The sequence below is a fragment of the Streptomyces sp. NPDC002032 genome (genome assembly GCF_042890765.1).
GTDB lineage: Bacteria > Actinomycetota > Actinomycetes > Streptomycetales > Streptomycetaceae > Streptomyces.
The window spans coordinates 230,687-319,803 of the sequence record NZ_JBIASM010000010.1 but is presented as its reverse complement, the minus strand read 5'-3'; the positions used below and the strand labels follow the sequence as shown (position 1 = coordinate 319,803).

At 71.6% G+C, this 89,117-nt stretch carries 91 protein-coding genes and 6 pseudogenes (1 of these 97 cut by a window edge); 45 read left to right on the top strand and 52 right to left on the bottom strand.

Annotated features, from left to right (window positions below):
• Window positions 1-538: 538 nt before the first annotated feature.
• Entirely contained in the window at window positions 539-1,108 is a 570-nt protein-coding gene (locus ACFYYT_RS24240) for a hypothetical protein (RefSeq protein WP_351818450.1), read from the top strand.
• A 486-nt stretch (window positions 1,109-1,594) separates the two neighbouring features.
• On the opposite strand, the gene ACFYYT_RS24235 is transcribed toward ACFYYT_RS24240, so the two are convergent.
• Complete coding sequence (locus ACFYYT_RS24235; protein WP_351818453.1) at window positions 1,595-3,028, bottom strand: HEAT repeat domain-containing protein; 1,434 nt, start codon at window positions 3,026-3,028, stop codon at window positions 1,595-1,597.
• A 91-nt stretch (window positions 3,029-3,119) separates the two neighbouring features.
• Window positions 3,120-3,509 (bottom strand): hypothetical protein, encoded by a 390-nt coding sequence (locus ACFYYT_RS24230; RefSeq protein ID WP_351818456.1) that lies wholly within the window; start codon window positions 3,507-3,509, stop codon window positions 3,120-3,122.
• A gap of 389 nt (window positions 3,510-3,898) precedes the next feature.
• Here ACFYYT_RS24230 and ACFYYT_RS24225 point away from each other — a divergent pair.
• Together ACFYYT_RS24225 and ACFYYT_RS24220 are read left to right on the top strand one after the other, a co-directional pair.
• Window positions 3,899-5,466 (top strand): annotated as a pseudogene (locus ACFYYT_RS24225) (Mu transposase C-terminal domain-containing protein).
• Window positions 5,467-5,678: 212 nt separating this feature from the next.
• Window positions 5,679-5,889, top strand: a pseudogene (locus tag ACFYYT_RS24220) (transposase); the annotation flags it as partial.
• Window positions 5,890-6,024: 135 nt separating this feature from the next.
• Here ACFYYT_RS24220 and ACFYYT_RS24215 read toward each other — a convergent pair.
• Together ACFYYT_RS24215 and ACFYYT_RS24210 are read right to left on the bottom strand one after the other, a co-directional pair.
• Window positions 6,025-6,564: a hypothetical protein gene (locus ACFYYT_RS24215; protein ID WP_351818464.1), complete on the bottom strand. Its 540-nt coding sequence runs from the start codon at window positions 6,562-6,564 to the stop codon at window positions 6,025-6,027.
• Window positions 6,565-6,609: 45 nt separating this feature from the next.
• Window positions 6,610-7,029 (bottom strand): hypothetical protein, encoded by a 420-nt coding sequence (locus tag ACFYYT_RS24210; RefSeq protein WP_351818467.1) that lies wholly within the window; start codon window positions 7,027-7,029, stop codon window positions 6,610-6,612.
• A 143-nt stretch (window positions 7,030-7,172) separates the two neighbouring features.
• Between ACFYYT_RS24210 and ACFYYT_RS24205 the strand changes: the two are divergent.
• Both ACFYYT_RS24205 and ACFYYT_RS24200 read left to right on the top strand, forming a co-directional pair.
• Window positions 7,173-8,591 (top strand): annotated as a pseudogene (locus ACFYYT_RS24205) (Helicase associated domain protein); the annotation flags it as partial.
• A gap of 218 nt (window positions 8,592-8,809) precedes the next feature.
• On the top strand, window positions 8,810-9,289 hold the full coding sequence (locus tag ACFYYT_RS24200) for a hypothetical protein (RefSeq protein ID WP_351818470.1): 480 nt from the start codon (window positions 8,810-8,812) through the stop codon (window positions 9,287-9,289).
• Window positions 9,290-9,522: 233 nt separating this feature from the next.
• Here the strand turns inward: ACFYYT_RS24200 and ACFYYT_RS24195 are convergent, their stop codons facing one another.
• Both ACFYYT_RS24195 and ACFYYT_RS24190 read right to left on the bottom strand, forming a co-directional pair.
• On the bottom strand, window positions 9,523-10,878 hold the full coding sequence (locus tag ACFYYT_RS24195; RefSeq protein WP_351818473.1) for a hypothetical protein: 1,356 nt from the start codon (window positions 10,876-10,878) through the stop codon (window positions 9,523-9,525).
• Between the two features lie 233 nt (window positions 10,879-11,111).
• A complete protein-coding gene (locus ACFYYT_RS24190; protein ID WP_351818475.1) occupies window positions 11,112-11,345 on the bottom strand; it encodes a hypothetical protein in 234 nt (77 codons plus the stop codon).
• A 559-nt stretch (window positions 11,346-11,904) separates the two neighbouring features.
• On the opposite strand from ACFYYT_RS24190, the gene ACFYYT_RS24185 reads away from it, so the two are divergent.
• Window positions 11,905-12,243, top strand: coding sequence for a hypothetical protein (locus tag ACFYYT_RS24185; protein WP_351818478.1), 339 nt, complete (start codon window positions 11,905-11,907; stop codon window positions 12,241-12,243).
• On the opposite strand, the gene ACFYYT_RS24180 is transcribed toward ACFYYT_RS24185, so the two are convergent.
• Both ACFYYT_RS24180 and ACFYYT_RS24175 read right to left on the bottom strand, forming a co-directional pair.
• Window positions 12,200-13,006: a hypothetical protein gene (locus ACFYYT_RS24180; protein WP_351818481.1), complete on the bottom strand. Its 807-nt coding sequence runs from the start codon at window positions 13,004-13,006 to the stop codon at window positions 12,200-12,202. The two genes, ACFYYT_RS24185 and ACFYYT_RS24180, sit on opposite strands and share 44 nt — an antisense overlap.
• 280 nt (window positions 13,007-13,286) lie before the next feature.
• Window positions 13,287-13,814 carry a helix-turn-helix domain-containing protein gene (locus tag ACFYYT_RS24175; protein WP_351818484.1) on the bottom strand — a complete coding sequence of 176 codons (528 nt, stop codon included), beginning with the start codon at window positions 13,812-13,814 and terminating at the stop codon, window positions 13,287-13,289.
• A 101-nt stretch (window positions 13,815-13,915) separates the two neighbouring features.
• On the opposite strand from ACFYYT_RS24175, the gene ACFYYT_RS24170 reads away from it, so the two are divergent.
• The gene (locus ACFYYT_RS24170; RefSeq protein WP_351818487.1) at window positions 13,916-15,322 is read left to right on the top strand and encodes an MFS transporter; all 1,407 of its coding nucleotides are present in this window, start codon (window positions 13,916-13,918) and stop codon (window positions 15,320-15,322) included.
• A gap of 647 nt (window positions 15,323-15,969) precedes the next feature.
• Window positions 15,970-16,677, top strand: a complete 708-nt coding sequence (locus ACFYYT_RS24165) for a hypothetical protein (RefSeq protein WP_351818490.1) — start codon at window positions 15,970-15,972, stop codon at window positions 16,675-16,677.
• A gap of 68 nt (window positions 16,678-16,745) precedes the next feature.
• Here the strand turns inward: ACFYYT_RS24165 and ACFYYT_RS24160 are convergent, their stop codons facing one another.
• The 3 genes from ACFYYT_RS24160 to ACFYYT_RS24150 form a co-directional block, all read right to left on the bottom strand.
• A complete protein-coding gene (locus ACFYYT_RS24160; RefSeq protein WP_351818493.1) occupies window positions 16,746-17,225 on the bottom strand; it encodes a hypothetical protein in 480 nt (159 codons plus the stop codon).
• 330 nt (window positions 17,226-17,555) lie between these two features.
• On the bottom strand, window positions 17,556-18,503 hold the full coding sequence (locus tag ACFYYT_RS24155; RefSeq protein ID WP_351818495.1) for a replication-relaxation family protein: 948 nt from the start codon (window positions 18,501-18,503) through the stop codon (window positions 17,556-17,558).
• Between the two features lie 209 nt (window positions 18,504-18,712).
• Complete coding sequence (locus ACFYYT_RS24150; RefSeq protein WP_351818498.1) at window positions 18,713-18,868, bottom strand: hypothetical protein; 156 nt, start codon at window positions 18,866-18,868, stop codon at window positions 18,713-18,715.
• Between the two features lie 268 nt (window positions 18,869-19,136).
• Here ACFYYT_RS24150 and ACFYYT_RS24145 point away from each other — a divergent pair.
• A pseudogene (locus ACFYYT_RS24145) lies at window positions 19,137-20,451 on the top strand (DEAD/DEAH box helicase family protein); the annotation flags it as partial.
• A gap of 87 nt (window positions 20,452-20,538) precedes the next feature.
• Here ACFYYT_RS24145 and ACFYYT_RS24140 read toward each other — a convergent pair.
• A complete protein-coding gene (locus ACFYYT_RS24140; protein ID WP_351818723.1) occupies window positions 20,539-20,976 on the bottom strand; it encodes a nucleoside deaminase in 438 nt (145 codons plus the stop codon).
• On the bottom strand, window positions 20,973-21,791 hold the full coding sequence (locus ACFYYT_RS24135) for an LLM class flavin-dependent oxidoreductase (protein ID WP_351818500.1): 819 nt from the start codon (window positions 21,789-21,791) through the stop codon (window positions 20,973-20,975). Before ACFYYT_RS24135 ends, ACFYYT_RS24140 begins: the two co-directional genes overlap by 4 nt.
• Window positions 21,792-21,884: 93 nt before the next feature.
• Here ACFYYT_RS24135 and ACFYYT_RS24130 point away from each other — a divergent pair, with 93 nt between their 5' ends.
• On the top strand, window positions 21,885-22,331 hold the full coding sequence (locus tag ACFYYT_RS24130; RefSeq protein ID WP_351818502.1) for an Lrp/AsnC family transcriptional regulator: 447 nt from the start codon (window positions 21,885-21,887) through the stop codon (window positions 22,329-22,331).
• 1,852 nt (window positions 22,332-24,183) lie between these two features.
• On the opposite strand, the gene ACFYYT_RS24125 is transcribed toward ACFYYT_RS24130, so the two are convergent.
• The 3 genes from ACFYYT_RS24125 to ACFYYT_RS24115 all read right to left on the bottom strand — a co-directional run bounded on the left by ACFYYT_RS24125 (window position 24,184) and on the right by ACFYYT_RS24115 (window position 26,310).
• Window positions 24,184-25,068, bottom strand: a complete 885-nt coding sequence (locus tag ACFYYT_RS24125; RefSeq protein WP_351818505.1) for an NmrA family NAD(P)-binding protein — start codon at window positions 25,066-25,068, stop codon at window positions 24,184-24,186.
• Between the two features lie 116 nt (window positions 25,069-25,184).
• Entirely contained in the window at window positions 25,185-25,673 is a 489-nt protein-coding gene (locus ACFYYT_RS24120; RefSeq protein ID WP_351818507.1) for a hypothetical protein, read from the bottom strand.
• Window positions 25,674-25,791: 118 nt separating this feature from the next.
• The gene (locus ACFYYT_RS24115; RefSeq protein WP_351818512.1) at window positions 25,792-26,310 is read right to left on the bottom strand and encodes a MarR family transcriptional regulator; all 519 of its coding nucleotides are present in this window, start codon (window positions 26,308-26,310) and stop codon (window positions 25,792-25,794) included.
• A gap of 208 nt (window positions 26,311-26,518) precedes the next feature.
• On the opposite strand from ACFYYT_RS24115, the pseudogene ACFYYT_RS24110 reads away from it, so the two are divergent.
• A pseudogene (locus ACFYYT_RS24110) lies at window positions 26,519-26,830 on the top strand (transposase); the annotation flags it as partial.
• 1,316 nt (window positions 26,831-28,146) lie between these two features.
• Here the strand turns inward: ACFYYT_RS24110 and ACFYYT_RS24105 are convergent.
• The 3 genes from ACFYYT_RS24105 to ACFYYT_RS24095 form a co-directional block, all read right to left on the bottom strand.
• Window positions 28,147-29,028: a hypothetical protein gene (locus tag ACFYYT_RS24105; RefSeq protein WP_351818515.1), complete on the bottom strand. Its 882-nt coding sequence runs from the start codon at window positions 29,026-29,028 to the stop codon at window positions 28,147-28,149.
• Window positions 29,029-29,038: 10 nt separating this feature from the next.
• On the bottom strand, window positions 29,039-29,602 hold the full coding sequence (locus ACFYYT_RS24100; RefSeq protein ID WP_351818518.1) for a papain-like cysteine protease family protein: 564 nt from the start codon (window positions 29,600-29,602) through the stop codon (window positions 29,039-29,041).
• 394 nt (window positions 29,603-29,996) lie between these two features.
• Window positions 29,997-30,128, bottom strand: coding sequence for a hypothetical protein (locus ACFYYT_RS24095; protein WP_351818520.1), 132 nt, complete (start codon window positions 30,126-30,128; stop codon window positions 29,997-29,999).
• Between the two features lie 1,020 nt (window positions 30,129-31,148).
• Here ACFYYT_RS24095 and ACFYYT_RS24090 point away from each other — a divergent pair.
• On the top strand, window positions 31,149-33,641 hold the full coding sequence (locus tag ACFYYT_RS24090) for a YfhO family protein (RefSeq protein WP_388609190.1): 2,493 nt from the start codon (window positions 31,149-31,151) through the stop codon (window positions 33,639-33,641).
• 285 nt (window positions 33,642-33,926) lie between these two features.
• Here the strand turns inward: ACFYYT_RS24090 and ACFYYT_RS24085 are convergent, their stop codons facing one another.
• The 5 genes from ACFYYT_RS24085 to ACFYYT_RS24065 all read right to left on the bottom strand — a co-directional run bounded on the left by ACFYYT_RS24085 (window position 33,927) and on the right by ACFYYT_RS24065 (window position 38,278).
• Entirely contained in the window at window positions 33,927-35,423 is a 1,497-nt protein-coding gene (locus ACFYYT_RS24085) for an aKG-HExxH-type peptide beta-hydroxylase (RefSeq protein ID WP_351818526.1), read from the bottom strand.
• A 148-nt stretch (window positions 35,424-35,571) separates the two neighbouring features.
• Window positions 35,572-35,751, bottom strand: coding sequence for a hypothetical protein (locus tag ACFYYT_RS24080; protein WP_351818529.1), 180 nt, complete (start codon window positions 35,749-35,751; stop codon window positions 35,572-35,574).
• 142 nt (window positions 35,752-35,893) lie between these two features.
• Window positions 35,894-36,454: a hypothetical protein gene (locus ACFYYT_RS24075; RefSeq protein ID WP_351818532.1), complete on the bottom strand. Its 561-nt coding sequence runs from the start codon at window positions 36,452-36,454 to the stop codon at window positions 35,894-35,896.
• A gap of 847 nt (window positions 36,455-37,301) precedes the next feature.
• The gene (locus ACFYYT_RS24070; RefSeq protein ID WP_351818535.1) at window positions 37,302-37,706 is read right to left on the bottom strand and encodes a helix-turn-helix transcriptional regulator; all 405 of its coding nucleotides are present in this window, start codon (window positions 37,704-37,706) and stop codon (window positions 37,302-37,304) included.
• 182 nt (window positions 37,707-37,888) lie between these two features.
• Window positions 37,889-38,278, bottom strand: coding sequence for a hypothetical protein (locus ACFYYT_RS24065; protein WP_351818538.1), 390 nt, complete (start codon window positions 38,276-38,278; stop codon window positions 37,889-37,891).
• Window positions 38,279-38,751: 473 nt separating this feature from the next.
• On the opposite strand from ACFYYT_RS24065, the gene ACFYYT_RS24060 reads away from it, so the two are divergent.
• The 7 genes from ACFYYT_RS24060 to ACFYYT_RS24030 all read left to right on the top strand — a co-directional run bounded on the left by ACFYYT_RS24060 (window position 38,752) and on the right by ACFYYT_RS24030 (window position 41,983).
• Complete coding sequence (locus ACFYYT_RS24060; RefSeq protein WP_351818541.1) at window positions 38,752-39,033, top strand: hypothetical protein; 282 nt, start codon at window positions 38,752-38,754, stop codon at window positions 39,031-39,033.
• Between the two features lie 129 nt (window positions 39,034-39,162).
• A complete protein-coding gene (locus ACFYYT_RS24055; protein WP_351818543.1) occupies window positions 39,163-39,390 on the top strand; it encodes a hypothetical protein in 228 nt (75 codons plus the stop codon).
• Window positions 39,391-39,399: 9 nt separating this feature from the next.
• Window positions 39,400-39,777 (top strand): fic family toxin-antitoxin system, toxin component, encoded by a 378-nt coding sequence (locus tag ACFYYT_RS24050; RefSeq protein WP_385321722.1) that lies wholly within the window; start codon window positions 39,400-39,402, stop codon window positions 39,775-39,777.
• Between the two features lie 122 nt (window positions 39,778-39,899).
• Window positions 39,900-40,061: a hydrophobic protein gene (locus ACFYYT_RS24045; protein WP_351818546.1), complete on the top strand. Its 162-nt coding sequence runs from the start codon at window positions 39,900-39,902 to the stop codon at window positions 40,059-40,061.
• Window positions 40,062-40,241: 180 nt separating this feature from the next.
• Window positions 40,242-40,595, top strand: a complete 354-nt coding sequence (locus ACFYYT_RS24040) for a PRC-barrel domain-containing protein (protein ID WP_351818549.1) — start codon at window positions 40,242-40,244, stop codon at window positions 40,593-40,595.
• Between the two features lie 256 nt (window positions 40,596-40,851).
• Window positions 40,852-41,325 carry a hemerythrin domain-containing protein gene (locus ACFYYT_RS24035; protein ID WP_351818552.1) on the top strand — a complete coding sequence of 158 codons (474 nt, stop codon included), beginning with the start codon at window positions 40,852-40,854 and terminating at the stop codon, window positions 41,323-41,325.
• 169 nt (window positions 41,326-41,494) lie between these two features.
• Complete coding sequence (locus ACFYYT_RS24030; protein ID WP_351818555.1) at window positions 41,495-41,983, top strand: SRPBCC family protein; 489 nt, start codon at window positions 41,495-41,497, stop codon at window positions 41,981-41,983.
• A 66-nt stretch (window positions 41,984-42,049) separates the two neighbouring features.
• Here ACFYYT_RS24030 and ACFYYT_RS24025 read toward each other — a convergent pair whose 3' ends face one another.
• Both ACFYYT_RS24025 and ACFYYT_RS24020 read right to left on the bottom strand, forming a co-directional pair.
• Window positions 42,050-42,379: an STAS domain-containing protein gene (locus tag ACFYYT_RS24025; RefSeq protein ID WP_351818557.1), complete on the bottom strand. Its 330-nt coding sequence runs from the start codon at window positions 42,377-42,379 to the stop codon at window positions 42,050-42,052.
• Between the two features lie 100 nt (window positions 42,380-42,479).
• On the bottom strand, window positions 42,480-42,845 hold the full coding sequence (locus tag ACFYYT_RS24020; RefSeq protein ID WP_351818560.1) for a MerR family transcriptional regulator: 366 nt from the start codon (window positions 42,843-42,845) through the stop codon (window positions 42,480-42,482).
• Between the two features lie 1,017 nt (window positions 42,846-43,862).
• On the opposite strand from ACFYYT_RS24020, the gene ACFYYT_RS24015 reads away from it, so the two are divergent.
• The 4 genes and pseudogenes from ACFYYT_RS24015 (at window position 43,863) to ACFYYT_RS24000 (ending at window position 46,302) form a co-directional block, all read left to right on the top strand.
• Window positions 43,863-44,180 (top strand): winged helix-turn-helix domain-containing protein, encoded by a 318-nt coding sequence (locus tag ACFYYT_RS24015; RefSeq protein WP_351818563.1) that lies wholly within the window; start codon window positions 43,863-43,865, stop codon window positions 44,178-44,180.
• Window positions 44,181-44,237: 57 nt separating this feature from the next.
• Entirely contained in the window at window positions 44,238-44,723 is a 486-nt protein-coding gene (locus ACFYYT_RS24010) for an STAS domain-containing protein (protein WP_351818566.1), read from the top strand.
• A gap of 86 nt (window positions 44,724-44,809) precedes the next feature.
• Window positions 44,810-45,149: pseudogene (locus ACFYYT_RS24005) on the top strand (plasmid stabilization protein).
• A gap of 1 nt (window position 45,150) precedes the next feature.
• Window positions 45,151-46,302, top strand: a complete 1,152-nt coding sequence (locus ACFYYT_RS24000) for a YbdK family carboxylate-amine ligase (protein WP_351818569.1) — start codon at window positions 45,151-45,153, stop codon at window positions 46,300-46,302.
• Between the two features lie 2 nt (window positions 46,303-46,304).
• On the opposite strand, the gene ACFYYT_RS23995 is transcribed toward ACFYYT_RS24000, so the two are convergent.
• Window positions 46,305-47,063 (bottom strand): 2OG-Fe dioxygenase family protein, encoded by a 759-nt coding sequence (locus tag ACFYYT_RS23995; RefSeq protein WP_351818572.1) that lies wholly within the window; start codon window positions 47,061-47,063, stop codon window positions 46,305-46,307.
• Window positions 47,064-47,448: 385 nt separating this feature from the next.
• On the opposite strand from ACFYYT_RS23995, the gene ACFYYT_RS23990 reads away from it, so the two are divergent.
• The 5 genes from ACFYYT_RS23990 (at window position 47,449) to ACFYYT_RS23970 (ending at window position 50,665) form a co-directional block, all read left to right on the top strand.
• A complete protein-coding gene (locus ACFYYT_RS23990; RefSeq protein ID WP_351818729.1) occupies window positions 47,449-47,787 on the top strand; it encodes a PRC-barrel domain-containing protein in 339 nt (112 codons plus the stop codon).
• Between the two features lie 153 nt (window positions 47,788-47,940).
• Window positions 47,941-48,834: an SDR family oxidoreductase gene (locus tag ACFYYT_RS23985; protein ID WP_351818574.1), complete on the top strand. Its 894-nt coding sequence runs from the start codon at window positions 47,941-47,943 to the stop codon at window positions 48,832-48,834.
• A gap of 60 nt (window positions 48,835-48,894) precedes the next feature.
• Entirely contained in the window at window positions 48,895-49,797 is a 903-nt protein-coding gene (locus tag ACFYYT_RS23980; protein ID WP_351818577.1) for a LysR family transcriptional regulator, read from the top strand.
• Window positions 49,798-49,889: 92 nt separating this feature from the next.
• Window positions 49,890-50,114 (top strand): DUF2945 domain-containing protein, encoded by a 225-nt coding sequence (locus tag ACFYYT_RS23975; protein WP_351818580.1) that lies wholly within the window; start codon window positions 49,890-49,892, stop codon window positions 50,112-50,114.
• Window positions 50,115-50,251: 137 nt separating this feature from the next.
• The gene (locus tag ACFYYT_RS23970; protein WP_351818583.1) at window positions 50,252-50,665 is read left to right on the top strand and encodes a VOC family protein; all 414 of its coding nucleotides are present in this window, start codon (window positions 50,252-50,254) and stop codon (window positions 50,663-50,665) included.
• 53 nt (window positions 50,666-50,718) lie between these two features.
• On the opposite strand, the gene ACFYYT_RS23965 is transcribed toward ACFYYT_RS23970, so the two are convergent.
• Both ACFYYT_RS23965 and ACFYYT_RS23960 read right to left on the bottom strand, forming a co-directional pair.
• Window positions 50,719-51,273, bottom strand: a complete 555-nt coding sequence (locus tag ACFYYT_RS23965) for an isochorismatase family cysteine hydrolase (protein ID WP_351818586.1) — start codon at window positions 51,271-51,273, stop codon at window positions 50,719-50,721.
• A gap of 345 nt (window positions 51,274-51,618) precedes the next feature.
• Window positions 51,619-52,524: a SigB/SigF/SigG family RNA polymerase sigma factor gene (locus ACFYYT_RS23960; protein ID WP_351818589.1), complete on the bottom strand. Its 906-nt coding sequence runs from the start codon at window positions 52,522-52,524 to the stop codon at window positions 51,619-51,621.
• Window positions 52,525-52,698: 174 nt separating this feature from the next.
• On the opposite strand from ACFYYT_RS23960, the gene ACFYYT_RS23955 reads away from it, so the two are divergent.
• The 4 genes from ACFYYT_RS23955 to ACFYYT_RS23940 all read left to right on the top strand — a co-directional run bounded on the left by ACFYYT_RS23955 (window position 52,699) and on the right by ACFYYT_RS23940 (window position 55,969).
• On the top strand, window positions 52,699-53,709 hold the full coding sequence (locus ACFYYT_RS23955) for a helix-turn-helix domain-containing protein (protein ID WP_351818592.1): 1,011 nt from the start codon (window positions 52,699-52,701) through the stop codon (window positions 53,707-53,709).
• Between the two features lie 58 nt (window positions 53,710-53,767).
• Window positions 53,768-54,289, top strand: a complete 522-nt coding sequence (locus tag ACFYYT_RS23950) for an RICIN domain-containing protein (RefSeq protein ID WP_351818595.1) — start codon at window positions 53,768-53,770, stop codon at window positions 54,287-54,289.
• 219 nt (window positions 54,290-54,508) lie between these two features.
• Window positions 54,509-54,955 carry a VOC family protein gene (locus tag ACFYYT_RS23945; protein WP_351818598.1) on the top strand — a complete coding sequence of 149 codons (447 nt, stop codon included), beginning with the start codon at window positions 54,509-54,511 and terminating at the stop codon, window positions 54,953-54,955.
• Between the two features lie 144 nt (window positions 54,956-55,099).
• Complete coding sequence (locus tag ACFYYT_RS23940) at window positions 55,100-55,969, top strand: MBL fold metallo-hydrolase (RefSeq protein ID WP_351818601.1); 870 nt, start codon at window positions 55,100-55,102, stop codon at window positions 55,967-55,969.
• A gap of 42 nt (window positions 55,970-56,011) precedes the next feature.
• On the opposite strand, the gene ACFYYT_RS23935 is transcribed toward ACFYYT_RS23940, so the two are convergent.
• The 4 genes from ACFYYT_RS23935 to ACFYYT_RS23920 form a co-directional block, all read right to left on the bottom strand.
• The gene (locus ACFYYT_RS23935; protein ID WP_351818603.1) at window positions 56,012-56,329 is read right to left on the bottom strand and encodes an STAS domain-containing protein; all 318 of its coding nucleotides are present in this window, start codon (window positions 56,327-56,329) and stop codon (window positions 56,012-56,014) included.
• A 152-nt stretch (window positions 56,330-56,481) separates the two neighbouring features.
• Window positions 56,482-56,883: a DUF2267 domain-containing protein gene (locus tag ACFYYT_RS23930; RefSeq protein ID WP_351818606.1), complete on the bottom strand. Its 402-nt coding sequence runs from the start codon at window positions 56,881-56,883 to the stop codon at window positions 56,482-56,484.
• A 126-nt stretch (window positions 56,884-57,009) separates the two neighbouring features.
• Window positions 57,010-57,417, bottom strand: coding sequence for a DUF2267 domain-containing protein (locus tag ACFYYT_RS23925; protein ID WP_351818608.1), 408 nt, complete (start codon window positions 57,415-57,417; stop codon window positions 57,010-57,012).
• A 113-nt stretch (window positions 57,418-57,530) separates the two neighbouring features.
• Window positions 57,531-57,968: an Hsp20/alpha crystallin family protein gene (locus ACFYYT_RS23920; protein WP_351818611.1), complete on the bottom strand. Its 438-nt coding sequence runs from the start codon at window positions 57,966-57,968 to the stop codon at window positions 57,531-57,533.
• 134 nt (window positions 57,969-58,102) lie between these two features.
• On the opposite strand from ACFYYT_RS23920, the gene ACFYYT_RS23915 reads away from it, so the two are divergent.
• Window positions 58,103-58,819, top strand: coding sequence for a hypothetical protein (locus ACFYYT_RS23915; RefSeq protein WP_351818614.1), 717 nt, complete (start codon window positions 58,103-58,105; stop codon window positions 58,817-58,819).
• Between the two features lie 27 nt (window positions 58,820-58,846).
• Here ACFYYT_RS23915 and ACFYYT_RS23910 read toward each other — a convergent pair whose 3' ends face one another.
• The 4 genes from ACFYYT_RS23910 to ACFYYT_RS23895 all read right to left on the bottom strand — a co-directional run bounded on the left by ACFYYT_RS23910 (window position 58,847) and on the right by ACFYYT_RS23895 (window position 62,604).
• A complete protein-coding gene (locus ACFYYT_RS23910; RefSeq protein WP_351818617.1) occupies window positions 58,847-60,034 on the bottom strand; it encodes a zinc-dependent alcohol dehydrogenase in 1,188 nt (395 codons plus the stop codon).
• A 157-nt stretch (window positions 60,035-60,191) separates the two neighbouring features.
• Window positions 60,192-60,857: a response regulator transcription factor gene (locus tag ACFYYT_RS23905; RefSeq protein ID WP_351818620.1), complete on the bottom strand. Its 666-nt coding sequence runs from the start codon at window positions 60,855-60,857 to the stop codon at window positions 60,192-60,194.
• Entirely contained in the window at window positions 60,854-62,077 is a 1,224-nt protein-coding gene (locus ACFYYT_RS23900; RefSeq protein ID WP_351818623.1) for a histidine kinase, read from the bottom strand. The genes ACFYYT_RS23905 and ACFYYT_RS23900 overlap by 4 nt, the downstream gene beginning before the upstream one ends.
• A 2-nt stretch (window positions 62,078-62,079) precedes the next feature.
• The gene (locus ACFYYT_RS23895; protein ID WP_351818626.1) at window positions 62,080-62,604 is read right to left on the bottom strand and encodes a hypothetical protein; all 525 of its coding nucleotides are present in this window, start codon (window positions 62,602-62,604) and stop codon (window positions 62,080-62,082) included.
• Window positions 62,605-62,893: 289 nt separating this feature from the next.
• Between ACFYYT_RS23895 and ACFYYT_RS23890 the strand changes: the two genes are divergently transcribed.
• The gene (locus ACFYYT_RS23890; RefSeq protein ID WP_351818629.1) at window positions 62,894-63,370 is read left to right on the top strand and encodes a tRNA adenosine deaminase-associated protein; all 477 of its coding nucleotides are present in this window, start codon (window positions 62,894-62,896) and stop codon (window positions 63,368-63,370) included.
• A 65-nt stretch (window positions 63,371-63,435) separates the two neighbouring features.
• Here the strand turns inward: ACFYYT_RS23890 and ACFYYT_RS23885 are convergent, their stop codons facing one another.
• A complete protein-coding gene (locus ACFYYT_RS23885; protein WP_351818632.1) occupies window positions 63,436-63,765 on the bottom strand; it encodes an STAS domain-containing protein in 330 nt (109 codons plus the stop codon).
• Between the two features lie 512 nt (window positions 63,766-64,277).
• Between ACFYYT_RS23885 and ACFYYT_RS23880 the strand changes: the two genes are divergently transcribed.
• The gene (locus ACFYYT_RS23880; RefSeq protein WP_351818635.1) at window positions 64,278-65,678 is read left to right on the top strand and encodes an FAD-dependent monooxygenase; all 1,401 of its coding nucleotides are present in this window, start codon (window positions 64,278-64,280) and stop codon (window positions 65,676-65,678) included.
• A gap of 73 nt (window positions 65,679-65,751) precedes the next feature.
• Here ACFYYT_RS23880 and ACFYYT_RS23875 read toward each other — a convergent pair whose 3' ends face one another.
• A complete protein-coding gene (locus tag ACFYYT_RS23875; protein WP_351818638.1) occupies window positions 65,752-66,672 on the bottom strand; it encodes a hypothetical protein in 921 nt (306 codons plus the stop codon).
• Between the two features lie 643 nt (window positions 66,673-67,315).
• Here ACFYYT_RS23875 and ACFYYT_RS23870 point away from each other — a divergent pair.
• A complete protein-coding gene (locus ACFYYT_RS23870) occupies window positions 67,316-68,521 on the top strand; it encodes an MAB_1171c family putative transporter (protein ID WP_351818641.1) in 1,206 nt (401 codons plus the stop codon).
• Window positions 68,522-68,767: 246 nt separating this feature from the next.
• Window positions 68,768-70,861: an AAA family ATPase gene (locus ACFYYT_RS23865; RefSeq protein WP_351818644.1), complete on the top strand. Its 2,094-nt coding sequence runs from the start codon at window positions 68,768-68,770 to the stop codon at window positions 70,859-70,861.
• A 7-nt stretch (window positions 70,862-70,868) separates the two neighbouring features.
• Here the strand turns inward: ACFYYT_RS23865 and ACFYYT_RS23860 are convergent, their stop codons facing one another.
• From ACFYYT_RS23860 to ACFYYT_RS23820, 9 genes are all read right to left on the bottom strand, one after another.
• Window positions 70,869-72,443, bottom strand: coding sequence for a serine/threonine-protein kinase (locus ACFYYT_RS23860; protein WP_351818646.1), 1,575 nt, complete (start codon window positions 72,441-72,443; stop codon window positions 70,869-70,871).
• Between the two features lie 224 nt (window positions 72,444-72,667).
• Window positions 72,668-74,845 carry an ABC transporter permease gene (locus ACFYYT_RS23855; protein ID WP_351818649.1) on the bottom strand — a complete coding sequence of 726 codons (2,178 nt, stop codon included), beginning with the start codon at window positions 74,843-74,845 and terminating at the stop codon, window positions 72,668-72,670.
• Window positions 74,842-75,543 (bottom strand): ATP-binding cassette domain-containing protein, encoded by a 702-nt coding sequence (locus tag ACFYYT_RS23850; RefSeq protein ID WP_351818652.1) that lies wholly within the window; start codon window positions 75,541-75,543, stop codon window positions 74,842-74,844. Before ACFYYT_RS23850 ends, ACFYYT_RS23855 begins: the two co-directional genes overlap by 4 nt.
• A gap of 203 nt (window positions 75,544-75,746) precedes the next feature.
• Complete coding sequence (locus ACFYYT_RS23845) at window positions 75,747-76,172, bottom strand: hypothetical protein (protein WP_351818655.1); 426 nt, start codon at window positions 76,170-76,172, stop codon at window positions 75,747-75,749.
• Between the two features lie 614 nt (window positions 76,173-76,786).
• Window positions 76,787-77,440, bottom strand: coding sequence for a hypothetical protein (locus tag ACFYYT_RS23840; RefSeq protein WP_388609164.1), 654 nt, complete (start codon window positions 77,438-77,440; stop codon window positions 76,787-76,789).
• A gap of 130 nt (window positions 77,441-77,570) precedes the next feature.
• A complete protein-coding gene (locus ACFYYT_RS23835) occupies window positions 77,571-77,993 on the bottom strand; it encodes an ATP-binding protein (RefSeq protein WP_351818661.1) in 423 nt (140 codons plus the stop codon).
• 225 nt (window positions 77,994-78,218) lie between these two features.
• Complete coding sequence (locus ACFYYT_RS23830; protein WP_351818664.1) at window positions 78,219-78,515, bottom strand: DUF6479 family protein; 297 nt, start codon at window positions 78,513-78,515, stop codon at window positions 78,219-78,221.
• Between the two features lie 34 nt (window positions 78,516-78,549).
• Window positions 78,550-80,928, bottom strand: coding sequence for a catalase (locus tag ACFYYT_RS23825; RefSeq protein WP_351818667.1), 2,379 nt, complete (start codon window positions 80,926-80,928; stop codon window positions 78,550-78,552).
• A gap of 264 nt (window positions 80,929-81,192) precedes the next feature.
• The gene (locus ACFYYT_RS23820) at window positions 81,193-81,354 is read right to left on the bottom strand and encodes a hydrophobic protein (RefSeq protein WP_351818670.1); all 162 of its coding nucleotides are present in this window, start codon (window positions 81,352-81,354) and stop codon (window positions 81,193-81,195) included.
• A gap of 489 nt (window positions 81,355-81,843) precedes the next feature.
• Here ACFYYT_RS23820 and ACFYYT_RS23815 point away from each other — a divergent pair, with 489 nt between their 5' ends.
• Window positions 81,844-82,239, top strand: coding sequence for an ATP-binding protein (locus ACFYYT_RS23815; protein WP_351818673.1), 396 nt, complete (start codon window positions 81,844-81,846; stop codon window positions 82,237-82,239).
• 7 nt (window positions 82,240-82,246) lie between these two features.
• On the top strand, window positions 82,247-82,717 hold the full coding sequence (locus ACFYYT_RS23810) for a hypothetical protein (protein WP_351818676.1): 471 nt from the start codon (window positions 82,247-82,249) through the stop codon (window positions 82,715-82,717).
• A gap of 58 nt (window positions 82,718-82,775) precedes the next feature.
• Here the strand turns inward: ACFYYT_RS23810 and ACFYYT_RS23805 are convergent, their stop codons facing one another.
• On the bottom strand, window positions 82,776-83,348 hold the full coding sequence (locus ACFYYT_RS23805; RefSeq protein WP_351818679.1) for a dihydrofolate reductase family protein: 573 nt from the start codon (window positions 83,346-83,348) through the stop codon (window positions 82,776-82,778).
• A gap of 206 nt (window positions 83,349-83,554) precedes the next feature.
• On the opposite strand from ACFYYT_RS23805, the gene ACFYYT_RS23800 reads away from it, so the two are divergent.
• From ACFYYT_RS23800 to ACFYYT_RS23790, 3 genes are all read left to right on the top strand, one after another.
• Complete coding sequence (locus tag ACFYYT_RS23800) at window positions 83,555-84,208, top strand: hypothetical protein (protein WP_351818682.1); 654 nt, start codon at window positions 83,555-83,557, stop codon at window positions 84,206-84,208.
• 112 nt (window positions 84,209-84,320) lie between these two features.
• Window positions 84,321-85,124 carry a TetR/AcrR family transcriptional regulator gene (locus ACFYYT_RS23795; protein ID WP_351818685.1) on the top strand — a complete coding sequence of 268 codons (804 nt, stop codon included), beginning with the start codon at window positions 84,321-84,323 and terminating at the stop codon, window positions 85,122-85,124.
• Window positions 85,121-85,996, top strand: a complete 876-nt coding sequence (locus tag ACFYYT_RS23790) for an NAD(P)H-binding protein (protein ID WP_351818688.1) — start codon at window positions 85,121-85,123, stop codon at window positions 85,994-85,996. Before ACFYYT_RS23795 ends, ACFYYT_RS23790 begins: the two co-directional genes overlap by 4 nt.
• A gap of 49 nt (window positions 85,997-86,045) precedes the next feature.
• Here ACFYYT_RS23790 and ACFYYT_RS23785 read toward each other — a convergent pair whose 3' ends face one another.
• Window positions 86,046-86,267, bottom strand: coding sequence for a hypothetical protein (locus tag ACFYYT_RS23785; RefSeq protein WP_351818691.1), 222 nt, complete (start codon window positions 86,265-86,267; stop codon window positions 86,046-86,048).
• A 210-nt stretch (window positions 86,268-86,477) separates the two neighbouring features.
• Here ACFYYT_RS23785 and ACFYYT_RS23780 point away from each other — a divergent pair, with 210 nt between their 5' ends.
• Together ACFYYT_RS23780 and ACFYYT_RS23775 are read left to right on the top strand one after the other, a co-directional pair.
• Window positions 86,478-86,918: an SsgA family sporulation/cell division regulator gene (locus ACFYYT_RS23780; protein ID WP_351818694.1), complete on the top strand. Its 441-nt coding sequence runs from the start codon at window positions 86,478-86,480 to the stop codon at window positions 86,916-86,918.
• 73 nt (window positions 86,919-86,991) lie between these two features.
• Window positions 86,992-87,792: a hypothetical protein gene (locus ACFYYT_RS23775; RefSeq protein WP_351818697.1), complete on the top strand. Its 801-nt coding sequence runs from the start codon at window positions 86,992-86,994 to the stop codon at window positions 87,790-87,792.
• Window positions 87,793-87,807: 15 nt separating this feature from the next.
• On the opposite strand, the gene ACFYYT_RS23770 is transcribed toward ACFYYT_RS23775, so the two are convergent.
• On the bottom strand, window positions 87,808-88,230 hold the full coding sequence (locus ACFYYT_RS23770; RefSeq protein WP_351818700.1) for a restriction endonuclease: 423 nt from the start codon (window positions 88,228-88,230) through the stop codon (window positions 87,808-87,810).
• A 173-nt stretch (window positions 88,231-88,403) separates the two neighbouring features.
• Window positions 88,404-88,766: a DUF1330 domain-containing protein gene (locus ACFYYT_RS23765; protein ID WP_351818703.1), complete on the bottom strand. Its 363-nt coding sequence runs from the start codon at window positions 88,764-88,766 to the stop codon at window positions 88,404-88,406.
• Between the two features lie 246 nt (window positions 88,767-89,012).
• On the opposite strand from ACFYYT_RS23765, the gene ACFYYT_RS23760 reads away from it, so the two are divergent.
• Window positions 89,013-89,117: the 5' portion of a hypothetical protein gene (locus ACFYYT_RS23760; protein ID WP_351818706.1), read on the top strand. Its footprint extends 405 nt past the window's final position; the window shows 105 of its 510 coding nt (coding positions 1-105); it begins with the start codon at window positions 89,013-89,015; the stop codon falls past the right edge of the window.

Genomic DNA, 89,117 nt, shown 5'->3' with positions numbered 1-89,117 from the left:
CCCGCGGAGCGGGACCCCAGGCGCTGCGCGCCTGGGAAGGGAGCTCCCTCGCTGCGCTCGGGGGCGGTCCGCTCCGCGGACCAGAGCCGGGCCTTCGGCCCGGATGTCCTCCGCTTCGCTTCGGATGGTCCTGCCTCGCAGGACCATGGCCGGCCTTCGGCTGAGGACCCCAGGCGCTGCGCGCCTGGGAAGGGAGCCCGCCTCGCTGCGCTCGGCGGCGGGCCGCTTCGCGGACCAAAGCCAGCCCTTCGGGCTGTTGGTCCTCCGCTTCGCTTCGGACGGTGGCGGTCCGCTTCGCAAGCCCTAACCCGGCGCTTCGCGCCGGGTGCCTACGCGCTGCGCGCTCAGGAGAGATCGGCCTCGCTGCGCTCGACGGGGCTCGGCTTCGCCGAGCAAGGCCGGTCCTTCAGACCGGAGTCCTACGTTTCGCTCCGGGCAGTTCGGGGTTCCGCTTCGCTCCACCCCGAATAGCGGAGAAACGATCATGCTGCTGTATTCTGTTGACGCATCGTCATATTTTTGAACCTGGAGAGATATCGTGAGACGCGCAATCCGCTCCCTGCTCGTGTTCTGCACCGTGGCCGCCTCCACCATGGCAACTGCCGGCACCAGCCAGGCAGCCCCCTCGCCCGGCCCGGGCACAACCACCGCAGAAAACGCCAGTAGCCCGGCGGTATGCGTTAAAGCTCACGTAGCCGGCCTCGGCTGGGGTAACGAGTTCTGCGGCATTGACACCTATACCGGGACAGTAGGACAGAACAGGGCCATCGAAGCTCTCCGAATCAGGGTCATTGGAGCGCCCAACGGGGGCAATTTCTGCGGCCAGGCCCACGTACGCAACGTTGGCTGGCAGCCCAAGATGTGCCGCGGAGCCGGCGATACCATCGAGATCGGCACCACCGGACGCGCCCTGCCCATGGAAGCCGTACGACTCTGGTTCGAATGGGATGAGACATTCGCCTTCCACGGCTGGTCCCACGTCCAGAACATCGGCTGGCAATACCACGCACCCAACACCTCAGCAATGGCCGGCATGGCCACCCTCGGAACCGTAGGCCAAGCCCTTAACCTCGAAGCAGTCTCAATCGGCATCGTCTACCAGTACTAACCACAGCAACCACGCATCACCTCCAAAACCCAGCGGAGAGCCCCAGCCGAAAGACTGGGGCTCTCTGCTGCGCTGCGGACTGCCCCCGTTCCAATGCCCTCTACCTGGGCAGGTCCACTTCACCGCCAGACACTCGCACACTTCGCGCGGGAGCGAACCCGTTTCACAGCCCCCGGCTCGTTGGAAAGGGCTCCGCTCCCTCACCTGGTCCTCCCCGGCACCGCCTTCAGGACCAACCCGCTCCGCGGGCAGCCAGCAGCCAAGGAGCCAGGTCGGGATGACGCCGGCTGGAACACGGCCCACCCCGCCCGCTCCCTCAGCAGTGCTTCATTCTGGAACCCGGATCGACTCTGGACACCGCTGCTAGCAACGCTCCGGTCGCTCAGCGACCCGCGATGTCGAGGATCAGCGGAACTGCGCAGTACTCAACCAACCTGCACAGCTCCCGGTTCGGGAATCTCAACGGCTACCTGGATGGCGCAATGCTCAGCACGGAGGCTGGAGTTCGCGCGGGATGGAGTCGGAGACTGCGAGCAATGCGGCGTGCGCGGCATCGCGCAACTCGTTGTCCTCCGGTACCGAACGCCATGTCCCGTGCCTGACGGGCCGCTCGTCGGCGTCGAGAAACGCCTGTAGAACCGGCTCGGCAGAGGCCGCAGGCCTGCCTATCTCGGCCAGGAGTTTCACTGTCGCAGTGATCGCCCGGTAGGCGCCGCCGCTCTCAGCGAATGGAGCGATGGCCTCGACGAGGACGGGGACGATCTCGTCGGTCCGTCCGGTGATCTTCCACAGGGCCTCGGAGACACGGAGGGGCAGCCAGCCTTCGTTGTGCACGTGGAGGAGTTCACGCAGCCGCTCAACATACGGGGCACCCGCCGGACCCATCTCTCCCAGCAGGGTCGCGGGGTTGTTCTGGCCATACGGCTCGCCCAGCTGCGGGAGCAGCAGCTTGAGTGCGGGCGTGCGGTCGCCGGTCAGCCGGCCGTACGCGAGCGTCAGGCAGCGCGGTGCGAACGTCTGGCCCTCGGGCGGGGCATCGAGCAGGGCCCGCAACCGTTCGGGGGACACGGCCTCGGCTGCGGCCGGCCCGATCGCGGCGAGGGCATCCAGGGCCCACACCGCGGCGTCGGTCTCCAGGAGACCGATCAGGTCCGGGATCGCATGGGCCGCGGCCGCACCCCATGCCTCGAGCAACTGGCAGAGTGCTCGACGCTCGTCGAGGGTCGAGGCTGCGGCGAGCCGGGCACGCAACGGCGGCATCAGCACGTCGGCGTGGGCCCCGAGCCCTCCAGCGGTCTCGGTCAGGCTCAGCTCGTACGTCCCCCAGCCGTCGGCGTGGACCCCGTGGTACCCGAACCCAAGCCGCTCACCCGACAGGCGCCGCACAAGCGGCGGTACGCACCGCGCGTCGCCGAACCGGGACAGCGCCCAAACGGCGTGGTCCTGGGCCGACAGGTACGGCTCGCCCTCGTCCGTCACCATGGCCGCCAGCGCGTCCGCCCAGGAGCGGGCGGCGCGCCCGCACATACCGAGGACCCGGGCTGCGAAGAGCCGATTGTCGGGCTCGGCATCGGACAACAGGCGGGCCACAACAGGGAGCAGCTCGGGTACGGCGGAGCGCCAGCGGCTGAGCATATCGGCGGCCGCCCGGAGCGCGCCCGCACGTACGCAGGCGTCCGGATGCGTCAGCAACCTCCCGATCGCGTCGGCCCGGTTCGCCCGATCTTCTCCCAGCAGGCCGATCGCCCAGATAACCGTCGACTTGGATCCGCCGCCGCCCGGCCTCCAGGTGGCCGGTTCACTGCCTCCGAACAGCACCTCGGACACCGTCTGCGCGTACGCGCTGTCGTCCTGCCCCGGCAGCGCGCGGCGCAGGGCCTGCACGGCAGAAAGGCGGGTGGGGGGCTCTGCGTCGTGCATGAGCTGTCGTAGCCAGGTGAGGGCATCGTCGCTCTGCGCGTCGGCGTGAGGGATCAGTGAGCCGACCGCATCGATGAGCTGGAGCCTCGGCTCAGGTTCCAGCTCTCCGGCCCACCGCGACCACCTCGTCGGCTCGGTGGCGGGCTTCGGCGAGAGCGTCGGCGACAGCAACGCGGTTCGGGGTCTCCGGGTCGTCGAGCAGCGGCAGCAGGTCCGTCACCGCCAGGTCCCAGGAGGCAGGCCAGGCCGGGGGGACCCAGCGAGGCTCCGAGGTGTTCGCCGTGTACGCGAAAGCCCCGACGAGCTCGAGGAGCTCGCGGCGGACGGCCGGAGCGATGGCTGGATCGGCCGCCGCCCCGAGTACGTAGGGAAGGGCGGCCGGAGCCGCGGAGCAGACCATGCCACCCTGGTGGTGGACATGCGTAAGCAGGTCATCGGCCGCATCAGCGGCCTTCTCCGGCCGGTACAGATCCCGAAGCATGCCAGGCACGTCCTCGGCCGTCCCATAGGCGTGCCCCAGCCCCGCCCAATCGATGGCATCGATCCCCGCCGGAGCATCACTCATCAGTACCCCTCCCCAACCCGCTCCGCGACAACAAATCCGCCGCCGCAGCCGGGCACCCCGTCCTGCGACAAAAAAATACGGCAGCCCTCGCGCGCCCCACCGCCGGCACCGCCGTTGCCAGGCGTCACGTCATATGAGGAAAGGCATTATTCCAGGACGAACATGTGGATCTTTCCAGCATCGACATATAGGGGTTGTTGGAGCCCTCGATCTGGGATGACGGTGTAGTGCGTGACGAGGAAGCGGCGGAGGTACGCGAGGCAGGAGGCGGGGTATTCTCGCCGGCCTTGGGGCAAGCCGCGGCGGTGCCGCGGTTGTTGGACCTGGACGGGCGGGGTGAGCTGACTCCCGCGCACGTACGCCTGGTGGCAATGGCGGTGGGTCGCAGTGAGCGGACGGTGTGGCGGTGGCTGGCCGCCGCCCGCAGTGAAGGCCGCACAGAACGCAAGGTGTCGAAACGGTTCGTGGTGACGGCCGAGATCCGGCGTCTGCTGGCGTTCTATGGCGGGAACGCCTCACGTCTGCACGAAGAACTGGTACGTCGGGCCGCCGAGAGCCAGGATTCCGGACCTGTGCCGTCTCTGTCGACGCTCCACCGTGCGCTGCGGCGGGACCTGACCCGCAGTGAGCGTGCCGGGCTCCGGTCGGGCGAGGCGGCGCGGCGTGCCCACGACATCTTCGGCAAACAGCCGGCGTTGCACCGCAACGCGGCCTGGGAGGGCGATCACAAGCATCTGCCCATCGAGGTGGACCTGGAGGGGTAACTGGTCACGCCGTGGGTGACGTGGTTCATCGACTGCGCGCACAACGTGATCACCGGCGCGTCCGTTACCGCACACGCGCCCAGCAGAGACGGCGTCCTCGCTGCGCTGCGTGTCGCCCTGGTCCGTGACGAGGCAGTGTTCGGGCCGGTCGGCGGGCTGCCTGGAAAGGTGCGGGTGGACCGGGGAAAGGAGTTCCTGTGTGAGGCCGTGACCGGAGCACTCGGAGCACTCGCGGTACCGGTGGTGGATCTGCCGGCCGGGACGCCGCACCTGAAGGGCAGCATCGAGGCCCTCAATGACGCCGTCGAGGAGATGTTCCTGGTCACCCTCCCCCGCTACCGGCACCGTCAACGCCTGGCAGGTGGCAGGCTCGCAGACCCGGACGCCCCACCGTTGGCGTTCGACGTGTTCGTCGCCGCGCTGCTGGAGTGGGTGCACTGGTGGAACACCAGCCACCGCTCCACCGCCCTGGGCGGCCGGACTCCGCTACAGGCATGGCAGGCCGACCCCACCCCGGTCACCGACGTGTCCAAGGAGTCGCTCATCGGGTTCGGCCTGGAAGGCGACGGCCGTATCCGGATGATCTCGACCAGCGGTGTGCGGTTTCGGCGCCGTGACTACATCGCGGACTGGATGGTCGGGTGCGCGGGAGACCGGTCACCGTGCGCCGGCTGCCGCACCACGACGAGGAGATCGAGCTGTTCGAACCGGTCAGCGGACGGCATCTGGGCAGGGCGTTTCTCGCCGACGCCGCCGACCTCGAACAGTTCACGGCCGTACGCTCCGCCCGCACCTCGGCGGCCAGGCAGCTGCGGGCCGATCTGAAGGCCGCCGAGAAGCTGCGCCGTAAGCGGTTCGAGGCCGTCACCACCGCCAAGACCCCCAAGCAGCTGAACACGCTCACCGCAGAGGAAGCCGAGGCGGAACTACGGGCCGCCGATCAGCGCGGGCTGCGTGAACTGGCCCGGCCCGACTACATCCCCCACGCCCCCGTGCCCGACACCTGGGCGCGCCCGATCCCCCCGACCCCGAGGACACCCACACCAGAAAATGATCACGAGGAGAGCCGCGAGCTGCGGGTCGCGGTCCAGGCGATGCTGGACGAGTAGGGGAGCCTGGAGCAAATATGCGCTCCGGCCAGCCAAAACGCAGGCCCCAGCGGCAGACCGGTTGCTGCCAGCACACCGATTCACCGCCTCAATGCTCATGATCAGTGAACATAGCGCCGAGGCCGAGGACCGGGCCGGTGCCCGGCAACCTGGGAAGGCAACCTGATCCTCGGTCAAGAGCAACTAGTCGGCTGTCGGCACCCCGGTCACCCGTCTGTTTCCGCGACCCTGTCATCCCATGGCAGCACGGCTCGAACGAGAACAGGAACGGCCTGCTGCGGCAGTACCTTCCCAAGGGCACCGACCTGACCGTCCACAGCCCGGAGCACCTGACCGCCATCGGATCGGCTCAACCACCGCCCACGCAAAACGCTCGGCTGGCAAACCCCAACCGAGCACCTGCACAAACTCCTTGCGGCCTGATCAAACCGACCACGTGTTTACAAAGATCTCTAGACGCCGCCCTGTCCGACCGAGCCCTTCGTCGCTCACGGAATGCAAACCTTTCTCGCCGAAAGCCGCTCGCCCCGGTGCTTCGATCGGACGGGACTGTCGGCCTCAGTCAAGCTTCCCGACCCTGCCGGGCAGCCTGGATTCCATGTAGAGAGAAGTCTGCTCCCCCTCACGATCCAGCAGCACGGAGAACTCGGCTTCCTTCGGTGTACGGAAGCCGATGTACCTCTTGTACCTCTTGTTCGGGTCGAGCGCGAGCTTGAACTGCTTCATCGACCCCGGCCTGAACGGTGGTGCCGTCGGCGAAATGCTTGCGCCTCCGATGTTGTCCCAAGCCGATGTGGGCCAATAGAGCGGGTTCGTCAGATCGACGTGATGATCCTTGAGGTACTGCTCCACACAGGTCGTGGGAGCTGTGAAGCTCATCGCCAATTTGATGCCCGGCGCGGAGGTCTGCCCGGAGAACGTCAGGTTCTCGGTCGGGCAGGGGGGAAGTTCCAGTTGAAATCCCTTCAGGACGTCCTCTCTCGCTTCCGTGGCGCAGCCCGTGACAATAACAGCGAAAAAGGCGCAAAACATAACAAAAACCTTCGTCGGCCCGGAGCGCCCACCGGAACTGGGCCTCAGGCCGTCCAACTCCCGCACATACCCCTCCATGGATGATTCGACTACCGCGCAGACTCGGCCAGTCTAGGGCAATACGAGATCGATCGAGGTGTTCTTACTGCCGTGCACCTCGCAGTCACGGGCGCAGCCGAATCTGTGCAGTTCCGCAAATGTGCCCATATCAACTCCATAGAACTTGTCGCCGTAGTCGAAATTGTAGTTCTTGAAGAAATCGATGCGGGTGTCGCCGGAGACGCGCACCCTGCCTCCATCGAGCTTTGTCATCGTGACCGACCCGCTCTGCCGGTAGTTGAATCCCCGGAGAGCAAAGGTCCGGTCACCGTTTCCGTCGTCGAACGCGCCGGTCAGCCAACGGGTGTCCAGGTTCACGCGGCAGGTCGCACCCGTTCCGCCCGGGCAGTTCGAAACCGCCTTAGCCAGGTCCTTCTTCAGTTCATCGCTACGGCCCGTGCTCCATACTCCGTCGCTGATGAGCCGGTCCATCTGGCCCGGCGAGAGGTTGTACGGACCGTCCGGGCTCGTAGTCCAGTAGCCGTACAACTCACAGGCCAGGGGGCCCTTTGCGCACGTCGCGAGACGCCCTGAGAACATCACGGCGCTCAGACCCGGCTCGCTGCCGATGTACTCCTACCAACGCGCCGAGTCGTACTCGGGGTGCCCAGCGGGGCCGGCGGCTGGTGCTGCTGCAGGCCGCGCTCCTGGAGCACGCCGCGGCGTACAACTTGCGTACGGTCATGACCTTCCACCAGAAGGTCATGAGGCCGGTGCGCTCGCGGAGAAGCTGCCCGAGACGGCGGCCGAGCTGTACGTCACCGACGCCTCCGACGCCGATCTCGCGGCTGCGGAGAAGCTGCCGAAGTCGTCGATCGAGGCCGAGTTCTACGAACTGGAGACCGGGCGCCACGTCCCGCCGGACCGGGTGTGGGCGGCGTGGCTGTGTGGGGACCACCTCGTCACCGAGCGGCGCGAGGTCCTGCGGCAGTTCGCCAACGGCATCGACGCGGACAACCGGCGCGTGCACCGGGCGTTCCTCGCGTCCGTGCGGGTCCTGGGCGAGGGTGTCGACATCACCGGCGAGCGTGGGGTGGAGGCGATCTGCTTCGCCGACACCCGCGGCTCCCAGGTCGAGATCGTGCAGAACATCGGCCGCGCGCTCCGGCTCAACAAGGACGGGTCCACGAAGATCGCCAGGATCCTCGTGCCGGTCTTCCTGGAGCCGAACGAGGACCGGCGCAAGACGCTCCTGGACGCGCCGGAGGCCGGGATGGTCTGGGAGCCCGGCGAGGAGGCATGGGAGGCCAAGCTCGCGGTGCTCCGGTCCTACCGGCGGGCCACCGGGCACCTCGCGCCTCGGCAGGACGCCGTGTGGGGCGAGGACGACGAGATGGTGCCCGTCGGGCAGCACATGGCCAACCTCCGCCGCAAGGGAGCGAAGAACGGGCTGGGGAAGGACGAGGACACCGCCACGACCCGGGCCGCGCAGCTCGCCGCGATCGACAAGGACTGGAACTGCCCCTTGCCCCTGGACTGGCAGCGCCACTGCCGCGTCCTGGCCGACCTGGTCGACGCCGACGGGCAGCTGCCCGACATCGCCCCGGGCGTGCTGCTGGACGGCGACGACATCGGGCGGTGGCTCCAACAGCAGAAGCAGCCGACCACTTGGGCGCGCCTGTTGCCCGAGCAGCAGGCGCGGCTGACCGCGCTGGGCGTGGAACCCGACCAGGCGCCGCCTCCGGCCCCGGCGGCCAGCCGTGCGGCGGAAGGGGCCAAGCAAGGCGCAGCAGGCGTTCCAGCGGGGCCTTGCAGCCCTCATGCAGTGGGTGGAGCGGGAAGGCGCCCATCGGCCCGTCCCCAGGGCCCACGGGGAGGAGATCACGGTCGAGGGCGAGGCGGAGCCGGTCGTCGTGAAGGTGGGTGTGTGGGTCTCCAACACCAAGAGCCGGCGGGACAAGCTCACCGCCGACCAGCTCGCCGCCCTCGCGAAGCTGGGCGTGAACTGGGCGGGAGCGGCGCCGACCACCCAGACCGCTCCGGCCACCCTATGATCCGGCCAACCTCTGACCGCTTCCCGCACCCTCGCCGGACCCAGGGCCTCTTGAAGCTTGGGGTCCGGTGCTGTGGTCGTGCGTCGGCCTTTCAACCCGGTGCCGTTCGCGCCACCTTGTCGGTTTTCAGCCGTCCCACCTGGAGTTGTTGATCGGTAACGCTCCGTACTTACGCGCTCTGACCAGGCAGGCAGGCGGCCTGCTAGCGAGGAGACGACATGTCCGAGAACACGCCCAACGCGAAGGGCACCGCACCGGCCCAGTACAAGCCTGCAGCGACCGGGCTGGCGGCTACGAACCATGACGATGCGCTGAGGCGGATCGACGCTCAGGCTGCCGAACTCGCGAAGTCGCTTGAAGAGCTGAAGGACGCTCCCGAAGCCACTCGGGCGGCTGCTGTCCGTGCCGTGAAGCCGAGGGTGGAGGGCTATCTCACCAACTGGTCGCAGTACGAGCGTGGCCACTCCGTCTTGATCCCGGCCGACCAGGTCAAGACCGAGGACATTGGGACGCTGTCCATCGAGTACCTCGACGGTCAGCCCTTGATCGCCGTTAGTGGGGGCAAGTACATTTCGGCAGCGCTGACGGTCGTTGATGGGGCGGGGAATGCTGTAGCTGGGTACGCGGCGGGTCCGCGGGTCCCGACCGATGCGGTTTATAGCTTTCTTGAGATCAAGCAAGACGCCTCTGGCCTGTAGCAGCCACCTGCCACACCGCACGGGCCTGGTCGGGGTTCCCGCTGGTCAGGGCGCAAATGTGTCACCTGACAGTCGATTCATCTTGCGCACGCGTTACCCGTGCCCGTTAACGGGCACGGCTTCACGCAGCATCGTGGGCCCCCAGCCAGGCCCCGGCCACTTCAAAGAAATCCCACTGGTGCGGCGTGCTTGCTGCTGTGCCCCCATGGCCGGGGGCACAGCAGCAGCGGGTCTCAGGCTTGGCGGCGGTACATCACGTGCAGCTGGCTGTTGAAGGACGCGGCGGCCGGAGCATCCATCAGTTTGGCGCCGGGGACCGGCTGGCTGCCCGTGAAGCTGCCTCCGTAGTGGGCCACATGGAGGCCGCCGTCGAGGCCGCGAACGAAGATGTGCAGGGTGCCGGCGTTGTTGGCGAGCGCGGGGGCGTGGGTGGAGCGCCAGCCGCCGATCGTGCCCTGGCTGACCCAGTTGCCGCCGTTGACGCCGCCGTTGATGCTGGTGTGGATCTGCTGGTTGATGGTGGCGACGCGCCAGAGGCGGTCGCTTTGCGGGGCCATCGCGACGTGGGTGGACACCTGCCAGTGGAGGTGGTCCCCGCCCCATCCGCTCCAGCTGTTGCCGTTGTAGAGGCTGTGGTGGAGGGTGGTGTGGGCGCCGACGTGGGTCAGCCACGCCCGTTCGGCGAAGGTGCCCAGGGGCGGGGCCTGCTTCGCGTTCCCCGGGAGTTGGGACGGTGCGCTCCAGCCCTGTGACGGTGTGAAGGTCCGGGTGAAGATGGCGCCGTTCTTTCCGGTGACGGCGTAGATGAGTTTGCCGTGGGCCCAGGTCAGGGCCGGGGCGAACCAGCTCTGGTCGCCACCGACCTGCTCGGGCACGGTCCAGTTGCCGTTGGCATCCATGCTGGTCCACATGACCGCCTGGTCCTCAGGGCGCAGGTAGCAGGCGTAGAGGCGGTCGGTGTAGGCGCTCAGGGCGGGGGTGGTAATGCTGCGGAAGGGCAGGGGTTGCGGTGTCCCCCAACCGGAGGCGCCGCGCACGGCGTATTCCAGGGTGCCCACCGCGAAGGGCACGGTGGTGCCGGCGTACTTCACCCGCAGGTCGTGGGAGCCGTCTCCGTCGAACCTCCAGGTGGTTCCCCCGCTGCGGGAGAGCATGGCCAGTTCGTAGCGGCCCATCCCGATGGCACGCTGGCAGGAGATGTCGCTGTAGTTGCGGAACAGGTCGGCCACGAGGAGGAACAGACCAGCGGTGGTGGTGGCCATCGACACCCACACGGGGAGCACCTGGGTGAAGAAGTCATCGAACTGCAGCGTCTGGTTGAGCTGTTTCATCGCGTCGTTCAGCGCCTTGTTCAGGGCCGCCCACCACTCGTCGGTTTCGTCGTCCTTCTCCCAGCAGACGATGGTCACGCCGAGGTAGTCGCCGCTGGTGTTCCCATCGAAGAGGACCCTGTTGCCGGCGGAGAAGTGGCGCGTGTGGCCCTTCTCGACCGCTCCGAACTCCTCCGAGGTGAAGGGGCGGGCCCCGGAGGCCGTGCCGGCGGCCGCGGTCCAGAAGATCTCGTCCCTGCCGCCGCCCTGGTCGCCCACCGCCCGCTCGACCTAGAAGCTGTCCGCCTCCAGCCTCACCGCGTACGACTGCGCGGCGCCACCGTCCGCGCCCTCACCGCCGCCGTCGCCGGGTGTTTGTGCGGCGCCGTCCTGCGGGTTGTCGCCGACACCGAAGCTCTCGCCCGGTACGCCGCCGGGTCGTCCTCATGCCGGTCCGCCGACCGCGGGTCGATGATCTGCACGTTCGGAGCCGCCATCGCGTCCGCGATCATCTACGGAAGATCCGCCCGCAGGTCCTCGATCGAGTAGCCCTCCTCCACCGTGCGGTTCGCGAACGTCTGCGGCACCACCGCCAAGGCGCCGCCCGCGTCAAGTGCTTCCCGGTAGACGCCGCCCCATGCCTTCAGCTCGTCCTCGGTCAGGACCGTCCCCACCGCGTCCAGGACCAGCTTCTCCAGATCGGTGGGCTCATGCCCCTGCCGCACCCGGTCCGCACCGTGCAACATCGCCCCCACCAGCACGTTCCCGAACGCACCCTGCCCCAGGGCCCGCCCCACACCCTCCTCCGCGCGCGACCCCGACAACAGGCCCCGCGGCCGCTCCAACCGGTCCTGCTCCGTCGACTCAACCCTCTACTCAGACACCCGCAACTCCCCACAGCAACGATCCACAGCGACCAGTCAGTCACGCACAGTGAACACTAGGACACCTTGGATCCCCCAAACCGCCATAGGCCCCAACCAGCCACAAACCGACTGAATACACGTCCTTGACCTGCACTCGGAGTAGGTGAGAGACCAGAGGCCCGGCAGAGCGACCCGCGCCCGCACGGCACCCAGGAACGGTGCGTCAGGGGGTGGAGGCCCGCGCCGCGTACCTGGTCCGGACGTGCTGGAGAAGAGCGTGGGCCTCGGACGCGCGGCGGTGTTGCACTGAACGCGTTGCAGCGCCAAGGGCTGGTGCTGCAGTCGGCGGCGCCGGGCTGGAGGGAAAACTCTGCGAGGGCGGGACCGGCGCTGACAGACTCGGGTGCGTCGTGATCACGGAACGTCGACGGAGGACGCAGTGAGCCAGCAGGAGCAGCCCTGGCAGCCGAGCCCGAACGATCTGCCCTTCACCACCCACCTGATCAATCCTCACGGCGACCGGCATCTCGGCTTCAACGATGTCGAGGGCCGGTACTACCGGCTGTGGCAGCACAAGGCCCCCGAGCGGCTCCACACCGGCGACGCCATCTTCCTGCGCCCCAGCGACATCAACCAGATCATCAGCCACGCCATGATCTGGGTCCGCAACCACCCGGACGACCCCCGCGGCTACGAGCTCATTGACGAAGTCGCCGCCGGGGCGAAGGGAATCGTCATGCACTTCGCCCAGGCCGCCCAGGCCCCGTCACAGGGCTAGGACGACGTACCGCCCGCCGCGCCCCAGCCCCGTACGAAGGCGGCCAGGGCGCGGCGCTGCTCTTCCTGCCGGGCGGTCTGCTGCGCGAGGACCTGACGGTCGACGTACGGATCGACGGCGGCGAGGACCAGGCGCCGAAGTTCGTCCGGCTCCAGCGCTTCGACCTCCCACTGGACGGATGCTCGATGTCGAAGCCGTGGCGCCGTGCGAAGGCCGGCCATCTCGGGTCGCCGCGCTTGCCGTCGGTCGCGGGCAGCTCGTAGTCGTGGATGACCTGGTCGTAGGTGAGCAGCACCCGCTCGGTGTGACTCCAACAGGCTGTGCGCGCTGTCCAGTCGCGTTCGACGTCCTCACCGCTACAGTCGAAATCGCCGACCACCAGGAGCGCCGCTTGCCTCGGGTCGGCGGCGACGCGGTCGCGGACGACGTCGACGTGGGACTGCGAGCCGAAGCCGCGGACCACCAGGACCGGGATGCCGTACGGGGCAAGCCAGCCGGTGAGGAGCTGCCGGAGCGTGTCCTTTTCCGCAGCGACGTAGAGCGCCTGCGACTGGCCTGTCGTGAGGTCGAGGCCGAACCAGTCGGGGCTCTCGCGCAGGAACGTGCCCGCGTCCGGCCAGGCCGGTGGGACGTGGACTTCGCGCAGGGTGTCGATCAGGTCGGGGAAGCGGCCCTCGCGGCGGGCTTGGGCGAGGTGGGAGGACAGGTGCCGGTACATCGACGGCGTGTGCGGCAGCACGCCGGCGGAGGCGAGGCGGTACATGACCTGTTCTCCACCGTTTCCCTGTCTCACGAGACAGGGACGGGCCTTGTGTGCAGACCGGTGGCATGTCCCGAATAGTCGCTGAGAAGTCGGCGAGGCTTGGTCCCACCTGAGACAGTCAGCAGGCTGGTGTCCTCATGGCCGCGCAGGCCAACGCCCTTGGTCCCCGCGCGCCCGGTGAGGCCCTGGCCCAGACTGTCGTCCGTGGGCTTCTACCAGCTCTCCCGCAACTGCGAGACGCCAATCGAGGCGACCCCTTCACTCCTGATCGCTGCTGAGTTCAGGAGCCTTCGGTCGGCCCGGCCCGATCCCATCCGGGCGCCCGCACGTCGATCGTGAGACCTCCCGGCCTGACCTCCTCACCGCAGGTGCGGCACGTCGACTTCAGATCGAGGTCATGCTCGGTGTCGTGCCCGGAGCCGGGCCCGCCGCGATGCCGGAAGGCGACCGGCGGAGTGTCCACCGCCCAGCGATCGCCCCAGCCCAGCAGCGCGCGCATCACCGGTGCGAGATCGCGGCCGGCCTCCGTGAGGTGGTATTCGAAGCGCAACGGGCGCTCGCTGTAGGCGCGGCGCTCGACCACGCCCGCCTCTTCCAGTGCGCGCAGTCTGGCGGCGAGGCGGTCGCGGGGGGCGCCGGTGTTGCGGACGATCCGGTCGAAGCGCTGGTTGCCGTAGAAGATCTCGCGGATCGCCAGGAGGGCCCAGCGTTCGCCGACGAGTTGCAGCGCGGCGGCCACGGAGCACGGCCGACCGGGCACTTCGGGGTGCGGAACCAAGTTCTCGCCCTGCTTCGCGTTCGAGGTCACGTCCCCATCCTCCCCCGAGTCCGTTGTGTTTTCAAACCCACATGGATAGCCTCCGGTCCATGACAGTTGGATTTTCAAACCCACCGAGCGCGTCCCGAGCCGTGTTCGCGACGGTCGTGGCCGCGGTCTTCATGTCGAACCTCGACCTCTTCATCGTCAACGTGGCCCTCCCGGCGATCGGCCGCTCGTACGGCGGCAGCGGCCTGGGCTCCCTCTCATGGGTCCTCAACGGCTACGCGATCGTCTTCGCGGCGCTCCTCGTCGCCGCCGGCCGCGTCGCCGACCGCTCCGGCCACAAGCCGGTCTTCCTGACCGGATTGGCGGTGTTCACCCTCGCCTCGGTCGGCTGCGCACTCGCCCCCAACGTCGGGACGCTGGTCGCGGCACGGCTCGTGCAGGCCGCCGGCGCCGCGCTGCTGATGCCGACGTCGCTTGCGCTGCTGCTCGACACGACGGCGCCCGAGAAGCGCGCCGGGGCGGTGCGGGCCTGGGCGTCGATCGGCGGGATCGCCGCCGGACTCGGGCCGGTGGCCGGCGGGCTGCTAGTCGAGGCCGGATGGCGCTGGGTGTTCATCGTCAACGTGCCAGTGGGGATCGCCGCGTTCGCCCTCGGTGTCAAGGTGCTCCCGTCGCCCGGACGCGCCGGGGCGGAGAACAGTCCGCTGCCCGACCTGTTCGGCGCCGCCCTTCTCACCGGATCGATCGCCACGCTCGCGCTCGGCCTGGTCAAGGCTCCTGACTGGGGCTGGACGAGCGCCGGCACCCTCGGCGGCCTGGCTGCCGCGGTGCTGCTCGGCGTCTGGTTCGTGCTGCGCTCGGCCCGCCACCCCGTGCCGATCGTCGAGCTGCCGCTGCTCCGGGTTCCGGCGTTCGCATCCGCGGCGGCCTCCCTGACACTGTTCACCATCGCGTTCGCCGGAATGCTGCTCGGCGCGGTGCTCTGGTGCCAGGGCGTGTGGGGCTACTCGGCTCTGCGCACCGGCCTCGCCATCGCGCCGGGCCCCTTGCTGGTGCCGCCGGTCGCGTTGCGGATCGGGCCCGCCGTCGCCAGATTCGGTGCGGGCCGCATCGCGCTCGCGGGAACCGTCCTGTTCGCGGCCGGCATCCTGTGGTGGGCCGCGACGCTCGACACCGACACGGCCTACGCGGCCTCGCTCCTGCCCGGCATGATGCTGACCGGCCTCGGCGTCGGCATGACGCTCCCGGTCCTGACCGGAGTGTCGGCGGCCGCCCTGCCGCCGGCCCGCTTCGCCACCGGCTCGGCCATCACCTCGATGGGCCGCCAGATCGGCGCCGTCCTCGGCGTCGCGATCCTGGTCGGCATCCTCGGCACCCCGGCCCCTGGACACGCTGTCGCGGCGTTCCAGCACGGCTGGTACGCGGTCGCCGCGGCGTCCCTGCTCGCCGCGTGCGCGACGGTCCCGCTCGTCCGCAAGCCGCGACCGGCCGCCGCCAAGGCGTCCGACATCGCAGACGCCGCAGAGGCCGCGAAGGCCGGCGCCGCCTGAGAAGCGAGTCCCGTCCATCGACGGACGGACGGGACTCGCACTCACCCGAAGAACCGCCAAAGGGCCGCGCTCTCAGGAGCGCGGCACCCGCGAACCCCGAGCAGCTCGCACGCGGAGCGGCCATGCCCCTGCCGTGCCAAGAAGTGAGCGGTGAGACACCCTCAAGCCATGCAGAGAACACCTGTCTCAACGTGACCTTGAGCGGCGCGTACCCATCCACGATCTGCCGCGCCCGTTCCACGACGAGGGGCCACCGGATCCGTTCACGCGCCATACCGGTACATGTACCCCTGCGCGCGGCCGCCGGCCCCCGGACATAGGACAGACCTCTTTCTCCGGCTATCGCGGACAAAGAGGTGTCGTTTTCCGAAGGGGGCTTGCCCACGGCATCTGACCTGCACGAATGCTCACGGTCACACCTGCGGTCCCCCGCCCAGTACACCCGTGCAGACACCTCTCCAGCCCCCTTCCGGTGCAACCCTCCTGCGGGTCGGGACGCAACCGGCGGCCCTCCCGGCCGGGGAGGCTTGCCCAGGTGCGCTGAACAGGTGGAAGCCGGGCCTGTGGCGTGCCTGGGTCGCCGGGCAGCGGTTGGGGGTTCGGCGGACCGATCGGCCCGTGCACGGATCACGTCTGCGAGGCAGAGCATGGGACGACACAAGCTGCACAAGCCGAGCGCGCCGCGTGGTGAGGGCGGGCGGCCGACGGAGTGGTTCGGCACCGCGTTCCACTCCGTCCGCAGGATGCAGCACCTAGACGTCCGCCGGTCCGGCAACGGCATCCTGATCACCTCCTCCCCCGCCGAGATCGACGGCGCCCCGGCCTCGTGGCAGCTGCGCCTGCGCAACGACGACGGCGGCCAGGGCCTGAACGAGATGGGCACGGCCATGAAGGCCGGGCACGGGCATCTCTACAACGTGAGCGAGGAGCCCGGCGCCAAGACCGTCCTGGCGTTCCTCCCGAACCACCCCGCCGAAGGCGTCGGCACGCTGGCCCGCGTCCGTACCAGCGAAGGCCCGAACGGTGACGTGGTCTTCGAGCGGTCCGCGGAGCGGCCGATGGCGCTGTGGGCCGAGGCCGGGGAGAACCTCCTGCGGATCGTGCCGCAGCTCGGCCCGGACGCGCCGGCCGGAGACGGAGTCGACGACTGCCTGCCGTGCCCCGGCTGCTACCGGCCCGACCACGACAGCTCCTCCTCGCACACCCTCCTCGGCGCCACCCCGTTCCACCTGGCCGGGCTGTGCAGGCAGTGCGCCGACGGCAGCACGCTCCGCTCGCTCCGCCAGGCCGACGGCGTCCCCGTCGACCCGGAGCAGCTCGTCGTCCTGGAGACCGTGGCCTCCGCGATGGCGTAACCCGGCACCCGGGCAAGCCCACCCGCGCGGAGGGCTTGCCCAGGGTCGCCTCAGGCTTGCCCAGGTGCTCAGGCTTGCCCGGTGGCCGGCTCCCACAGCGGGCGGGCACGGCCGGTGCCGTCGCAGTGGAAGCACCTGCCGCCCCCGGGCATGCTGCGGGCCCCGATGGTGTCGACGGCCTGGCGCAGGAGCCGGGTGCGGCCGTCGACGTGGGCCGGGTGCAGGGCGAGTTCGTGGCGCTTGCCCACCATGACCTCCAGCGCGACCCCGGGCCCGGCGTAGCCCAGTTCCGCGGTGACGCCGTGGCTGACCGTTCGGATGAGGTGGTGGAGGTGGCCCATCGTCTCCATCCCAGACAGCTCCACCCGCGCGGTGAACAGGACGTCGTCCGGCTCGGTGAGGGACAGCAGCGCCTCCGGCCGCTCGAACGGCGCGAGGCGGCCGACCGGGTCGCGGTGGGCCGCGCGGAGGCACGCCAGGGCCAGCCACATGTCGCCCGTATCGCTCTGCCCGAGCACGGCCGGGCTCTCCTGCTTGATTCGTCTCATGCCTCCGGTCTACGGCCAGCGAGGAGGAGGCGGCCGGCTTCAGGCCGTCACGTCCCAGACGGTGACGCCGCGACCTTGGGAGCCGTCCCGCCACGCGATCCGGGCGCTGGGCAAGCCCTCCGAGCAGAGGGCTTGCCCAGCAGGGGCCGTGACCGATCGGCAGGCCGGCTGTGACCGATCAGCCTCCCGTGATCGGTCAGCCAGCCCCTCGCCGGGGAAGACCGGGTGGCCGTGACCGATGCCGCCTGCCCGCACTGCCGCCGACCGGAGTGGGCAAGCCCTCGGCTCGGAGGGCTTGCCCAGGCTCTCCTTGGGCTTGCCCGGCACCGGTCAGCGGCCGACCGCTTCGGGGTAGCGGTCACGGCGGCGGTGCGGGTCGTCGACGCCGATCTCGCACCAGGGCTCGCCGCGCTGGAGCCGGGGCAGGGTGTTCGCCCATACCGCGATGGTGATGCCCTTCACGGCGGCCGTGAGCGGCTGGAGGCGGTTGTCGAGGAGGTGTTCGGCCTTGCCCGCCAGGACGACGTGCAGCCGCGGGAAGGTGGTGGAGCGGGTGTAGCGGTGGCGCTGCCAGAACGGGTATGTCCCGCCGATGGTGCCGCGGGCGCCTTCCCAGACGCGGTGCCCGGCGTAGCACTCGTAGTCCCAGACCTCCTTCGCGAGGCGGGCCTGGGACATGGTGCCGTTGTCGAGTTCGAAGAGGCGGACCTCGCTGGTTTTGGTCGGCACGGCGAGGACGGCGTCGGTGTTGAATGACAGGCCGGTCTGCTTGATGGCGTGGTTGACCTCCACCTGCCAGTCGGACAGGTACTCCCGGCGCCCGCGCAGGACGGTGTCGGCGTAGGCGAGGATCGTGTCGGTCACCGCGAGACCGTGCGGGCCGAACCCGGCGCGGACAGCCTTCGCTCCGGTGCCGGCCTTCGGTCGGGGTGGCAGCTCGTTGCCGTCGGCGAGAGCCTTCTGCCCTGCCGGGGTGAGGTTCCAGATCCGGTGCTTGCCGTCCTTGCCGTTCGTCTCCGCCAGCCCGAGTTTCTCAGTTCCACCATCGCCCTGCGCACGTACGACCGGCCGTCCGACTCCTCCCGGAGCGGGACCCCATGCGCTGCGCGCATGGGGAGGGAAACCGCAGTGCTGCGCACTGCGGGGCCCGGCAAGCCGGGCCAAAGCCGGCCTTCGGCCGTGGTCCTTCGCTGCGCTTCGGACTGCTTGGGCTCCGCTTCGCTCCACCCAAGTGGGGCCCGCTTCGCGGGCTTTGCGCGAAAGCTGACCCCATTTCATGGGGTTCCGGCTTTCGGCCTGTTGGAGTGGGTCCGCTGCGCTCCCCCACTCCAAAGAGTCCTTACGGCTTCGCCTCCAGGACCGGCCCGCTGCGCGGGCGGCTGGCTACAGGGCTGGGGGAAGGGGTGCTGTTGTCAGTCGACTGCGGGCCCGAGCCGCAAAAGGTTGATGCTGCTTGCGGCTCGGGCCGGTCAGCTGGCTACGGGGAGTCAGTTGGGCAACGGCTTGACGATCGTGTGGGTGATGACCTGCCCCTTGATCGTCTTCTTCTCCAGGGTCTGGCTCCCCTTCGGGGCCGCAGGCTTTTCCTCTGAAGCCTCAACCTCCGAGTCGGCCGTGACCTCGTCGCCGTGTTCGTCCGCCATGTACTGCTCCTCTTCACTCCACGTACGGTCCAGACCCAGTCAACCTCCCCAACAGCACCCACTGGGTAACCGGCGATTACACGCCTTCCACGGTGATCACAACCAGGCCAGTTCGTCTGATACCCATCAGCCTCTGGGCTCCTGGCGGTGGAGTCATCAGTGCGTATCATGCGGGATGTGATGCGTATAGCTGTGTAAGAGCCCGAGAAAACCTGTACCCCCTCCTATGGCGAGATTTTCCCGCCACTTCGTTTCATTGGAGTGCCGCATGCAGAGGTCTGGTGACATCGTGCTGCGTTCTCACCAGGAAGAAGCAGTGGAGGCGATTGTTCGGGGGCTCGATATTCCGCCCGGGAAACGGATTCCGGAGGCCGGTCTACGGGCCACGGTGGTGGCTGCGTGCGGGACCGGGAAGACGTTCATCGCCGCTGCGGCGGCGCTCCGTCTGGCCCGGAACGGACGGGTTTTGGTATTGCTGCCGACGCTGGATCTGCTGACGCAGACGGCCCGGGAATGGCGGCTGGCCGGCCACAGCGGGCCCGCGGTGGCGGTGTGCTCGCTGGAGGACGACCCTGCTCTGTGGGCTCTGGGGGTGCGCGCGACGACGTCGCCGCCGCAGCTCGGGCTGTGGCACGGGCGGGGCCCGGTCACCGTCTAGGCGACCTACGCCTCCCTGCCGGTCCTGGCCGAAGCGCACGAGGGCGCGTACGGGTTGCCGATGGACGTCTTCGACCTTGGTCGTGGTCGACGAAGCGCACCGGACGTCGGGGTCGGCGGGGAAGGCGTGGGCGGACATCCACCACCAGGAGGTCATCCCGGCGATGCGCCGGCTGTACATGACCGCGACGCCCCGGATCTGGAAGGAGAGGCCGCCGCGGTCCCGGGAGCAGCAGGAGCTGTACGAGGCGCAGCAGTCGGTCGTGGACGAGGAGACGCCGGGTCGGACGCGGCGGGCGTGGAACCGGCTCCCCAAGGAGCTGGCGTGCTCGATGGACGACGAGGCGGTGTTCGGGCCCGTCGTCTACGAGCTGTCGCTGGCGTCGGCGATCTCCCGGGGGCTTCTGGTGAGGTATCAGATCGTCGTCGCCGAGCTGACCGACCCCGTCGTCACGCCGAAGCGGCTGGTCAGCGAGGAGCGGTACGAGGAGCCGCTGCGGGGGCAGCGGCTGGCCGCGACGCAGACCGCGTTGCTGGAGACCATGGCCGAGCACGGACTCCAGACCACGATCACCTTCCACCACCGCACCATCGAGGCGGAGGCCTTCGCCGCCGGGCTGCCCCGGGTCGCGGCCCGGCTCCACGCCGTGGACCCGGAGCGGCACCCCGAGCGGGTCTGGGCGGGGTGGCTGTGCGGGGAGCACGACGGCGCCCACCGGCAGGGTGTGCTCGCCGACTTCGGGCGTAGGGCGGGGCGCGCCGTGCTGTCGAATTGTCGGGTCCTGGGTGAAGGCGTCGATATCCGAGCGACCGACTCGGTGGCGCTGATCGACCCGAAGGGATCGGCTGTGGACATCGTCCAGGCGATCGGCCGGGCGCTCAGGCAGAATCCTGGTCAGGGCAAGATGGCGACGCTGATCGTTCCGAAATGGGCAGCGGTCGGCCGGGTTGGCTCCTATCAGCGCCGCCCCGTTCTTTCCGCCCGCAGGGATCATCTTAACGAGCGGGCGTTGTCACCCTCGCTCGTAGTAGGCCTCGACGGGGGTGCGTGCCTCGTCGAGCAGGGCCGGGCCCTCTTGCGCCACCGTCGGCCATTCGCCCGACTGCGGGTTGAGCTCCACGAGCTGCTCGGTGGAGAGCGCGTAGACGACCCGGCCGATACCGGAGCGGACGATGCCGCCGCCGCACATCGCGCACGGCTGGCAGCTGGTGTACAGGGTGGTGCGGGCGGCCGTGTCCGCGTCGAGTTCGCGGGCCGCCCAACGGGCCAGCTTCAGCTCCGGATGGGCGCTGATGTCGCCGTCGCGGCGGACCGTGTTGTGGGCCTCGGCGAGGATCGTGCCGTCCGGCCCGGCCAGCAGGGAACCGTACGGTGCGTCGCCCCCGGCGACGGCGGCGGCCGCGATGGCGATCGCGCGGCGCAGGAGTGTCTCGTCGGCAGTGGTGATCATGAAGCGGTCCTCCAGTGGGTGGCCACCTCGGCGAGGGCCCGCCAGGCCGTGTGGGGCTGCCGGGTCTCTTCCGGATCGCCGTGGTAGGGGTCGAGCACGACGGTGTCGGCGCCGAGCAGGCGCAGCTGGTCGAGATCGTCGAGGACCTGCTCGACGGTCCCGACGCCGGCGATCCGCTCGGGGTCGGCGACCGGGGTCTCGGTCAGGCGCAGGGCGATGCGCGGTGCGAACGCCGGTACCGGATGCTCCGTCAGGACCGTGCGCATCCGGGCCAGGGAGAGCCGCAGCGGGTGCCAGGCGTCCCCGAACCTGGCGGCACGCCGGAGCGCCGCCGCACTGTGGCCGCCCACCCAGACCGGAATCGGGGCCGCGCCGTCCTCGCTCCCCGCGCGCCAGGCGTCCCGCAGGGCAGCCAGGTACTCGTCGGTCAGCCGGCCCCGCGCGGTGAACGGCACGCCGAGCGCGTCGAACTCCTGACGGGCCCAGCCGACGCCCACGCCGAGCACGAACCGGCCGCCGCTGAGCCGGCTGAGGTTGGTGGCCATCCGTGCCACCAACAGCGGATGCCGGTACGGGAGCACCAGTACGGTCGTGCCCAGCCGCACTCCGGTGGTGACCCCGGCCAGCCAGGACAGCGCGGTGAACGGCTCGTAGAACGGCTCCGGGTACCGCTCGGCCACGTCCGGGGTGACGGTCACGTGATCGGACACCATGAGCAGGTCGTAGCCGAGCCCCTCCGAGACCCGCGCCCAGTCGCGCAGCACGCCGGGATCCGTACCCGGCCCGAAGTTCGGTACGTTGACGCCAAGTTTCATGATCGGAGGCTATCGCGGCAATCACGGCATGCGGAACCTTCAATTCCCTGTAGAGGCGGCCTTCTTCCGTGGTTCTGCCGGTAGATTCACCGTATGACAGTGAACCTTGACGAGACCGACTGGGAGATCATCGGGCAGCTGCAACGGGAGGCCCGCATCTCCCTCAGCGAGCTCGGACGGCGCGTGAAACTGAGCTCCTCCGCCACCACGGAACGGGTGCGGAACCTGGAGTCCCTGGGCGTCATCACCGGCTATCACGCAACGGTGGACCTGGCCAAGGTCGGCTATCCCGTGCTCGCCGTCGTCCGGCTGAAGTACCCGGGAAACCACCACCAGCCGCTGCACCGGCTGCTCACCGAGCGGCACGAGATCCTGGAGTGCCTGCGCACCACCGGCGACGACTGCTACACCCTGAAGGTGGCCGCGACCTCCATGGAACACCTGGAGACCCTCATGGACGAACTGGCCGGCTTCGGCAGCACGACCACCAGCGTCGTCTACAGCCGCACCCTGCCCTACCGCGGTCCCAACCGCCCCTGACCACAGCCGACCCGCCACCGCGTTCCCCTGCATCGGCGACGGCTCCGTAGGGACACCGCAGCCGGGCGGCTGCCCTTCGAGGCGATCCAGCAACGAAAGCCGCTCGCGGGTCGCACCGCCGCCGCGCCCGCCACAACGACCCTGGCCGGACAGCGGCCGCGGTGGGGCAGAGGGCGGCGTTACGGCTGGACGTACGGGTCCTGCGAAGTCCGGCGGCGGTAGGCCCATTGGCGACAGGCGGGCGAGCAGTGGCGTGCGTCCGATCGCCCAGACACCACCGGGATGCCGCACCCCTCGCGCGGCCGGCCCGACCCCCGGCCGCCGCTACCGGGTACGCGTACGGGAGGTGCGGCACGCGGGCGAGCACAGCACAGCACAACGGTCGACGGCGTCCATCGGCTGCCGCAGCCCGTCGGGCGGCTCTACCCCGACGTCGACCTCCGCTCGGCGCAGCTGGCCTGCCCAGCGACGTCGCGCCGGGGCGCGGCCCCGAGATGTGGGTCCACCTCACCGTCGAGGAGGCTTACATCCACTGCTCCAAGTACATACCGCACCTGGTGCCGGGCTCCCGCGCCGGCCGGACCGGTGGTGCACGACCGCCGCTTCCTCGCTCCGGGCGGGCTGCCGGACCACGCCTGATCGCGAGGGCCACGCCACGCCCCGGCCCGTCAGAACGCCGGCCGCGGCGCCGCGGTGCGTCCGTCCCGTACGGCGTCAGGGTCGGGATCGGTGTCCTCCCCGGTGGACCCGGAGTGGTGGCGGAGGTGGCGCGGCGCGCCCGACGACGGGACATGATCGCTTCCGGATGTCGCCCGTCTTTGCGCCACCTCCCCGCCCCGGCGCCTGGAGCGCCGTCGTCGTGGCGGCGTCCCCGCGCGAGCGGACCCAAAGCCGACCGCAGCACGCCTGGCTGGGGCCCGGAGCGGTTGGTGATGCACCGCTCCATGCGGGCGGCCGCTTCGCGGTGGGAGTGGTGCTGGTGGAGCATGGACGGAGCCAGGTTCCGGCCGAAGGGGACCCAAGTGAAACCGAAGCATCCCTGAACACGGTCGATCATCGCGGTCCCCGCCCATCGTCCATCAGGGACGAGTAGTTGACGCCCTTGGCGGTGTTCGCGGTGTGCTTCTCGTCGAGGATCTTCGGGTAGTCGATTCCGGTAGGGCTTGCCCGCCGCCTTCCCCGCCGCCCTCACCTCGATCTCGGTCAGGTCGATCGAAGACCAGCTCGCCCTTGACCGTCGCGGTCTTCGTCACGGTCCGGAACTCCGACCGCAGAAACCCCTCCCGATGATCAGCGGGGCCGGGCAGCGGCAACGGCCGGGGAATCGAACCCAGCCACCGTTCGATCGGGGGCTGCCCCGTCTCCGAGCGCACCGTGCAGTGAGGTCTGCACCCACGCAGTGAAAGCCTGTTCAGCTCCGCAAGGTGTTCGATCTGGCCGACCCCCTGGTTGTCGAGCTCGACCAGGAACTGGTCACGGGCGGCGCGGAGGAACCGTTCGGTCTTCCCCTGCCCTGAGGCCGTCCGGGCTTTGAGTGCGTGAGGCGAACGGCCAGGAACGCGCCCGCTCGAAGCAGCCAGGTGTCCACGAACGCGAACCCGTTGTCGACGGCTGGTCGGCTGCCCTACCCGCACGGCTGGCCGTATCCGCTGTGCCCGGTGTGCCTCGGCCTGGTGCGGTAGCGGGTCGGCAGCAACAACGAGGACCTCCTCCGTTGGTTCTGGTTCGGGCCATGCGGGCACAGCACCGTGGCAGATCAGACGCCCGAGTGAGCACCCAGCGCTGATGCGTGACGCGGGTGCCGGTCCGGTCCGGTGCGGGCCGGACCGGCGTCGGGCTCTGGGCGGGCGGTCTACCGGCGGAAGTGGGCCCGGTGTTCGTGGAGGAAGGCGCCGAGGGTACGGGGCGGGCGGCCGAGGATGTCGGTGACGGTGGTGGTCGGCGCCTCGGGTCGGGCCACGGCGAGTTGCTGGATCTCCGTCACATGATCAGCGAGCCAGCCGGGCATGTGGGCGTGGTGGATGAGGCTGTCGCGCATCTCGTCCGGGGTGAGGTCGACGTAGCGGACGGGCGTGCCGGTCAGGGCGGTCAGGCGTGCGGCGAGTTCGGGAAGCGAGACGGCTTCGGGTCCGGTCAGGGTGTGGATGCCGCCCGCGATGTCCGGCCGGGTGAGGACGGTGGCGGCGACGTCGCCGATGTCGCGGCAGTCGACGTAGTTGTACGGTGCGTCGCCGGCCGTGCCGAGGAGGACGCCCTGGGCGATGCCGGGGGCCAGGCGCAGGAGGTTCTGCATGAACGCGTAGGGGCGCAGGATCGTGTGGGTGAGGCCACTGGACTTCAGGTGTTCCTCGACGGCGTGGTGTCCGCGGGAGACGGCGACCGGGGAGTCGGCTTCGGCGGCGGGTGCGGAGATCTTGACGATGTGTCCGATGCCCGTGCGGGCTGCTATGTCGATGGCGCGGGTTTCCAGTTCGACCTGTGCGGGGCCGTTGGCCATGGCGAGGAAGAGCTGATCGGCGCCTTTGAAGGCGGTGTGCAGGGAGTGCGGGTCGGTGGCGTCTGCGTAATGGACCTCGAAGAGCGGCCGGCGTGCGCCGGTCGTGCCGGTCGTGCCGGTCGTGCCGGTCGTGCCGGGGATCGGCCGGTGCGGGGTGCGGGTCAGTGCGCGCACGGGGGTGCTGCCGAGCGCGAGGAGGCTGCGGAGCAGGGCGTTTCCGGTCGCTCCGGTCGCTCCCATGACGACGATCATCGTGTGTGCTCATTTCCTGGTGGTGGCGCGGCGGCGGGTGCGCTGCCGCGTGGGGCCCGGGCGGACTCGGGTCCGGTGGGCCTGTGGGCCTGTGGGCCTGTGGGCTATGCCGAGGTGGGTCGCGCCGGAGATGCGGTGGCCGTGCTGCGCCAGCGCAGGGTGACGATGGTGGTGGCGAGGGCCGCGGACACGGGCAGGTCGATGCGCAGGCGCTCCAGCCACGGGGTGGCGGGGACCGGGGTGTGGGCGGGCAGCCACTGGGCGGCGAACCACCCCAGCAGAGCCGCCGCGCCGACGGCGGTGACGACGAGTACGGCGGTCAGGAGGACGCGCGGCACGGTGGTGGTCCACCGCCGGGACCGCCCGCGGTTCCGCAGCCAGCGGCCGACCAGGAACGCCACCACGGCCGAGGTGCCGGCGATGGAGGTGCAGGCGGCCACCGCCAGGTCCCGCTGTCCGGTGAGGAACCCCGCGGTACCGGCCATCAGGCCCGGGGCCGCGTAGGCGGTCAGTACCTCGCGCCACAAGATGAACTGCCGGGGCGGGCGGGAGACGGCCTCGTTTCGGTTGGTTCTGTCTTTCGTTGCGCGCATTCCGGCCTCTTTCTCGTTCGTACGGACGGGAGGAACGTAATGTAATTAGGAGCCTAACTATTGCCCCGAAAAAAGAGGCCCTGCCCGGAGGGCGGGGCCACAACGGCCGCGAGTCGGATCAGTCGGCGACCAACGCCTCACTGCCGCGCACGACACGGGTGAGCAGGTCCAGGAACACAGCCCGCTCCTCGACGGAGAGGCCGCTGACCATCGCTTCCAGCCGCCCGAAGTGCTCGGGCGCCAGGTCGCGCAGGCGCTGCGCGCCGCGCGCGGTCAGGACGGCCACCGTGCCCCGACCGTCATCCAAGGACGCGCGGCGGGCGATCAGGCCCTCGCGTTCGAGGCCGTCCAGCAAGCCGGTGATCGTGGCCCTTGAAACACCCAGGTCAGCGGCGAGGAGCGAGGGGGACTTCTCCCCTCCGTGATCTTCGAGATCGGCGAGCAGCCGGTAGCGCCCCGTGGACAGGCCGAACCGGGCGAAGTGCGCCTCGGCCGCGCGACCGACCCTCGCACCGGCCGAGATCAGCCGCACGGCGACCAGCACCGCCTGCGGATCTGCGGTCAGGCCGTAGTGCTCGACCTGCCGCCTGGCCTGGTCCAGCGTGGGGGTCTCGCCGTCGATGCCGTCCCTCGTCATATAAATAATATGGCGGCTAACCAGTCATCCTGTCAAGGCGTCTTCCGGCACAGTGGACCCAGCCTGCGGGGCATGGCATCCAGCCGGCCCTTTCGGATCTTGCTCGCCCCGTGGCCCCCGGCATCGCACCAGACAACACGGGCTTGACCGGCAAGATCCGAAAGAGACGCCCTACGGCCGTTGCAGAACGTGCGTGACGGTTATAGACCGGCTGCGGATCGTGGACGGCACCTTGATCCCCGTCCGCGACCGCACGATCGCCGCCTCGAGCCGGAACTACAGGTTCTCGGCGAACGTGCAGGTCATCATCGACGCGGAGAGCCGCCTGGTCGTCGTCTCGGCCCGGTCGGCACCCGGAAACAAGGCCGACGCCCGTGTGTGGCGGGAGTCGGATATACCAGCGCAGGCCGCGGGTACCACCGTCATCGCGGACGGCGCCAACTTCGGAACGGGGCTGATCGTGCCCCACCGCAGAAGGCCCGGGCGTCCTCTTCTGCGCGGCCAGGAGATGGAACTGGCTCCACCCCTGGCTTGCCCAGCCGCTCAGCTTGTGGGCGCTGCAGGGGCGCGGTCGTCAGAAGGCTGCGCGGTCAGCGCCGGCCGCCGCCGATGGTCGGCGGGACCGGTACGGGCTCGGCCTGATCGGTGGGCTCCCAGGCGACCCGGCCCGGGGGCGAAACGCGGCGCGGTCGCCGGATCCCCCGGCAGTCCGGGCAGGATTCTGCGGGAGGTACGAAGGCGCGGGCACTGCCACTGCGGACGGTTGGGTCTGCACCAGTCAGCAGCATCCTGCGAACGTCACCCGGAACGGCACGCCAGCGCGGGATGACCGACGACGGCACACCGAGCGGCCGGCTCCGGATGCTCACGCGGTGACTCGGGGTGGGGCGGCGGTCAGATCCTGGCCGCCTGTTCTCGAGGACGAGGGCCACACCCGCTCGCGCCAGGCGTTCGGGGCCCGGGAAGCGGATCGCCGCCTCGGAACTTCGAAGTGCGATGGAGGAACCAACTGCGCCTGCTTATGCGACAGTTCATGATGTCGTGCCACTGGCTGCCGGGGGGAAGGGCGGAATATGGCGCACGAAGAGAAGGTCATGCTGACGGCCCGCGAGGTGAGTTGTCTGTGGCCGGGCGTCCGTCCTCACTCGGTGCATGTGAATGCGGTGGCCCGTGGGGTGCGTATAGCAACGGATAGCTGGCCGACCACTACGGGGTACGCCAGCAAGGTGCGGTATCACGCCGACGACGTGCGCCGAGTTGCCCCGCAGGTAGCAGCCGAGCCACTCAAGGGGCCGTCCCCGGTACCGTGCTGTCTGGTGCTGATTGTTCTGGTAGCGGCACCTTTCGTGTGGCTGGCGATACAGATACAAAGGGCGGGCGGGTGGTAGAGGTTCGTGTGGTGGCTGCCCGGCCGTCCGGCCGCTGGATGCCGTGTGGTGCGCGGACGCGCACGCGGGCTCACCTCTCGGTGGGTCGACGTCCTGGTGGGCGTTCTCGTGCGTGAGCCGGACCGTGACGGACCGGCCGCCCGCCGACAGCGGCTCCGCGGACAGGGACCGGGCCACCCGCAGGCCCTCCTCCGGGTTGCCGTCGACCAGCCCGGTGGCACGGTGGCACGAGCCTGAGAAGGAGAGGGCCCGATGATCCGGTGCTTGCGCCGCTGCGGCCGCGCCCCCGGCGCACTCGTCCCCGAGGGCCAGGCCGTCGTCGCCGCATGGGGAGATCAGGGTCAGGGCGCACTGGCAGGCGCACCCCACGGAGGGATGGCCGGACCGCCCCTGCGGTCCGTCCCGGCCGGCTGCCGGGAGGGAACGCAGGGGCGGTACGCGGCTGGGCTCAGCGGGTGCTTGCGCGCCGTCGCCGGCGGAGCACGACGGCTCCGCCCGCAAGGGCGAGTGCCGCGCTGGAACCCCCGGCAAGGAGCAGGGCGGAGGACGGGGCGTCGTCCTGCGTGCGCTGGAGGCCGTAGCCGCTGGAGTAGCCCTTGGCGGCGTACTCCGAGCCGGGAAGCTTGTCGGCGTAACGGGCCTTGACCAGTTTCTGGTAGTCGCTGAGCGACACCGATGCCCGGCCGCCCAGTCCCTGCCGTGCCTGGTCGTTGAGGGGCTCGACGGTGGTGAGTTTGAGCTGGTACCAGCCGCGGATCTGCGGCTCGGTGAAGACCAGTGTGCCCAGGGTGGCCTTGCCGGCGTACGTGGCGTCGCTGTCGCCGTCGCTTACGGCCGCCAGATGCCAGCCTCCGCCCTGGGTGGGGGCGAGCATGACCGTGGCGTTGCGGCCGTTGACGGTGGTGCTCAGCGAGGAGACCAGCTGGGTCAGCTTGATCGCCTCGGTGGGCAGCGGCTTCGCGGTGCCCGAGACGAACCCGGGGGTGATCTCGTTCCGCGCCACCGGGTCCTTGATCGTGAAGGCCGGGAGACCCTGGCACGGCTCGGCCGTTTCGGGGATCGTCTGCACCGGCCCGCCGGCGCCGTCGGCGGGCACCGGAGTGCGCAGGAAGCGACAGACGGTGTTGAGGACGTCGGCTGACTTCACCGCGTCGAGGGCGGCCTGGTAGTCGGGGATGTCGGCGGGGAGCGGGTCCTTGGCGGGGGCCGCGTGCGTCGGGCCGACGACGGACAGCAGCGCGGACGCGCTCACTGCGATGACGAGGGAGAGACGGGAGGAGCGAGAGACCGCCCGCTTGCCGGACGTTCCGGTGCCGCTGGTGTCGCGCATGTCGCCTGCCTTAGCGGGAGATACCGATGCGGGAATGGGTCCACTTGGACGAGCTGTTGCTCACGTAGTCGTCGTAGTTCCACCACGTGTACGTGGTGGTGTCCGGCCACGGGTCGGCCACGGCGATCGTGTTCTTCGACGTGTCGAAGCCGTAGACCACGTTCATGTGGCCGCCCCCGGACGTCCACCCGATGCGGGCACCGATCGGCCGGGCCGCCTTGACGTCGGTGTACACCTGGTTGAACGTGGCCGCGCTGCTCAGCCCGGTGCCGGTGTGGGTCATGCCGAGGCTGCTCCACCCCTTGGCCATGTCGTCGAGCGTGGCGGGCTGGTTGTTGCAGCCGTAGTAGGGCTGGGCCCGGCTGCAGAAGTCCGTCTGTGTGGAGCCGAAGCCCTGGAACTTGGCGATGGTCAGCCCGGAGGCGACCCAGCACCACTGGGTCTTCTCCTGCTTGTACATGGTGATGGTGTCCTGGCCCGCTTCCGCGTGAGCTGTGCCTCCCGTGGCTGCGAGCGATCCCAGGGCGGCCAGCGCGATCGCGGACGCCATGGTGCCGTACCTGAACCTGCCCATTTTCCTGCCTTCCCCTGACGGGTTGAACGAGATGAACGGGGCAATCGGGCAGGAATATGACAGCGCATCATGTCCGGGACACATAGCGGGCTTGCAGGAAATTACCCCGTACTGACTATTTGTCGGCTGATCATCAGAATGGGCACCCACGGCTCACGCGTAACACCCGGCGGCGGATGCCCCTGGCCGGGGAGTCCGGGTGATCGCCGGGAGCGGGACGAGACCATCCCCGACAACACCCGGGTGGCCTGCCCGCGCCAGCTCTTTGCGCCCTCCCGCTCCTCGGGCTCTCCGAGGCTGCCCCACCACCACCGTCGTCTACGAGCCCTCACCTGACGCGTCCGCGCGCGGGCCTCCGGCCCCTCCTGCCGCACCGGTCGCCGCCGGCCCGGGCTCAGGTGCAGGGGCTCCACCGGCCGAAGCGGGCCAGCAGCCCGATCGCGGCCCGTTCGTCCACGCCGAGCGCGGCCGCCGCCTGAGCCGCGGTCGCATCGGCGCTCGCGCCACGGGCCGCCCAGTACCCCACCCGCTCGGCGGTGACCTCCAGCAGGCGGCCGCGCGCACCGCGGCCACCGGGAATGTCTTCGTCAGCCGGTCGATCTCACCCTCCAAGCGCTCCAGCAGTACGGTCACCGACTCCGGCAGCGGGACGGCGCCGGCCTCGACCTGGGCGGTGTGGGCGTCGCGGTCACCGTCTCCACCCTCTGCGCCACGGCGCTCACCGCCACCGGCACGCCGGTCGCCGATGCACTGAAGGAGCGGCCGCTGCCGTACTGGGCCCAGCCCGCCCACACGCCCGCCCCTCCACGGGCCACCAGCACCGAGCGCCCAGCACCTGGGCCACGTCGCGCCGGCTGCCGCCCCAGACTTCTCGAGTGCCGGTGCCCCAGCCGGGCTGATCGTCGCGGGAGTCACCGACGCTGAACTGGTGGAGAGCAGCCGCGGCGCGGTGCGACACGCTGCCGGTGCTGATCGCGGCGAGGAGGGGGCCGAGCCGGACGGTCGCGTGCCCCCAGGCTGTTCTCGCGCGGCGGGTGGCGACTGGGTAGGGGCGGGCAGGCCGGCACACAGCCCGGTTCGCGGGCTGGACGCATCCGGATGGCAATCCGTGGCCGGTGCGATGACCTCTATTGCGATGACCTCTATATCGATAAACAGTTCGGCAGAAGCCGGACGTTTATTACACCGAGATCCGAGGCCGCAGGAGGGTACCAGGGCCGCAGCCGGGAGGAGGGGCGGTCTTTTGCCGTGGCTGGTGTCGCGCTGCCCGAATCCACCTGAACGGCCCGGTAGGAACGGCGCGCCGCGCCCGGCCGTGGTGGTGTGGAGGCGGGTGCCGTCTGCCGTGCGCGGCACGTCGGCAGCTGGGCCGGATCGGCGCAGCGGGTGCCGTCCAGGGGGTGCCGGGCCCTCGCCGCTGCTTGGCCCCCGGAAAGCGAGAGGTGATCGGGACGACATGGCTCTGACAGACCCCTCAGGGGTGACGACCTTGATGAGGCCTCCGGCGCCCCGAAGAGGTCCGCGCCCGCCGCATGCGGCGGCGACGTTGTCGGCGCTGGTCTCCATGGGCGCCTACTGCCTGGCCATGGCCGTGCACGGGACGTACCCCTTCGGCAGCCGCTCCCGTGCGGTGAACGACCTCGGCAACCAGTTCGTGCCCTTTCACGCCCACCTGTGGGACCTGATGCACGGCAACACCCAGGGAGATCTCCTCTTCAACTGGGGAAGCGGTTACGGCGTGCCGTTTCTGGCGGACTTCTTCACCTATCTCGCGAACCCCTTCTCCTGGCTGGTCGGCCTCTTTCCCCGCGACCATGTCGAATTTCCGGTCTTCCTGGTCACAGTGTTCAGCACGGGACTCGCGGCCTTTCTGATGACGGTCTACCTCGGGCGGCTGCGTCCCGGCTCACCCTGGCTGCGAGCGGCACTTGCGGTCGGTTACGCCGTCAGCGCCTGGACCACCTCCGTCGGATTCGCGGACCCCATGTGGATGTGGGGGCTGGTGGCCTTTCCCCTGCTCGGATTCGCGTATGACTGGTGTCTGCGCCGGCGTCGCTGGGCGGCCGGTACCCTCCTCGTCTCCGTCTCCTGGGCCGGCAATTTCTACACCGCGGCCATGGCGACCATCGGCATGGGGCTCATCCTGCTGGTCCGGCTCGTGCTCGACGAGAGGCCCGCGTACGAACGGCGTCGCGCCCTGGGGCGGGCACTGTCCGTGACGGTGGTGGGCGTCTCGCTGACCGCTCCCGTGCTCTTCGTCACCTTCAAAGCGGCCAAGGCATCTCAGCCCGCGCCCGAGGCCGTGTACGGCGGGCCGCCAGGACTGCGCGACTACCTGGCACATCTCCTGCCGGGTGGCTTCCACACATCGGCTCCGCAGATTTCCGTCGGCGTGCTGCCTCTGCTCCTCGTCCTCGCCTACCCGTTCATGCGGAGGGTGCCTGTCAAGGAACGGGCCACGTGGTGTGCCCTGATCGTCATGGTGGCGCTCTCGTACGTCTGGACGCCGACGATTCTGCTCTGGCACGGCTTCGCGCTGCCCAACGGGGGCCCCTACCGGGCCGCCATCGCTCTGACGGCCACGCTCGTGTGCGTGGCGTGGCTGGCCCTCGCCGCACGGCCGGAGCCCCGGGAACTGCTCGCCGGGGCGGGGGCGCTGGTGGTGCTGCTCGTCGTCACGAGCACCAGCCAGTACCTCACGCGTACATCCTGGGTCCTCACGGTGGTCGGTGGCGCCGCGACCTTGGTACTCCTGCTGGCGCTCCTACGGTGCAGCGACTCCCGCACGACGCGAGGAGCCGTCACCAGTGGGCTGCTCGGCACGGTCTTCCTCGCCACCGTCTTCGCAGTCCTGTCCGTCAGCGAGGTGCGGGATCAGGATCCGTGGTGGAGGCCGAAGCGGACCCTGGACGACCGCTCGCGCGCGGCGTACCGTGCGATCCGGTCCGAAGACCACTGGCCGTACACGCGCAGCGATCCCGGCCCGCACGAGTTCGCCGACAACGACCCGCTCCTCCTGGGCGGCCAGGGCGGCGCGTACTACAGCAGCTACATGCCCGCGCGAACGGCGGACACGTTGAGCCGTTTGGGTGCCGGCTGGTACATCCAAGGCCGGCACACCACGAGTTTCACGGATCCGGCCGGGCGCGCGATCATGGGCGTGGGCAGTTACCTCGACGCGGATGCACCGCAGGACTTCGTTCAGCGGAACGTGGACACGCTGCCCGTGGTCACCCTGCGACGGGGCGCGCCGGCCGCGGGGCCACGGGAGGAATCCGTCTTCGCGCGCCAGGAGCGAGTGCTGGGCGCCGACATCTACACCACCCCGCCCGTTGAAAGGCCGGAAGCCTCCGGCCTCCCCCCCGGCCAGGACGGGACATGGCACCTGCCGGGCGGCGTCCCGACCGCCATCACCGTCGCTTGTGCGCCAGGCACCTCGGCATTCGCCGATGTCCCCTGGTTCTCCGGCACACTGCGCGGGGCCGGCACCGGCTACGACCGGTCGGCCCAGTACCCGATGACCAGGAACGGGCTGTTGCCGCTCGGCACGGTTCCGGCCAGCGGTGAGATCACCTCCACATTCATCCCGGACGGTGCTCAGAGCATCCCCCGCTTTCCCGTCGGTTGCCTCGATCACCGAGCGCTGGCCACTGCGGTGCACCGGTTGAAGGACTCGGCGCCGCGCGAGATCACAGCCGGTGGTCACTCGATCGGGGCGGTCTTCCCTCACCGCACCACGGGCACTGCCGTGATCTCCGTACCCGTCGTCGACGGATGGGGCTGCTCGGTGGACGCGGGAGAGGCCAAGGCGCCCGGTGCGCTCGCCGGGTTGATCGCGGTGGACCTCGGCGACGGCGGATCCCGTGTCGCGTGCTCGTACCAGCCCCCCGGGCTGCGCGCCGGACTGTGGGTGGCCGCTCTGGCCCTGGTCGTCCTGTTGACTTGCGGTCTCTGCGGTGCTGTACGCCAACGGACGCCACGATGGGCGCGCGGGACCCCGCCCGGCATCTCGGCTGCCTCCCCCCGTGCCCGCCGGTGAGGGCCACCCGTGCCGCGTCCGCCCCGCGTTCTCGCCTGCCCGGCCCGCTCGCCGGGCGCCCGCGCCCTTACCGGTACCAGCGTTGCTCGGGCTGGTACGGGGCACAGGGCCCGGGCCGCAACCGTGGTCGGGACCTCGTGGGATCATCCGGGGACAGGCAGCGGCCCAGATATGGGCCCCCGCCTCGACCACCTCGTCTTCCGTATCGACCCCCCTTTCGGAGAGCGCCCGCCCCGCGCCGCAGGACGGGTGGACTCTTCGAGGGTGCGTCGCAGGGCGGGCCCGTCAGGGGGTTTGGCTGTGGACGGCGACGGTCTCGAGCGGCGACACCAGGCCGGCCGCGAGCAGGAGGCCCAGGCACCTGTGGGTGATCCTGCGGGCAGCGCTCTCGCTCAGCGGGCCGCGCACCGTACGGCGGTAGTTTTCGGCGAGCTCGGTCAGCGGGACGCCTTCGCAGAGGGCGTACACGGTCCAGGTGTGTGCGTCGAGCCAGTGGAAGCGCGCCTGGTCCGGCAGCAGCACCAGGAGCTGTCGGAGGGCGGGCAGCTCATGGACCAGCGCGGGTTCGTTGCGCACGAAGATGCCGTCAGAGGGTGAGGGTTCGGCGCTCGGGTGGGCGGCGGCCGTTTGCGGAGCCCGGACCAGGGTGCGGACGTGGGGCTCGCAGTGCTCGACGCTGTCGAGCAGCCAGCGGACAAAACGTCGGCCCTCCGGGGTCACTTGCCCGTGGTCGGCGCAGAGGGCCTGCTCCGCGAGGTAGGTCAGACGCTCCAGCACGGTGCGGTGGGTTCCCAGGGTGGCGGCCGGGCTCCCCGGGGTCGGCTCGTCGATGACCTCGTCGGCGGGCGGGGGTCCGTACTGGGCGACGAGGTCGGGAGCAACGTCGCGGGCTGCGGCCTGGAAGACCGTCAGGTGTGCGTAGAAGTGGAGCGCCACCAGCACTCGGATGAAGCTCCAGGAGGATTGCCGCCAGGGGATCGGCACCTGGGCGGTGCCGTCTTCCACCAGCGAGCAGGAGCGCAGCACGTCGAACAGTTTCAGGTGCGCGGCCTCGTGCAGCAGCGTTTCGGCTGTCGTCCAGGGATCGCTGAGGCGGCCGGGGGACATCAGAATCGCGGACGGCAGCGGGTCGCCGCCCGACAGGGATTGCAGGGGGCCGTCCGGGGAGTCTCCGTCGCTGAACCCGATCAGCGAGATGTGTCTCAGTACGCTCGGACCGATCTCCGGAAGGAGGGTCGTGAGCAGGCCGGCGCCTTTCCGCAGCGCCTCGACCATCTCCGGGGTCGCGTCGAAGGGCTCGGCCTGGGTGCCAGGTTCGAAGCTGTTGCGGCACAGCTCACTGAGCCGTTCGGCCATGGGTTGCCGGGATGCCGCCTTCTCAAGCCCCGTCCAAACCCAGGCAGCCCCGTTCTCGGGCCAGGGGCGGGCCGGGGCCCGCATGAGGTTCTCGCAGGGGCCGACGCCGTCCGCGAGCTGCTGCCACGCCCCCTCCGCGAGATAGCCGCCGAGGGCGCTCACGGTGAACACGCCGCTTTCCAGACAGGCGGTGTCGTCTTCGAAGGCGTTGCGCAGCACGGGGTCGGCCAGGACGGGGAGCAGCCGGTCGTCTCCCGCCAGCGCGAGCTCGTGCAGGACGTCGGCGTGCTGGGGGTCGCGGGCGCCCAGGAGCTCCAGCCCCAGGCGGTACCTGGCGATGTTCCTGGTTTCGATTGCGGCGGAGTCTCCGAAGAGACTGTCCCGCGTGAGGATGTCCTCCGCCGTGCGGGGGGAGACCGTGGCCATGGTGATGCCTTTCTGTTCCGTTCCTGGGGCGCGGCCGTGGGTCGTCGTCCGGATCGGCCCCGGTGGTGGAGCGCGGTGGAGCGCGCCCCCACAGGGGCGCACTCCACCGCCGTGCGCCTGCTCAGGCGCTGGGGGTCGGGACCTGCGGTCAGGCCGCCGTGACGAGCTGCGTCGGCGCGGACGAGTCGGCGGACGCGTGGGTCAGCTGCGCCGCGTATGCCGGGACCCAGGCACGCTCGGCCGCGGAGTCGGTCATGATCCGCGGTGCCTCGTTCTCGTCGAGGACGGGGACGGCGAACTGGGGCAGTCGGATGGTCTGTGCTGACATGGGTTACTCCTTCTCCGCGGTGCTTGTTCTCCGCGGTGCTTCATGCTTTCCGGAGCGGTTCTCCGGAGTTCGGGGGCAGGCGGTACCGGGTTTCCGGCGGCCTGCAGAGGGACGAGTGGGGCGCAGGGGGTGGGTGAGCCCATCAGGTCGTCGTGTTGGCGCTGTGCGTGCCGCTGTCGATCGCGACGCCGGCGCCGCCCCGCCCCGCCCCGGTGGAGTTGCCGGTGCGGGAGTGGACGGGCTTCCTCGGCCCGCAGGACGTGCCGTCCGTACGCGGCGGCCGCGTCCTGCCGCAGGTTCCAGCTGGCGAGGAATTCCTCGTCCTGCACGGCGCCCGCTGCGCCGATTTCCTTACGCTGCCGGAGTGCGCGGCTCCATATCCTTGAGAGCAGCGGATCACGAATGCCACCGCGGTCAATCCGTCATGCAATCCCTGCATCTGCCGGGGATTCAGGTCCCGTAGCGCACGATCGAGGTAGCGGCGCGCCGGCTCCCGCCAGATATTGTCCGAATGACTGAGCTCGGTGAATAGCAGCGATATACCCGGGCTGCCGTTGTCGAGCGAGAGCGGCATCCACGCATCGCGAGAGTTCCCGGGCCCCATGGGCACCGAGTCGCCACGGCGCAAGGTCTCCCGAATCACTGATTCCGGATCCGCGAGCGCCTCGGCCACAGCCCCGACCCGAGACTCGATCTCTTTCACGGCTGCTCTCCGGTTCGGCGGAAATTCAATCGACAGTCGGTCTGTGCGGAGCGGCGGCGACCATCCGCTCTGGACCGCCGCTGCCAGCTGCCTAACGCGAGGTCAGCAGCCGCTGTGGGTGCGGGCGCTCATACTGCACGGGTCGTTCGTTCCCACCGAGGGGCCGCAGGCGTAACCCTCTTGCGCATCACCGGCGCCAGGGGGCCACATTCCTGCACGGCAGCCGACACCATCGTGATTTCGAATTCGAGATCAAGAATGTCAGTGACCTCATTATTCTGGAGCGTTGTGCCGTTCACCTCAATTTCCTCTCGGTCTGGCCGGCGGAGGCATGCGAAACACATTGAACAAGGGCAGCATCACCCAGCGTTTCGCAGCCCCAATCCCGGACTCAGGAAGTGCGACGTCAGGAAACCTAGCCGACTGCCGACCGCGCGTCGACTGCGATGTGAAACATAAGTCAAGTTGCCGTTCTCAGGCACATGGGAAGCGGATGCTCACCGGGTGTGACGTACAGCCGGAATCCAGCCCTCCGGGGCGATATCTGGGGTGAAATGGTTGCGAATCCGGGGGAGGGCTGACTCGCCAGCGAGTTTCGAAGCAGGGAAAAGGGGCCTGCTGGCTTCGTCGGCGGGGGCGGTGGGCGGGGACTGCGGCGGGCGGGGACATCGGCGGGGCACCGGGCAGGGCCGCCGTGTACCCGACGAGCACGCCGTCGTCATCGAGGCGGCTGGCGGTCGGGGTCGAGCACCTGAGGGAAGGGCCGCACCCTGCGCATGCTCGTCAACGAAATCCGAGGCCTACGCGGGCTCGTGGCGAGCAGGGCCGGTCCGGGCGCGATGGAGGGTCAGTCGAGGTCGATGTGGACGCTCGTCGACTTCACGCGGGCGATGGCCTCGACGCCGACTTCGAGCCCGAGCTCCTCGACGGCCTCGCGGGTCAGGAGGGAAACGATCCGGTGGGGCCCGGCCTGGATCTCGACCTGCGCGGTGACGTCGCCGAGGGTGACTGCGGTGACGATGCCGGGCATCGCGTTGCGCGCCGAAGTACGCGTCGGGCCCTCGTCGGCCTCGTCGCCCTCGGCGTTCTTCTGGGCGAGCTCGACGCAGAACGCGGCGAGGTGGGCACCGGCGATTCGGCGCTTGCCGCCTTCCCAGAGGACGGGAAAGCGTCCCGCGTCGGCCCACCGGCGGGTGGTGTCGGGGCTGACGCCCAGGAGGCGGGCGGCTTCGCTGATGCTGTACGTCTGCACCCTCAAACCCTAATCGCGCGCGAGCGGCGCGTGCTGGGGCGGTGCCAGACGACATGGAGTCGGCTCGGGGTCCGTCCGCGCACGGGCTCCTCCTGAGCCGCGGGGAGCCCGGTCGGCGCGGGCTGGGGGAAGGTGGGCGGCAGCCTCGGGGGGCGTAGTGCTCCGGCCGGGGCAAGCGGGGGCTACCTGGGCTTGCGGTGTTTGCTGTGGGGTTCCTGCGGGTCCACGCCGGTCATGGCGGAGGCGTCCCTGGTGCCGCTGGGGCGCTGGGAGCGGCCCTGGGGGCCGCGGTCGTGCATGCCTTCGGAGCCCTTCTCGGCGAGGTCTTCCCCTCTTCGGCTCTTGCTCTCGCCGGTGCGGGCGCCCGTCCCCTTCGTCTCCTCCTTCGAAACGGTCCTGCCGGGCCCGGGGGCCGGGGCGTGCTCGTCCGGATGGAAGGAGCGGTGCGCGCTCGGGTTGTCCTGGGTACGGGTGCTGTCGACGTCCGGCGACCAGCCGTGCTGTTCGGTGCCCGGGTGCCGGCTCGGCCCCTCGCCGTGCGGGGGCTGCGATGACTTCGGTTTCCTGGACATGACCTCGTCCCTCGTTCGAGATTCCCCGAGCATCTGGCTCCTGCCCGCTGGCGACCGCCCGCACCACAAATCCCGTTCCAGTCCGCACGCGGCGGCATCTCGTTACCGAGAGTGATGACCGCGTCATTCGTGGTGAGCGGAGCCTTTTGGGGTCTGTACGGCTTCGCCGCCGTGGGCGTCGGTGCGCGGCCCCCGTGGGCCCTGGGGTGAACGGCGCCCGGCGGGAGCGCCACCCCGCCTCACGGAACAGCTCGGGGGCAGGGACCGTGCGCCTTCGTACGCGTCTGCCGAGGAGCGGGCCATCGTTTCCTGCCGCGTGTTATCCCACGCCCCACCGTAGGTGTGAGGACAAACAAGATGAACAAGCGCACACGTGTCATGCTGAGCGCCCCTCTCCTGGCGTGCTCGCTCGCCCTCGGGCCTGCCGCGGCGGCGGTGTGGGCGGCCACGCCACAGGCGTTGCCCTCCGCGCAGTGCTTCGTGGAAGCGAAGCCGGGCGATGCGACCAGTCGATCATCACGGGTGAAGGCTTCAACAAGGGCACCAAGGTGACGGTCGACCAGACCTACGGCCCCGGCGGAGTGTTGGTGACCGTGGGCGACGACGGCAAGTTCACGGTCGCCGACCAGCCGAACGGCAAGTACACCGCTGCGGGAGGCGGGCTCAACGCGAGCTGCCTGGGCGGCCAGGCGGCACAGGACGCCGTCAACAAGAACGCCGTCGACGCGGCCATCAAGCGCTACTGCACCGACTAGAGCCCAGCAGGGCAGGGCCCGCCGGACGCCGTCGGCCGCCGGCGGGCCCTTGTCGCCCGCCGCAGGCCGGGTCGCAGCGTTTTCGGCAGGCGGCTGCCGTGGGCGGGGACGGGCCGCTACCGTGAGCGCATGGCACGGGAAATCCGTATCGAGATCAGTGACGAGGCGTACGCGGAGTTGCAGCGCGCCGCCGCGCAGAGGCACGTGCCGGCAGAGGCGTACGCCGGGCAGGTCCTGGACGCCGACCTCGTCCGCGTGCGGTTGACCGAGGGTGCCCGCAGCTTCATCGGCTTGCACGCGCAGGGGTTCGCCGAACGCTTCAACTCCCCGGCCGAGCCGGGCGCCAGCGCCGCCTGACCCGCGGGCATGCCCATGTTCCTGCGCGTCGATCTGACCTGGCTCCTCGACGTCGCCCGCGAGGCGCTGCCCGGTGACCCTGAAGTCGTGGACTTCGGTGCCCTCGAGGCGGCCCGGGCCCGGCACGGCTTCCACGTCATGGACACGCCCGTCTACGCCCACGTCCACGACCGGGCCGCCGCCCTCCTCCATCAGCTCGTGCGCGTACCAGCGCTGGAGCATTCGAACGAGCTGTTCGCGGCGTCGGTCGCCGCCGGCTACCTCCACGCCAGCGGACTCACCGTCAACGTAAGCACGAAGGAAGCCGCCGACCTCGTCGAACAGGCCGCAGGCGGGCTCGCCGACGTCCGCCAGATCGCGGCCGCGCTGAAGGACTGGACCCGCTAGGCCTCGTCAGGTGGGAGCGGGGCGGGTGGTTCGGGTTCCCCGCCGCAGCGTTGGAAAACAGGTCGGTTTTCCGCGCATGGTTCGGCGGGCTGCGGACAGAAGGCGTCTCGGAGGTAATAACTATGGTCCCGCTTCTTCTTGTTCTTCTGCTCGCCCTGATCCTCTTCGGTGCCGGATTCGCGGTGAAGATCCTCTGGTGGGTCGCCATTGCCGTCCTGGTGCTCTGGCTGATCGGATTCGTCGCCCGGCCGAAGAGCGGTAGTGGCCGCTGGTATCGCTGGTAGAACGCCTGCCCGTGCCGTGGGGGCAGCAGCCGAAGCGCCTTGGGAACAGGGGTTTCCCCCCTCGGCGTTCGTCCCGATTTCCCGGATATCGATCCGGGGAGCGTCGGAAAGACATTTCAGGGCAAGCGTATTTTGGGCAGTCACTGAAGCAGTCACTGGAATCGATGAAGGGGTATTCGTATGACTGAGAACGTGTGGGGCTACCGCGAGAACTCCGGCCACCTGGCCGGCACCGATCTGACCGGCTACAAGGTCGAGGCCGCGGACGGGTCCATCGGCAAGGTCGACAAGCACTCCGAGGACGTCGGCTCCGCGTACATCGTCGTCGACACCGGCCCCTGGATCTTCGGCAAGGAGGTCCTCCTGCCCGCCGGCACGATCAGCCGCATCGACCCCAACGAGCAGAAGGTCTACGTCGACCGGACCAAGGACCAGATCAAGGCCGCACCCGAGTTCGACAAGGACACCCACCTCGGGAACGAGGACTACCACCGTCAGGTCGGCGGCTACTACGGGAACCCCAACCGCCCCTGACGGGCATTCCACGCGGGGCGTCCCGCGAACGGTCGGGCCGGGGCGGCAACCACACGGTTGCCGCCCCGGCCCGATCGCCGTTTCGAGCAGCTTCTCGGCCGGGGCGGCTGGGCGGGCGTCGGGTTGCGCGTACGGCGCAGTCGCGTCGTCCGTCCGGGGCATCCGCGCCGTCCCGGCGGCTAGTGCGGGGGTATTGGGGGCAGACGGGTGCGGGGGCGGCGCTCGCCGCCCCGGAACGCGGACCTGAGGAAGTGCTGTGGACGGAATCGTGCTGCTCAAAGAGGACCACAAGACGGTGGAGAAGCTGTTCAAGCAGTTCGAGAAGGCCGGGGAGAAGGCGCACGGCGAGAAGCGCAAGATCGTGGACCAGGTGATCGAGGAGCTCACCACGCACACCTGGATCGAGGAGAAGATCTTCTACCCGGCCGCCCGGGAGGCCGCGCCCGACACCAAGGACCATGTCCTGGAGAGCATCGAGGAGCACCACGTCGTGCTGTGGATGCTCTCCGAGCTCAAGGGGCTCGACGCGGCCGACGAGCGGTTCGACGCCAAGATGACCGTGCTGATGGAGAACGTGCGCCACCACGTCGAGGAAGAGGAGAAGGAGTGGTTCCCCGAGGTCCGCAAGGCCATGGGCCGCAACCGCCTCACCGAACTCGGCGAGGAGATGGAAGCCGCCAAGAAGACCGCCCCCGGCGACCCCCTCACCGTCCCCAGCGCCGACCAGTAGGAGGACCGGACGACGCCGGACCACCACTGGAGGCCCCCCTGCGGCGAACCGGGCGGTGCGGCCGGCCTACCGGCGTACCGGTGTCTCCGCGAAGCACCATGCGCCGACCGCCCGGACGTGCGCGCCCACGTTCCGCTGACCAGACCGATCTCGCACCGGCAGGAGTCCCATGGCCGTCCGTCATCAGCTGATCCGGCGTCCCCCGCACGAGGTGTGGGACGTACTCGCCGATCCGGCCCTGTACGGGCAGTGGGTGGTGGGGCCTTCGCAGTCCGTTCCCCTCGACGGGAACTGGCCGGACGCGGGCTCCCGCCTCCGTTACACGGTCCGGCTCGGGCCGTGGTCAGCCGAGGGAACCACCACCGTCCGGCACCGGGAGACCGGCCGGGAACTGGAGCTCGAAGCGGCGTTCAAGGCCCTGGGCACGGCGCGCATCTTCCTCCAGCTGCGGCCGTGGGGAGAGGACACCCTCGTCGTCTGCGACGAACATCCGCTGCGCGGGCTGGGCGGCACCCTCCACAATCCCGTCATCGAGGCCGCCCTCCAGCTGCGCCACCGCGGGATGCTCGCGCGCCTCGCCAAGACCGTCGAACAGGGACAGGGACAGGGACAGGGACGGGGACGGCAGCGGCCTCGGACAGCCGCGCGCCACGCGTGAAGCTGTCGGCGGGGGTCCGGCCGGCACGCGATCGCCGCACAGCCACGCCGGCCGGGAGCGGGCGTCCTACGCGGCGCGGGCCGTATCCACGTCCCCGGCGACCGTGAACACGGGAGCCGTACCGGTCACCTCCAGCAGACGCGCGAGCTGAGGGGGAAGCGGGCCGGCGAGGACCAGACGGCCGGTGCGCAGCAGGCGCACCAGCTGGTGGAGGACCGAGAAGTCCGCGAAGGTCAGTGCGCTCACGTCCACCACGATCCGCCGCAGGCCCCGGTCCGCGATGGCCTGCTCGGTGGCGGACTGGAGCGGCTCCACGGTGTCGAGGTCGAGTTCACCCGTACACACGATCACGCGGACACCGTCCACGTCAGGCAACACCCGCACCGTCGTCTCCATCCGACATTTGTTTTTGATGATGGCCAAAGGGATCACAGCGGGTCCGGTCGGGCTGGCCGCTGCCGTTCCGCCCGCGGGCAGGGGCGGACCTGGGCAGCGGTTACGCGAGGGACGCCTCCGCCTCCGCCGGGCTCTTGCCGGAGGTGCCGGCCTGGCCGGCGCCGCGACGGTATTCGGCGTTGAGGCGCTGGGCTTCTTCGAGCTGGTCTTCGAGGATGACGATGCGGCAGGCGGCTTCGATGGGGGTGCCCTGGTCGACGAGCTCCCGGGCGCGGGCAGCGACGCGCAGCTGGTAGCGGGAGTAGCGGCGGTGGCCGCCCGGCGAGCGGAGCGGGGTGATGAGGCGGGCTTCGCCGATGGCGCGGAGGAAGCCCTGGGTGGTGCCGAGTATTTCGGCGGCCCGGCCCATGGTGTAGGCGGGGTAGTCGTCGTCATCAAGACGGACGTTGGTGTCGTCTGCGGTCATGGAACCTCTCTGTGGAACACGTGGAGGGGCCCGGGCGCCTACCTGCGCCCGGGCCCCGAAGGAACTGCTACACCATCTACCGGCCCTGGAAATGCGCCGGCCTCGTTCCGCACGCCCGCATGATCGGAGGCGGGATGTGCGGGGATCGCGGTTGTTCGACCGGAGACCACCTCACTATCGATGTCCTGCGGTACCCGGACTCGCGTGGCGTCCGGGCGATCCTGATGGTGCCTGCCCCTCCGTTCTTCCCTCGGTGATCAACTGCTTACCTACGGGAACTGCTGGTACTGCGAAACTGCTCATACTGCGAACTGCTGGTACCGCGAACTGCTGATACTGCGAACTACGGGTACTGCACTGCGGGTATTGCTCCACTCGATACTGCTGATACCGCGTTACCGCGCATGGCCTGTTCGAGCGCCACGCTCCGGCAGCCAGCCCCGTCGCCCATCCTGCGTCTGCTCTGGCTTAGAACCCCACTGCCGGACTTCCCGGTGCGCGCGCCCGCAGCCGACGCCTTCACCGAGGTGCTGCTCACTTCACTGCTGAGTACTGCCATCACTGCGTGAACTGCTGGTACTGCTCGTACTGCTCACGGCGGCCCCTGATGACTGCGGGCCACCCGGTCCGGTCGTCAGTCCCGTCGCCGTCCTGCAACCGCTCTGGCTTCGAAACTCCACCACCGCACCGTCTTGCACCTGCGGATACCGCTTGCACTGCTACCCGGCAGTTCATCTCTGCCGGGCCCTTCGTTCTCTTCGGGCTACGAGAGAAACCATAACTGGCTCACCACCCAATGTCTACTCCGGCCGACATAGATTTTCGCGCCCTGGCCTCTCAGGAAATCGAGCCCGGTGAGGTTGGCCCGCCGAAGGGCGGGCACATAGGCGAGGGCGCCGGCCCGCGAGCGCGACGGCTGCTGGGAGGGGAACGATGGACGCCACCACCACCCGGGCGAGCCGGTTCCCCGAGCACGCCGCCTGGTCATACCGGAACCGCGGATCCTATGATTCGGGTATGGAATCGGCCGAGCCACGGACCAGCTGGACGTTCGTCACGAACCACGCCCGGATCCTCGCCATGCTCCTGCGTGATCCGGAACTGCGGATGCGGGAGATGGCCGACACCTGCCAGATCACCGAACGCGCCGTCCGGGCCGTCGTCACCGACCTGGAGAACGCCGGATACCTGACCCGGGCCCGGCACGGGCGTCGCAACCGCTACCAGGTCACCGACGGCACCCGTTTCCGCCACCCGGCGGAGGGGTTCGGCGAGATCACCCCGCTGCTCGACGTCCTCGTCGATCTCGGCCCGGACCGCCCGGACGGCCCCTAGCGATATCCCCAGAAGATCCGCCCCACCTGAGAGCCGACGCCCGAAGGGACACTGGCCATGACGCACCCCGACCCGGCAAGCGCCGGCCCCGGCGACGCCGACGACCCGCTCGTCACCGTGGACGTCGAACCCGGGCCCGAGCGCATCACCGCCCGGATCCGCGGAGAGATCGACATGGACGACGCCCCCGACGTACGCGCCGACCTCCTCGCGGCCCTCGAAGCGAGCCGCACCGGCCTCGACGTGGACCTGTCCGCCCTGACCTTCTGCGACAGTGCCGGCCTGCACCTCATGCTCCATCTCAACCGCCTCGCCGCTCAGGCCGGCAAGACCCTCACCCTGCGGAGCAACCCCCAGCTCGACCGCCTCCTCGACCTCACCGAGACCCGGCACCTGTTCACCATCCACGGCGACACGAGGCGCGACACCACGCGCTCCGGCGGAAAACCGCGCCCCGCGGGCCGGGCGTGCGACCCTGCCACCGGCCACTTCGGCCGCCCTTCCCGGGACGACTCCGTGATCGCCTACACGGACGAACCCTGACCCCCGGGACCGCGATGCCGTGGGATGCGAGACCATCCCGCCGGGCGCAGCATGGCCGTGACACCCATGCGACGAAAGGTTCGGCCATGCCTCGCGGATCAAGCCCGAAGCGGGAACGCCAGTACGAACACGTCAAGGAGTCGGGAGAGAAGCGGGGCATGTCCGAGGGCCGGGCGGAGGAGATGGCCCGCCCGGACCGTGAACAAGGAACGTGCGCGGGCCGGCGAGAGCAAGACGGCCGGCGCCACCTCCACGCGGGGCGCCTCGGCTTCTTCGCGCGGTGGGGGGACGTCCTCCCGCTCGGGCGGCCGCTCATCGTCATCGGAGCCCACCAAGGAGCAGCTGTACCAGGAGGCGAGGAAGCGCGACATCGAGGGCCGTTCGAACATGAGCAAGCAGCAGCTGAAGAACGCTCTCGGCCGCTGAGGTGAGCGATCCCGCACCCGCGCCCCGCCCCGGCCTGGACGGCCGGATTCCGACGATCGGGGTGGAGGAGGAGTTCTTCCTCGTCGACCCTCGTACCCGCCTGATCGTCCCGGCGGGGCCCGCGGTGGTCGCGCGTGCGGCCCGTGAGGTGGGCGATCTGGTGACGAAGGAGTTCGCTCTGTGCCAGGTCGAAGGGCGGACCCCTCCCTGCCGGTCCGCGGGCGAGCTGCGCGGGGAGCTGGAGCGGGTCCGGGGGGCGCTGGTCGCGGCGGCCCGGGCCGAGGGGGTGCGTCTGTGCGCGTCGGGCACGGCGGTGCTGCAGGAGGCCGGTCCGGCGCAGGTGGCCGACCATCCGCGCTACGAGGCGGGCCGGCAGCAGTACCGGAGCATGATGGATGACTTCGCCATCAGCGCCCTGCACGTCCACGTGCACCTGCCCGACCGGGAGCTCGCCGTCCTGACGGCGAACCATCTGCGGCCCTGGCTGCCCCTGCTCATCGCGCTCACCGCCAACTTGCCCCATCACCTCGGGACCGACACCGGTTACGCCAGCTGGCGTGCGGTCATCCGCAGCCGCTTCCCCTGTCTGGGTCCCCCGCCCTACGCGGCCTCCTGGCGGGAACACCAGCGCCTCGCGGAGACGATCGCCGACACCGAGGCCATGCTGGACGCGAACACGCCGTTCTGGGATCTGCGCCCCAACCCGCGGCTGCCGACCCTGGAGATCAGGGCGATGGACGTGATGCAGGACCTCGATGACACCGTCGCCGTCGCCGTCCTCCTGCGCGCCCTCGTCCGGACCTGTGCCGCTCGGGCGCAGCGGGGGGACCCGGGGCGGCCCTGGGAGGGTGAGGTGGTGCGGGCCGCGTGCTGGCGCGCGGCCCGCGACGGGTGGAGCGGTGCGGGCTTCGACCCGGCAACGGGCCGCTCCCGGCCGGTTGGGGAGCTCGCCGACCAGCTGGTGGCCCTCGTACGGCCCGCGTTGGACGAGGCCGGGGATCTGGGGGAGGTCACGGGCCTGTTCAGCCGCTTGGCCGCGCTCGGCGACGGCGCGGCCCGCCAGCGGTCCTGGGCGGCGGGAGGTGCCGGACCGTCCGCGGTGGTGGACCGCCTCGTGCTGGCCACCGCGCGCAGCGGTGGCGCCCCGGGGTGAGGTCAGCGGGCGGCGAGTGTGGTGACCAGGACGTCCCGGTGGGCGGGCCGGGCCGGGTCCCTGGGGTGGAGGGGTGAGACGGCGTGCCAGGTCGCCCGGTCGTCGCTGAGCAGGAGGGTGCCCGGCTCGCTGAGCGTGATGGCCGCGATTTCCCGGCCGTCCTCGTCGTAGAGCGTGCTGCGGCCGCCGGTGACGTTCTCGCGGCCGATCAGCAGGGACGAGACCAGGGTGACGCCGTCCTTGTGCCGGCCCTCGGGCGTGGGCAGGCCCCGGGTCCCGGCCTGCGCGAGGACCCGGAAGGGGTGCACCCGCACGATCCACTCACCGGGGGCGTCCAGGCCGGCTGCGTCCAGGCCGGCGGCGTCCGGACCGGGGGCGTCCAGGCCGGGGGCGTCCAGGCCGGCGGCGACCTCACCGAGCATCCGGACCAGAGCCTCCAGTACCGGTTCGGCCCTGAAGGCGTCGGTGAGCGGCTCGAAATGCCGCTCGACGTCCACGTACAGGGGATTGCTGTCCTCGGGCTGCACGAAAGCGCCATGGGGCAGCGGGGTGATCCCTCCTGCCCGGGACAGCAGGAACTCGCCCAGCCTGCGCAGCCGGCTCGTGCCCCGCTCGGCCGCGTAGGGGTCCTCGACGAGATCCTCCCAGTACGCGGCGAGCCGCACCCACACGCCCGCGTCGACGCCGAGGCACCGGGCCGCCTCGGCGGGGGACATCACGTGCCAGCCGCGGGATGCGACCGCCCGGCGCGCTTCCTCCACCAGACCCGCACCAGCCCCGGCGCCGGTATCCCCTTCGTGGCCGCCCGCCCCGCCCCGGCCTGTCCGCGTGGAACCGTACCCGTCGTCCATACGCCCATGCTCGGCCCGCATCCGGCGGCAGGCATCCGCAGCGACGGCCCGCGCCGGTCAGGGGCCGCCGCCGGGCCGCCCGCCCCCGCTGCCGGGCTCCTCTCCCGGCTGGACGGAGGCTTCACCCGGCCACCGCATCGTGGGGGTGACATGCGCGTGCCAGGTGGCGCAGTGCGAGGCGGACAGGCGGGCTGAGCGGGCAGGGATCGCCCTGTTCGAAAAGGGGCCGGAGCCGCGTTCGCGCGCCGGCCCTTCCCGTGTACACCCGTAAAGAAGAGAGACGTCCGTGACGGACATGTGGAGCTACACCTCCGACTCGCACTACTCCCCCGGCACCCGCCTGACCGGCTTCAAGGTCGAGGCGAGCGACGGCCACATCGGCAAGGTCGACGAGGCCACCGAGGACGTCGGCTCCTCCTACATCGTCGTCGACACCGGCCCCTGGATCTTCGGCAAGGAGGTCCTCCTCCCGGCCGGCACGATCGTCCGCGTCGACGTCAAGGAGAAGAAGATCCTCGTCAACCGCACCAAGGAACAGATCAAGAACGCCCCCGAGTACAAGAAGGACGAGCACCGCGGCGACGCCGGCTACCGCGACCAGGTCGGCGCCTACTACGGCCGCGACCACAGCTGACCCCCCGGCACGTCCGCGCGGCCGGGCCCCCCTCCTCCGAGGGGTGCCCGGCCGCTGCGCCACCGAATCGCCTCCCTCGGCACATGTCGGAAGATTTGTGGGATACACGTCTCCGGCAGAGGCCCCGCACTCCCCAGCGCGACGGAGAACGCCATGACCGACCCGAAGGAAGCCCGTCCGACCGACCCGGTCACGCTCCATCCCCGCCCTCCGTTCCCCGAACAGGACCAGGACCACCCCGGCCACACGGAGGGGATGGATCCGCGCCCCGACCACGGCGAGGCCGACTACGAGGGCCACGGCCTGCTGCGCGGCCGCAAAGGACTGGTCACGGGCGGCGATTCGGGAATCGGCCGGGCGGTCTGTCTCGCCTTCGCCCGGGAAGGCGCGGACCTGGTCTTCACCCACCTTCCCGAAGAGGCCGACGAAGCCGCGGAAACCGCCCGCCTGATCCGCGAGGCCGGCCGCATCGCGGTGCCCGTCGCCTGCGACATCCGCGACGAGGAACAGTGCACCGCCCTCGTCGAGCGAACCGTCGGCGAGCTCGGCGGCCTGGACCTGCTGGTGAACAACGCGGCCTACCAGATGTCCCAGCCGGACGGCATCGAGGCGATCACCACCGAGCAGTTCGACCGGGTGATGAAGACCAACCTGTACGGGATGTTCTGGATCACCCGCGCCGCGCTGGCCCACATGCCCCGCGGGGCGGCGGTCATCAACACCACCTCCGTGCAGGGCTATCAGCCCAGCCCCCACCTGCTCGACTACGCCATGACGAAGTCCGCGATCATCTCCTTCACCCACGGGCTGGCGCAGATGCTCGCCGAGCGCGGCATCCGGGTCAACGCCGTGGCCCCCGGCCCGGTCTGGACCCCGCTGATCCCGGCGACGATGCCCGACGTAACGGAGTTCGGAAAGCAGTCCCCGCTCGGCCGGCCCGCCCAGCCCGCGGAAATGGCACCCGCGTACGTCTTCCTGGCCTCACCCGCGGCCAGCTACATCACCGGCGAGATCGTCAACGCCACCGGCGGTACCCCGTTGCCCTGAGGATGGGGGCCGGCCGCTGTTAACAACAGGTGCATTTTATGCAGTTGTAGAGTTACTGCCATGCAACTGGATCTGAACCTGCTCACGGCCCTGGACGCGCTGCTGGAAGAGGGCAGCGTCGCCGGGGCGGCGGCGCGCCTGCACGTCACCTCACCGGCGATGAGCCGGTCCCTGGGCCGCATCCGCAAGGCCACCGGTGACCAGATCCTGGTCCGTACCGGCCGCAGCATGGTTCCGACCACCCGCGCGCTGGCCATGCGTGCCCAGGTGCACGCCCTCGTGCAGCAGGCCCACCACCTACTGTCCGCGCAGCAGGAACTCGACCTGGCGGCCCTGGACCGGGTGTTCACCGTGCGCTGGCACGACGCCCTGACCGCCGCCTGCGGCGCCGCCCTGATCACCGCCGTCCACCGGCGCGCCCCCGGCGTCCGGCTGCGCCTGCAGGCCGAACCCGGGACGGACGACGCAGAGCTGCGCCGGGGCGAGGTCGACCTCGAATCGAGCTCCAGCGCTCCGGCCCTCCCCGATATCCGCCACCGCCTCGTCGGCAGCGACCGGCTGGTCCTCGCCGTCCGGCCGGGCCACCCCCTGACCGAAGGCCCGCTGGACATCGAGCGCTACGCGGCCGCCGAGCACCTCACCGTTTCGCGACGCGGGAGCCTGCGCGACCCGATCGACGACGCCCTCACCACCCACGGCCTGCAACGGCACGTCGTCGCGGCCGGGCCCACCACCGCCTTCGCCCTCCAACTCGCCCTCGACACCGACCTGGTCGTCACCCTTCCCGACGCGGTCACCCGCGCGGCCCGGGAGCAGCTCGGCCTCGTCACGCTGACGCCGCCGCTGCCACTGCCCGAGGTGCCGCTGTACCTGCTGTGGCACCAGCGCTACGACGACGACCGCGCCCACACCTGGCTGCGTGACCTGGCCACCGAGACCGTCGGGGCACTCTCCACCCGCTGACAGCCGCCGCAGAGCCTTTTGAGGCGTAGCGGGGGCCGGGCCGGGAAGGCGCAGACGGCGGATACCGAGCGCCAGCTCCACCGGAGGCAGCGATGAGCGACGGCAGGCGACTCAGACGGGGCGACGAGGTGACGTGGAGGAGCCACGGCCGAACCGTACTGGGGAAGGTGACGAAGAAGATCACGAGGCGCACCCGTGCCGCGGGCCGCACGGTGGACGCCACGGCCGAAGAACCGCAGTTCGAGGTGGAGAGCGGCAAGACGGGCCGGTCGGCCGTGCACAAGGCGGGCGCGCTCAGGAAGGGCAGGCGGCGCTGAAGCGCCGGCCCTGCCGGGCCCGGGCGGCGGCCTCGCTCCTGCGGGCTCCCCCGCCAGCGGTGGGGGACGGCCGCGAAGCGGCTGACCAGGGCTTGTCTCAAGGTCCAACTCATTTGATCTTGTGCCAAGATCGCAGGATGATACGACTCACCGACTTCATCATCGACTGCCCGGACACGATGAAGCTGGCAGTCTTCTACTCCGAGGTGTTGGGGCTCCCGCTCAAGGAGGGCAGCAACGAGGACTGGGCCGGTATCCAGTTCGGCGAGATCGAACTGGCCTTCAACCAGGTGGAGGACTACCGCGCCCCGCACTGGCCCGACAGCGAGCACCCCAAGCAGTTCCACCTCGACTTCGAGGTCGACGACATCGAGGCCGAAGAGCGCCGCGTCCTGGCCCTCGGCGCGGCCTTGCAGCGGGACTGCACCGGCCCCGAAGGCTATGGCTTCCGCGTCTACACCGACCCCGTTGGCCACCCCTTCTGCCTCTGCCGCAACAAGGGTGTCATCTGGACCGATCAGGGCCTCATCTGGCCCAAGCGCGACCAGTAGGCGGCGAGCGGCGGCGAGGTCCGTGACGTCTCCGCCGGTGGACGCCGGGCCGGTCAGGACCGGGCGGCGAAGCCGATGTCGCGCGCCGGGAGGACCTCGACGGCCATGTTGCGCTCCATCATCCGTACGGCCGCGTCGGCGAGGTCCGCGTCGATGTGGGCGACCGCGTCGGCGGCGACCACGACGTCCAGGTGCCGGATGTGGGCGTCGAGCGCCGAATACAGCACGCACTGCTCGGTCACCTGCCCGCAGAGCACGACGCGGACGGCGCCCAGTTGCTCCAGCAGGTAGCCGAGCGGCGTCTCGAAGAAGGCCGAGTGCCGGGCCTTGACGACGAAGAGGTCGTCCTCGTCGGGGGCGACCGGCTCGACCAGGTCCGCGTGCCGGCCGGCGAGCGCGGCCCTGAGGATCTCCCCGTGGTGGGAGCGCCACTGCCCGAAGTTGTCGTTCACGTAGATGACCGGCGCCCCGTCCGCGCGGGCCCGTTCCAGCAGCGTCCGGATGCCCGGGAGGGCCTCGCGTACGGAAGGGGCGAGGGCGTCCGCGTCCTCGTGTTCGTACGTGTTGAGCATGTCGATGACGAGGAGGGCGTCCGGGCGGCTCGCCATGGTCACCCCTCCGCTCCGGGCGAGGCGGGGGCGGCGCCCGCCGGCTTGAATGCGAGCGCGGCGGCAGCCGGGGCGCCGGGCGCGGCTCGCGCACACGCCGACCGCCGCCCCGGCGCGCCATAGCGCCGTCTCCGGCCGGGTGGCACGGTCATGAGGGCCTCCCGTTCGGCAGCGGCTCGACGACGGCACGGTGGTGCCGTGCCCCGGACATGGTCGTGCCCCGTGTCCGCCACGGCGTCGCGCCGCGCCGCGGAACCACCCGGGCGGCCGAGAGGCGGCCGGGCCGGACGGCGTCGGCGCGCGAAGAGCCGCGGCATCCCGCAAGGGGCGCCGCGGCTCTTCCGCTCAGGCGGCGAGCATGCCCGCGCGCAGTTGTACGAGGATGCGGGTCAGGAGGCGGGAGACCTGCATCTGGGAGATGCCGAGTTCGGCGCCGATCTCGGACTGGGTCTTCTCCTGGCCGAACCGCATCTCCAGGATGCGCCGGTCGCGGGGGCCGAGGTCCTTGAGGAGCGGCGCGAGCGTGTGGAAGTCCTCGAAGAGTTCCATCGCCGGATCCACCTCGCCCACCGAGTCGGCCAGCGAACGGGGCTGCGCCGAGGAGCGGCTGCCGGAGGGGGCCGGTTCGTCGAGGGAGCCGCTGGTGTAGCCGTTGGCCGCCACCATGCCCTCGATGACCTGTTCCTGCGACAGCTCCAGGTGGTCGGCCAGTTCCTTCACGGTCGGCGCCCGCCCGAAGACCTCGGTCAGGGCCTCCTGGCCCTTGGCGAGTTCGCTGCGCAGTTCCTGCAGGCGGCGCGGCACGTGCACGGCCCAGGTGGTGTCGCGGAAGAACCGCTTCATCTCACCGGTGATGTAGGGCAGGGCGAGGGTGACGAACTCGACCTCGCGGTCGGGGTCGAAGCGGTCGATGGCCTTGATCAGACCGATGGTGCCGACCTGGAGGATGTCCTCCAGCTCTGTTCCGCCGCCGCTCACCCGCCCCCGGAAGCGCCGGGCGGCGAAGTGCACCAGGGAGATGTTCATCTCGATCAGGGTGTTGCGCGTGTACTGGTACTCGGGGGTGCCCTCGTCCAGGGTGCGCAGCCGGCGCAGGAACTGCCGGGAGAGTTCGCGGGCGTCGGAGGGCGCCACGTTGCGGGCGTCGTCGACGGGGGGAAGTACGGGTGCGGGCTGTTCGGCCACGAGCCCCGCAGCCGGCGCGGTCTCCGTCCCGAGAGCGGACCTGACGACTGTGGCAGCGTGGGACATGGAACCGTACCTCCCCTGGGCGGACAACTTGCAAGGACCCGTGTGCCCCCGAAGCGCGCTCATATGCACGGCATGTGGGTGATCTTCACGCCCGTGGTCGGCCGATAACCATGCGTCAGCCGTGGGCCCGCTGCCGCATGCTGGCAGGAACAAGATCGAACGGGGGGTACGGAAATGTGGACAACGGTCTCGTCGGACCACCTGCCGGCCGACGACCGCTTCGAGTGGTTCTCCGACATGGTCTCGCGCGAGGTGGTGCCCACCACCATCAGCAGCGAACGGCCCGCCGAGTTCAGGGCCGAGGCCGCGGTGCTCGACCTCGGCGCCCTGCGCGTGTCACGGCTCGCGTACGCGCCCCTGCGCTCCCGGCGCACCCCGACGCTCATCCGGCGCGGCGACCCGGAGCAGTACCAGCTCGCGATGGTGAGCAAGGGCACGATGGAGATGGCGCAGCACGGCAGCCAATGCCGTGCCCGGGCCGGGGACCTGGTGTTCTGGGACACCTCCCGGACCTCCGACGCCCACGCGCCGGCCCGGGACGGCGCCGATCACCAGCTGGTGATCCTGCAGCTCCCGCGCGACGCCATGCCCTTGCGCGCGCGCCACCTCGACCGCCTCCTGGCCCACCGCATCCCCGGCGGCACCGGCACGGCGGCGCTCCTGACCTCCTTCATGGGCAACCTCGTCACCCACGGCGACCAGTGCACCCCCGCCGAGCTGCGCCGCCTCGGAGCGGTCGCCGCCGAGCTGACCGCCGCCTGTCTGGCCCACTACCTCGACATCGGGGAGCTGCTGCCCGCCGAGGTGCGCGCGCGGGCCCAGTTACAGCGGATCCACACCTTCATCGAGCACCACCTCGGCGACCCGGACCTCACCCCGTCCCTCATCGCGGCCCGCCACAACATGTCGGTGCGCAGCCTGCACCAGCTCTTCCGGGACGGGCGGGAGAGCGTCCACTCCCTGATCCGGCGCCGCCGGCTGGAGCGCTCCCGCGCCGACCTCGCCCGCCCCGGTCCGCGCGCCCACCCCGTCAGTGTGATCGCGGCCCGGTGGGGCTTCAGCGGACCGGCCGTCTTCAGCCGCTCCTTCCGCGCGGCGTACGGGCTCAGCCCGTCCGAGTTCCGTGCGCTGAACGTCAAGGAAGCCTGCGCCGAGCGCACAGCACGACGTACGCCGCCTTCCTAGGCTCGGTCCCCGTTGGAGATCACAACGGACATCGCACGGCCTTCGAGAGGAAAACCTCATGACGCGTCTCCTTGGCAAAGCCGCCGCCGTCGCGGGCGGGATCGCCCTCCTGACCGGTGCGGCCCTCGCCGGAGCCCCGGCGGCGGGCGCGGCCCCGGCGCGCGCCGCGGCCACCAACCGGATCCTGAACTGGAACTCGGACCTCTGCCTGGGCATCAACGGGGGCGGCGGCGAGTGGGGCCGGGGCGCCCTCCAGTGGGACTGCAACGGCAACGGCGACCAGCAGTGGAACTTCTGGGCCGCGAGCGGCTCGTACAGCAGCGTGAAGAACCAGAACGGCCTGTGCCTGGGCATCAACGGTGCGTCGACGTCCAGCGGCGCCGAGGCCATCCAGTGGGAGTGCAACGGCAACGACGACCAGAAGTGGAGCATCACCCCCGCCTCCGGCGGCGGCTACCGCTTCGTGAACAAGAACTCCGGCTACTGCCTGGGCATCTGGGGCGGGAACACCAACCGCGGCGAGCGTGCGATCCAGTGGCCGTGCAACGGGAACGCCGACCAGACCTGGTACTTCGGCTAGGCCGTCCCGGGACGGCGAGGCCGGCCCGTGGGCCCACCACCGAGTGGGCCCACGGGCCGGCCGTCGTCGTACGGTCCGCCCCGCGACGGGCCGGCGGAGGTAACGTGATCGCGCCGATCACGGCCTTCGGGGTCCGCGGATGTCGAGAACCGGTCACCGGCTCCGTCCCGGGGACATCGGCGGCCACCACCGGCCGCACCAGGAAGAGGAGAAGCCGGCATGGCGATTCAGCGGATGGACAACGTCGGCATCGTCGTCGAGGACATGGACGCCGCCATCGCGTACTTCGTGGAACTCGGGATGGAGCTGGAGGGCACGGCGGAGGTCGGCGGCCTCGTCGCCGACCGGTGCACCGGACTCGACGGCGTCCGGTGTGACATCGCCATGCTGCGGACCCCGGACGGGCACAGCCGGCTCGAACTGTGCGCGTACCGCAGTCCCGCCGTCATCGGCACCGGGCCGCGCGACCGGCCGCACAACGTGCTCGGCACGCACCGCGTCATGTTCGCCGTCGACGACATCGAGGACACCGTCGCCCGTCTGCGCCCCCACGGCGCCGAGCTCCTCGGCGAGATCGCCCGGTTCGAGGACAGCTACCTGCTCTGCTACGTCCGCGGTCCGGAAGGCATCATCGTCGGCCTGGCCGAGCAACTGCACCGAGGGTGAGCGGGCGGGGCCGGCAGGCGGTGAGAGGGCACCGGGCCCGGAAGCACAAGGTCGGCAGGTCCTACCGGTTGCGCCCGGAGGTGGGGTACCCCTGGAAGGCGCCCCCGGTCGAGGGGCGGTCATTCCCCGGGAAGGAGACCTGCCGTGGACGGTTGGTTCGTGGACGACCGGTGCTTCAACTGCGATGTCGCGCGACAGCTCGCGCCCGATCTGATCGGCGAGGCCGACGGACGGTCCACGATCCTGCGCCCGCCGCGCGACGAAGAGGAGACGCGGCGCTTGCACGCGGCCGTCTTCGCCTGTCCCACCCGCTCGATCCGCCCCGCCTCCGGACGGCCCGACCGCCGGCTCGACCCCTTTCCCATGGCCCTGGACGCCGGGGTCCTGTTGTGCGGCCACAACTCGCAGCACACCGCCGGGGCCAATTCCTACCTGCTCCTGCGGCCCTCCGGCACGGTGATGATGGTCGACACCCCGCGCTGGAGCACCGCTCTCGCCGCGCGGTACACGGCGTGGGGCCCGGTCACCGACGTGCTGCTCACCCACCGCGACCACGCCGCCCACGGCCGCCGCTACGCGGATCATTTCGGGGCCCGGCTGTGGATCCACGAGGGTGATCTCGACGCCGCCCCGGACGCGGACCGGGTGATCCGGGGTCTGGAACCCGTGGAGATCGGCGAAGGGGTCACCGTCCACCCGCTGCCCGGCCACACGCGGGGCAGCGTGCTCTACCTCGCGGACGACCGGTACTGCTTCAGCGGGGACAGCTTCTACTGGTCGCGCACCACCGGCGATCTCGAAGTCGCGGAGAGCGTGATCTGGTACTCCATCGAGGAGTTGGCCGCCTCCCTGGACAGGACAGCCGGACGGCTCCGATTCGAATGGGTCCTGCCGGGCCACGGCGACCGCCGCCGGCTGCCGGCCGACCAGATGTCCCGGCGGTTGACGTCGCTGGTGGAGCGCACCCGCCGGGCGCGGCCCCGGCCGGTCGATTTCACCGCGCTGCGCTGGTGAGGGCGCGGCCGCGCGTACGGAGCGGGCCGCGAACCGCGGGGGCTACGGCAGGCGTGCTTCCTCGGCGCTGGGCACCATCTGGAAGAGGTCCCCGGCGCCGGTCAGGTCGAAGAGCCGGTTGAGGCGGTGCGGGGCCGGGCCGATCAGGACCAGGCGGCCCGAGCGGCGCAGGCGCAGCAGGAGGTTCAGGAGGGTGGAGTCGGCGAACTCCACGCCGGTGATGTCCAGGGCGATCCGCCGCACCGCCCTGTCGGCGAGGGCCGCGTCGGTGGCCTCCTGGAGGGGGCCGAGGGTTTCCTGGTCGAACTCGCCCGCGCACACGATCACCCGGACGCCGGCCTCGTCCGGCCGGATCTCCACCCGTGGCTCCATGAACCCGCACCCCCGTGTCCTGGCCGGTACGTCCAGGGTCCAGATGCCCACCCCGGGCGGCCCGCAACCGCCCGGCACCCGGGCCGGCCCGTCGGGGGTCCGGGCCGGCCGGGGGTGGCCACCGGGGCGCCGGACGCCCGCTAGGCGGCCTGGGGCTGGCGGAGTTCGGCGCGGCCGAAGAGGAGGGCCCAGCCTTCGGGCAGCCCGTCGAGGATGCGGTCCAGGAGCTCGGAGCCGGCGAGGCGGGCGACGACGGACAGGACCGCGCCCGTTTCCCAGCGGCTGGTGGCGGGGGTGGCGCCGCTCCGTGCGGCGAGGTCCTTGACGAAGCCCCATCCGGTCAGGGGCGTGGCGTCGGGAACCTGCGCGGTGAAGGGCAGGGCGGCCTCGACGGGCAGACGGTGTGCGAGGGCGACGCGCTCGTCTCCGGTGACCTGGCGGCCCAGGGCGGCCATGACCCGGTGGACGGCTTCCTCGGCTCGGTCCGCGGTGGGGTAGGCACCCTCGTAGCGGACGGTTTCCAGCATCTGGCGGTAGGTCATGCCCGGGGCCTGTCGCCGGAGTCCAGGCTGGTCGAACACGGCGGTGGTCCTTTCTCGGCTTCGGAGGGGCGACGCGGGCGGGCGGCGGCCCGGGTCGGGGCGGGGGCGGGTCGGGGGCGCGTCGGGTCAGGGCGGGGGCGCGTCGGGCTGCGGGCGGCCGAAGAGGGTGTCGTAGCCGGGTGGCAGCTGGAGCAGGAGCCGTTCGGTGAGCTCGTCGCCGGCGGCGTCGGCGACGACGCTGAGCACGGCGCCGACGTCCCACAGCGCGGTGGCCTGCGACGCCCCCTCGATCCATGCGGCGGTCGCGCGGACGAACCGCTCGGGGGTGAGCGGCTCGGCCGCCCGGAGCGGGTTGAGCAGGATCAGGGCGTAGGTCTCGGGCAGGCGGGCAGCGAGCTCGGCGCGTTCGGATCCGATCACGTGCGCGCCGAGGAGGGCCAGGACCACGCGTGCCGTGCGGTCCGCCTCGTCTCGGGTGTCGTACTCGCCGCGGTCCTGGACGTGGTCGAGGAACGCTTCCCAACGCAGCGTCATCGTGGGGACCTTCCTTCGCAGGAGGGGTCACTGGACGGGGTGCGCGGGCGCAGGACGGCGTGCCGGAGGGGAGGGGCGCCGTCCTGCGCCGCGCCGGGGTGGGGGCGGAAGGCTCAGGTGCTGATCTGCTTGCGGTCGGCACCGCCGGCGTTGATGCTGACCTTGCGGGGCTTGGCGCGCTCGGCGATCGGAATGCGCAGGGTCAGGACACCCGCCTCGTAATCGGCGACGATGCGCTCGGTGTCGAGGGTGTCGGCCAGCATGATCTGCCGGGAGAAGACGCCCAGGGGCCGCTCGGTGAGCTCCATCTGGATGTTCTCGGCCTTCGCCGTGGGCCGCCGTTCGGCCTTGACGGTGAGCTGGTTGCGCTCCACGTCGATGTCGATCGCGTCCGCGCTGACGCCCGGGAGATCGAAGGCGATCACGTACTCGTCGCCGGTGCGGTAGGCGTCCATCGGCATCACGGACGGCTTCGACCACGTGCCGGTCGTTCCCATCAGCTGCTGGGTGATCCGGTCGAGCTCGCGGAACGGGTCAGTGCGCATCAACATCGCGAAACACCTCCAGTTGGTTCGGGCAGAAACTGCCAATGCGCTTCAACGTGCTTCCGTTGTAACATGTCATCGAGACGATGACAAGCAAGATGTCGCTGGATGGATGACACGCTTGCGGGACTGGAGGAAGCATGACCGCAGCAGACAGGAAGGCCGCCCCATCCCCCGGGCCCGGCGGCGGGCCGGCTTCGCTGTTCGCCGCCGAGGCGGCCCTGGAGGCCATCGAGGGCGCCGTCCGCGAGGCCCGTCAGCCCCGGCCGGGCACCGTGGACCGAGGCCGGGACCGGGACCGGGACCGGAGCCAAGGCCGGGACGGGGAGGACGACGCACGGCGCGCCCTCGCCTGCCTGACGCTGCTGCGCGAGGTCCGCGAGGAACTCGCGGGCTGGGAAACCGGCCTGGTCGAAGCCGCGCGCGCGAACGGAGCCAGCTGGGCGGAACTCGCCGAGCCCCTCGGCGTCGCGAGCAGGCAGGCCGCCGAGCGCCGCTACCTGCGCCTGCGCCCCGGAGCCGCCGACTCCACCGGCGAGGAACGCGTCCAGGCCGTCCGGGACCAGCGCGCCGCCGACCGCAGCATCACCGCCTGGGCGCGCGCCAACGCCGCGCCGCTGCGACAGCTCGCCGGACAGATCACCGCCCTCGCCGACCTGCCCGCCGCCTCCGAGGGCCGCGTCGGCGACGTCACCGACGCCCTCGCCCACCACGACGCGGCCCGCCTCCTCGCCCCGCTCGACGCCATCCACCCCGATCTGCACACCGGCCACAGCGACCTGGCCGAGCGCATCGACGACATCCGCCGCGAGACCCGCCGCCTGCGGCACGACAGCAGCCAGCAGCGCGGCGGCTGAACCGGCCCCCGGTCCGCGACGGCCCGGTCACGGTGTGAAGAGGACCTTCACCGCCCCGTCCCGCTTCTTCTGGAACATGTCGTACGCGTCCGGCGCCTCCTCCAGGGGCATCCGGTGGGTGGCGAAGTCGTCCACGCCCAGCGGGTCCCCGTCGAGGAGGAGGGGAAGGATGTCGCCGACCCAGCGGTGCACGTTGGCCTGGCCCATGCGCAGCTGGATCTGCTTGTCGAACATGGTCAGCAGGGGCATCGGGTCGGCCGCACCGCCGTACACGCCGGAGACGGACACCGTGCCGCCCCGGCGGACCAGGTCGATGGCCGTGTGGAGGGCGGACAGCCGGTCGACTCCGGCGCGCTTCATCAGGGCGGCGGCGAGGGAGTCCGGCAGCAGGGTGGTCATGCCCTGGGCCGCGGCGGCCACGCGGCTTCCGTGGGCCTCCATGCCGACGGCGTCGATGACGGCGTCCGGGCCCCGGCCGCCGGTCAGGGGGAGGACGGCGTCCACGAGCCCGTCGGGTCCGCATGCGCGCAGGTCCAGGGTGTGGACGCCGCGTCGGCGGGCGCGTTCCAGGCGTTCGGGGACGAGGTCGATGCCGATGACCGTGCCGGCGCCCCGGTGGGCCGCGATGCGGCAGCTCATGTCGCCGATGGGGCCCAGTCCGATGACGGCGACGCTGCCGCCCGGCGGGACGTCCGCGTAGGCGACGGCCTGCCATGCCGTGGGCAGCACGTCGGAGAGGTAGACGAAGCGGTCGTCGGGGGGCCCGTCGGGAACCTTGACGGGCAGGGCGTCGCCGAACGGGACGCGCAGGTACTCGGCCTGGCCGCCCGGGACCTGCCCGTAGAGCTTGGTGTAGCCGAAGAGCGAGGCCCCGGTGCCGTGCTCGTGGACCTGGGTGGTCTCGCACTGCGAGTGCAGGCCCCGCCCGCACATGAAGCAGGTCCCGCACGAGACGTTGAACGGGACGACCACCCGGTCCCCGGGCCGCAGGCTCCGGACGTCCGGGCCGACCTCGGCGACGACGCCCATCGGCTCGTGCCCCAGGATGTCGCCCGGGTCGAGGAAGGCGCCGAGGACCTCGTAGAGGTGCAGGTCGGAGCCGCACAGGCCGGTACTCGTGATCTTGACGATCACGTCGTCGCCGTCCCGGATCGTCGGGTCGGGGACGGTGTCCACCCGTACGTCCCGCTTGCCGTGCCACGTCAGTGCCCGCATGGCCCCTCCTCGGTGGGGGTACGCGCCCGGCCGCGTGGTCCGCGCCCGTTCCTCGCGCGCTCGTCGGGCGCCTGCCCCCGGCCACCGCGGCGAACCGGAACGCGGTCCGCGCGACGGGGGGCGGCGGGCCAGGCGGGCCGGGCGGGCCAGGCGGGCGTCAGGCGAGGCCCGCCGCGATGGCGCGGCGGACGGCGTCGGCACGGTCGCGGATGCCCGCTTTGGCGAACAGGTTGTTGATGTGGGTCTTGACCGTGGCCTCGCTGACGAAGAGCCGCTGGGCGATGCCCCGGTTGGGCAGGCCCTCGCCGATCAGCGCGAGTACCTCGCACTCGCGGGGTGTGAGGTCCTCGGGCAGGGGCTGCGCGGGTGCGGGCGCCGTGATCCGGACGGTGGCGAGCAGGCGGTCCTGGACCTCGCGGTCCAGGACGGACTGGCCGGCGGCGGCCGCCCGGATCGCCCGGGCGATGTCCTGGCGTCCCGCGTTCTTGGTCAGGTAGCCGCGGGCTCCCGCGCCCAGGGCGCCCAGGATGGAATCGTCGTCGGCGAAGGTCGTCAGGACGACCACCGCCACCTGAGGGTGCTCCTCGGCCAGCCGGCTGGTCGCCTCGATGCCGTCCATGACGGGCATCCTCAGGTCCATCAGCACCACGTCCACCGGTCCGGCCGCGACGGCGGCCAGCACCTCGGCGCCGTTCGCCGCCGCCGCGACGACGTCGATGTCCTCGGTCAGGCCGAGCACCGCGGCGAGGGGCTCCCGTACGGCGGCCTGGTCATCGGCGACCACCACCTTCAGCCGCTGCGGTCCCGCTGCTGGTTCGGTCATTGCGGAATCACTGCCTCCACCTGCCAGTCCCCCCGGTGCGGGCCCTCGGCGACCGGGCCCGCGGTGAGCGTGCCGCCCAGCAGGGCGACGCGTTCGCGCATACCGATCAGCCCCATTCCGCTGCCGGCGCCCGTGGCCGGGCGCGCGCCCGACTTCCCGGGGGCGGGACGGTTCCCGACCCTCAGTGTGATCGATGCCGCGGCGAACGCCAGCTCCACCTCGACGGCTTCCCCTGGCGCGTGCCGGGCCGCGTTGGTCAGGGCCTCCTGGGCGATCCGCAGCAGGTTCTGGACCGCCTGCGCCGGGAGCTCGCGTACGGTCCCGGTGACGGTGAGCGCGTCGGGGTGGCCCGAGGACGTCAGCATCGCCGTCAGGCTCTCCAGCAGCGGCAGGGTGTCCTCGCGCAGCGCGTGCACGGTCCACTGCGCCTGCTTGAGGCTCTCCTTGACCAGGTCGTGGGCCTTGTCGTGCGCCTCCCGGACCTTGTCCATGTCACCGGTGGCGATCAGCGCGTCCGCCAGTTCCAGCTGCATGTTGATCCCGGCGAGCGAGTGCGCCAGTACGTCGTGCACGTCCCGGGCGATCCGGCCGCGCTCGCTCAGTACGGCGGTGCGGGCCTCGGCCCGGGCGGCGCGTTCGGCCGACGCCGCCGCCTCGATGGCCGCCCCCACGGCCCGGCGGTGGGTCCGGTTGACGATGCCGACCAGGACCGGCACGCCGGTGGCGAGCCCGAAGGCCCAGGTCAGCGGGTGCTCCCCCGGTCCGGGGCTCAGGTACAGCACGGCGGCGCAGAGCAGGCTGCACGTTCCGGCGAGGACGAGGGCCGGCCTGGTCTCCAGCCGGTATCCGATGTGGCCGGCGAGGAAGAAGGCGAAGAGGTAGCCCGTTCCGCTGCTGCTGACGCCGATCAGGGCGGCCGCCGCGACGATGCCGAGCGTGAGCCAGACGAGGGCGACGCGCGGCGGGACCCTGCGCTCGGGCAGGCGTCGGGCCAGCAGCGACGCCGCGTTGACCGCGAAGAGGGCGGCCACGGCCAGACCCCGGCCGCTCAGGCCCATGGGCCGGATGGTCGCGGCTCCCGCGACGATGACGGCGAGCGTGGCCACCCACTGCACGCGCGGGTCCTGTTCGGGGACGGGACGCGCTCCCGTCCCCCGTTCGGTGTCCGTCGCGGGGGGCGGGGCGCTGTGGTCTGCGGGCACGGGCTGAAGATACGGCACGGTCAGGCCGTACGGCCGAGGACGGCCGAGGAGCGGGTCACAGCGGTCCTGCGGCTGCGCAGGAAGATCGTCGCCACCCGGGTGACGACCTCGGTGAGCGCCATCAGCACGAAGGCCGCGACCCATGCCTGCTGGCTGGTGATGTGGTGCGCGAGGCTGAACCGGGCGACGGGCTCGGCGCCGCCGCCGTGCTCGACCCACGTCTGGAAGCCCATCCGCGCTCCCATGCCGACGACCCACAGGACCGCCGACACGGCGCCCGCCTTGATCAGGAGGTCTCCGTCGAGGGCGCGGATGCGGGTGTAGACGCCGCCCGCGATGCCGAGTGCGGCGCCGACGGCGGTGAGCGCCGCGATCAGGACGAGGTCGTTGCCCTCGGTGGGGACGGAGTCCAGGTACGAGTACGCCACGAAGGCCACGATCCCCAGCGGGAGCAAGAAGGTCTTGTGGTCGAGACGGCCTTCCCGCAGCTGCCGGAAGACGATCAGGATGAGCGCGATGTCGGTGATCCACTCGGTTGCTGTCATGTCCTCCAGACTGCTGCGGCGCGGCTTCCGGCACCTGGACCCAGGGGTGGAGACGGGGGTGGAGATCGGCTGCCGGCGGGTCCGCCCGCGCGCGGGGCGGTGGCGCGGCCGGCCGGGGCCGGCGGGGCGGGCTGGGGCTGGAGGCGCAGGTTCCGGCCGTCTGCCGGGTGTCGGCCACGGCCCGGAGCCGGTGGGGCCGGTGGGGCGGGTGGCCCGTTCTGTGCTCCGTGTGGGCCATGCCCGGACCCGGAGGGGCTGGCCCGGGGGCGGGTAGGGCAGGTGTGGAGCCGTGACAGAACACAGGAACCATCGATACGCCGTCGCCGTCGTCCACCACCACGGCCGCTGGCGGTGCACCCGGCTGGAGCGGACCGCCCTCACCGGCCTCGACGAGGCGATCTCCGCCGTGCGCGAAGCGGGAGCCGGCGGCGCGGACGCGGTGTTCGGCCTCCTGAACGCGGACGAGTCCTTCTTCCTGATCGTGCGCCCCACGCCCGCCGGGACGGACCTGATGCTGTCCGACGCGCGCGCCGCCGAGCGGCACACCCTGGCCGCCGAGGTCCTCGCCACCCTGCGCGCCGACCGGCCGGACCGGGACACGCCCGGTCCGTGGCCCGCCGGCGCCGTGGGCATCCTGGCCGATCTCGGCATCACCCCGGCCGACATGGCGACCCTCCTGCGGACCGGCCTCGTACCCGACGACCAGCTGCGGAGCCTGGCCGAGCGGGGCGGCTTCGCCGCCGAGTTCGCACAGGCCCGGCAGTAGCGGCCCGCTCTCCGGGGCGGGGTCCGCCGGGCACGGAGCGCGGTCCGGTCCCGGGCGGGGGGACCCTACAGCGTGCGCGCCGATGCGACGTCGTCGGCGATCCGGAAGACGCTGCGGGTCTCGGTGAGGTCCAGGACCCGGGCCAGTTGCGGGGGCACGGGACCGGCCACCACCAGCCGGCCCGTGCGCAGCACGCGCAGCATCAGGTTCAGGAAGGAGGAGTCGGCGTAGGTCAGCGCGGCGACGTCCAGGACGATGCGCCGCACCCCGGGATCGGCGCCGGCCGCCGAGCAGGCCGCTTCGAGCGGCCCGAGGGTGTCCAGGTCGAACTCGCCCGTGCAGCTGATCACGCGGGCCCCCTCCTGGTCGGGCATGACCCGTACCTGCTGTTCCACCCGCACTCCTCGACCTCATCCAGCGCGGCGCCGTCCGGCGCCGCGCCCACGGGTCAACGTACCCATGCCACGGCATCCGGGCACAACCCGCCTCCCCGATCCGGACCACCGGGCCCGCTCCCGCCGACCGCCGGGGGCCCGCACGCGCCTCGGCGGGCCGTGGCCGGTCCCCGTCGCGTGGCGGTGGCCCTCGGCGCGGCCGGCGGGTGCCGCCGTCATCGGACCGGTGCTCAGAACCCGTCCCGGGGAAGGCGATCGGGCTTGTGGCGCGTCTCTCGGTACCTCATCGTCCCCCACTGCCGGACCACCTAGTAATGTTCACCGGGCGCGCTCGCGCGGGGACTTGGCGGTGGTGGGGGGCTGGAGCCGCGGTGCGCGTGCTGCGGTCCACGAGGGCCGGGTCGCGGTCGCGTCCCGTGCGATGTCCACGACGGCGTGCCTCCCGGTGGCGATCGGCCCGCCCGGATCGGCACCGGGCTCACCGAGACCAGACCAGCGAGAGAGCCCCCCATATGCCTGACACAGCCGGATCCCGTCGGCGCACCGCGATCGTCGTCGGCGCGAGCGTCAGCGGCTTGTTCGCCGCAGCCGTCCTGGCCGACTTCGCGGACGTCACGGTCATCGAGCGCGACACGCTGCCCGCCGGCCCCGAAGCCCGGCCGGGAGTGCCCCAGGCGCGCCACGCCCATCTCGTATGGAGCGGCGGCGTACGGGCCTTCGAGGAACTCCTGCCCGGTTTCACCGATGACGTCGTCGCCCGGGGCGGGCGCCTGCTGCACATCATGGGCGACATGGTCTCGCGGGCCCCGAACGAGGTCTGGTTCCGCCGGTTCACCTCCACCCGGCACCACAATCTGGTGTGCTCCAGGAACTTGCTCGACCACGCCCTGCGCGAGCGCGTCCTGCGCGACCCGCGCATCAGCCTCGACGAGAACGCCGTGGTCGGGGGCCTCGTCGGTGACGCCGGCCGGGTCAGCGGCATCCGCGTGCGGAACGGCTCCGGGGGGCGGACCCTCTCCGCCGACCTGGTCATCGACGCCTCGGGCCGCGGCTCCCGCGCTCCCGGGTGGCTGGAGGAGCTCGGGCTGCCCCGCGTCACCGAACGGCAGGTGGACGCGGGAGTGGCGTACGCGACGCGCCTCTACCGGGCCCCCGCCGCCACGGTCGGCACCTTCCCGATCGTCAACGTACAGGCCGTACCGTCGGGCGCCGCCCCCGGGCGGGGCGGCATCATCCTCCCCGTCGAGGACGGCCGGTGGATGGTCACGCTCTCCGGCACCCGCGGGGGCGAGCCCACCAAGGACGCCGACGAGTTCCTCGGCTTCGCGGGCGGCCTCGCGGATCCCGTCATCGGCGACCTCATCAAGGGAGCGGAGCCGCTGGGCGGGGTCGTCACCACGCGCAGTACCGCCAACCGGCGCCGCTACTACGAGCAGATGCGGTCCTGGCCGGACGGCTTCGCCGTGCTCGGGGACGCCATAGCCGGATTCAACCCCGTGTACGGTCACGGGCTCACGGTGGCGGCCCAGTGCGCGGTCGCCCTCCGTACGGTCCTGCGCTCGACGGCCATCACCGCCCCGGGTGCGGCGCGCCGCATCCAGCGGGCCGCGGCCCGCCCCGTGGCCGGGGCGTGGGACCTGGCCGTCGCCCAGGACGCGACCTATCCGGGTGCCACCGACACCCCGCCGACGGCCGTCGAGAAGTTCCTCGCCCGCTACGTCGACCGCGCGGTGACCACCGGAGCGCGCAATCCCACGGCCCTCGGTCACCTCCTGGACGTGATGAGCCTCTCCAGGCCCGCGACCCGCCTCTTCGCCCCGGCCATGCTGCTCGCGATGGCGTTCGGCCCGAAGGCCCCCCATCTGCCGGGGCCGCCGCTGAGCGCGGCGGAGCGAGAGAACGCCCGGTTGTAGGGGGTCCAGCGGCGCCGGGGCGGCCGGGCGGCCGGGCGGCCGCCGGGGCTTCGGACGGGGCCCTGGCGGCCGGTCAGTTCCGCTTCCGTGGCCCCCGGCCGAGCGCCGCGGCCCGGACGTGCTCCTCGTGTGCGCCGAGGAGGCGCTCGGCCGCTACGCCGCTGATGCGCAGGCCCGTGCTGAGGGTTTGCAGGAGGAAGCACCGGAGCAGCTCGGGGTCGGCGGGCAGGTGCAGCTCTTCCGCCGCCGGCCGAGTGGTGTGCGGGGGAGTCGCGGGGGCCGCGTGGACGGCCACCTGCTCCGCGAGCTCGCGCAGTGCGTCCGACAGGGCCCTGGCCCGGCGGGGGTGCTCGGCGCGCGGGTCGCCCTTCGGGGCGGACGGGGCCGCGGGGGCTCCGCCTCGATGCAGGTCGTAGCCGCGACGCCCCGCCCGGTGCAGGGTGGCGATGACGGTCTCGGCCAGCGGTTCGAGGAGCGGTTCCCGGCGTCGGGCGTGCTCCGCGAGGTGGCACAACGCCGCGTGGAGCGAGCCGGTCCGGTGCGCCCACTGCATGTCCCGTCGGGCAGGGTCCGTCGCGTCCGGGGCGGGCAGCTCGGCGAGCAGGGCGTGCACCTGGTCCAGGACGTGGCGGAGCGCCGGCGCGGGCGCTGACGCGTCGGCGGGTTCGTCCGCGGTCAGGGCGTCCCGGGTGTCCTGCGCGGCGCCGTGCGCGATGCACGGCAGGGCCGTGCACCGCGCGGTCATGGTGATCGTCGTACGGCCGACTTCGTTCCTGCTGTAGATCGTGGTGATGCCGTCGTAGTTGGCGAAGGGGCGCAGCCGGCACGGGACCCTCTCCCCCAGTTCGACCATGAGCCCGAGTTCCAGCGTGTCGGCCTCGCTCCCGGCGACGCTCCTCGTCGGCCAGCTCCCCGAGACGGTGTGATGGACGGCGCAGGGAACGCCGTGGCCGTCGTACTCGATCCGCGCGGCCGCTGCCGGGGACGCACTCATCCGTCCACGCCCGGAGCCGTCGCGGTCCCGGCCCTCAGCCGCGACGCTCCGCCGGACGCCACCGGCGGCACCCGAGTCCCGTCACCTGCACCAACGTTCATCCGCCGAACCTTTGCTGACGCCCAATCACCCTGCGGCCCCACACTACGTCGCCCGCGACCGGCCCTGTTTTCCGGGCCGCCGGCGCGGTCGGTTTCTTGTGGATCCCTTCGGTTCCATGATCTAGTTACAGGCCCAGGTCACGGACCGGTCCGGACCGCATGTTTCCTTTCCGTCCTGCCTGGAGGGCTTGTGAGCGACGGGTACGGACCCGGGCGAACCGGACCGGCGGGGACCGGCGGGGACTGCCGCCGCATCCGGAGACGGAGCTGAGGGCCTTCGCGGACGCGATCACGAGCGGGCGGGCCGTGACCCCGCAGACCTGATCTGACCTGACCTGATCTGACCTGATCTGACCTGATCTGATGTGCCCTGACCTGAACTGAGCCTCAGTCACAGGAAGCGGCGCGCGGCGAGCCGGCTTCCCGACCCATCGGAAGGAACGCGGAGTGCGGGCATTACGGACGAGCGGACGGCAGGTCGCCGACCTTCGCGAGGAACGACGCGCGGCGTTCGGCGGACTGCCCGGCAGGGGCTGCGGAGCATGACCGGATCCGACTACTACGTACCCGCCGTCCTCGCGGCGATCGCGCTGGCGGTCAAGTCGCCCTCGTTCTGGCGGACCTGGCACTCGCCGATGTCGAAATCGATCTTCGTGATCCTCGCGTCCTCGACCGCCGTGTTCCTGTTCAGCGCACCCCCGACGGTCGAGCGGGTCAACCGCGTCACGGGTGTCCCCAACATATCGGCGCCCCTCGTCTACTGCATTCTGACGTGCCTGTCGTGCGCCTCACTGGTGCTCGTCATCCACTGGCGCGGAGGCCCCGAGGAAACCCTCCGGCGGCACACCAGGATGTGGATCGCGGCGACGGCCGCCGTGGTCGCGACCTTGTGCCTGCTGTTCGCGCTCAGCGACGTACCCGTCGAGCAGCAACGCTCCTTCGACACCTTCTACGCGAACACCCCGTACGTGCGCGAGATGATCGTGCTCTACCTGGGGGCCCACACCGCCACGAGTCTCGTGGTGGCGGCGAAGTGCTGGCGATGGGCCCGTGAACTGCGAGCACTCCAGGCGGCCTGGACCCACTGGGGCCTGCTGATCCTCGTCTCCGCGTTCGTCATCACCGTGGCGTTCGCCCTGCTCAAGTTGCTGGCCATCGGCGCCCGCTGGGCCGGTACCAGCGCCTGGGACCCGCTCAGCACCGAGGTCGCCCCTGCCCTGGCCGGACTGGGCGTGGGCGTGACCACCGTCGGGTTCCTGCTGCCGGTCGTCGGGCCGCGCCTGGAGTCGATGTGGGTGTCCTGGCGGGCCTACCGGGCGATGGAGCCCCTATGGCGCGCTCTCGAACCGTTCGCGGGGCGCGGGAAGCGCATGCCGATCCATCCGACGTCGTCGCTGGAGTTCCGGGCCATGGCCAGGTCCACCGAGATCGCCGACCGGCTGCTCAATCTGGCGCCCCACCTGGACGGCCGCCAGCGCGAGCTGGCCGAGCGCTACGCCTCCGCGCACGGGTGCACGCCGGACGCCGCCGTCGTCTTCGCCGAAGCGGCCACGATCCGGGCGGCCCTGCTCTCGGCGGAGGGCGTCGGTCCGCCGGCTTGCGGGCCGGCTTCCGCCGGTGTTGACAGGAGCGCCCCGATGCGCACCCAGGTCTCGGGGACGCAGGGACTCGCCCGGCTGAGCATCCAGTACTCCGAGATCTGCCGCTCGGAATTCCCGGTCGGCGTCACCCGGCCCGAGGGCGATTGATGAGGGCGGGCGGGCGCGCCGTAGGTGTGGGGATCGATGAGCGATATGCCGAGCGGCGGAATGCATGAGACGCCATACGGTCAGCCGTCGTGAATTCAGCCGGCTCAGGGCCATGACTCCCCAAGTAAGTCAAGACTTACCTTTTTGTGAATGCTGACCGTATGGTGTGGCTCGAATCGAAGGAGCCCTCTGTTGTCGCATATCGATGATCCCGCCGCGCGTGCGGTTGCGTCGGAGGGGGTTTATGTGTCCTCCCTCTACGACGTGCTCGCCGAGCGGCTTTCCGAGGCCCGAATGCACCGGGCCAATGAATTGAAGGCCCCGGCGCAAAGCACCGGAGAGGCGTACGAGAGGGAAATCGCCGCCGCGCGTCTGGCCGGGGAAATCAGCCGGCTGGAGGCCGCCGAAAAAGGCCTGGTCTTCGGACGCATCGACCGGGCTGACGGCACGGTCCTGCGCATCGGACGGATCGGGCTGCATACCGAGGAGGATGACCTTCCGCTGCTCGTGGACTGGCGCGCGAACGCGGCGCGGCCCTTCTACGAGGCGACGCCGGTCCACCCGATGGACCTGCGGCGGCGCCGGCACCTGCGCCTCGACCAGCGCACCGTCATCTCGGTGAGCGACGAACTGCTGGACGGGACCGCCCCGACCGACGAGGACGTCGTGGGGGACGGCCCGTTGACCGAGGCCCTGTGGGCACGGCGTACGGGCACGATGCGGGCGGCCGTCGCGACGCTACAGGCCGAGCAGGACGAGATCGTCCGCTCCGCCCACCGCGGGGTGACCGTGGTGCAGGGCGGACCCGGCACCGGCAAGACGGTGGTCGCCCTGCACCGGGCGGCCTACGTCCTGTACGCGTTCCCGCGCGCCGCGGAGCAGGGCGTGCTGGTGGTGGGCCCGAACTCCCGCTTCCTCGACTACATCTCGCAGGTCCTTCCCTCGCTCGGGGAGAACGACGTCGTGCTGGCGACCTGCCGGGAACTGGCCGGAGCGTCCACGGACACGGTGGACGCGGACACGGTAGACCCGGGCACGGGGAACCCGGGCACGGTGGACCCGGGCACGGGGAGCCCGGAATCGTTCGACACGGCGCGCCTGAAGGGCAGCTCCGACCTCGCCGACGCCCTGGCCGCCCTGCTGCGCCTCCACCAAGCCCCCGCAGGTGACTTCACCGTGCGGGCCGGGCGGGAAGCGGTGCACCTGTCCGACGGGGAGGTCGCCGCGGCACGCGACGCCGCCGTGGCGGCCGTACCGGGGCACAACCCCGCGCGCCGGGTGTTCAAAGAGCTCCTGGCCGACGCCGTCACCGAGGCGATGCGACGGGACATGGGGGACCTGCTGGAGCAGATCGACGCCGATACCGAAAGGATGACGGGCCTCGACCTGGACCGCTTCACGGGAGCCGCCGGGCGCCGCGTCGAGGGTGCGGCCGACTCGGCGCCGGCCCACGAGCTGGACCTGGACGCCATCCGGGCCGATCTCCTCGAAGACGCCGGCGTCGACCGGGCGGTCGAGGCGCTGTGGCCTCGGCTGGCACCCGGTGACCTGGTGAAAGCGCTCCTGACGGATGCCGGAGCGCTCGCCGAGCACCTGCCCCGCCTGACCGCGCAGGAGCGGTCCCTCCTGCTGCGCGGCCCGGACGACCCGTGGAGCGACGCCGACCTGCCGTTGCTGGACGAGGCGGCGAGCCTGGTGGACGGCCCTCCCGAGCGGACGTACGGGCACGTGGTCGTCGACGAGGCGCAGGAACTGACGGCCATGCAGTGGCGGATGATCGTACGCCGCTGCCCGGCGAGGGCGATGACGCTGGTGGGCGACTTCGCCCAGGCGGGCCCGGTCGCGACGGCACGCGACTGGAAGGAGGCACTGGGCCCCCACGTCGGACCCCGCTTCAAGCTGCACGACCTGACCGTCAGCTACCGCACCACGCGGGAGATCCTGGAGAGCGTCCGGGACCTGCTCGCGCGGATCGCCCCTGACCAGAAGCCCACGCGGTCGCTGCGCAGCGGTGAGGGCCCCCGTACGCTGACCACGCCTGCGGACGGGCTGGTCACCGCCGTCGTCGGGGAACTCCGCGCCCAGAGCGCCGCGCACCCGGGCGAGCTTCTGGGAGTGGTCTGCGCGGATGCCCGGGTGGGCGAGCTGACGGCCCGGGGCGTCGCGGAGCACGCGCGCATCGTGCCGGCGTCCGAAGCGCGCGGCCTGGAATTCGACGGGGTCGTCGTCATGGACCCCGAGGGAATCGCCTCGGCCCGCCCCGGTGGGGAAAGGGACTTGTACGTGGCCCTGACCCGGGCCACCAAGCGCCTCTGCACCATCACCGTCCAGCCCGGCTGACGGGGCACTAGCAGGGGGGCGACGAGCCCTTCTGGCCCTTGAGGTCGCGGTTGTACAGCCAGCCGGTGGCGTTCGTGCCGTCCACGCGGACGAACGTCCACTGGTTCCCGTACGAGTTGACGATGTAGCACTGGTACCAGAGCTTGGTGCCGTCCTTGACCAGGCCGCGCTGCGCACACTGCTGGTACGGCGCGGCCAGCAGGTGGTGGTCGCCGGAGATGTAGCCGTACGTGCCCGGCGCCGGGTCTTGGTGGGTCCAGCCCGCGCAGCCCGTCGGCGCGGGCTTCGGCTTGGCGGGGGCGGGCGAGGAACCCTTCGGGGAGGGCGAGGTGCCGGCCTTCTTCGAGGAGCTCGCGGACGGCTTCGGCGGGTGCGGGGAGGTGGAGTCCGAGGCGGACGGTGCCGGGGCGGGCGGTTCCGGCTGCCCGCCGGTGGCCGGGGAGCCGCCGGGCGCCGGAGCCGGGGCCGCCGCCCGCGCCCGGCCGGCGGTTGCATGGCCGCCCGAGGTCACGGCGTAGCCGACACCGCCGGCGGCGAGTACGGCGACGACCGCCACCGCCACCACGGCGCCGCGGCGGCGGCGCTGCGGCCGGTCCACGGCCGCCGGCGAGCCGGTCGGCGGGAAGCCGGGCGGCGGGAAGCCGGGGTGGGGGGCGGGGTGGGGGGCGGGGCCGTAGGGCTGCGGAAACGATCCGGCACCGGTGTCGAATCCGGTCGGCGGCGGCCCGAAGCCAGGAACGGGCGCAGCCGCAGGAGCCGCCGGAGCCGCCGCCGGGGGGACCGTACCGCCGCCGGCCGCCACCCGCTCCAGCATCGCGCGGGCTTGCTCGGCGGTGGGCCGGTGCGCCGGCTCCTTCGCCATCAGGGCGCGCAGCACCGGCGTGAGCGGCCCCGCGCGCCGGGGCTCGGGCAGCGGGTCGCCGACGATCGCGGCCAGCGTCGACCACACCGAGGTACGGCGGAACGGCGAGAGGCCTTCGACCGCCGCGTACAGGGTCATCCCGAGCGACCAGATGTCGGACGCCGGTCCGGGCTCCCTGCCCTGCGCGCGCTCGGGCGGCAGGTAGTCGAGCGAGCCGACCAGCTCGCCGCTGCGGGTCAGCTTCGCCATCGCGTCGTCACCGGCGGCATCGACGGTGGCGATGCCGAAGTCCGTGAGCACCACCCTGCCGTCCCGCTCCAGCAGCACGTTGCCCGGCTTCACGTCGCGGTGCAGGACGCCCGCGCGGTGCGCGGCGTCGAGCGCGTCCATGAGCTGGGCGCCGATCGCGGCGGCCTCGTACGGGTCGAGCGGCCCGCGCCGCGTCACCACCTCGTCGAGCGAGGGACCGTCGACGAGTTCCATGACGATGACGGGCAGACCCTGCTCGTGCGTCACGTCGTGCACGGTGACGACGCCGGCGTGCCGGATGCGCGCGGCGGCCCGCGCCTCACGCTCCATCCGGGTGCGCAGGCCGGCCAGTTCGGCGTCGCTGGAGTCGGTGTAGGCCCGCAGGACCTTGACGGCGACCTCGCGGGCGAGCAGTTCGTCGACGGCCCGCGCGACCACGCCCATGCCGCCGCGGCCGACCACGGAGGTCACGCGGTAGCGTCCCCCGAGCACCTTTCCGATCAGGTCCCGGTCGTTCGCTTCCCCCGCTTGACCCCCTGGCACCACATGCTCCGTTCCACGACCGGTCGTCAACCGGCCGTCCGTCCCGACTCCCTGACGGTGCCCAAGCGTAGAGGCACGATCCGCGGGCCCGCCGGGCGGCCGCCACCTGCGCTGCGGCGCCCGGCCGGGGCCGGAGCGTGTCCGCGTGCGGTTCAGTCGGCCGTCGGACGCCACCGGGAGGTCAGCCGCACCGCGCCGTGGGCGCCCCAGAGCCAGACGAGCAGTGCCACGGCCAGTGAGGTGGCGAGGACGGTGACGAGGACGGGCCGGGAGAGGGAGGCTCCGTCGGCGTACGCGCCCGTCGTCAGGGGGGTGGCCAGCCAGTAGTGGGTGGCCAGGCCGATCAGGGAGGCGGCCAGCAGCGGGACGAACAGGGTGAAGAACGCGGTGCTGAGGTAGATCGTCCGGTTTCCGGTGAGCACGCTCAGCGCGGTGATCCGGCGGCTGAAACGGACGAACTCCGCGAGGTTGGACACCACGATGGAGAGGGCGGTGACCAGCACCGCGAAGGCGCCGAAGAGCAGGACCCACAGCCCTTGCCGGTCGTCCATGGTGGCGGAGGCCAGCCAGGAACCGGCGATGGTCCCGACGGGCACGGCCATGCCGAGGTGCCGGTTCGCCGCCTCCTTCACCTCGGGGACGGAGATCTGCCGGCCCGGGTCTCCCACCAGCACGATGACGGCCCCCTTCGGGGTGGAGGCCTGCCGGGCGGACAGGCCCTGCCCGGGGGTGTCCCAGCTGTGCAGTTCCCTGACCCGTACGTCCGCGGTCCGCGGCTCCACCGGTGCCGCCTGCGGGGTGCAGGGCAGGGAGAGCCGTCGCAGGGCTGCGCAGGGGCCGTTGAGCTCGGCCGTTCCCTTGGCCCCGTCGACGCTCAGCCGCAGGGCCTCCACACCGGACGGCAGCGCCGCGAGGAACTCCGGCCGGATCGGCTTGTCGTCCCCCACTTCCACGAGGATCACGCTGGACCCGACCCGCTTCACCGTCTGTTGCGCTTGAACGGCGGGACCGGTGTTGCGGGTGACCCACAGCTGGGTCTGTCCGACGAGGACGAACGCGATGACGACCCCTGCGGTCAGCCGTACGGTGGCGCCCGGCCAGGCGGCGGCCCAGCGGCCGGAGACCAGGGCGCCCGAGCGTCCCGTACGGCGCCCCAGACGGGCCAGGGCGTGCCCGGCCGCGACCGCCACGAGGCCGGTCAGCGAGGGGAGGGTGAGGAGGGTGCCGCCCACGCCGGTCGCGTAGACCAGCAGGCGCACGGCCGGGTTCGGAGCCAGCGCGGGACCCTGGACGGCCAGGAACACCATGAAGGGGCAGAGGTAGGGCCACCATCGCGGCAGCCGAGTACGCACGAGGCGGGGCCGGGGCCCTTGGCCCCGGTCCTGCGGCGGGTGGACGAGGACGACGGACAGCAGGACGAGAGCGGCGGCCGCCGGCGGGGCTCCCGCCACCGCCCAGACCCAGCGGCGGGCATCGGCGACCGCGAGGGTGTAGCCGACCAGCGGCAGCCGGGTGTCCTGCGCCAGCACGCACAGGCTCAACCCGACCCCCAAGAGGGCGCCCACGGCGACCGGAAGGGCGGCCTCGCCGATGTTGATGACGGCGCGGGCGCGCCAGCCGCCGCCGAGCGCTCCCAGAAGTGCCGTGCGCTGATCACGCGCGTCGGATCCGGCCCGCGCACTCGACACGGCCAGGGCGGCGGCCGGCAGGGCGCCCATGAGGACGGCGATGACGAGGAGCAGACGGATGGGCTTGACGAAGAGGTTCTCGCCGATTCCGGACGGCGAGGGTGCCCCGAAGCGGACGACGGGCCACATCCTGGAGGTGTCCGTCGGCGTGTCCATGGGACGCACGTAGGCAAACCGCTCCCCCGGGCTGGCCAGCCCCTCCTCGGCTATGGTGCCGGCCACCGTGCCGTACCGGGTCTCGATGCCCTCGTCACGGCCCGCGGCGAGGAGGGCCGGCGAGAGGAGCGCCTGGCCGGGCCGGGGCCACTGCGCAACGCCGGGCGGCAGCGGGGCGTCGTCGCGCAGGGGGAGGACGTAGGCCACCTGGAACTGCAGGTCGTCCACGACGTCGAAGGCGGGCCGGTACAGCAGGGCGGCCGGGGCCGCCTGCGGTGGGCGCACCGGTGAACGGGCCGCGTCGCGAAGGTCGCGCCCCTCGTAGGAGGCGAGGACCAGCGTGATCGCGCAGAGCGCCAGGCTCGCGGCGAGCGTGGCGCACGCGAGCGCGACGAACCGCACCCGCCCGGCCGGGGCTTCGCGGGCGGCCGCCGCCCCGACCCGCATCAGCTGCCACCACAGGGGCGCACGGCGGCTCCTGGTCATGCCGTGCTCGCTGCCCGGAGGCGGCCGTCGGCCAGGTGCAGTACCCGGTCGGCGCGCCGGGCGACCTGCTCGTCGTGGGTAACGACCAGCAGGCCGCACCCCCAGCGGCCCGGCAGCTGGAACAGCAGGTCGGCGACGGCGTCGCGGTTCGCTTCGTCCAGCGCGCCCGTCGGCTCGTCCGCCAGCAGGAGCGCCGGCCTGTTGATCAGCGCACGGGCCACCGCGGTGCGCTGGCGTTCCCCGCCGGACAGCGTGCCGGTGGGGCGTTCGGCGCCCGGGACGCCCAGCTCCGCCAGCAACTTCGCGGCTCCGTCGTACACGTCCCGGCGCGCAGCGCCCGCGAGGAGGCCCGCCAGGGCCACGTTCTCCACCGGGGTGAGTTCTGGGAGCAGCTCGCCGAACTGGAAGACCACCCCGGTGTGGGCGCCCCGGTGGCGGGCCAGCTCGCGCCGCTTCATCCGGGTGATGTCCGCTCCGGCCACCCGCACGGCCCCCCGCGGTGTCACCAGGCCCAGGGCGCAGGAGATGAGGGTGCTCTTCCCGCTGCCGCTGGGGCCCATCACCGCGAGGGACTCGCCCACGGGGAGGCGGAGGTCGAGGCCGTCGAAGAGCGTGCGGTCGTCGACGGCGTAGTGCAGCGATCCGAACTCAAGTGCCGTCGAGACCCGCGCCCCCTGGGGTACGGCGTGCTTTCCCATGCTTCCCCGCTCGCTGGAATGGCGGTGGGGTCACCGGACCCGGCAACCGGACCCGGCATCGCAGGAGAAGGTGATCCCCGCCCCTGAGAATCGGAGCAAACGCTACAGAATCGAGCCGCTGAAGAACACGTCACCTTGAAATCCGGTCAATCGATGACCTGATGAGCCTCCGGGGAGGGCCGCTTGGGGCCCGGTGGCGGTGGTCAGGTTCGGTCGGCGGTGGCGGAGGCCGTGGGGCGGGGCCATTGGGTGGTGTGGAGGACGGCCGCGGCATACCCGCAGCGGCATGCCAAGGGCGGTCCGGAAGGCGTCGCGTTGGGCGGCGTTCTCGGCGACGCCCGCCAGTACAGGGGATGTACGCCCGCCGCGCGGTAGTTGGCGGTCACCGGCCGGAGGTTCGCGAGGAACAGCCCGAGCTGGAACGGGTCGTCGGCCGGGGGCGGCCAGGCCTGGCACAGCCGGTCGAGGTAGATGACCGCGTGCGGCGCACCGGCATCGGCCGGCAGGTCGCCCAGCAGATCGGCGGTGGAGGTCTTGCCCGCGCCGGCGGGGCGGGAACGGGTGTTCGCAGTGGGTGCGGCCGAGCCCGGCGCGTGGTCGGGTACGTCGTCGTTGGGCTGGGCGTGCATTGGCCACACCTTGCCCAAACCGTGGCCCCGTCGGCCAGCTCAGACCCTCTGGTGCGCGGTGACGGCCGGTGCGGGGCCCGCCGGTCTGCGCCGCCGAGCCGGCGGTGGTGACGAGGGCGGTACCGAGGATGACGGTGAGCACGGCGACGCCGAAGGATCCGCCGATCTGCTGCGCGGTGCGCGTGATGATGCCCGCGTCCGGGATGGTGTCACGCCCGAGGCCGGCGAAGGCCGCCGTTTGCAGGGGTATCGACACGGCGGCGAGTCCGCAGCCGCGCACCATGAGCACCGCCATGAGGAACCACTCGCACGGTGGACGGACCGGTGAGCGCGAAGCCGGCGAACGCGACCCACCAGGGGGCGAAACCGGCCCCGCGGAAAGGGACGTTGACCCACGCCCGGCCCGCCGCCGCACCCTGGACAGCCCGGAAGGCGATGGGGCTGCCGGCGCTCCAGGCCACACCGCACAGCACCGAGCCGGCGAGGAAGACGGCCGGCGCGAATCGTGATGACCTTCGGGTCGATGCGGTCGCCCGCGGTTGCCGGGGCCGTCACCACGCCCTCCTCTCGTCAGCGGATCTCCTGCGCGAGCCGTACGTGCTGTGGTGGCGCGGTCAGTGGTACGGGCTCCAGCCGCCGTAGCGGGCCAGCAGGCTCCGCGCGGCGGCGGGGCTCAGTCCGAGCGCGGCCCCGGCCTGCTCGGCGGTCAGGTCGTGGCGGGTGTCGTGGGCGGGCCAGTGGGCGATCCGGATCGCGGTGATCTCCAGCCGGCGGGCCGCCTTGACCGCGGCCACCGGGGACGACTTGGCCAGCTTCTCGATCTCCTGCTCCAGCTGCCCCAGGAGTTCGGTCACCCCGGCGGGCAGGGGGACGGTCGTCGCCTCCACCTGCACGGTGTGCTCGTCCCAGTCGTCCTCGCAGGCGTCGGCCTCGTCCAGCCCGGCTTCGCGCAGCGGCTGCTCGCCGATCGTCCGCCAGTCCAGGGGATGCTCGGGGCCCGTCCAGCCGCACGAGCACACCGCCCGCAGGACGGCCGCCCGGGGGCGCCGCGGCCGGCGGCCGTCGTAGATGCTCCAGTACGACACCGTCTGTCCGCCCGATCCCGAGCCGCTGTCGAAGTACACCGGCTCCGGGACGCTGCCGTCCTCCAGCAGCACGCCGACGTGGCCCTCGTGCGAGGATCCGTACTCGTCCGTCGTCCAGGTCTCGTCCACCACAGCCTCCCCGATCCGTAGCCCGGCTCCCGCGCCGGCGGCGGGGACCTCCACGACGATCCCTCATCGCGCCCGGCACCACGGCCGAAACGGCGAAACGAACCTCTCCTACGTCGTGACGCCGATCGCGGAGGCCACCGGACGCACCGTGAAGGTGAAGCCCGCCCGGGGGAACGGCTCCGGGTCAGAGGGCGGGTTCGGGCCCGGTCGGCGGGCGGAAGCAGGCGATGATGACCTTGCCCGCCGCGCAGGTCCGCACCGTCCAGTCGTCGGCCAGGGCGTCGACGAGGAAGATGCCGCGTCCGCCGTTGCAGTCGGTGCTCGGGGGCTTGAGGACCGGCGCGTCGGAGCTGCCGTCGTGAACGGCGATGTGGAGGCAGTTCTGGTCCCAGGTCATCACGAGCTGGGCGCTGCTGCGCGCGTGCACGTGGGCGTTGGTGACCAGTTCGGAGACGGTGAGCAGCACGTCGTCCACCGTCTGGGGTGCCTCGTCGACCCAGCTCAGGGCGCGCAGGTGCGAACGCGTCCAGTCCCGCGCGGTCTTGGTATCGGTGTCGAGGGGCAGGGAACGGGCCCAGCCCACTGCTCGTACGGCGCGGCGGTCCATGGCGCGCTCCTCTCGTTACCGGCCTGTGACCGTCGTGTGCCCCGTAACGACGCTCTCATCCGGGCGCGGCGTCAGGCGGGCTCACCGCCCCGCCCTGTTGAGTCCTCAGGCCATGGGCCGGCCTCCGGTGAGGACGGGTGCGGGGGTGCGCGTACGGCAGGACCCGGCCGGGGCGGTTGCGCGCCCGGCCGGGTCCTGGTCACCCGGGTGTCCCGGGAGGGAGGGTCACTCGTCCGTCTGGTCGCGGGGACGCTCCGCGGGGCGGGAGCCGAGGTTCCCGTACCCCTTCATCTCGTGCGGGGAGAGCCTTTCGCCGTTGGCGGGGAACGCGTCCGGCTCGGGCTCGCGGCGCTCCTCGACGTGCTGGGCCCGGGCGGCGGGACGGGACGGGGCGCCGGGCGCCGGCTGGGCGGCGCGGCGCCGGATGCCCCACCAGACCGCCCCGATCAGGAGCAGCGCCACCACGACGCCGACGGCCAGGAGTCCGGCACCTGCGGCGCCGGCGGAGAGGAAGTAGGACATAGAGTCCGCCTTTCGTTGGGACCCGGAGTTGTGGCTAGGCGGCCGGGAAGCGGTCCCAGACGCGGTGCTCGGCGACCAGCGCGGCCAGGGCCTTGGCGGCGTCGGCCGGGGTGGACGCGTCGACGACGCCGGGCGCGCCGGCCGGGACCCCGGCCTCCTGGAGGACGGCTCCCGCTCCGGCCCAGCCGCCGATGGCCTTGGCGTGCCGGAACATCTCCGACACCAGGAGGAGCACCCGGGGGTCGGTGGTGGCCGGGGCCGTGCCGCGCCGGTTCTTGCCCCGGCCGGCGCCCGCCTTGGCGTCGCGGGCTCCGTCGGCGTCGGCGGCCGGTGCCGGCGCACCGGCGATGAGCAGGGCGTCGAACTCCGTGGAGCGTGCGGTGGCGAACGTCCGCTGGACGGTGACGGCGTTCTTGCCCGTGCCGAGCGCACCGCCGGTCGGGGCGATCACCAGCGGCATCATGCCCGCGGCGCGTACGGCCTTGCGCGCGGCGGCCACGTCCTTCACGTCGCTGTCCGGACCGGCGACGATGCCGACGATCCGGCCGTCCAGCGGCCAGCTGCGCCCGATCTGGGACAGGGCGGGGCTGGGCTCGACGTCCGCGAGGGGCTCGGCGGCGGGGGCGGGCAGGCCGAGGCCGGCGGCCACCTCCTCGCAGAGGCGGCGGTCGATGCGGGCGAGGACGGTGAGCACGCGTTCCCGGATGGTCTGTTCGTAGCACTTGGACAGCTCGAAGGTGTAGGCGGCGATGATGTGCTCGCGTTCCACCGGGGTCATGCTCAGCCAGAACTGCCGGGGCTGGCTGAAGTGGTCGTCGAAGGACTCCGGAGCAGCCCGTTCCTTGCGCGCGGGCGGCAGCTCGACCGGCGCCTCGATGAAGGCGGCCGTGTCCGCGCCCGCCAGGAACGGGCAGCCGCCGTCCAGGCTGTTGGGGCGGTACGGGGCGACGCCCGCGTGGACGGCGCTCTGGTGCATGCCGTCGCGGAGCATGTCGTTGACGGGGGCGTGGGGCCGGTTGACCGGGATCTGCCCGAAGTTGGGGCCGCCGAGCCGGCTGATCTGGGTGTCCAGGTAGGAGAAGAGCCGTCCGGCCAGCAACGGGTCGTCGGTGACGTCGATGCCGGGCACGAGGTGTCCGGGGTGGAAGGCGACCTGTTCGGTCTCGGCGAAGTAGTTCTGCGGATTGGCGTTCAGGGTCATCAGGCCGATCGGCTGCACCGGGGCCAGCTCTTCGGGGACGATCTTCGTCGGGTCGAGGAGGTCGATGCCCTCGAACATCTGGTCCGGGGTGTCGGGGAAGGTCTGGATCCCCAGCTCCCACTGCGGGTAGGCGCCGGCCTCGATCGCGTCGGCGAGGTCGCGCCGGTGGAAGTCCGGGTCCATGCCCGCGGTGATCTGGGCTTCCTCCCACACCAGGGAGTGCACGCCCAGCTTGGGCTTCCAGTGGAACTTCACGAGCGTGGTGGCACCCGTGGCGGCGACCATGCGGAAGGTGTGGACGCCGAAGCCCTCCATCATCCGGTAGGAGCGCGGGATGCCCCGGTCGGACATGTTCCAGAGCGTGTGGTGGGTGGCCTCGGTGTGCAGGGAGACGAAGTCCCAGAAGGTGTCGTGCGCGCTCTGGGCCTGCGGGATCTCCCGGTCCGGGTGCGGCTTCCCGGCGTGGATGACGTCGGGGAACTTGATCGCGTCCTGGATGAAGAACACCGGGATGTTGTTGCCCACCAGGTCGAACGTGCCCTCGGCGGTGTAGAACTTGGTCGCGAAACCCCGGGTGTCGCGGACCGAGTCCGCCGAGCCGCGGGATCCCAGCACGGTGGAGAAGCGTACGAAGACCTCGGTCTCGACGCCCTTGGCCAGGAAGGCCGCCTTCGAGACCTTCGCCGCGGTTCCGTACCCGGTGAAGACGCCGTGGGCGGCGGCGCCGCGCGCGTGCACCACGCGCTCCGGGATCCGCTCGTGGTCGAAGTGGGTGATCTTCTCCCGGAGGTGGTGGTCCTGGAGGAGCACGGGCCCGCGGGCCCCCGCCTTGAGGGAGTGGTCGCTGTCGTAGAGCCGGGCACCCTGGGCGGTCGTCAGGTACGGGCCCTGCTGCGCGACGGCCTCGGCGGGCACGCCGGTGGGCCGGCCGGTGGGGCTCAGGGTGTCGGGGCCGCGCTGGTCCGCCTTGGGCGGCAGGGGGTCGCGCGGGCTCACCGGCTCGGCCGGGGCGGGCGGCTGCGGGGCGGGCGCCCCGGGCACCACGTCCGGAACCGGGGGCCGGCGGTCGCTCAGGGGGGCGGGCCGGGCGGGCGCCGTCGTGGCGGGATCCGCGGTGGTGGGCTTCGCCGGGGCGGGCTTCGCCTTGGCGGACTTCACTTCGGCGGGCGTCGCCTTCGCGGGCTTCGCCTTCGCCGCCTTCTTCGCAGCCATGCTGCTCCTTCCGCTGTTCGGGGCGCGGCGGCCCCCTCACGCGAGGTCGGCCCGCCGCAGTGGCCTGACGCGTCCGGGAATCGATCCCCACCACGGCCCTGGACCCGTCGGATACCCGATATACCCGAATAAATCCTTTCGTCCCGCCGCCATCTCCCCCTCCGGGGCCAACCGCGCCGTGCGGTTCGCGCCGCACATGCCAGTGGCGCCCGGCCCGCGAACGGGTCCGGACGCCACCGCACCCTCAGGTGTGTGCGATTTTCGCTACCAGCGGTACCAGCGACCGCTGCCGCTCTTGGGGCGGGCGACGAAGCCGAGGAGCCAGATCACCAGGACGGCGATCGCGACCCACCACAGGATCTTCAGGGCGAAGCCGGCACCGAAAAGGATCAGCGCGAGCAGGAGAACGAGAAGCAGGGGAACCATAGTTATCAACCTCCGAGGCACCGGCTACCCGGGCGATGCCCGCCCATGCGCGGGAAATTTACCTGTTTCTTATCCGCGCAGGCGGGAAGGTTCTTCGGCTCGCCCGCGCGCCGCGCGGAGCGGGCACCCCGGCCCCGCGCGGGCGAGGAGACGGGTCGGGAACCGGGGATGAACCGGGTGATCGTCCCCGACCTTCCGGGCGCTGGTGGGTGTCGGCCGCCGCCAGCCGGGCACGAGCGGCCCATGACGTTCCTACTGCTCTTCCTGCTCCCTCTCGGGTTCGCGCTCGTCCTCATGGCCACCGCCGAACCCCAGCACCGGGGCCGCCACCGCGACAGCCACTAACCGGCCGGGCAGCCCGCCGGAAAGGTGAACCGGATGACCCCGAAAGCGCGTCCTATGGTCAGCGGCACCCGCCGCACCAGCACTTTGCCACCGCCGCTTAACGGCTGGAAAGAGGGGAAAACGGACTGTATGGATCAACGGACTATGTCACGCCGATCCCCGTCGGCCCGGCCCGGCAACACCGACTTCTCCTGCGCCGAGGCCCGGGACACCGTCCGCGGCGCCCTCGCCGAGCTGGACGCGCCCGCGCGGTGGTGCGAGGACGTGCTGACGGTGACGACGGAACTCGTCTCCAACGCCAGACGGCACGCCGGCGGCGTCACCGCATTCCGCGTCACCGCCGACTGCGGCGCCGTGGTCGTCGAGGTGTCCGACGCCTCCGCCCGGCCCCCGGTCACCGAGCCCTGGGCACCCCGGATTCCCGGCGGCTTCGGGTGGCGGCTGGTCAACCATCTCGCCGACAGCACCGACGTCCACGTCCACCGTCACGGCAAGACCGTCAGCGCGGTCCTGACCCCCGGCCCCGCCGGAAGGACCTGACCGCCCGATGTCCCTTTGGCCTTCGATCGTCGCCGTGCTCGGTACCCTCGCCGGCGCCGTGGCCGCCGGTCTCCTCCAGCACCGTTCGGCACGCACCTCGCGCGCGGAGGAGCGGGCCGACGGCTACCGCCGGGACCAGCTGGACGCCGTCACCGACTTCGCGGCCGCCCTGGACGCGCACCGCTCGGCGATCTTCCACCGGGAGCGTCTCACCCTGGCCGGGGCGGGGACCGAGCACGAGATGGAGGCGCAGACGCGGTCCCACGACACCCGGGCGGCCGTCACCGCGCCCCACATCCGCCTTCAGGTCCTGGTTCCCGAGCTGGCCGGCCCCGCCCAGCAGGCAGCGGAGGCCACCTACGCGCTGCGCAAGGCCGCCGACCGGGCCGAGCTGGACGCGCGGCGGCATGCCGCGAAGGAAGCGGCCCTCGCCTTCATCACCGCGGCCGCCGCGGTGCTGCGCCCCGGTCACCGCTGACCGGGGGCACGTCGCCGTGGCCCGCCGGGCGGGTGGGCGCGGGCAAGCGGGAGGGGCGTCAGCGGATGACGTCGAAGACGTTCTTCTGCACGCCGTTGGCGTACGCCTCGTGCTCCACCAGCTTCAGCTGCTGGGCGTCCTTGTCCGCCGTGCTGAACAGGCGCTTGCCCGCGCCGAGCAGCAGCGGGAAGACGAGGAGGTGGTAGCGGTCGATCAGGCCGGCGTCCGAGAGTGCCTGGTTCAGGGCGGCGCTGCCGTGGACGATGATCGGGCCGCCCTCGGTCTCCTTGAGCGCGGCGATCTCGTCGAGCGAGCGCAGGATCGAGGTCGGGCCCCAGTTCGGTACCAGTTCGTCCTCGGTGAGGGTGGTGGAGACGACGTACTTCGGCATCACCTTGTAGTCGGCGAAGTCCGCCATGTCGGGCCACACCGGACTGAACGCCTCGTAGCTGGTCCGGCCCATCAGCATCGCGGCGGCCTCCTGCTGCTCGCGGCCCTTGATCTCGAACGCCTCGGGCAGGAACTCGACGTTCTTGAAGGTCCAGCCGGAGTTGCGGTAGCCGGGCTCGCCGCCCGGGGCCTCCACGACGCCGTCGAGCGAGATGAAAGCGGTGCTGATCAGGGTGCGCATCACAGGATCCTCGGAGTCTCGTACCGGATTTTCGGCAGTTCGGTCCGGCGCGCCCGTCGGCCGCAGTCACACGGTCGGGGCGCACCAGCCACACCTATGACTGCTGATCATGCAGGAACTCATCGGTCCCCGGCCGGTCGGTTCGGGCGTCGTGCGTGTGGGCGCCGAACACGGGCGCTGTCAGAGGCCTTTGGCAGCATGGCCCCATGAGCAAGATCGTGAACTACAGCATGGCGAACCGTGGCGCGGTGGCGCGCTTCCTGCCCGCCCGTGATCTGAACGAGGACGAAGCGCGGCGCCTGGCCGGCATGCGCAGGCGGGCGGCCGAACGCCAGGGCGAGCTCGACGCCCAGGGCGTGGACTGGGGGTTGTCGGTGGGCGACGCGCTGGAGGAGCTGGTCGCCGGTCGCGCCGACTCCGACGCCGCGTACGCCGGCAGCGCCTACTACGCGGCCCTCCAGATCGTCATCGACCACAACGCGAGCGACCCCGCCACCCTGGGGAGTTACCGGAGCCCCATCACCCTCTTCTCGGCCCTCGACGAGGCGCTGAAAGCGGAAGGCGTTCCGGCGGACCTGCTGCCCACCCAGTACGTCTACAGCGGGCCGCCCGCGGAGATCGGATTCCGCATCCCCCATCCCCCGGAGGGGTCGCCCGAGATCGGCTGCTGGCCGCTGGAGACGGCCGGACCGGCGGTGGAGGCCTACCGGGCGGTGCTAGACCGGATCGACAGCGGCCTTCGGTACGACCTGGAGGAGCTGATCACGGCGCTGGACAGCTGGTCCTCCGACTGGAAGGACGGGCGGGGCGCCTGGTGGTGGGCCGAGGACGGCTCGATCTTCTTCTCCATCGTCGGCTGACCGCCGGAGGGGGCGGGGGCGGGCGCCGGCGCCCTCCGCGTGAGCGGTGACGTCAGCGGTGACGTCAGCGGTGACGTTAGCGGTGATAACAATTAAATGTTAGCGTCGATTCATGGCAGAGCGAGCTTCCACGTCCGAGATCCGCGAGCGCATCATCGCCGCCGCCCTCACCCTGGTCCGCGAGCAAGGGCGCGACGCGGTCTCCACCCGGTCGGTGAGCGCGGCCGCCGGGGTGCAGGCGCCGACGATCTACCGCCTCTTCGGAGACATGCAGGGACTGCTGGACGCCGTCGCCGCGCAGGGGTTCGCCGCCCACCTCCCCGCCAAGCTGGCCCTCGGCGACGGGGACGACCCGGTGGACCACCTGCGCGCCGGCTGGGCGGTGAACATCTCCTTCGCCCTGGAGAACCCGGCGCTGTACGCGCTCATCTACGGCGAACCGCGCCCCGGCGTGGACATGGCGGCCGCGGAGACCGCCGAGCGCATCCTGACCGACGCCGTCCACCGCATCGCCCGGGCCGGCCGGCTGCGGGTCGGCGAGGGGCTGGCCGTCCAGATGGTGCACGCCGCCGGGCGGGGCGTCGCGCTGGAGCTGTTGTCCCGGACCGAGGAGCAGCGCGACCCCGCCCTGTCCGACGCGGCACGCGAAGCGGTGATCGCCGCGATCACGACGCGGTCCCCCGCCCCGGCCGCCGGGACCGGGCCCGTCAACGCGGCGGTATCGCTGAGGGCCGTGCTGGGGCAGACCACGGCGCTGACCGGCGGCGAACGGGCTCTCCTGGAGGAGTGGCTCGACCGCATCGCCCAGCCTCCCCGGCCCGCCCCGCACAACGACCCCACCGACCCCACCGACCCCACCGACCCCACCCCGCCCACCAGGCCCACCCCGCCCGCCCCGGAACGGAATCAGACATGATCGTCATCACCGCCCCCACCGGCCAGATCGGCCGCCGGATCCTCGGCCGCCTCCACGACGGCGACGAGCCGGTCCGCGTGATCGTGCGCGACCCCTCGGCACTGGACGCGGCGACGCGTGAACGCGTCCAGGTGGTGACGGGATCCCACCGCGACCCCGCCTGTACGGCCGCCGCGTTCGAGGGCGCCGACACGGTGTTCTGGCTGGTCCCCCCGGACCCCCGCGCCGAGGACGTCGTCGGCCACTACCTCGGCTTCACCCGTCCCGCCGTCGACGCGATCGAGCGGCACGGCGTCAAGCGGGTGGTCGGCGTCTCCAGTCTCGGTCGCGCCTTCGACGGGAACGCGGGCAACCTGTCCGCCGCGTTCGCGATGGACGACCTGATCGAGGGCACGGACGTCGCCTACCGGGCCCTGCGCATGCCCTTCTTCATGGAGAACCTGCTGATGCAGGCCGGAGCCATCGGCCGGCAGGGCGCCTTCTCCCTCCTCAACGACGCCGACCGCCCGCTCCGCCTCGTGGCCACCGACGACGTCGCGCACGTCGCCGCCGATCTGCTGCTCGACCCCACCTGGGGCGGACAGGGCAGCGTCCCGGTCCTGAGCCCGGACGCCCTGACCCCGCGGGAGATGGCCCGCACCGTGTCCGAAGTCCTGGGCGGGCCCGTCGCCTTCCACCGGAGCCCGGCCGAGGACTTCCGGACGAGGATGCTCCAGTACGGGATGACGGACGGCTGGGCGCAGGGGCTGGTCGACATGGCCGCCGCTCAGGACGAGGGCATCTACGAGCCCGAGGCCCTCACCGCCGCCCCCGCGCCCACCGCCTTCCGGGAGTGGTGCGAGCGCGTGCTCAAGCCCGCCGTGGCGGCCTGACTCCCCGGAGGAACCGGCGCCGCGCGGGGGGCGCCGGGAAGAGCGGGGGTCAGGCCTTGGCCGGGTCGGTGCCGTCGCGCTTCACGACGTGGTCGCCGACCGCCAGCGACTTCCAGAGCCGACGGCCGATCCGGACCTTCAGAGAGGTGCCGTCCGCGAGGCGGAGCTCGGCGAAGTGGTACATGTTCGAGCCGTCGAGCATGCCGCGGGACAGGCCGGTGACGACGCCTTCCCAGGCTTCGTCGCGTCCGATTTCGTGTGATGTATCCATGACGGGAAGTCTAGGGAGGCCGGCACGCGGTCCGGCAGGGCCGCGCATCCTCTCTCCGCGGGTACGAATGTCATACGGGGACAGGGGCCCGGGGGGCCGCCGGGCCGGGTTCACCCGTCCGGCGCACGGTCGCGCCGCGTCGGGCGCCGGTTCAGGGGTATGCGCGCCACGCACACCGCCCCTGGACCGCACCTGCCGAGGACATGATCTGTGGAGACCGAACCCTCCCGCTCCGCCCGCCACGATGCCCGCTGGTCCACCGTCGCCCACCAGTACCTCCCCCATTGCGACGCCCCCCTCCTCGTCCCGGTGACCTTCGGCTACCGGCGGTCCGACCCCCTGCGCGTGCGGGCCACGTTCCACTGCCCGCAGGACGACGACGTCGTCTGGGATCTGGGGCGGGACCTCCTGGCCACCGGGACGCGGACCGTTTCGGGGGGCGCCGACCTGCTCGTGTGGCCCGCCGAGGGTCCGGAGCCGCAGCGGCAGGTCTGGCTGCGGCTGGGACCGCAGCACACCCACGCGCTCCTGGCGCTGGACCGCACGGGGCTCCTCGCCTGGCTGGAGACCACGTACGCCCTCGTGCCCGCGGATTCCGAGGGGGACCACCTGGACTGGACACCGATCGAGCAGCTCCTCGCGGGCCGGTGAGCCGCGACCGGGCGCATCCGCCCCCGCACAGGTGGTCCGCAGCGCGGGCGAGGACGTCCGGAAGGAGGACGACATGGAGGAACAGCCCCGGCGCCAGGGCGCGTCACTGAGGGTCAGGGGCGAGGTGGTCGGCCGGGTGCTGAAGGAGCGCTCGCGGCGTGCGGTGTCCCGGCCGGCCGTCGTCGCGGCGCACGCCGGCCTGGTCCGCGTACTGGACGAGCTCATCGACGCCGCCCGGGCCACGGCGCGGGCGGCGGGGCGGGGCAAGGTGGGGCCCGACCACATAGAGGCGGCGCTCGGAGGGGACCGGGAGCTGGCGGCGGCCGTCCGCGGGCGGCCGCCGGGGCGCGCCGCGGGGGCGGCCCACGAGTTCCGCTCGCTGGTCAGGACCCGCACCGGCACCGGCGGCGGGGGGCTGCCGTTCGACTCCGGCGCCCTGCGGCTGCTGTCCGTGGCGCTCGCCGGGCTCACCCTCCGTACCGCGACCCTCGCGGCCGGCGTCGCCCGCGAGGGCGGCAGCCCGACGATCGGATACGCCGAGATCGACGCCGCCCTGGGCCTGGGGCTCCTCGGCGGCCTCGGGCGACGGGCGCGGGAGCGGGCGCGCCACGCCGTCGAGCGGGAGACCGCCGTGCAAGAGCTCCTGCACCTGGGCGAGCCGTCCGTCGCGCCGATGCCGGTCTGGGGCTCGCTGACCGACCGGGAGATGCTCGATCGCATCCCCGGCGTCGCGGTGGCGGCCGATCAGGGCGAGGCGAACCTCCGGTCCTGGGTACGGGAACTGCGCCGCAGGAAGGTCACCTGGGCCGCGATCGGGCACGCTCTCGGGACCTCCCGTCAGGCCGCGTGGGAACGTTTCTCCTGGGAGGAGTAGGGCGGCACCGCGGACTCAGCCGGCGGCCCGCACCGCCGGCGCGGGCACGGCGGCGCCGAGGCGGTCCAGGCGCGCGTAGAGCGCCCGTACGAGGCGGGCGCGGTCACGCGCGCAGCGGGCCGCGTCGGCCGGGGGCTCGGGCGCCGTCGCCCGGTCCGTCGCCCGGTCCGTCGCCTCCAGGAGCATGTCGGTCAGCGCGCGGAGGCCGTGGTGGGGCGGTAACCGGTCGGCGGCGCGGCGCAGGTCCTCCGCGATGACGCGCGCGGCACCGGCGAGTTGCAGCGCGAGGAGCTGGAGGTCGGCGTGGGGATCCGGGGTGTCACCGAGGACGGCGTCCGCCAGGGCCTCGTGCGTGGCACGGTCGAGCGGGAACTCCTCGGGGTCGGCGTGGGGGGCGTCGGAGTCGTGGGGGGCGTGCAGGACGAAGTGGACGTTCATCGTGGCCTTCCGGGGATGCCGATGCGGTGGCGGCGGGCGGGTACGCCGGGACACCGGTCATTGTCCGGACGGCGGGGGCCGGATGGTGGGAGTCCACGCATCTTCCTGACGGAGTGGGGCTCTCCGTGCTCACCGTGCTCACCGGGAGGCGGGGACGGCCGGCCCCGCGTCCGCTAGGCGGTCGGCCGAGCCGCCCGCTCGGCTTCCGTCCGCAGCGTGCGGGCCCGTTCGGCCGGGTCGTAGCCCGGCCCGACGCCCTCGATCAGCAGCAGGTCGCCTTCGATGTGGTCGGTGCGCAGGTGCAGGATGGCCCGGTAGTCCGGGGAGTCGTACCAGGCACGGGCCGCGGCCAGGCCGGGGAACTCGATCAGCACCATGCTGCCGGGCCACGTCCCCTCCACGACCTCGGTCGGCGGGCCGTGGACGACGAAGCGGCCGCCGAAGGGGTCGAGGGTGGCCTGGATGCGCTCCAGGTACGCGAGGACGTCGGGGTGGTCGCGGCGGCTGCGGAGGTGGGCGAAACCGTAGGCGGGCATGGTGGGGCTCCTTCGTTCCGGGGGATACGAGGGGGTACGAGGGGTACGAGCGCTCCGAGGGGGGATGCGTGCGAACGTAGCCGGGAGCGGCGGGGCGGCGCGATGACCCGGGAGGTAATTGCGGCCGCGTGCAGGGGCCGTTGGGTGTGCGGCCGCCGCGGTGCGCCGCCCCGTTCTTGTCAGACCCGCTGCCGGGCGCGGACACTTCTTCCCAGCGGGACCGAACTTCCATTGGGGGGATGGCAGTTGAAGTTACAGCCTGCGCCGGTAGCCGGTGTCCGGATCCGTGACGTGGTGGCGAGCGTCGTCGCGGCCTGCGCGCCCGAGGAGACGGTGGTGGTCGAAGGGCTG

What these genes read in the sequence shown, in the direction of transcription:
- ACFYYT_RS24235 (WP_351818453.1), bottom strand. Translation starts at nt 3,028, where the DNA reads ATGCACGACGCAGAGCCCCCCACCCGCCTTTCTGCCGTGCAGGCCCTG.
- ACFYYT_RS24230 (WP_351818456.1), bottom strand. Translation starts at nt 3,509, where the DNA reads ATGCTTCGGGATCTGTACCGGCCGGAGAAGGCCGCTGATGCGGCCGAT.
- ACFYYT_RS24210 (WP_351818467.1), bottom strand. Translation starts at nt 7,029, where the DNA reads ATGGACCGGCTCATCAGCGACGGAGTATGGAGCACGGGCCGTAGCGAT.
- ACFYYT_RS24200 (WP_351818470.1), top strand. Translation starts at nt 8,810, where the DNA reads ATGTCCGAGAACACGCCCAACGCGAAGGGCACCGCACCGGCCCAGTAC.
- ACFYYT_RS24190 (WP_351818475.1), bottom strand. Translation starts at nt 11,345, where the DNA reads ATGTTGCACGGTGCGGACCGGGTGCGGCAGGGGCATGAGCCCACCGAT.
- ACFYYT_RS24180 (WP_351818481.1), bottom strand. Translation starts at nt 13,006, where the DNA reads ATGTACCGCCTCGCCTCCGCCGGCGTGCTGCCGCACACGCCGTCGATG.
- ACFYYT_RS24165 (WP_351818490.1), top strand. Translation starts at nt 15,970, where the DNA reads ATGGGACGACACAAGCTGCACAAGCCGAGCGCGCCGCGTGGTGAGGGC.
- ACFYYT_RS24160 (WP_351818493.1), bottom strand. Translation starts at nt 17,225, where the DNA reads ATGAGACGAATCAAGCAGGAGAGCCCGGCCGTGCTCGGGCAGAGCGAT.
- ACFYYT_RS24155 (WP_351818495.1), bottom strand. Translation starts at nt 18,503, where the DNA reads ATGAAATGGGGTCAGCTTTCGCGCAAAGCCCGCGAAGCGGGCCCCACT.
- ACFYYT_RS24150 (WP_351818498.1), bottom strand. Translation starts at nt 18,868, where the DNA reads ATGGCGGACGAACACGGCGACGAGGTCACGGCCGACTCGGAGGTTGAG.
- ACFYYT_RS24140 (WP_351818723.1), bottom strand. Translation starts at nt 20,976, where the DNA reads ATGATCACCACTGCCGACGAGACACTCCTGCGCCGCGCGATCGCCATC.
- ACFYYT_RS24135 (WP_351818500.1), bottom strand. Translation starts at nt 21,791, where the DNA reads ATGAAACTTGGCGTCAACGTACCGAACTTCGGGCCGGGTACGGATCCC.
- ACFYYT_RS24130 (WP_351818502.1), top strand. Translation starts at nt 21,885, where the DNA reads ATGACAGTGAACCTTGACGAGACCGACTGGGAGATCATCGGGCAGCTG.
- ACFYYT_RS24125 (WP_351818505.1), bottom strand. Translation starts at nt 25,068, where the DNA reads ATGGGAGCGACCGGAGCGACCGGAAACGCCCTGCTCCGCAGCCTCCTC.
- ACFYYT_RS24120 (WP_351818507.1), bottom strand. Translation starts at nt 25,673, where the DNA reads ATGCGCGCAACGAAAGACAGAACCAACCGAAACGAGGCCGTCTCCCGC.
- ACFYYT_RS24115 (WP_351818512.1), bottom strand. Translation starts at nt 26,310, where the DNA reads ATGACGAGGGACGGCATCGACGGCGAGACCCCCACGCTGGACCAGGCC.
- ACFYYT_RS24105 (WP_351818515.1), bottom strand. Translation starts at nt 29,028, where the DNA reads ATGCGCGACACCAGCGGCACCGGAACGTCCGGCAAGCGGGCGGTCTCT.
- ACFYYT_RS24100 (WP_351818518.1), bottom strand. Translation starts at nt 29,602, where the DNA reads ATGGGCAGGTTCAGGTACGGCACCATGGCGTCCGCGATCGCGCTGGCC.
- ACFYYT_RS24085 (WP_351818526.1), bottom strand. Translation starts at nt 35,423, where the DNA reads ATGGCCACGGTCTCCCCCCGCACGGCGGAGGACATCCTCACGCGGGAC.
- ACFYYT_RS24080 (WP_351818529.1), bottom strand. Translation starts at nt 35,751, where the DNA reads ATGTCAGCACAGACCATCCGACTGCCCCAGTTCGCCGTCCCCGTCCTC.
- ACFYYT_RS24065 (WP_351818538.1), bottom strand. Translation starts at nt 38,278, where the DNA reads ATGTCCAGGAAACCGAAGTCATCGCAGCCCCCGCACGGCGAGGGGCCG.
- ACFYYT_RS24055 (WP_351818543.1), top strand. Translation starts at nt 39,163, where the DNA reads ATGGCACGGGAAATCCGTATCGAGATCAGTGACGAGGCGTACGCGGAG.
- ACFYYT_RS24050 (WP_385321722.1), top strand. Translation starts at nt 39,400, where the DNA reads ATGCCCATGTTCCTGCGCGTCGATCTGACCTGGCTCCTCGACGTCGCC.
- ACFYYT_RS24045 (WP_351818546.1), top strand. Translation starts at nt 39,900, where the DNA reads ATGGTCCCGCTTCTTCTTGTTCTTCTGCTCGCCCTGATCCTCTTCGGT.
- ACFYYT_RS24040 (WP_351818549.1), top strand. Translation starts at nt 40,242, where the DNA reads ATGACTGAGAACGTGTGGGGCTACCGCGAGAACTCCGGCCACCTGGCC.
- ACFYYT_RS24030 (WP_351818555.1), top strand. Translation starts at nt 41,495, where the DNA reads ATGGCCGTCCGTCATCAGCTGATCCGGCGTCCCCCGCACGAGGTGTGG.
- ACFYYT_RS24025 (WP_351818557.1), bottom strand. Translation starts at nt 42,379, where the DNA reads ATGGAGACGACGGTGCGGGTGTTGCCTGACGTGGACGGTGTCCGCGTG.
- ACFYYT_RS24020 (WP_351818560.1), bottom strand. Translation starts at nt 42,845, where the DNA reads ATGACCGCAGACGACACCAACGTCCGTCTTGATGACGACGACTACCCC.
- ACFYYT_RS24015 (WP_351818563.1), top strand. Translation starts at nt 43,863, where the DNA reads ATGGAATCGGCCGAGCCACGGACCAGCTGGACGTTCGTCACGAACCAC.
- ACFYYT_RS24010 (WP_351818566.1), top strand. Translation starts at nt 44,238, where the DNA reads ATGACGCACCCCGACCCGGCAAGCGCCGGCCCCGGCGACGCCGACGAC.
- ACFYYT_RS23990 (WP_351818729.1), top strand. Translation starts at nt 47,449, where the DNA reads ATGTGGAGCTACACCTCCGACTCGCACTACTCCCCCGGCACCCGCCTG.
- ACFYYT_RS23985 (WP_351818574.1), top strand. Translation starts at nt 47,941, where the DNA reads ATGACCGACCCGAAGGAAGCCCGTCCGACCGACCCGGTCACGCTCCAT.
- ACFYYT_RS23980 (WP_351818577.1), top strand. Translation starts at nt 48,895, where the DNA reads ATGCAACTGGATCTGAACCTGCTCACGGCCCTGGACGCGCTGCTGGAA.
- ACFYYT_RS23975 (WP_351818580.1), top strand. Translation starts at nt 49,890, where the DNA reads ATGAGCGACGGCAGGCGACTCAGACGGGGCGACGAGGTGACGTGGAGG.
- ACFYYT_RS23970 (WP_351818583.1), top strand. Translation starts at nt 50,252, where the DNA reads ATGATACGACTCACCGACTTCATCATCGACTGCCCGGACACGATGAAG.
- ACFYYT_RS23965 (WP_351818586.1), bottom strand. Translation starts at nt 51,273, where the DNA reads ATGGCGAGCCGCCCGGACGCCCTCCTCGTCATCGACATGCTCAACACG.
- ACFYYT_RS23960 (WP_351818589.1), bottom strand. Translation starts at nt 52,524, where the DNA reads ATGTCCCACGCTGCCACAGTCGTCAGGTCCGCTCTCGGGACGGAGACC.
- ACFYYT_RS23955 (WP_351818592.1), top strand. Translation starts at nt 52,699, where the DNA reads ATGTGGACAACGGTCTCGTCGGACCACCTGCCGGCCGACGACCGCTTC.
- ACFYYT_RS23950 (WP_351818595.1), top strand. Translation starts at nt 53,768, where the DNA reads ATGACGCGTCTCCTTGGCAAAGCCGCCGCCGTCGCGGGCGGGATCGCC.
- ACFYYT_RS23945 (WP_351818598.1), top strand. Translation starts at nt 54,509, where the DNA reads ATGGCGATTCAGCGGATGGACAACGTCGGCATCGTCGTCGAGGACATG.
- ACFYYT_RS23930 (WP_351818606.1), bottom strand. Translation starts at nt 56,883, where the DNA reads ATGACCTACCGCCAGATGCTGGAAACCGTCCGCTACGAGGGTGCCTAC.
- ACFYYT_RS23925 (WP_351818608.1), bottom strand. Translation starts at nt 57,417, where the DNA reads ATGACGCTGCGTTGGGAAGCGTTCCTCGACCACGTCCAGGACCGCGGC.
- ACFYYT_RS23920 (WP_351818611.1), bottom strand. Translation starts at nt 57,968, where the DNA reads ATGTTGATGCGCACTGACCCGTTCCGCGAGCTCGACCGGATCACCCAG.
- ACFYYT_RS23915 (WP_351818614.1), top strand. Translation starts at nt 58,103, where the DNA reads ATGACCGCAGCAGACAGGAAGGCCGCCCCATCCCCCGGGCCCGGCGGC.
- ACFYYT_RS23910 (WP_351818617.1), bottom strand. Translation starts at nt 60,034, where the DNA reads ATGCGGGCACTGACGTGGCACGGCAAGCGGGACGTACGGGTGGACACC.
- ACFYYT_RS23905 (WP_351818620.1), bottom strand. Translation starts at nt 60,857, where the DNA reads ATGACCGAACCAGCAGCGGGACCGCAGCGGCTGAAGGTGGTGGTCGCC.
- ACFYYT_RS23895 (WP_351818626.1), bottom strand. Translation starts at nt 62,604, where the DNA reads ATGACAGCAACCGAGTGGATCACCGACATCGCGCTCATCCTGATCGTC.
- ACFYYT_RS23880 (WP_351818635.1), top strand. Translation starts at nt 64,278, where the DNA reads ATGCCTGACACAGCCGGATCCCGTCGGCGCACCGCGATCGTCGTCGGC.
- ACFYYT_RS23875 (WP_351818638.1), bottom strand. Translation starts at nt 66,672, where the DNA reads ATGAGTGCGTCCCCGGCAGCGGCCGCGCGGATCGAGTACGACGGCCAC.
- ACFYYT_RS23870 (WP_351818641.1), top strand. Translation starts at nt 67,316, where the DNA reads ATGACCGGATCCGACTACTACGTACCCGCCGTCCTCGCGGCGATCGCG.
- ACFYYT_RS23855 (WP_351818649.1), bottom strand. Translation starts at nt 74,845, where the DNA reads ATGACCAGGAGCCGCCGTGCGCCCCTGTGGTGGCAGCTGATGCGGGTC.
- ACFYYT_RS23850 (WP_351818652.1), bottom strand. Translation starts at nt 75,543, where the DNA reads ATGGGAAAGCACGCCGTACCCCAGGGGGCGCGGGTCTCGACGGCACTT.
- ACFYYT_RS23845 (WP_351818655.1), bottom strand. Translation starts at nt 76,172, where the DNA reads ATGCACGCCCAGCCCAACGACGACGTACCCGACCACGCGCCGGGCTCG.
- ACFYYT_RS23835 (WP_351818661.1), bottom strand. Translation starts at nt 77,993, where the DNA reads ATGGACCGCCGCGCCGTACGAGCAGTGGGCTGGGCCCGTTCCCTGCCC.
- ACFYYT_RS23830 (WP_351818664.1), bottom strand. Translation starts at nt 78,515, where the DNA reads ATGTCCTACTTCCTCTCCGCCGGCGCCGCAGGTGCCGGACTCCTGGCC.
- ACFYYT_RS23825 (WP_351818667.1), bottom strand. Translation starts at nt 80,928, where the DNA reads ATGGCTGCGAAGAAGGCGGCGAAGGCGAAGCCCGCGAAGGCGACGCCC.
- ACFYYT_RS23820 (WP_351818670.1), bottom strand. Translation starts at nt 81,354, where the DNA reads ATGGTTCCCCTGCTTCTCGTTCTCCTGCTCGCGCTGATCCTTTTCGGT.
- ACFYYT_RS23815 (WP_351818673.1), top strand. Translation starts at nt 81,844, where the DNA reads ATGTCACGCCGATCCCCGTCGGCCCGGCCCGGCAACACCGACTTCTCC.
- ACFYYT_RS23810 (WP_351818676.1), top strand. Translation starts at nt 82,247, where the DNA reads ATGTCCCTTTGGCCTTCGATCGTCGCCGTGCTCGGTACCCTCGCCGGC.
- ACFYYT_RS23805 (WP_351818679.1), bottom strand. Translation starts at nt 83,348, where the DNA reads ATGCGCACCCTGATCAGCACCGCTTTCATCTCGCTCGACGGCGTCGTG.
- ACFYYT_RS23800 (WP_351818682.1), top strand. Translation starts at nt 83,555, where the DNA reads ATGAGCAAGATCGTGAACTACAGCATGGCGAACCGTGGCGCGGTGGCG.
- ACFYYT_RS23795 (WP_351818685.1), top strand. Translation starts at nt 84,321, where the DNA reads ATGGCAGAGCGAGCTTCCACGTCCGAGATCCGCGAGCGCATCATCGCC.
- ACFYYT_RS23790 (WP_351818688.1), top strand. Translation starts at nt 85,121, where the DNA reads ATGATCGTCATCACCGCCCCCACCGGCCAGATCGGCCGCCGGATCCTC.
- ACFYYT_RS23785 (WP_351818691.1), bottom strand. Translation starts at nt 86,267, where the DNA reads ATGGATACATCACACGAAATCGGACGCGACGAAGCCTGGGAAGGCGTC.
- ACFYYT_RS23775 (WP_351818697.1), top strand. Translation starts at nt 86,992, where the DNA reads ATGGAGGAACAGCCCCGGCGCCAGGGCGCGTCACTGAGGGTCAGGGGC.
- ACFYYT_RS23770 (WP_351818700.1), bottom strand. Translation starts at nt 88,230, where the DNA reads ATGAACGTCCACTTCGTCCTGCACGCCCCCCACGACTCCGACGCCCCC.
- ACFYYT_RS23765 (WP_351818703.1), bottom strand. Translation starts at nt 88,766, where the DNA reads ATGCCCGCCTACGGTTTCGCCCACCTCCGCAGCCGCCGCGACCACCCC.